The organism is Nonomuraea terrae (assembly GCF_004348995.1).
GTDB lineage: Bacteria > Actinomycetota > Actinomycetes > Streptosporangiales > Streptosporangiaceae > Nonomuraea > Nonomuraea terrae.
The window spans coordinates 1-115343 of the sequence record NZ_SMKQ01000004.1; the positions used below are offsets into that span (position 1 = coordinate 1).

Here is a 115343-nt window from a genome sequence, read left to right on the forward strand (position 1 = left end):
GTGTATAAGAGACAGCGTTTTCCCTTCTAGGACGAGCCTCGCCGGACGAGGGTCCAGGAGCGGACGATCTCGCGGGCGGGAAGCGGCTCCTCGGCCTGGAGGCGGTCGAAGAGCAGGCCGACGACGTCGGTGTAGTCATGCCGGAGCGGGCCGACGGTGCTGAGCTGGGGCTTGGTGATGAGACCTTCGTCGATGTTGCCGACGCCGACGATCGCGACGTCGCCGGGCACGCTCAGCCCGAGGTCCCTGGCCGCCCAGATCGCGCTGATCGCGGCCCGGTCGGAGGCGGCGAAGATCGCGTCGGGGCGTTCGGGTGAGCTGAGCAGGTCGGTCGCGGTCTGGTACGCCGCCACGCGGTCGTCGGCCCCCGCGGTGACGATCCGCTGGTCCGCGCCGTGCCGCTCCAGGGCGGTGGTGTAGCCGAGCAGGCGTCCCGTGGGCCGGTCGCGGTAGACCTCGTGCCGGTGTCCCATGAACGCGATGCGCCGCCGTCCCCCGGCCAGCAGGTGCTCGACCGCCTCGGCGGACGCCTCCACCTCCGGGGTGCGGACGACGTCGCAGCCTTCGAGCCCGCTGTCGTTGCTCAGCACCACCATCGGCAGCCCGGTGGCGGCCAGCCCGGCGAGCAGGTCGTGGGCGAGGTGGTCGCCGACCACGTTGATCAGCGCGCCGTCGGCGATGCCGCCGCGCAGCACGTCGATGGCGGCCTTGGCGCGGGCCTCGTTGTAGACGGCGAGCGTGACCACGGAGTAGCCCCGCGCGTCGGCCATCTCGTGCAGGTCGGTGGCCAGCCGCTGGTCGGTGGGGACGCCGCCGAGGGTGCTGAGCACGAGGCCGATCCGCTGGGTACGGCGCTTGCGCAGGCTCCTGGCCGCCTGGTTGGGGGTGTAGCCGAGCTGCCTGGCGGCGTCGAGCACCCGTTTCCTGGTCTCGGCGGCCACCGGACGGTCGCGGCCGCTGAGCACGTAGGAGACGGTCGCCACCGACACGTTCGCCAGTTCGGCCACTTGTCGCGCTGTTGGTCTCATGTTAGTCGAAATAACCTAGCATTCCCTACTGGGATATGGGGTAAATGGCCGGCGTTGATCTCGGCCGGCGATCAAGGGTATGGAGGATCTTCACGGCGTCACCCTCGGCGGGTGTTAATCGATTAACACACCATATTTCTCACTTCACGGCGGATCAATAGGTGAGCCGGGCCCCTTTTCGCCCCCTCCGGCAGGCCCGCCCAGAACGCCGGGCGTAGGCTGTTGTGACCCAATGGATTCACGGGGAGGGGTGGCGATCGGCGGCTGGTTCCTTCGCCCTCCACCCCCCGACCTGCTCCGGCTGCCGGCGACGCGACCCCGTGGCCGCGGAACGGCGCCCGAGCGGGCACATCAGACGCGGCAGCACCCCGAGATGTTCGCGGAAAGGGGACCGCGATGACGCGGTTGACTGTCAACGGCACACCCATGGAGGCCGTCTCCGACCCCGGCACGCCGCTGCTCGACGTGCTGCGCGGCGAGATGGGCCTGACCGGCACCCGCTTCGGGTGCGGGCTGGAGGCGTGCGGGGCCTGTTTCGTGCTGCTCGACGGGCAGCCGGTGGCCTCCTGCACCACCCCGCTGTCGGTCGCCGAAGGGCGTGACGTGGTGACGATCGAGGGGCTCGCTCCGGGGGACGAGCTCCATCCGGTGCAGCAGGCGATCCTGGACGAGCAGGCCGGGCAGTGCGGCTTCTGCCTGTCGGGGATCATGGTCAGCGCCGCCGCCCTGCTGGCCCGCGATCCGCACCCCGACGAGGAGGCCGTGGTGGCCGCGCTCGACCGCAACCTGTGCCGGTGCGGCGTCCACCGCCGCGTGGTCCGCGCCGTGCTGAAGGCGGCCGGAGAGGTGGCCCGATGAACGAGCAGCTGACGGAGCGCGTCTCGATCGGTCCCGACGGCGTGATCTGCGTGATCGCCGGCAAGGTGGAGCTCGGCCAGGGGGTGCTCACGGCACTGGCCCAGATCGCCGCCGACGCGCTCGGCGCGGACCTGGCGCAGGTGCGGATGGTGGCCGCCCGTACCGACGGCGGGCCCGACGAGGGGCTCACGGCGGGCAGCCTGTCGATCCAGCGCGCGGGCCCGCCGCTGCGCGAGGCGTGCGCGCGCGTGCGCGCCGCCTGCGCCGCCGAGGCCGCCCGCCGCTGGGGCGTCTCCCCCGGCGAGGTGACGGTACGGCGGGGCGAGTTCCGCTCGGGCGACCTGACGGCGACGTACGCCGACCTGGCCAAGGCCGTCGACGTCCCTGTCGAGGAGACGCCCGCCGCGACCGGGACCGCGCAGAGCGTGTACGTCGGCACCAGCGTGCCCCGACTGGACCTGCCCGACAAGGTGGCCGGGCGGCCCCGGTTCATCCACGACCTGCACCTGCCCGGCCAGCTCTACGGCCGGGTCCTGCGCCCGCCCTCCCCCGGCGCGCGGCTGGCCCGGCTGTCGCCGCCGCCGGAGGACCTGCGCGTCGTACGCGACGGCTCCTTCCTGGGCGTGCTGGGCGAGTCCGAGGCGGCGGCCGACCGGGCGCTCGGGCGGCTGCGCCGGCTGGCCGAATGGGACGAGCACGACACCCTGCCCGACGAGCGCGAGCTGCGCACGTTCCTGCGGGCGGGCCCGCACGAAACGATCCCGGTGTGTGTCGCGGACGGCGAGCCGCCCGGCGGAGAGGTGATCGAGGCGACCTACAGCAGGCCGTTCCTGGCTCACGCCTCGATCGCGCCGAGCTGCGCCGCCGCCCGCTGGAACGCCGACGGCACGCTGGAGGTCTGGACCCACTCCCAGGGCGTCTTCCTGCTGCGCCGCGCGCTGGCCGAGGTGCTCGGCCTGGACGTTGAGCACGTCGCGGTGCGCCACGTCGAGGGCGCCGGCTGCTACGGCCACAACGGCGCCGACGACGTGGCGCTCGACGCCGCCCTGCTGGCCCGCGAGTCCGGCGGCCGGCCGGTGCACGTGCGGTGGAGCCGGGAGGACGAGCTGACCTGGGCGCCGTTCGGCTCGGCCATGTCGGCGGACGTGTCGGCGGTGGTGGACGAGGCCGGGTCGGTGCGCTCCTGGCGGTACGACGTGTGGAGCCAGGGCCACATCAGCCGCCCGACCTACGGCGGCCGGCCCGGCCTGCTCGCCGGCGCCCACCTGGAGCGGCCGTGGACGTACGGGGCGGCCGGCGACCCGCCCCCGCAGGCTGGATGGGGGTCGGCGCGCAACGCGGAGCCGATCTACGACTTCCCGCGCGCCCAGGTCACCGGCCACCGCCTGACCGAGACGCCGATCCGGTCGTCGGCGCTGCGCTCGCTCGGGGCGTTCATGAACGTCTTCGCCATCGAGTCGTTCATGGACGAGCTGGCCCTGGCCGCCGGGCGCGACCCGCTGGAGTACCGGCTGGACCACCTGAGCGACCCGCGCGCCCGTGAGGTGCTGCGGCGGGCCGCCGACGCGGCCGGCTGGGGGCGGCCGGGGCTCGGCATCGGTTTCGCCCGCTACAAGGGGTACGGCGCCTACTGCGCCGCCGTCGCGGAGATCGAGGCCGACTACGACGTGCGCGTGCGCCGGCTGACCCTCGCCGTGGACGTCGGCCAGGTCGTCAACCCCGACGGGGTGCGCAACCAGATCGAGGGCGGCGCCGTGCAGGCGACGAGCTGGACGCTGAAGGAACGCGTGCGCTTCGACCGGCGCGCGATCACCAGCCGCGACTGGGAGAGCTACCCGATCCTGCGCTTCAGCGAGACGCCGGAGGTCGTGGTGGAGCTGGTCGAGCACCCGGACACGCCGTCGGTGGGCTCGGGCGAGGCGGCCCAGGGCCCGGTGGCCGCCGCGATCGCCAACGCCGTCGCCGCCTCGATCGAGGTCCGCGTCCGCGACCTGCCCATCACCAGGGACGCCATCATCGGCGCCATCGGCTGACGACCGCGTGGCGTTCTGATCCTTCGATCACTCTCCGTTACCTTGCGGGGGAGATGGGGGATCTGTTGTGAATGGTTCGGCATGGGGATCGGGCGGGCGTGTCTCCCGCAGGTCGGTCATCGGGATGTTCGCCGCGCTGGGGGCCCCGCCGGTGCTGGGAGGCACGGCGGGCGCCGCGGCGCGGCCGCGCTGGACGGTGCTGCGGGCGCGGCCCGCGCGCGTCGACCTGGGCCGGCGCACCGTCGCCACCTGGGCCTACGACGACGTCGTGCCCGGCCCGCTCATCCGTGCCACGGCCGGCGGCACCGTGCGCGCGCGGCTGGTCAACGAGCTGCCCGCGCCGACGACCGTGCACTGGCACGGCATCAGGATCGCGTTCCCGATGGACGGCGCTCCGGGCGTCAGCCAGGAGGCCACCCGGCCCGGGGAGACGTTCGACTACGAGTTCACCGTGCCGGACGCGGGGACGTACTTCTACCACTCGCACGTCGGCATGCAGAACGACCGCGGCCTGTACGGCGCGCTGATCGTGGACGACCCGCACGAGCCGCTCCGCTACGACGAGGAGTACACCGTCGTGCTGGACGACTGGCTCGACGGCGTCAACGGCACCCCCGACGACGAGCTGCGCAGGCTGAACTCCTCCTCCGAGCACGACGACAGCATCCGCAGCGCCGCGCTGGGCGGCGTGGCCGGCGAGACGCTCTATCCGTACTACCTGGTCAACGGGCGCAGGCCGAGCGCGCCGGTGACGTTCTCGGCCCGGCCGGGCGCGCGGGCCAGGTTCAGGGTGATCAACGCGGCCGCCGACACCGCGTTCCGCTTCGCGATCGGCGGCCACCGGCTGACGGTCACCCACACCGACGGGTTCCCGTGCGCGCCCGTCACCGTGGACACCGTCATGATCGGCATGGGCGAGCGCTACGACTTCCTCGTGACGCTGGAGGACGGGGCGTTCCCGCTGGTGGCGGCGGCGGAGGGCAAGCGCGCGCGGGCGTTCGCCGTGGTACGCACGTCGCCGCGGCCCGCCGCGCCCAAGCCGGGCGCCCGGGTGCCGCAGCTCAACGGACGGATGCTGACATATGGGGATCTGAACGCCCGCCGCGAGGACCAGCTCCCCACCGCGACGAAGAGCGTCCGGGTGAAGCTCGGGATGCGGCCGTCCGGGAGCGAGTGGACACTCAACGGCCGCCTCGCGAACGACCCGCTGCGGCTGCGCGTGGACGAGGGCGAGACGATCAGGATCGTCATGGAGAACGAGTCGCCCATGTGGCACCCGATGCACCTGCACGGCCACACCTTCCAGGTGCGCGGCCGGACGGGCCGGCGGGGGCCGCGCAAGGACACCGTCAACATCATGCCGCGCGAACGGCTGCGCATCGACGTGCACGCCGACAACCCCGGCGAGTGGATGTTCCACTGCCACAACCTGTACCACCAGGAGCAGGGCATGATGGGCGTCCTCGGTTACGGCCCCCAGCGCCGCGACCTCCGCATGCCCCACGGCACGAACGGCGGCACGAGCGGCGGCACGCACTCCGGCGGCCACGGACGTCCCGACCGGCGCACCCAGGACGACCGGCCCGGCGGGCGCGAGCAGGGCAACGGGCAGGGCAACGGGCAGGGCAACGGGCAGGGCAACGGGCAGGGCAGCCGGCAGGGCAAGGGGCGCAGGGACGACCGGAGGTACCGCCTCGGCGGCCACTGAGCCGCGGGACGTTCATGGGTTGACGGGCGCGGGTGCGTCGCTTACGTTTCCGGCGATCGACGAAACTTGTCGTCACACTGCCGAAATATTTCGGAGGCGCCCGTGTTACGTGGAGTTCTCGCCCTCACCCTCCTCGGCCTGCCGGTCGTGCAGCAACCCGCCGGCCCGGCCGCCATCACCGTGAACGAGCGCGTCAGGCACCAGGAGATCGACGGTTTCGGCATCTCCCAGGCCTTCCGCCGCAACGAGCTGCTCGAGGCGCTGCCGCGCGAGAAGCAGCGCGAGGTCCTCGATCTCTGGTTCGACCGCGACAAGGGGGCGGGGCTCAGCATCCTGCGCCTCGGCATCGGCTCCTCCCCCGCCGGCAGCCCGTACGACCACATGGTCTCGATCCAGCCCGAGGACCCGGGCGGGCCGGACGCGCCGCCGAAGTACGTCTGGGACGGCGACGACAACAGCCAGGTCTGGGTGGCCAAGGAGGCCCAGCGGTACGGCGTGAAGCGGTTCTTCGCCGACGCCTGGAGCGCCCCCGGTTACATGAAGGACAACGGCGACGACAAGAACGGCGGCACGCTCAAGCCCGAGTGGCGGCAGGCGTACGCCGACTACCTGGTGGCCTACACGAGGTTCTACGCCAGGGAAGGCATCAAGATCACTGACCTGGGGTTCACGAACGAGCCCGACTACACGGCCTCGTACGCCTCGATGCGCTTCACCCCCGAGCAGGCCGCCGAGTTCGTCAAGGTGCTCGGGCCGGTCGCCAAGGGCATGAAGGTGACCTGCTGCGACTCCTTCGGCTGGAACGAGGCCAAGGCGTACACGGCGGCGATCGAGGCCGACCCGGAGGCGCGCCGCTGGGTGAAGGTGCACACCGGCCACACGTACGCGAGCCCCGTGGACGGCCCGCTGCCGACGGACAGGAGGACCTGGATGTCGGAGTGGAACCCGCCCGGCACCACCTGGAACGAGGCCTGGGACGACGGCAGCGGCTACGACGGCTTCACGATCGCGCAGGCGGTGCACGACGCGCTCACGCTGGGCGACGTCAGCGCCTACGTCTACTGGCTGGGCGGCTCGGCCGGCGCGACGCGAGCGCTGCTGCAGCTCGACGACCAGGCGCGGACGTACCGCGTGTCGAAGCGGCTCTGGGCGCTGGCCGGCTACAGCCGCTTCATCCGGCCCGGCGCGGTACGGCTGGAGGCGCGGGCGGCCGACCCGGCGCTGAAGGTCTCGGCGTTCCGCAACCCGGACGGCTCCCGCGTGGTCGTGGCGCTCAACACCGGCACCGCGCCGATCACCTGGCAGGGCGTGCACGGCCGGGCCACCGCGTACGTCACCGACGAGGCCGGCTCGATGACGCCGTCCCCCGTGAAGGGACGCACGGCGACGCTGCCCCCGCGCGCGCTCACCACGATCGTCGTCAGATGAGGGCACCGGGCCGGGACCCGGACGGGCCCGGCCCGGCGCCGTCAGCCCCACACCTCGCGGGCGGTCTCGGCGATCAGCGACAGTTTGGCGAACTGCTGGTCCTCGGTGAGCTGGTTGCCCTCGACCGTGGAGGAGAAGCCGCACTGCGGTGACAGGCAGATCTGGTCGAGGTCGACGTACTTGGCCGCCTCGTCGATGCGCCGCTTCAGCGTGTCCTTCGACTCCAGCTCGCCGCGCTTGGTCGTGACCAGGCCGAGCACCACCATCTTGCCCTTCGGCACGAACCGCAGCGGCTCGAAGCCGCCCGAGCGCTCGTCGTCGTACTCCAGGAAGAAGCCGTCCACCTTGAGCTCGTTGAACAGGGCCTCGGCGACGAAGTCGTAGCCGCCGGAGGCGGCCCAGGAGGAGCGGAAGTTGCCGCGGCACATGTGCGTGGTGATCGTCATGCCGTCCGGCTTGGCGGCGAGGGCGGCGTTGATCTGCTTGATGTAGCGCAGGTGCATGTGCTCGGCGTCGTCGCCGCGCCCGGCCAGTTCCGCCCGCTGCGCCGGGTCGTTGAGGTAGGCCAGGCTGGTGTCGTCGAACTGCAGGTACGTGCAGCCCAGCGCGCCGATCCCGCGTACCTGCTCGGCGTAGGCGGCGCTCAGGTCGTGCCAGAACTCCTCGACGTCGGGGTAGACGTCCGGGTCGATGGAGGCCGGGCCGCCCCGGTAGTGGACCATGCTCGGGGACGGGATGGTCAGCTTGGGCACGGCCGTGGTGACCGTGTCGCGCAGGAACGCGAAGTCGTCGGCGAAGATCGGCTCGTCCAGGGTGATCCGGTCGTGCACCCGCAGCGCGGCCGGGGTGAACTCGATGTCGCCCTGCTCGTTGTGGAAGCGCACGGTGATGCGCTCGTCGGCGGCCTGGCCGATGCCGCCGAGCCGGTAGATGAAGTCCATGTGCCAGGACGCCCGGCGGAACTCACCGTCGGTCGCGCTCTGCAGGCCCACCTCCTCCTGCCGGCGCACCACCTCTCTGATCGCCGCGTCCTCGGCCTCGCGCAGGGCGTCGCCGGTGAGGGTCTCACGGGCGCGCAGCAGCGTGGACGGGCGGAGGAGGCTGCCGACGTGATCGGCGCGGAAGGGCGGTGACGTACGCATGGACGATCATCCTCCGTAGAGCTTTCTGAGCGGGGCCTTGAGCAGCTTGCCCGCCGCGTTCTTGGGCAGTTCCGGGACGAATTCAAGGTATTTGGGGATCTTGTAGCGGGCCAGGCGGCCGTCCAGGTGCTTGAGCATCTCGTCCGCACCGGCCGCGGCCCCCGGCCTGAGCACCACCAGGGCCTTGCCGACCTCGCCCCACCGGTCGTCGGGCACGCCGATCACCGCGCACTCGGCGACCCCGGGGTGCTCGTAGAGTGCGCTCTCGACCTCGGCGGGGTAGACGTTCTCACCGCCGGAGATGATCACGTCGGTGATCCGGTCGGAGATGCGCACGTAGCCGTCCGCGTCGGCGACGCCGACGTCGCCGGAGCGGAACCAGCCGTCCTCCGACAGCACCTTCGCGGTCTCCTCCGGGCGTCGCCAGTAGCCGGGCATGACGTTGGGGCCCTGGACGTACACCTCCCCGGGCTCTCCGGGGGCGGCGGGAGAGCCGTCGGGGGCGACCAGCCGGACGTCGGAGAAGAAGCACGGCACCCCGGCCGTGCCGGCCTTGGCGACCGAGTGCTCGGCCGCGAGGAACAGTGCGCCGGGGGACGTCTCCGTCATGCCGTACCCCTGCAGGAACGTCAGCCCGCGCTCCTGGTACGTGCGGATCAGCGGCTCCGGCACCGGCGCGCCCCCGCACAGCAGGTGGCGCAGGCTCGACAGGTCGGCCCCGGCCCAGCGCGGCGACTGCGCCAGGAACGCGAACATCGACGGCACCCCGAACATCACCGTCACGCGCTCGGCCTCGATGAGGTCGAAGGTGCGCGCCACGCCGAACGACGGCTCCAGGATCACCCGCCCGCCCTTGAGCACGGTCGGGATCAGCGTCTGGGCCAGCGCCGCGATGTGGAACATCGGCGCGCTGATCAGCGTCACCTCGTCGTGCGCCAGCGGCACGTCCACCAGCAGGTTGACGGTGTTCCAGGTCAGGTTGCCGTGGGTGAGCATGGCGCCCTTGGGGCGGCCGGTCGTGCCGGAGGTGTACATGATCAGGCAGACGTCGTCCTGAGCGACGGGCTCGTCGATCGGCTCGGTCGAGCCCGCGGCGATCAGCTCCTCGTAGCCGGCGGCCGTCACGTGCCGGCCGGGCAGGCCGTCGCCGTCGCGCTCCTCGCCCAGCACGAGCAGCGCCGCCTCGGCGTCGTGGAGGATGAAGCGCAGCTCGGGCACGGCCAGCCGGGTGTTGAGCGGCACGAACACCGCCCCCAGCAGCCCCGCCGCGAAGAACGTCTCGACCAGCGCGGGCTGGTTCGCACCCAGGAACGCGACCCGGTCGCCGCGCCCGACGCCGTGCCCGACGCTGAGCCGGGAGGCCAGCCGGTACACCCGGTCGCGGAACTCACGGTAGGTGTGGTGCCGCCCGGCGTAGGTGATGGCGATCCGGTCCGGAGTCATGCGCGCCCTGCGTGCCGGCCACGAGCCAATCCCCTGATTCCGCATCGGCGCTCCTTGACGGTCAGGTCCTCAAGCTAGATCGCGTTCACTCTTTCGTCCAGGTTTCATCGGGTACGGCGTCGAGGATCCGCGCCACCACCTCGGCGGCCTCCGGGCGGAACCGCTCGTGCAGCGTGTTGCAGACCCGCTGGACCTTCCCCGCAGCCCGCGCCGCGCCACGACCGGGCTGGAAGCCGCCTGAGGCCCGGGACGACGCTGGGCGCGAGACCGTGACGGGTCCCGCGCCCAGCGCATCACCGTGGCGTCAGCCTTGTGAACCTCCGCGCTGGAGGGACTTCGGAACGAGGTACTCCTCGACGCCGTAGACGCCGCGCTCACGCCCGTACCCGGAGTGTTTGACGCCGCCGAACGGCGCGTCCCACGCCGTCGGGGCGTCGCTCTGGATCACGCCGCCGACACGGAGCCGTCGGGCGACGCTCTCGAACCGCGCATCGTCATCGGTCCACACGCGGGCGATGAGGCCGAACCGCGTGCCTTCGGCGAGCTCGATCGCGTGCGCTTCGTCGTCGGCGGGCTGAATCGCGAGCACGGGCCCGAACACCTCCTCCTGCACGATCGGCGCGCCGGGGTCGTCGGCGACGACCACCGTAGGCGGGGCGTACCAGCCGCGTGCGAGGTGGGAGATGTCCTTCGACGCGAGCATGCGCACACCGGGGGTGTCGCCGGCCACGCGGATGTGCTCGAGCACCGTGTTCCGTTGTCCCTGGTTCGCCAGAGGTCCGACGGTGCTGGCCGGATCGAAGGGGTCGCCCACGACGACCTGCGCCATCACGTTACGGGCTTCGTCCTCGGCCTCTTCGAGGAGGTGGCGCGCAACGATCAGCCGGGACAGCGCCGCACACGTCTGACCGGCGTTGGCGAAGCAGCTTCCGATCGTATGCCGCACCGCCGCACGCACCTTGTCGTCGTCGACGACGATCGCGGCGCTCTTTCCGCCCAGTTCGAGCGAGGTGCGCGTCCCCCACCGGGCAGCCGACAAGGCGACCTGGCGCCCGGCTTCGACGGAGCCCGTGAAGGAGACGAAGTCGGCGCGTGCGTGGCCTGCGATGGCGCTGCCCACGCTTCCGCCGCTTCCGCAGACGACGTTCAGTACGCCACCGGGGAGCCCGGCCTCAGCGAACGCCTCCGCCAGCAGGAACGTCGTGAGCGGGGCGACGCTCGCCGGCTTGACGACGATGCTGCAGCCGGCGGCGATCGCCGGCGCCACCTTCAGTGCCGCCTGCATCAGCGGATAGTTCCACGGCGTGATCGCACCGACGACGCCCGCGGGCTCGCGGACGACGTCCGAGTTGCCGATCCTCTCGCGCTTCGTGATCGCTTCGACAGCCGAGGCCGCCGTGAGACGGATGGCCGCCAGGCCCAGGGCGACCTGCGTTCCGTGGACCTGGCTCGCCACGGTGCCGACTTCCGCCTGCATCGTGGTGGCGAGGTCATCCGCCATGCCTTCCAGGATGTCCGCGGCCTTCTCGACCACGGCGACGCGATCGGCAGGCGCGACGTCCGCCCACCGCTGCTGCGCGCGTGCGGCGGAGTCGAATGCGCGGTCGACGTCCTCGGCGGTGGCGGAGCGCACCTTGGCGATCTCCTCGCCGGTGGCGGAGTCGTCCACCGACGCGTACGACGTCCCCGACGGAACGACCCGGGCGTTGTCCAGCCACAGCGAATCGTCGACGACGCCCCTGGGTGATGCCATGAATCTCATCCTTCTCAGATCGTGGGTCAGCGGGGCCGCGACGCTCGCGGCCCCACTACGGCTCTTCGCGTCGCCGCTCAGCCGATGGACGGTTCCGCCAGGAGCTTCCACGGGGAGGGAACCTCGCCGAAGGGAACCTCGAGGAGCACCGGTGCGTCCGTCCCGCGGGCGTTGCGGATGGCCTTCTCCAGCGCTTCCGGAGTGGTGACCCGCTCGCCCGCGACGCCGAACTCCCTGGCCAGGGCCACGAAGTCGGGGTTCTTGAGGTCGACCCCGATGTTGCGGCCGAACGTCTCGCTCTGGATGCGCTGGACGTTGCCGAACGCGTCGTTGCTGAACACCACGGTCACGAGCCCGATGCCGTACTTGGCAGCGGTGGACAGCTCCTGCAGCGCCCACCCGAAGCCACCGTCACCGTTGATGGAGACGACCTGCCGGCCCTTGGCTCCGACGGCGGCGCCGAGGCCGGTCGGGAAGCCGTAGCCGAGCGTGCCCTGGTATCCGGGCGTCACGTAGGTTCCCGGCTCGTAGACGGGGAACGCCAGCCGCGCCGCGTAGCCGACCTGCGTGAGCTCTTCGACGAAGATGCCGTCGTCCGGCATGGCCGCGCGGATCGCCCGGAGCCACTCCAGCTGAGGCTCGATCGCGCTCAGGGCGTCACGTTCCCGCTCGCGGTAGCCGTCGAGCACCGGCGCTGCACGCTTGCCGCCGGGCAGGGAGTTCGTGATCGCTTCCATCGCGATCCTGGCGTCGGCGATGACCGCGACCTCGAACTCGCGCGGCGCGCGCACGTCGGCCGGGTCCGCGTTGATCGCGATGAGGCGGTGGCGTCCGGGCCTGACGACCGGCCGCCCGGTCATGGTGATGAAGCGGGTGCCGATGGCGAGCACGACGTCCGCGTTCTCGAGAACTTCCGCGCCGGCCAGCCGCGACAGGACGAGCGGGTGCCGATCGCTGACGGCGCCCTTACCGTTCCGGCTGGTGATGACGGGCGCGCCCAGGCGCTCGGCGAGCGCCTGGAGCGCGGCGCTGGCCGCGGCATCGCGCACGCCGCCACCTGCGACGATCACAGGCCGCTCGGCAGCGGCGAGGAGTTCGACGACACGGCTGACCGAGTCCTCGTCGATCTCACCGGCGCTGTCACCGGAGGGACTCACCGCTCCGGCGGTCGTCTTCCCCTGGAGCACGTCCGGGGGGATCTCGATGCCGACGGGCCGCGGACGTCCGCTCGTGGCCTGCTTGAACGCTTCGCGGACCAGACCGGGGATCTCCTCGGGCGACTTCGCGATCCCGTTCCACTTGGTGAGCGCACGGAGAAGGTCCGTCTGCCCCTGAATCTCGTGGAGCATGCCGAGCCCCCGGCCGATGGTCGGCGACGGGATCTGGCCGGCGATGCAGACCACCGGGCTGTTCGTCGCGAACGCGGTCGACAACGCCGCTCCGGCGTTCAGGAGGCCGGGACCGGGCACGACCATGCAGACGCCGGGCCGGCCCGCCACACGGGCATAGCCGTCCGCCATGTACGCGGCCCCCTGCTCGTGCCGCGCCGAGATGAAGTCGATCGACTCCCGGTTCTGGGCAAGACCGTCCATCGCGTAGTCCAGCTGGATCCCGGGGACGCCGAAGATCGTCTGAACGCCCTCCGCGATCAGCTGTTCGGTGAGGAGTTCTCCACCGGTCTTGGTCATGGGCTTACCTTTCCTCCGCTCCTGTTCGGGTGTGCTGCAGGGCTGCTGTTCCGTATCCGGTGGTCACCGTAGGGCCGCCGCGTGAGTGCCTCGAACGGCTAGATGGCACTGAGGTCCCGCGTCCGGCTCTCTGCTGCGATCAGGATCCCCACGAGGCAGACGGCGAGCACTCCCATCCACGCCCAGCCCAGTACGGCGATTCCGCCACCGGCGGCGACCAGGGAGGTCGCGATGAGCGGCGTGAAGCCCGAGCCGAGCGCCGAAGCGGTCTGGAAGCACAGCGAGGCACCGGTGAAACGGAGGCGCGTGGGGAACAGCTCCGCCAGGAACGCGGCGAGCGGGCCGAGGATGAAGCCCTGGATGAACTGACCGATGATGACGGCGGTGGCGAAGCCTCCCTCGGTTCCCGTCTGGATCAGGTTGAGCATCGGGAAGACGAAGATCAGCGCTGCGACGATTCCGACGATGAGAGGGAGACGCCGCCCCAAGCGGTCGCTCAACCGGGCGCTGATGATGGCCGCGATGAGGAGAGCGACCGAGCCGAGGATCTTCAGGTTCAGGATGGCCGTGCGGTCGGCACCGAGCTCGACGACGTGGTTGACCGCCCAGGAGGTGGCGATACCGTCGATCGTCAGCTGGCTGATCGCGACGATGATGCCGAGCCCGGCCTGCATCGGGTAGCGGCGCAGCACCTCCAGGATCGGCACCTTCCGCTTCTCCGCTTCCTGGTCCAGCGCCTGGAACAGCGGGCTCTCGCTGACCTTCAGACGGATGACCATTCCGACCAGGACGAGCAGGAAGCTGAGCAGGAAGGGAATGCGCCAACCCCACGAGAGGAACTGGTCCTCCGGGAGCATGGAGGTGAGGGAGATGGATCCCGTGGCGAGCATCGCGCCGGCGGGTGCGCCGAGGCTCGCGAACGAGGCCGCGAAACCGCGCTTCCCGCCGGGGGCGTTCTCGAGGGCGATGAGCATCGCGCCGCCCCACTCGCCGCCGACGGCGACACCCTGCACGACCCGGCAAGTGATGAGGAGGATCGGCGCCATGACACCGATGAGCTCGTTGGAGGGAAGGAGCCCGATCGCCATGGTCGAGATGCCCATGAGGAGCATCGTGGTGACGAGCACGCCCTTGCGGCCGAGCTTGTCGCCGAAGTGGCCGAAGATCACGCCTCCGAGCGGTCGTCCGACGTACCCGACGGCGAGCGTGACGAAGGACGAGATGGTCGCCATGGTCGGCGAAAGGTTGCTGAAGAAGACGTGCGGGAAGACGACCGCGGCCGCCATGACGTACAGGACGAAGTCGTAGAATTCGATCACGCTTCCGCTGAAGCTGGACAGCAGAATGCGTCGCATGGGGCCGTGCCACAGTGAGTCGGAGCCGCCCTGCGGCATGACTGTGCTGTTCTCGGTGGTTGTCATGGGGGGACTTTCAGATATGACCGTGACGGGGGGTCAGCAGGGTTCGTTGGAGAGGGCGGGGAGAGCGTTGAGGAGGTGATCGGTGTCCTCGGCGGAGCCGACGGTCACGCGGATGCCGCCGCCGATGGGGCGTACGAGCACGCCGTTGGCCTCGCATGCGCCGGCGACGCTCGTGGTCGATTCGCCCAGCGGAAGGAAGACGAAGTTCGCGGCGGATTCGACGACATTCCATCCGCGGGAGCGGAGGGCCGCGGTGAGGGCTGCGCGCTCCTTCACGATCGATGCGATGCGAAGCTCGGACTCGGCCACCTGTTCCGGCTGAAGCGCGGCCAGCGCACCCGCGACGGCGACGCTGTCGATGCGGAACGGGACTCCCAGCCGCGACACGTAGCTCATCACTTCGCTGTCACCGATCGCGTAGCCGATGCGCAGGCCTGCCAGACCATGCGCCTTGCTGAGCGTTCGGACGACGATCAGGTTCGGGTGCTCCTCCATGAGCTCCAGGCCGTCGACGTCCGTCGCGAACTCGACGTACGCCTCGTCGAGGATGACGGCGATGTCCCCCGGTACGCGCGCCAGGAACTTCTTGAGTTCCGCGTTGGTGTGTGCTGTGCCCGTGGGGTTGTTCGGGTTGCAGATGATGATCACTCGGGTGCGGGGCGTGATGGCGCCGTGCATGGCTTCGAGGTCGTGCGCGTGCGAGACCAGTGGAACGGCTACCGGCACCGCCGAGTTGGCGATGGCGGCGGTCCGGTAGTACGGAAAGCTCGGCTGGGCGAAGATCACTTCGGAGCCGGCTTCGACGAGCACCCCGACGATGTCACGCAGCAGCGCGGTGGATCCGTTCGCGACGGCGATGCGGTCGGACGGCTGACCGGTGTGCGCCGCGATGGCGTCGCGGAGCTCGGTGTACTGCATGTCCGGGTACCGGTGCGCGTCCTCGAGCGCGGCCTTCATCGCGTCCACGATCGCCGCCTGCGGAGGCCATGGGACCTCGTTGGACGCGAGGCGCGCCTGCCTGCGCGTTTCTCCGCCTTGGGGACGCCGGCCGGGAACGTACGGAGGCAAACCCTCGAGCCGGTGGGCGATCCTCAGTGATCCCACGATTCTCCTTCCGTGAGCGTTCGTCGAACGCGTGATGCATAGCCACGCGACCGGTTGGACTACCTTGCGCCCACCAGTGGGATTACGGCAATCACAAATATTGGGCGAAACAGTTCAAGGATTCTAAACATCTATCCCCCGTGGCGTCGCGCAGGGTGGATGACCCCTTCGCGATCAGGGCGAGAGGGGCCTGCCATCGGACCCTCAGAGCATGCCGGTCTTGCTCACGGGCGTGCCGTCACGTGAGGTGAAATGCTTGGCGACCGCTTCGCGGCAGTACGCCCGCAGCGCTTCCATCCGGGCAGTGCGCCGCGCACCGGGCGCCGTGGCGAGCACGACGTGGTTGGCGGGGAGTTCGTCCGCGATCGGGCGGTACACGATCGGCTTCCCGTCGTACGTCAGGTCACCATGGGGACGGCCCATGATGATCGTGTAGCCGAGGCCGCGCGCGACGAGCGAGCGGATCGTCTCGACGTTCGCACTCCGCCAGCGCACTCGAGGTGTGATGCCGGCGTTGCGCAGGATCTCCTCGACGTGGTCGGTGGCCGGGCGCATGGCAAGGAGAACGGCGTACTCGTCACGCAGGGCGCTGAGCGAGACCATGTCCTGGCCGGCCAGCGGATGATTCGGCGAGACGGCGAGCTGCAACCGGACAGGGGCCAGCCGCTGGACTTCGACCTCGGAGACGATGTGGTTCTCGTACAGCAGGGCCGCGTCCAGCCTTCCCTCGACCAGGAGGGTCTGCAGCGCCGCCGACGGTCCTTCCTCCAGTTCGAGATCGATCGCGGGATGATGCGTCGCGAAGTGCTCCGCCATCTGCGGGAACAACCACGGCGACAGAGTCGTGAAGATCCCGACCCGCAGCGGGCCCCTCAGCTCTCCGCGGATGGTTCCGGCCAGGTCCTGGATGTCGTCGACGTACCGGGCGATCAGCCGCGCGGTCTCGTAGACGCTTCGCCCGGCATCGGTGATCTCCACGCCTTTGCCGCGGGTGCGCAGCGTGAGCTGGACGTCGAGGAGCTCCTCGAGTTGCGTGATGGCGAGCGAGACCCCGCCGGCGGACACGTGGAGTCTCCTCGCCGCCTCGGTGACCGACCCGCTCTCGACGACGGCGCAGAAATACTGCAACTGCCTGAGGGAGAGCGCCGACGCTCCATTCAATTCAATCTCCTTAAACTATCAATCATGATAGTTGTCATTGCCTGATTTAGCCAGTGCACGCACACTCGACGTGTTCCATCAACCGAGGGTCCGTCACAGAGCGTCCAGATCCCGTTACCAGGAATGCGACGATGAGCAGCAATCCCAAGACCGCGCCTCACGCCGAGGCGGCCTCAGAAGAGACTCTACGTACACCGCAGATGCGACGGATTCTCGCGTCGAGCTTCCTCGGCAGTGCGATCGAGTTCTACGACTTCATGCTTTACGCGAGCGCGTCCGCGCTTGTCTTCGCGCCTGTCTTCTTCGCCTCGCTCGACCCCGCCATCGCCACGATCGCGTCGTTCGGAACCCTCGCCGCGGGATACCTCGCGCGCCCGCTCGGCGGCATCATCTTCGGGCACTTCGGCGACAAGCTCGGACGCAAGCGCGTCCTCGTCATCACGATGCTGATGATGGGCATCGCCACCACTCTCATCGGCATGCTTCCCACGTACGACCAGATCGGCGTCGCCGCTCCGTTGACCCTCGTCGCACTCCGGGTGATCCAGGGCTTCTCCGTCGGCGGCGAATGGGGCGGAGCCATGCTGATCGCACTGGAACACGCCCCCGGCGGCAAGCGTGGCTTCGCGGCGTCCTTCGCCAACCTCGGCGCGCCTGCCGGCTCGATCCTGTCCGCCGGGATCCTCGGTCTGTTCTCCCTCATGCCAGAGGACCAGTTCTTGGCGTGGGGCTGGCGCGTTCCCTTTCTGCTGAGCTTCGTCCTCGTGCTCATCGGCATGATCGTCCGCCTCAAGGTCGTCGAAAGCCCGCTCTTCCTCGGCTTCGACCGCGAAGCTGAAAAGCGCCGTGTCCCGCTCCTCGATGTCCTCACGAAGTCACCGAAGGTCCTCGTTCTCGGCACGCTCGTCGCGATGACCCAGCTGACGATCTCCGGCATGGCGAGCGTATGGGGACTCAGCCACGCGACCGCTCAGGGAGTCGACCAGACCTTCGCGCTCAACGCGAAGGTGGTCTCCGCGGTCGCCTTGTTCCTGACCACCATTGTCGCCGCCCGGCTGAGCGACCGGTTCGGACGTCGTCCGATCACCGCCGTCGGGATCATCGCGGCCATCATCTTCGCCTACCCGCTTCTACTCCTGGTGGACTCGGGCAGCGACATGTCTTTCGCGATCGCCGTCACCGTGGGACAGGCCATCCAGGGGATCATCCTCGGCCCGCTCGCGGGCTTCCTCGCCGAGCTCTTCCCCACGCGGGTGCGCTTCACCGGCTCGTCTCTCGCGTTCCAGGGAGCGTCGGCGATCGGCGCGGGGCTCACTCCGATCATCGCCGGATCCCTCGCCGCCTCGGCCGGAGGGCTTCCCCTGCTCGGCGGCGTGTGGATCGCCGTCCTCATCGTCTGCGCCATTGCGCTGTTCCTCACCCCAGAAAGCAACAAGCGCGATCTCGCCGCGATCCGCTGACCCATAGGAGTCTTCGTAAAGTGACCAATTCTGCCACCTTCGACGCCGATGTCATCATCGTCGGCGGAGGACCTGTCGGCCTGCTCGCCGCGATGGAACTGGACTCGCACGGAGTCTCGTCGATCGTCATCGAAGAGAATCCCTTTCTCGACCCCCCGAACGTCAAGTGCAACCATGTGTCCGCTCGCACGATGGAGGCGTTCCGCCGCTTCGGGCTGGCCGACAAGGTTCGCTCGGCCGGCCTGCCCTCCGACCACCCTCAGGACATCGCCTTCCGCACCTCGGTGACGGGCGTGGAGTTCGGGCGCATCCCCATCCCGTCCGCTTCCGCACGCCGCGACGGAACCGGAGTGGGCCCCGACACCGCCTGGGCGGCCGCCGAGCTGGCACACCGCGTGAACCAGCAGTACCTTGAGCCCATTCTCGAGGAGCACGTGGCTTCCCTCGAGAACGTGAGTCTTCGCAACGAGGTCAAGGCCGTCGCCGTCGCTCAGGACGAGGACGGCGTGACGGTGGAGATCGTCCCGGTGGGCACCGAGGAGAAGACGATCCTTCGCGGCCGTTATCTCATCGGCGCCGACGGCGGCCGTTCGCTCGTTCGGAAGACCATCGGGTCCGCGTTCCACGGTGACCCCGTGCTCCAGCATGTCCAGTCGACGTGCATCAGGATGCCAGACCTGTACGAGCACATGTCGGCGGGGAAGGCGTGGGGCTACTACATCTACAACGACCGCCGGAACGGTCATGTCTACACCATCGACGGCATCGAGACGTTCCTGATCCACACGTACCTGAGCCCCGGGGAAGCCGAGCGCGAGGAGGTCGACCGCGACCGTGCGATCCGCGACATCCTCGGACTCTCCGACGACCAGTCCTACGAGCTCATCTCCCGTGAAGACTGGATCGCCCGCCGGCTCGTGGCGGACAAGTTCCGCGAAGGCCGCATGTTCATCGCCGGTGACGCCGCCCACCTCTGGGTGCCTTACGGCGGATACGGCATGAACGCGGGCATCGCCGACGGTCTCAATCTGGCGTGGCTGCTGAGCACTGTGATCGCCGGCTGGGCGGACGAGTCGATCCTGGACGCCTACGAGGCCGAACGTCAGCCAATCACCGACCAGGTGTCCCGCTTCGCGATGTCCCACCTGCGGAAGATCTCCGCCACGGACGTGCCCGCCGACCTCGAGGCCGAGGGCCCCGATGGTGACGCGGCCCGCGAGGCCTTCGGGAAGCTCGCGTACGACCTGAACGTCCAGCAGTTCGCGGCCGCGGGCCTCAACTTCGGGTACAGCTACGCCAACAGCCCCATCATCGTCGCGGACGGCCCGGCCCCGGAGTACACGATGGGCACGTACACGCCCTCGACGGTGCCCGGTTGCCGCCTCCCCCACCTGTGGCTCGCGAACGGTTCCTCGCTCTATGACCTCCTCGGTCCCTGGTACACGCTCGTGGCGCTCGATCATTTCGACGCCGCGGAGAGCTGGGCGCAGGAGGCACGCGCCGCCGGCCTGCCCGTCACCGTGGTGAGGCTTCCCGAAGCCGCCGAGAACCCCGCGTACACGACGCCCTTCCTGATCGCTCGCCGCGATCAGCACGTGGCCTGGCGAGGAACGACACTGCCTTCGGACGTCGCCGCCTTCGCCACTCGTCTCGGTGCCGGGACCCGTACGCGCAACGAGCAGGAAACCGACGTTCTCGCCACCTCCACCGAATGAGATCCACCATGAGCACCGCACCCGGCTCCCTTCCCGTCACCCCGGGGAAGATCATCGCCGTCCACATCAGCTACGAGTCGCGCGCAGCGCAGCGCGGCCGCCGCCCTGCCGCACCTTCGTACTTCCTCAAGCCGTCGAGCTCCCTGGCCGCCTCGGGCGACGCGGTCGAGCGTCCCGAGGGCACGGAGCTGCTCGCCTTCGAGGGCGAGATCGCCCTCGTCATCGGCTCACCCGCGCGAAGCGTCTCCCCCGCCGAGGCCTGGAGTCACGTGGCCTGGGTGACGGCGGCCAACGACTGGGGCCTGTACGACCTGCGCGCCAACGACAAGGGGTCGAACGTGCGCAACAAGGGACGCGACGGCTACACCCCCGTCGGCCCGCGGCTCATCGACGCGCGTGCGGTCGAGCCCACAGCGCTGCGCGTGCGGACGTGGCTCAACGGCGAGCTCGTGCAGGAGGGCGAAACCGGCGGCCTCATCTTCCCGCTCTCCCAGATCATCGCCGACCTCTCCCAGCACCTCACCCTCGAGACCGGCGACCTCATCCTCACCGGCACACCGGCCGGCGCGTCCGTGGCCGGCCCAGGAGACATCGTCGAGGTCGAAGTCGACGCGCCGCACACGCCCGGTGCACCGAGCTCGGGCAGGCTGACGAGTCGCGTGATCGACGGTCCCGGCGACTTCGATCCCGTCATCGGTTCGCTCCCCTCGGTCGACGACCTCCAGCGCGAGGAGGCGTGGGGCTCCCGCGAGGCGGCAGGGCTCCCGGCTGCCCCCACCGCCCCGGCCATGTCCCCCGAGCTGCGTGACAAGCTGCTCAAGACACCCGTCGCCGGGCTGTCGCAGCAACTTCGCAAGCGCGGCCTCGACAACGTCTCCATCGACGGCGTGCACGCGACCCGGCCGGGCACGAAGCTCGTCGGCGTCGCGAAGACACTGCGCTTCGTCCCGAACCGCGAAGACCTCTTCCGAAGCCACGGCGGCGGCTACAACGCGCAGAAACGCGCGTTCGACGCCGTACGGGAGGGCGAGGTCATCGTCATCGAGGCGCGCGGCGAGCGCGGCTCCGGCACCCTCGGCGACGTGCTCGCCCTGCGCGCCCTCGCCCGCGGCGCGGCGGGTGTCGTCACGGACGGCGGCGTGCGCGACCACGCGACGGTCGCCGGCATCGACCTCCCCGTCTTCAGCCAGGGGCCGCACCCCGCCGTACTCGGCCGCAAGCACGTGCCGTGGGACACCGACCTCACGATCGCCTGCGGCGGCGCCACGGTCCAGCCCGGCGACATCATCGTGGGCGACGACGACGGCGTCATCGTGATCCCCCCGGCGATCGCCGAGGAGGTGGCCGACGCCGCACTCGCTCAGGAGACCGAGGACGCGTGGATAGCCGAGCAGGTCGCGGCCGGTCACCCCGTCGACGGTCTGTTCCCCATGAACGCGGAGTGGCGCGCCAAGTACGAGGCGGCCACCGAGGCGGAGACCCGATGACCGCAGGGGCCCCCTCCACCGACCGATCCCAGCTCACCTCCGAACGGGAAGACCAGATGACCGACACCGCGACCTCCGCCCGGCACGTCCCCGCCGACCTGCCCGCGCGCATCCAGCACTACATCGACGGCGAGTTCGTCGACTCGCTCGACGGTGACACGTTCGACGTGCTCGAACCCGTCTCCAACGAGGTGTACGTGCAGGCCGCGGCCGGCAGGAAGGCCGACATCGACCGCGCCGTCGTCGCGGCCCGTCGCGCGTTCAGGGAGGGCCCGTGGCCCCGCATGCTGCCGCGCGAGCGCTCGCGCGTGCTGCACCGCATCGCCGACATCGTCGAGTCCCGCGACGCCCGCCTCGCCGAGCTGGAGTCGTTCGACTCGGGCCTGCCGATCACGCAGGCGCTCGGCCAGGCACGCCGCGCGGCCGAGAACTTCCGGTTCTTCGCCGACCTGATCGTCGCCCAGGCCGACGACACCTTCAAGGTCCCCGGCCGCCAGATCAACTACGTCAACCGCAAGCCGATCGGCGTCGCGGGACTCATCACGCCGTGGAACACGCCCTTCATGCTCGAGAGCTGGAAGCTCGGCCCCGCCCTCGCGACGGGCAACACCGTCGTGCTCAAGCCGGCCGAGTTCACCCCGTTGTCGGCGTCGCTGTGGGCGGGGATCTTCGAGGAGGCGGGGCTGCCCCAGGGCGTCTTCAACCTCGTCAACGGCCTCGGAGAGGACGCCGGCGACGCGCTCGTCAAGCACCCCGACGTGCCGCTCATCTCGTTCACGGGCGAGAGCCGCACGGGTCAGATCATCTTCGCCAACGCCGCCCCGTACCTCAAGGGCCTGTCGATGGAGCTCGGCGGCAAGTCCCCCGCCATCGTCTTCGCCGACGCCGACCTCGACGCCGCGATCGACGCGACCATCTTCGGTGTCTTCTCGCTCAACGGCGAGCGCTGCACGGCCGGTAGCCGCCTCCTCGTCCAGCGCGACGTGTACGACGAGTTCGTCGAGCGGTATGCCGCGCAGGCGATGCGCGTGAAGGTCGGCTATCCGCACGATCCCGCCACCGAGGTCGGCGCGCTCGTGCACCCCGAGCACTTCGAGAAGGTCATGAGCTACGTCGAGATCGGCAAGGGCGAGGGCCGCCTCGTGGCGGGAGGCGGCCGCCCCGAGGGCTTCGACTTCGGCAACTTCGTGGCCCCGACCGTGTTCGCCGACGTCGCCCCCGACGCCCGCATCTTCCAGGAGGAGATCTTCGGCCCCGTCGTCGCGATCACGCCCTTCGACACGGACGAGGAGGCACTCGCGCTGGCGAACGATACGAAATACGGTCTCGCCGCCTACGTCTGGACGAACGACCTCAAGCGCGCCCACAACTTCGCGCAGGCCATCGAGGCGGGCATGGTGTGGCTCAACTCCAACAACGTCCGCGACCTGCGCACACCCTTCGGTGGCGTCAAGGCGTCGGGCCTCGGACACGAGGGCGGCTACCGCTCGATCGACTTCTACACCGACCAGCAGGCCGTGCACATCACGCTCGGCAAGGTCCACAACCCCACGTTCGGCAAGTAGAAGCACCACGACGCCACCGACCCCCGACACGTTCTCACCCATCACGAAAGCAAGGACGCTGACATGCCCGCCCACGACCGCACTCCGACCTCCTCCGGCTTCTACGTCACCGAGGAGGCGCCCATCCACGCGGAGAACCCCGTCCCCACGCCCTCCTCGCCCGCGCCCGACATCCTGCGTTGCGCCTACATGGAGCTCGTCGTCACCGACCTCGCCGCCTCCCGCGAGTTCTACGTCGACGTCCTTGGCCTGACCGTCACCGAGGAGGACGACGAGACGATCTACCTCCGCTCGCTCGAGGAGTTCATCCACCACAACCTCGTGCTGCGCAAGGGGCCCATCGCCGCCGTCGCGGCGTTCTCGTACCGGGTCCGCACTCCCGAGGACCTCGACAAGGCCGTCGCCTTCTACACGGAGCTGGGATGCCGCGTCGAGCGCCGGAAGGACGGCTTCGTCAAGGGCATCGGTGACTCCGTGCGCGTGGAGGACCCGCTCGGCTTCCCGTACGAGTTCTTCTACGCCGTCGAGCACGTCGAGCGCCTCGCCTGGCGTTACGACCTCTACACGCCCGGCGCCCTCGTGCGCCTCGACCACTTCAACCAGGTCACGCCGGACGTGCCCAAGGCCGTCCGCCACTACCAGGACCTCGGGTTCCGCGTCACGGAGGACATCCAGGACTCCGACGGCGTCGTCTACGCCGCGTGGATGCGCCGCAAGCCCACCGTCCACGACACCGCGGCCACGGGCGGCGACGGTCCCCGCATGCACCACGTCGCGTTCTCCACGCACGAGAAGCACAACATTCTCGCCATCTGCGACAAGCTCGGTGCGCTGCGCCGCTCCGACGCCATCGAGCGCGGCCCCGGCCGGCACGGCGTCTCGAACGCGTTCTACCTCTACCTGCGCGACCCCGACGGCCACCGCGTCGAGATCTACACCCAGGACTACTACACGGGCGACCCCGACAACCCCGTCATCACCTGGGACGTGCACGACAACCAGCGCCGCGACTGGTGGGGCAATCCCGTCGTGCCCAGCTGGTACACCGACGCCTCACTGGTGCTCGACCTCGACGGCAACCCGCAGCCCGTCGTCGCCCGCACCGACGCGAGCGAGATGGCGGTCACGATCGGCGCCGACGGCTTCTCCTACACCCGCAAGGACGACGCCGAAGGGCTGCCCGAGTACAAGCAGGGCGAGTACAAGCTGGGCCACCAGCTCTAAGAGGTTCCCGCACCGACTTCTCACGGAAGAGTCATCATGCTTGCCAAAGACACCATCACGTCCCTCGCGGAGGAACTGGCGCAGGCGGAGCGGACGCACGAGCTCATGCCCCGCATCACCGCGCGGTTCCCCGAGGCCACGGTCGAGGACTCCTACGCCATCCAGGCGGTGTGGAAAGAGAAGAGCCTCGCAGCCGGGCGTCGCCTCGTCGGCCGCAAGATCGGGCTCACCTCGCGTGCCATGCAGGCCGCGACCGGCATCACGGAGCCCGACTACGGCGTCATGTTCGACGACACCGTGTGGGAGAACGGCGCCCACATCCCGCATGACCGGTTCTCCAACGTGCGCATCGAGGTCGAGCTGGCCTTCGTCCTGAAGGAGCCGCTCGAGGGCCCGTACTGCACGCTGTTCGACGTCATGCGCGCCACGGAATACGTCACGCCCGCCCTCGAGGTGCTCAATTCCCGCATCGAGCTCGAAGGCCGCACGATCGTCGACACCATCTCCGACAACGCCGCCTACGGCGGGCTCGTGCTCGGAGGCAACCCGACGAGCCCCGACGCGATCGACCTGCGGTGGGTGTCGGCTCTCCTCTACCGCAACGAGACGATCGAGGAGACGGGCGTCGCCGCCGGGGTCCTGAACCACCCCGCGTCGGGCGTCGCGTGGCTGGCGAACAAGACGCACCGGCACGGCGATCGCCTGGAAGCCGGCGAGATCATCCTCGCCGGGTCGTTCACCCGTCCCGTGTGGATCGAGAAGGGCGACACCGTGCTGGCCGACTACGGACCGATGGGGACCATCTCATGCCGCTTCATCTGAACCCGACCCTCCGCGACCGGCTCGCCGCAGCCGAGCGTCCGCTGTTCGGCGGATGGGTCTGCTCCGGCTCCCCCGTCATGGCCGAGATCATGGCGGGCTCGGGCCTCGACTGGGTGCTCATCGACATGGAGCATGCCCCCAACGGCCTCGAGTCCACGCTCGCGCAGTTGTACGCCGTCTCGGCCTACCCGGTCACGCCGGTCGTCCGCGTCCCCGCCGCCGACCCCGTGACCATCAAGCGGGTCCTCGACCTCGGCGCCCAGACGATCCTCGTGCCGATGATCTCGACACCCGACGAGGCCCGAGCCGTCGCGGAGGCCGCGATGTACCCGCCCGCGGGCCGTCGCGGCGTCGGGAGCGCCCTCGCCCGCTCCGCCCGCTGGAACCGCGTGGACGGCTACCTCCGCAACGCCGACGACCACGTCTCCGTGTTCGTGCAGATCGAGACGGCCGAGGGGGCGGCATCCGCGGAGGCGATCGCGGCGACCCCCGGCATCGACGGCGTCTTCGTCGGTCCGAGCGACCTCGCCGCCTCCATGGGCGTCTTGGGAGAACAGACGCACCCCGACGTCGTCGCCGCCGTGCACCGCGCCTTCGACGGCGTCGCCGCCGCGGGCAAGCCCGTCGGCGTCAACGCCTTCGACCCGCGAGTGGCACGCGCCTACGCGGACGCCGGGGCCCGCTTCGTGCTCGTCGGCGCCGACGTCGCCTTGGTCGCACGCGCTTCCGAGGCCCTCGCGGCGACCTTCATCCACGAGAAGGGCGACGCGGCACGCGCCTCGTACTGACCACAAGGACAGAGGCCGCACGGGGGTGACCCCGTCGGCGACACCGTGACCCCGCGGGTGGGGACGCGTCGGGCAGGACCGGCACGCGATGGATGGGCCGTGGCGGCTCACGACTCACCCACCCGCGGTCGTCGATTCTGTGGGCCGGGCGCTCGCCGTCCCTGAGCACCTCGGTGCTGGCCGGGGTGGGGCCGAAGTACATGCGGCGGCCGGCTCGCGTGCGGCGCAGCAGCCCGCGCCGGACCATGCGGGTCAGCGCCGAGCGGGTGGCCTCCTCCGAGATCCCCACCCGGGCGAACGCGTCGATGAACGTCCGCGACGACACACAGATGTCGCGGCCGTATACGTGGTCGCCGAGGAAGGTCAGAATCACCGATTGGGGCCGCACGCGGCCCTCCTCCCCGAGGTTGGGCAGAGTATTGACAGCCGTGATGTACCTGCCTACATTCGGGGGGCCACGCGAGGGAGCCGCCGCCACCTGAGGACCGAGCGACCGGAGTGACCAGGGAAAGCGGCGGATCCTCAAGCGACCGAGCCGCATCACGCGGTGACTCCAGGAGGTCCTGATGCGCAGGCTTCTTCCGTCCCTCGCCGCTCTCCTGGTGGCGCTGACCGCGTGCGCCGGTGACGGCGGCGGTGGCGGATCCGGCGCGCAGGATCCGATCAGGGTGGGCCTCATCGTCTCGCTGACCGGCAACTACACGCCGCTCGGCAGCGAGGACAAGAAGGCCGTCGAGCTGGCCGTCGAGCAGGTCAACGCGCAGGGCGGGCTGCTCGGCCGCAGGGTGGAGCTCATCACGCGCGACGACAAGACGGCCCCCGACCAGGGCATCGTGGCCTACAACCAGATCAAGGGCGAGATCGACGCGCTGATCGGGCCGGTGTTCTCCAACGCGGCGCTGGCGGTCGAGCCGCTGGCGCAGCGGGACCGGATGCCGTACCTGTCGCTGGCCCCGGCGCAGGAGCAGGTCGAGCCGATCAAGTCGTACATCTTCGTCACGCCCGCTCTGTCCAGCATGTACGCCGAGCGCTACCTGCAGTACATCCAGGCCGAGGGCATCAGGACGATCGCGGTGGCGTGGGACTCCAAGAGCGCCTACTCGGTCTCCGGGCACGAGTCGATGGTCGAGCTCGCCGCCGAGTACGGCGTGACGATCGCCGTGGACGAGCCGTACGAGACGACCACCTCCGACTTCAGCGCGCTGTTCCAGCACGTGCGCGACTCCCAGGCCGAGGCGCTGGTGTTCTGGGGCTCGGGCGCGCCCGGGGTGACGGCGGCCAAGCAGTACGTGGCCTCCGGGCTGGAGACGCCGCTGTTCCTGACCGGCTCTCAGGCCAGCACGCTGTGGCTGGAGCCGATGGGCAAGGACGCCGAGGGCATGATCGTGCAGAGCGCGATCGGCGTGGTCGGCGAGCACCTGCCGGCGGGCCGGCAGAAGGAGGTCATCGAGCAGATGGCCGCGCCGTTCGAGCAGAAGCACGGCTACCCGCCGCCGCAGTTCGCCCAGGACGGCTACAGCGCGAGCCTGCTGCTGTTCGAGGCGATCAGGAAGGCCGGCAGCACCGACAAGACGAAGATCCAGCAGGCGTTGGAGACCATGGACCTGATCACGCCGAACGGCCGCTTCCGCTACTCCCCCACCGACCACTCCGGCCTGTCCCCCGAGTACATCTCGATCAACACCGTGCGGAACGGCGCGTTCGTGCCCACCGAGTGGGCCAAGGAGCAGCTGGCGAAGACCGTCGCCGAGGCAGGGTGAGGCGTGCTGACGGTCACCGGGGTCTCCCGTTCCTTCGGCGGCGTCTACGCCGTCCGTGACGTGTCGCTGTCGGTCGCGGACGGCGAGGTCTGCGGTGTCATCGGCCCGAACGGCGCCGGCAAGTCCACCCTGTTCAACCTCATCACCGGTCACCTGGCGGCCGACCGCGGCGAGATCTCCTTCCTCGGCCGGCGGGTCGACCGGCTCGCCCCCCACCGGCGGGCCAGGCTCGGCATGTCGATCGTCTTCCAGGCGGCCCGGGTGTTCCGCGGCATGACCGTCCGCGAGAACGTCATGGTCGGCATGCACGGGCGCACGAACGCCGGGTTCGTCTCGGCGGCGCTGCGGCTGCCGCGGCACCGGCGCGACGAGCGCGAGATCGCCGCCGAGGCCGAGCGCGCCCTCGGCCGCGTCGGCCTGAGCGAGTGGGCCGACCGGCCCGCCGACCGGCTGCCGATCGGCCAGCAGCGGGCGTTGCAGCTGGCCCGCGCCCTGTGCGCGCGCCCCCGGCTGCTGCTGCTCGACGAGCCCGCCTCGGGGCTGCGGGGCGAGGAACGCGAACGGCTCGCGGCGCTGGTCGAGGAGCTGCGCGCCGGCGGGCTGACGATCCTGCTCATCGAGCACGACGTGGCCTTCGTGACCCGCCTGGCCGACCGCGTCGTGGTGCTCGACCTCGGCCAGGTCATCGCCGACGGCCCGCCCGCCGAGGTGCGCGCCGACCCGCTGGTGCTCGCCGCCTACCTCGGGCAGGCGTCATGATCGACGTCCAGGACCTGGTGGTCTCGTACGGCACCGCGACCGCGCTGGAGCACATCACGCTCGCGGTCGCCGAGGGCGAGATGGTCGCCCTGCTCGGCCCGAACGGAGCCGGCAAGTCCACGCTCGCGAACACCCTGGCCGGGCTGCTCAAGCCCGCGTCGGGCACGGTGCGGATCGGCGGCCGGCCGGCGCTCATCCCCGAGGGCCGCCAGCTCTTCCCCGACCTGTCGGTGGCCGACAACCTGGCGCTCGGCGGCTGGCGCTCCGGCCGCCGCGACCCCTCGACCGTCTACGACCTGCTGCCCCGTCTGGCCGAGCTGGCCGGGCGCAAGGCGGGCGTGCTGTCAGGCGGCGAGCAGCAGATGGTGGCCTTCGGGCGGGCGATGATGTCCGAGCCCGACGCGCTCGTGGTCGACGAGCTCTCCCTCGGCCTGGCCCCCACCGTGACCGCCGACCTGGCCGCCCACCTGGCCGGGCTGAACCGGTCACGCGGCCTGACCGTGCTGCTCATCGAGCAGAACGCGCGGCTGGCGTTCGACCTGTGCGACCGGGCGTACGTGCTGGAGTCCGGGCGGCTGGTGACCGAGGGGCCGTGCTCTGAGCTGGCCGGCGACCCCCGGGTGGCCAGCGCGTACCTGGGAGGCGCGATCTCGTGAGCGCGTTCCTGACGTATCTGCTCAACGGGCTGGCGGTAGGGTGCGCGATCGCGCTGGTCGCCAGCGGCCTGGTCGTCATCCACCGCGTCACCGGCGTGGTCAACTTCGCCCAGGGCACCTTCGCCGTGGTCGCCGGGCTCTGCGTGTCGTCGCTGCTCGGGCTCGGGATCCCGCACGGTGTGAGCGAACTGGCCGCCGTCGCGGTGGCGGCGTTCGCGGGGCTGCTGGCCGGGGTGGCCGCCATCGGCAGACGCGACACCACGCCGCTGTCGTCGCTCATCGTGACCCTGGGCGTGGGCGTGCTCGCGTACGCCGTCGAGATCGTGCTGTGGGGCGACCAGCCGCGGTCGGCGCCCGGGCTCGCCGGCTCGGTGACGCTGGCGGGGGCGCGCATCCAGACCCAGCACCTGCTGGTGATCGGGGTGACGGCGGCCACGTTCGTGCTGCTCGCGCTCTTCTTCGGGCGCACCTACCTGGGCAAGGCGCTGACCGCCTGCGCCTCCAACCCGTACGCCGCCCGCGTCGTCGGCATCGACGTGCGGCGGATGGGGCTGCTGGCGTTCGCGCTCGGCGGGCTGCTCGGCGGCCTGGCCGGGGTGCTGGTGACACCGCTGCGGCCCATCTCGTTCGACACCGACGTCACGCTCATCGTCAACGGCTTCGCCGCGGCGGTCTTCGGGGCGCTCACCCGGCCCGTGGTCACGCTCGTCGGCGCGCTGCTGCTGGGCGTGGCCGAGACCATGGCGGCGGGCTACGGCTACGGGTCCCATCAGCTGGAGGTGGCGCTCGGCCTCATGATCGTCGTCATGATCGTCCAGGCGAGCCGCCGCTCGACGCTCTCCCAGGAGGTCACGTGATCGGGCGGGTCGCGGTGCCGGTCGTGGCCGTCGTGACGCTCGCGCTGCCCGCGGTGCTCGACGACAGCGCGCTGGCCGTCTACATCCTGCTGGGCCTGGCCGCGATGGTCACCGTCGGGGTGTCGCTGCTCATGGGGTACGCGGGGCAGGTCTCCCTGGGGCAGGGCGCCTTCTACGGCATCGGCGCGTACACGGCCGCGCTGCTCACGCTCGGCGGGGTGCCGCCGCTGGCCGGGCTGGTCGCCGCGCCCGTGGTCGCCGCCGCGTCCGCGCTGGTCGTCGGTACGCCGCTGCTGCGGCTGCGCGGTCACCATCTGGCGTTCGCGACCCTGGCCATGCAGCTCATCCTGCTGTCGGTGGCGGGGCAGTTGGAGTTCACCGGCGGCGACATCGGGCTGCAGGGCATCCCGCAGTTCGGCGTCGGCTCGTGGGAGGCGGGCGGCGCGGCGGCGTACGCGTACCTGACGTGGGCTGGGCTCGCGCTGGTGATGCTGGTGACGCGGAACGTCATCACCTCCCGGCCCGGCCGGGCCCTGCGCGCGCTGGCCACCAGCGAGACCGCCGCCGCCTCCTCCGGCATCCCCGTGGGGCGCTACAAGCTCGTGGTGTTCGCGCTGTCGGCGGCGTTCGCCGGGCTGGCCGGCGGCATCTACTGCTACTACACCGGTTACGTCGCACCCGGCTCCTTCCCCGTGCTCATCTCGATCCAGTACATCGTCATGGCGGTGGTGGGCGGGCTCGGCACGATCTGGGGCGCCGTCGTCGGGGCCACCGCCATCACGCTGCTGGTGCAGGGGCTGGACGGCCTGGCCACGCTGCCGGGCATGCCGTCGTACGCGCCGACCGTGCTGTCGTACGCCGTGTACGCGCTCGTGCTGATCGGGATGGTGCTCTTCATGCCCAGGGGCCTCGTGCCCGCCCTCAGCCGCAGACGGAAGAGCCTGAGCGAACGCGTGTGATCGCCGGTCGTCACCCCGCCGGGTCCTCCAGCGTGGGGACCACCCGTGGTACTCGAACACGGGCCCCAGGCTGACGCTGATCCGATTGTTCCCTTGAGCCGTTTGTGATTCAGTTCCGATCATTTTCGATCGGTACGATGAGATGTCGTCGAGGGAGGACCATGCCGAACACCGCCACCGGCTCTCCGCTGCTCTCCCCCTGGGGGGCGGCGGCGACCCCGGAAGGGCTGATGCGCGCCCTGCTGCCGCCCGAGAAGTCATTGCCGCCCATCGGTCAGGCCCCGCCCGGGGCGCTGGCCGAGGTGCGTGAGCAGGCGGTGACCGAGCTGGGCACGCCGTGGCCGCAGCCGCTGGCCTCGCAGTTCGCCCGGTTCTTCCGCGACGGCGACCGCACCGGCTACGAGGACCGCGTGTTCGGCAGGCAGGACCGGCTGACCCGGGCCGTCCTCATGGCCCTGGACGACGCCGATCAGGGGTGGCTGGACGAGGCCTCCGACGGCATCGTCCAGCTGTGCGAGCAGAGCTCGTGGTGCTGGCCGGCGCACGAGAGCGGCTGCCTCGAGCGCGGCACGGTGCTGCCCGATCCCGCCGCTCCGTACCTCGACCTGGGCGCCGCCGACGTGGCCGCCCAGCTCGCCTGGGCCGACCACGCGCTCGGCGGGCGGCTGGACGACCGGTTCCCCGGGCTGCGGGAGCGGGTGCGGGCCGAGGTGCGGGCGCGGGTGCTGGAGCCGTTCACCCGGCGGCGCGACTGGCACTGGCTGGGGCTCGACGGCGACGTGCACAACTGGTGCCCGTGGATCTGCGGCAACGTGCTCGTGGCGGCCCTGCGCCTGGCCGAGCCCGGCGAGGAGCGGGCGCGGCAGGTCGCGTGGGCGGTGGCCGGGATCGACCGCTACCTCGCCGCGCTGCCCGCCGACGGCTCCGTGGACGAGGGCTACGAATACTGGTGGAACGGCGCGTGCCGGGCCCTGGAGGCGCTCGACCTCCTGGAGCACGCCACCGCCGGGGCGTTGAGCGCGGCGGACGTCCCGGTCGTGCGGGAGACGGTCGCGTTCCCGCACCGCATGCATCTCGGCGGCCCGTGGTACGTCAACTTCGCCGACGCCCGGGCGCTGCCGCCGTCCGACCAGCCGTGGCACGTCCCGTACCGCTGGGCCCGCCGCACCGGCGACACCGACGCCGCCCGCCACGCCCTCGACGCCCGCCGAGCCGTGCCGGCCTCCGCCGAGCTCGGTCGAGCGCTGGCCGAGCTCGCCGATCACGCCTGGCCGGCGGCACGAACGGAGCAGGCCGCGGCGCCGTTGGTGGCCGACGTGTGGTTGCCGGGGACGCAGGTGGGGCTGGCGCGGGCGGCCGCCGGCAGCGCGCTCGGGCTGACGCTCGCCGTCAAGGGCGGCCACAACGGGGAGCATCACAACCACAACGACGCCGGCTCCGTGGTGGTGGCCGTGGACGGCGTGCCGGTGGTCGTGGACGCGGGCCGGCCCACGTACACGGCGCAGACCTTCGGGCCGGATCGGTACGCGATCTGGACGATGCAGAGCAGCTGGCACAACGTGCCCGAGGTGCGGGGGACGCCGCAGGCTCAGGGCCGGGAGTTCGGCGTGCGCGACGTCGCGGTGACGCGGTCGCGGGAGCTGTTCGAGGTGCGGATGGACCTCGCGGGCGCCTACCCGGTGCCCGGCCTGGCGGGGTGGCTGCGCACGGCCCGGCTCGACCGGCACGCCGGCCGGGTGACGGTCGCCGACCGCTGGAGCTTCACCGCCGAGGGCGGCCCCAGCGCGCTGCACTTCCTGCTCGCCGGCCACGTCGAGCTGCTCGCGCCCGGCAGGCTGGCCGCCCGGCCACCCGGAGGCGGGCGCGGCGTGCTGATCTTCTGGGAACCGGAGCGCGCCGCCGCCGCGCTGACCGTCCGTACGCTGGAGGACCCCATGCTGCGCGGCGTCTGGGGCGACCGGCTGACCAGGCTCGAACTGACCACGCCCGCCACGGCGCACGGTGAGCTCGAGGTCCACGTGGAGGTGCGCGCATGACGGTCTCGGACTCGACGGCCCCGCTGCCCGAGGAGCGGCGGGCCCACGTCGTGGAGCTGCTGCGCAGGCGCGGTGTGGTGCGGGTGTCCGACCTGGCCGCCGAGCTGGACGTCTCGGTGATCACCGTGCGCCGGGACATCGCGCTGCTGTCGTCCCAGGGCCTCGTGCGCCGGGTGCGCGGCGGGGCCGTGCTGCACGGCGAGGCGGCCCCCGCCGAACGGGGAGCGGCCGAGGCGCCGACGGAGCAGCGGCTCACGATCGGCATGGTGGTGCCGTCGCTCCACTACTACTGGCCCGACGTGATCCGCGGCGTACGGGAGGCGGCCGACGCGGCCGGCGCGCGGATCGTGCTGCGCGGCGCCAGCTACCACGCCGCCGACGAGAGCCGCCAGCTCGCCCGGCTGGTCGAGTCCGGCGGCGTGGACGGGCTCCTGGTGGCACCCACCACCACGGGCGATGACGGCGAGGCGCTGGTGCGGTGGCTGCAGGACGCGGGCGTGCCCGTCGTGCTCATCGAACGCGCGGCGACCGTGGGCCCGTACCAGGAGGCGATGGAGTCGGTGATGAGCGACCACGCGCTGGGCGCCTCCATGGCGGTACGGCACCTGGCCTCGCTCGGCCACCGGCGGATCGGCGTGATCACCACGCGGCAGAGCCCGACGTCGCCGCACGTGCGCCGTGGGTGGCGGCGGGCGTGCGAGGAGCTGGGGCTCGACGGCGCGCCCGACGCCGACACCGTCGACGTGCGCGACCCCGAGTGGGCCGGCGTGCTGGAGGACCTGCTCGACGCCTGCGTCTCCTCGGGCACCACCGCGCTGCTCGTGCACTCCGACCCGGAGGCGATCGGCCTGGTGCAGCGCTGCCAGGAGCGCGGCGTCCGCGTCCCCGAGGACATGGCCGTGGTCACCTACGACGACGAGCTGGCCGAGCTCTGCGACCCGCCGCTGACGGCGGTCCGCCCGCCCAAGGGCGCCATCGGCCGCGCGGCCTTCGAGCTGCTCGCGGCCCGCCTGGCCGACCCCGACCCGGAGCGTCCCGCGCACCGGGTCGTGGTGGAGCCGCGGCTCATCGTCCGTGCCTCCTCCCGGCCCTGATCAGGGCGCGGGCAGGGCGTCCACGGTGGTGTCGGGCCAGGTGACGACGGCGGTGACGCCGGTCCAGGAGACGGTGGGCGGCGCGGCGGGAGCCTCGCCGCCGAGGTAGAGGGCGGCGTCGTACCAGGCGCCTGGGTCGGCGGGGCCGTCCGTCCCGCAGTACGGGACGAGCGTCCAGGGCGCCAGCGGCGTGGCGTCCTCGGCCGACAGGACGCCCGGCCCGGCGAGCCCGGGGCCGGCGACCAGGCGGGAGTGCAGCGTGCGCCCGCCCGTGGCGGCCCGCACGGTGAGCTCTCCCGAGGGTTCGAGGGCGGGCAGGGGCCAGCCGTGCAGGCGCAGCGGCCCGGACGGGATCAGCGGACTGGTCGTGACGCGCACGAGCCGGACCTCCCAGCCGCCGCGGACGGCCGACACCACGTCGATCCACGGGCCGAGCCGCACCCGTCCCGGCAGGCCGTGACCGTGGTCGGGGCCCTCCTCCGGCCGCACCCAGTGGGCCTGCCAGCGGGACGCGCCCACCAGCGTGCCCGAGGGCAGCCGCTCCAGCAGGAGCGTCTCGAAGCCGGTCCGGTGCGCGGCGGCCCCGTCCTCGTCGAGGACCGTCACCGACTGGTCCGAAGGCTGCCCGGCGAAGCCGCCCGCCAGGATCGGCGAGGTCGCGGTCGAGTAGCCGAGTCGGGCGTACAGGGCGGGCTCGGAGCGGTGCGCGCCCGGCCGGGCGTGGTCCGTCCCGTGGTTCACCACCCGGACGACGCCGTCGGAACGGGTCCCCGCGACCAGCCAGCCGGGCGCGCGCACGGCGAGCTGGAAGTCGCCCGACTCGACCGGCAGCGGCTCCTCGACCGCCGTCCACACCGGGTGGTCCGCGGGCAGGGCCAGCCCGAACAGGCCCTTGGCCGCCCAGTACGGCGACCCTGGCCCCGAGTACGACTGCGCGATCGGCCGCCACGGCCCGTGCCAGCCGAGCGTGAGGATCCCGTCCTCGTCCGGCGCCCCGCGCTCGGCGAAGTGGCGGACGATGCCGGAGGCCGTCCGGCGCAGCAGCCCGGGATCGCCGACGCCGGCCCGGGCGCCCATCCAGAACGGCGCCGCCGCCGCGAACCGGTAGGTGAGGCTGCGCCCCTGCACGAGCGGCGAGCCGTCGCCCCCGACCAGGTGGACGGCGTCCCGCAGATACCGTTCGAGTCGCAGCAGGTAGCCGGGGCGCCGGGCGTCCGCCGCGGGGTCGGCGGGGCCGGCCATCTCGCACCACAGCAGCGGGTAGAAGTGCAGCGCCCAGCCCACGTAGTGGTCGTAGGCCCGTTCGGCGCCGTCGGCGTACCAGCCGTCCTCGCGGACGAACCCGTCGGTGAGCGCGAGCCCGGCCGGGATGTCCGGGCACGGCCCTCCGACCGAGGCCAGGAACTGCTCGACCACGAGCTGGAACCAGACCCAGTTGATCGGCGGGTACGCCGAGCCGACGGCCGGGGCGAGGTAGTCGACGACCTGCTCGCGCACCACGGGATCGAGCCTGTCCCACAACCACGGCCTGGTCAGGTGGAGCACCAGCGCGATCGAGGCGGCCTCGACCTTGGCCTGGTCGTGCTCGTCCACACGCACCCAGCGGTCCGGCGACTTCGGGTCGACGCCGGCGGCGAGCCCGCGGGCGTACCAGTCCATCAGGCCCAGCGGGTCGCGCCCGTCCTCGCCCGCCACCCGGAACCCGGCCGCGAGGAACGTGCGGGCGAAGCCCTCCAGCCCGTCCACGTCGGGGCCGTAGCCTCCCGGCGGCCCGGGGAAGGAGACGCGCGCGTTGGACGGCGACGCGTGGCGGCGCGCGGTGAGCAGGAGGTGGTCCGCGAGCGCCGCCCAGTGGTCCCGGGTCCACCCGGTGTACGGCGAGAGCGTCCAGTCGTCGAACTCCCGCAACCGCATGGGCGCCTCCAGTGATCGCCAGATGGTCGTCCAGGAGTTAACGCGAGCGCTTCGGGCCACGTCAAGCCCACAAAGCACCCCTAACGATCAATTTCGGTCAAACTACCTGATCGTTGTGATTAATCAGCTCTTGACGTGATCGTAACGATCGGACATGCTCGGGCGAACCGAACCCCGGTAAGCGCTTGCCCAGCGTGGAGAGGACACAGGTGGCAGACGGACGACGGCCGCAGGCCCTGCTCGTCATGGATTCCGCGAGTTTCGGCGTGCAGTTCCACGACGAGCAGTTGCGTCGGCTGCGCGGACTCGCCGAGCTGGGCGAGCCCGTCATGACCGAGGAGCTGGACACGCCGGCCGTCCGCCGCCGCCTGCGCGAGGTCGAGGTGCTGCTGACCTCGTGGGGCTGCCCGGAGCTGACCGCCGAGCGGCTGGCGGACGCGCCACGCCTGCGCGCGATCTTCCACTGCGCGGGGTCGGTGCGCTTCTTCGTCACCGACGAGGTGTGGCGTCGCGGCATCCTGGTCACCACCGCCGCCGACGAGAACGCGATCCCGGTCGCCGAGTTCACCCTCGCCGCGGTCATCTTCGCCGGCAAGAAGGCCCCGTTCCTGGCCCAGGACGCGCGCAGGCACCGCGACGACTGGTCCTACGCCACCCGCCGGGGAGAGCTGTCCAACCGCCGCCGCACCATCGGGGTCGTCGGCTTCTCCCGCGTGGGACGCCGGGTCGTGGAGCGGCTGCGCGACCTCGAGATGGACGTCCTGGTCGCCGACCCGTACGCGGGCCGGGACGAGGTGAGGGCGGCGGGCGGCGAGCTCGTCCCGCTCACCGACCTGCTGTCACGCTGCGACGTGCTCACCCTGCACGTCCCCGCGCTGCCGGCCACCCGCCACCTCATCGGGGCCGCCGAACTGGCCCTGCTGCGTGACGGGGCCACCGTCATCAACACCGCACGCGGCGCCGTGCTGGACACCGCCGCCCTGGAGCGCGAGTGCGTCGCCGGACGGCTCGACGCGATCCTCGACGTCACCGAGCCGGAGCCGCTGCCGGCCGGCTCGCCCCTCTACGACCTGCCCAACGTCATGATCACCCCCCACATCGCCGGGTCGCTCGGATCGGAGACCCGGCGGATGAGCGAGAGCGCGCTCGACGAACTCGAACGCCACCTGTCGGGCCGCCCGCCCCGCGCGGCCGTGACGGCCGACGAGTTCCCGGTGAGCGCCTGAGCCTCGAGGAGACCGAGCCCATGACCACTTCGACCAGACATCTCACCAAGGGCCTGGCGGCCACGGCCGCGCTCGCGCTCGCGCTGACCGCCTGCGGGTCGGGCGGCGGCGAACCCGCCGCGGACGGCACCACCACGCTGACCGTCACTGTCTGGAACCTGGCCAAGACACCCGAGTTCAAGGCCCTGTTCGACGCCTTCCAGAAGGCCAACCCGGGCGTCAAGATCCAGCCGGTCGACATCCTCGCGGACGACTATCCCGAGAAGGTCACCACGATGCTGGCCGGCGGCGACAAGACCGACGTGATCACGATGAAGAACGTCACGGACTACTCGCGCTACTCCAGCCGCGGGCAGCTCGCCGACCTCACCGACCTGGTCAAGTCGGCCGACACCAGCAAGCTGGCCGGGCTCGACGCGTTCGACGTGAGCGGGAAGTACTTCGCGCTGCCGTACCGGCAGGACTTCTGGCTGCTCTACTACAACAAGAAGCTCTTCGACGAGGCCGGGACGGAGTATCCCGACGGCCTCACCTGGGACGAGTACGCCGAGCTGGCCAAGAAGCTGACCAAGGGCGAGGGCTCCGAGAAGGTCTACGGCACCTACCACCACACCTGGCGCTCGGTCGTGCAGGCCGTCTCGGCGGCGCAGACCGGCGGCGACCAGCTCGGCGGCGACTACGCGTTCTTCACCGACCAGTACACGATGGCGGTCGGGCTGCAACAGGCCGGCGCGGCGATCGACTTCGGTACCGCGACCTCGCAGAAGTCGGACTACCGGACGATGTTCGAGACCGCGAAAACCGCCATGATGCCCATGGGCACCTGGTACATCTCCGGCATCCTGGAGGCCAAGGCGGGCGGCGCCACGGACGTCGAGTGGGGGCTCGCGCCGATGCCGCAGCGCCCGGGGGCGACCGAGGTGACGACGTTCGGCTCGCCGACGGCGTTCGCGGTCAACAACCGGGCCGAGCACGCCGACCTGGCCAGGAAGTTCGTGCAGTTCGCGGCGAGCCAGGCGGGCGCCGAGGCGATCACCAAGGTGGGCGTGGTGCCGGCGTTGCAGAGCCCGGAGATCACCGAGGCGTACTTCGCCCTCGACGGCATGCCGACGGACGAGCTGTCGAAGAAGGCGTTCGAGCCGGACAAGGTCGTGCTGGAGATGCCCGTCAGCGAGCACACCTCCGACGTCGACACCATCCTCAACGAGGAGCACCAGCTGATCATGGTCGGCGACAAGACGGCGGCCGAGGGCATCCAATCCATGAACGACCGCGTGAAGAGCGAAGTGCTCGACTAGGGGTCACGGAATGGCTCAGGCAACGGCGCCGGGACCCGCCCGCGTGCGGCGGTCCCGGCGGGCCATCCTCGTCGGGTGGAGCTTCATCCTCCCGAACTTCCTCGGCTTCGCGCTGTTCACGCTGGTGCCCATGGCGGCGGCGTTCGCGCTGGCGTTCCTCGACTGGGACTCCTACGGGACGCCCGAGTGGGTCGGGCTGGAGAACTTCGAGCAGCTGATCGGCGACGAGAACTTCCACGTCGCGCTGCGCAACACGCTCTACTACGCGGCCGGGCACATCCCGCTGACCCTGGTGGCGGCGCTGGCGCTGGCGATCGTGCTGAACAGGAAGCTGCGCGGGGTGAACTTCTTCCGCACCGCGGCGTTCTTCCCGTACATCACGTCGCTGGTGGCGGTCGCGGCGGTGTGGAACATGTTGTTCAACCCGACCGCCGGGCCGGTCAACCAGGTGCTGGAGGCCCTGGGCGTCGCCGAGCCGCCGCGCTGGACGGCCAGCACGGACTGGGCGATGCCGGCGGTGATCGTCACCAGCGTCTGGCGCGACATGGGCTACTACATGGTGCTCTACCTGGCCGGCCTGCAGACGATCCCGCGCGAGTACTACGAGGCCGCCCGGGTCGACGGCGCGGGCGCCTGGCAGCGGTTCTGGAACATCACGCTGCCGTGCCTGCGGCCCACCACGTTCTTCGTGCTGGTCATGCTGACGATCCAGAGCTTCAAGGTGCTCGACCTGATCGTCGTCATGACCGACGGCGGCCCCGGCCGCAGCACGCTCGTGCTGGCGCAGCTCGTCTACCGCGAGGGCATCACCGAGGGCCGGTTCGGCTACTCCTCGGCCATCGCGCTGGTGCTCTTCGTCATCGTGCTGACGGTCACCGTCGCCCAGTTCCGGCTCAACGAGCGGAGGAACACCCCATGACCACCCTGCAGGACGCTCCCCAGACCGTCGCTCCCCCTGAGCCGTCCCCCGGCGCCCGGCCTGGAGCCGGGGTGGCGCGCACGGTGCTGGCCTACGCCGCGCTCGGCGCCGCCACGCTGCTCGTGCTGCTGCCGCTGGTGTGGATGGTCTCGTCCGCGCTCAAACGGGACAACGAGGTCTTCGCCATCCCGGTCGAGTGGATCCCGCGGGAGTTCCGCTGGTCGAACTTCGTGGAGATCTGGGACCGTGTCCCGCTGCTCACGTATCTCGGCAACTCGGCGTTCCTGTCGGTCACCATCGCCTTCCTGCAGGTGCTGACGGGCAGCTTCGCCGCGTACGGGTTCGCCAAGGTGCGCTTCCCCGGCAGGGACGCGTTGTTCCTGGCCTACATCGCCACGATCGCGGTGCCGTGGCAGGCGTACATGGTGCCGCAGTACATCATGATGCAGCGGGCCGAGCTGACGAACACCTTCTGGTCGATCATCCTGCTGCAGGCGTTCGGCGCGTTCGGGGTCTTCCTGATGCGGCAGTACTACATGTCGATCCCCGACGACCTGTGCGAGGCCGCGCGCATCGACGGTCTCAGCGAGTACGGCATCTACCGGCGCATCATGCTGCCGCTGTCCAAACCGGCGCTCGCCAGCCTCGCCCTGCTCACGTTCGTCAGCACGTGGAACGACTACATGGGCCCGTTCATCTATCTGACCAGCAACGAGCTGTGGACGGTCCAGCTCGGCCTGCGCTCCTTCGTCGGCCAGTACGAGGCCGAGTACGCCATGATCATGACCGGTGCCGTGCTGTCGGTGCTGCCGATCCTGGTGATCTTCCTGTTCGGCCAGCGGTACTTCATCCGCGGCATCGCCACCAGCGGGCTGAAGGGGTGAGCCGGATGAGGGTGCTGCGCCCGGCCCGGCAGGAGACGTACGAGCGGGTGTTCTCCACCGTCTACGTCGGCCTCATGACGAACGTGCTGCTCGCCGTCGCGTGCGCGCCGCTGCTGGCGGCGCTGGCGATGGTGCGCGACCCGCTCGCTTCGTGGCCGTTCTTCGCCGTGTTGTCGCTGGTGTGCGCGCCGGCGCTGGCCGGGGCGTTCGGCTGCTTCGCGGCGCTCGGCGCGGGCTCCACGGACGTGCTGCGCGCGTTCTGGGGCGGCTACCGGCGGGCCGCGGGACGGTCGCTGCTGATCTGGGCGGCCGGCGTCGCGGCGGTGACCGTGCTGGTCCTGGACGCGGCCGTGCTGTGGCCGACGGCCTGGGGGCCGGCGCTGGTGCCGTTCTTCTGCACGGCCGCCGGGCTGGTGGTGGCGGTGGCGTTCGCGCTGCTCACGCTCGCCGCCGAGACGTCCGTACGCCTGCGCGCCCTGGTGCGGCCGTGCCTGTACCTGGTGGCCAGGCGGTGGTACCTGGCCGTGGCCGACGTCGTGGTGCTCGGTCTCGCGGTGGCCGCCGTCCTGACCCGGCCGGTGCTCGGCGTGCTCGTGCTCTGCTCGCCGCTGCTCTACGCCGCCTGGGCCACCACCCGGTACGTCGTCGCGCCGCTGCTCCGGAATCGGTGAAATCACCGGCTTCACAAGGGGCCCTTTCAGTCATGACATCGGCGGGTAACACTGGACGGCGTGTCCCCTGTCGATCGCGTACCCGTGCTGCGCGGCCGCGGCGAGGAGGAGCGCGCCCTGCGGCGCCTGCTCGACGGCGCCACGACCGGCTCCGGCGGTGCTCTGGTGCTGGCGGGCCCGCCCGGCATGGGGAAGACGGCCCTGCTCGACCTGGCCGCCGCCCACGCCTCACCCGGTTTCCGCGTCCTGCGGGTGTCGGGCGTGGAGCCGGAGTCGCGACTGCGGTACTCGGGGCTGCACGCCCTGCTGCACCCGATCGCGGCGGCCGCACGGCTGCCCGACGCGCAGGCCGGCGCCCTTGCCGCCGCGCTGGAGTCCGGCGCCGCCGGCGGTGGGCTGGCGCTGCCCGCCGCCGTGCTCGGCCTGTTGTCGGCGGTGGCCGCCGAACGGCCGGTCCTGGCCTGCGTCGACGACGCCGACCTGCTCGATCCGGCCAGCCGCGAGGTGCTGTCGTTCGCGGCCCGGCGGCTGTCGGGCGCGCCGGTGGTGCTGCTGTTCGCGGCCCGGTCGCCCGGCCGTGACCTGGCGGGGCTGCCGGTCCGCGTGCTGGAGGGGCTGGACGCGGCGGCCGTCCGTGAGGTGGCCGGCGACCTCGCGCCCGGCAAGGTCGCCGAGGACCTGCTGGCGGCGGTGGACCAGATCGCCCGCGGCAACCCCCTCGCGCTGGCCGAGCTGATCGGCGCGCTCACCCCTGACCAGCTGGCCGGCCTGGCCGCCCCGCCCGTCGCGCCGCCCAGGGACGGCCGGCTGTGGCGGGCGCACGCCGACCGCCTGGCCGCGTTACCCGCGCGGGCCCGGCGGCTCCTGCTGCTCGTCGCCGCCGACCCCGGCGTGGAGGCCGAGACCCTGATCCGCGCGGCCCGCCCGGCCTGCGCCCTCGCCGCCCTGGAGCCGGCCGAACACGCCGGCCTGCTGCGCTGCGCCGACGACCGCTACGACTTCCCCGACCCGGCCGTACGCGCCGTCGCCTACCACAGCGCCTCCCTCCTCCACCGCCGTCAGGCCCACCGCCTGCTCGCCCACCTCCTGGAGAGCCGAGGTCGCGACGGGCGAACAGGGCGGCGGTTGCGGTGGGCGTGGCATCGGGCCTGGGCGCGCGACGGAGACCCCGCGCGGCTGGCCGGCGAGCTGGCCGAGGCGGCGCTCGGGGCGCGGCAGGCGGGTGGCCATCCGGAGCCGTACCTGGCGTTGGCGAAGGCCGCCGAGTTGACGCCGCACGACGACCCGGCCAAGGCCGAGCGGCTGGCCGCCGCCGCGCGGCACGCGTGGGTGGCGGGCCGGCCGCAGGCGGCCCGTTCGCTGCTGGCCGGGCTGCGTTCGCTGACCACCGCGCCCGACGGGCTGCGCGGCCGGGTCCAGCTCCTGCACGGCAGCCTGGAACTGCTCGGCGGCGAGACCCGCAGCGCCCGCGAGGAGCTGCTGTCGGCCGCGGCCTGGCTGCTGGAAAGTCACCGCATGCTGGGCGTACGCGCGCTCGTCCGGGCCGCCGACGCCAGCTACCGCGCCGGTGACAACCGGGCGTTCCTCGCCATCGCCCGGCAGGCCGCGGCGCTGCGCCGCCCCGACGAGACGGTGGCGACGCAGCTGATGTTCGAGTACCTGGCCGGGATGGCCTTCACCTTCAGCGGCTCCCACCGGGAGGCGGCCGGCCCGCTGCGCCGGGTCGTCGAGCTGGCCGGCAGCATACGCGACCCCGCCGTGCTGGTGTGGGCGTGCGTGGCCAGCATGCTGCTCGGCGAGGACGACACCGCCCACCGGCTGTCGGCCCGCGCCGTCGAGGCCGCCCGCCTGCGCGGCGCCGCCTCCGCCGTGCCGCAGCTGCTGGAGTACACGATCTACCCGGAGATCTGGATGGGCCGCTACCCGTCCGTGGCGGCGACCGCGGCCCAGGGCCTGAGCCTGGCCAGGGAGACCGGCCAGCTCAACACGGCGGCCCAGCACCTGGCCTGGCTGGCGATCACCGCGGCCGTCGAGGGCGACCAGGAGACGTGCCGCATCCGCGCCGACGCCGCCATCGACCTGGCCGAGGCCCACGGCCTCGGCGTCGCGGGAGCGGTCGCCACCTGGGCGCTGTCCTATCTCGACCTGGCCGCCGGACGTCCCGCCGACGCCGCCAACCGGTTGCGCGCCGAGCGGCGTACCAGCAGTCACGTGGTCATCCGGGTCATGTCGACGCCGCACTTCATCGAGGCGTGCGCGCGTACGGGCGACCGGGTGCGGGCGGCGTCGGCGCTCCGGGTGCTCGAACGCTGGGTGGGCAGCACCAGCAGCCCCGGCCTGCGCGCGCTGGTGGCCCGCTGCCGGGCGCTGCTGGCCCCGCCGGGGGAGGCGGAGGAGCTGTTCCAGGAGGCGCTCGACCTGCACGGGCAGGCCGCGTACGAGTTCGAGGCGGCCCGCACCCGCCTGCTCTACGGCAGTGCCCTGCGCCGCGAGCGCCGCCCCGGCGCGGCGAGGACTCACCTGCACGCCGCCCTGGAGACCTTCGAGCGGTACGGCGCCCGCCTGTGGACCGAGCAGGCCAGGGCCGAGCTGCGCGCCTCCGGCGAGCCGGTCCGCCCTGCGCCGGAGGCGGCCGCCGGGGAGCTCACGGCGCAGCAGCTGCAGATCGCCCGCATGGTCGCCGAGGGCGCCACCAACAAGGAGGTGGCCGAGCAGCTCTTCCTGAGCCGCCGCACGGTCGAGCACCACCTGAGGAACGTCTTCAGCCGCCTCGGCATCCGCTCCCGCGTCGAACTGGTACGCCTCATGTCCTGACCGCGAGACCGGTGATTTCGCCGATGCACGGCCGGCCGCGCCTTCCAACAATGGCGGCAGACAGCAGTCACCCCCCGACGAGCAGGGAGTATGACGACGTGCAGCTCACCCCCCGAACCGGCGCGCGAACGTTCACCAGGCTCCTGACCGGGCTCCTCACCGGTCTCGCCCTCACCGCCGGCGCCCTGGCCGCCCCCGCCCAGGCCCACGCCGCGAGTCCGTACGAGCGCGGCCCCGACCCCACCGACGCCCTCCTGGAGGCGAGCCGCGGCCCGTTCTCGGTCGCGACGCAGAGCGTCTCCTCGCTGGTGCTCGGCTTCGGCGGCGGCGAGATCTACTACCCGACCGACACCAGCCAGGGCACGTTCGGCGCCATCGCCATCTCACCCGGGTACACGGCCAGGTGGTCCAGCCTCGACTGGCTCGGCCCGAGGATCGCCTCGCACGGCTTCGTCGTGATCGGCATCGAGACCAACACGCTCTACGACCAGCCCGCGAGCCGGGGCCGGCAGTTGCTCGCGGCTCTCGACTACCTGGTCGAGGACAGCTCGCTCACCATCCGCAGCCGCATCGACCCGGACCGGCTCGCGGTGGCCGGGCACTCGATGGGCGGCGGCGGCTCGCTGGAGGCGGCCGACGACCGGCCGTCGCTGCAGGCGGCCGTGCCGATCGCGCCCTGGAACTCCGACAAGTCGTGGCCGGCCGTCCAGGTGCCCACGATGATCACCGGTGGTGAGAGCGACAGCATCGCCCCGGTCTCCACCCACGCGCAGCTCTTCTACGAGAGCATCCCGTCGTCGGCCGAGAAGGCGTACCTGGAGCTGAACGGCGCCAGCCACTTCTTCCCGCAGACCACCAACACCACCATGGCCAAGTCGATGGTGGCCTGGCTCAAGCGGTTCGTGGACGACGACACCCGTTACGAGCAGTTCCTCTGCCCGCCGCCCGGCGGGCTCGCGATCGAGGAGTACCGCCACACCTGCCCCAGCTCCTGACCGTATCGATCGGCCCGGCCCCGCACGTCGCGGGCCGGGCTCCGGCCGGGGCTCGCCGTCTCAGGGGGACGGCGGGTCGCCGGCCCGCACGCATCTCATGACGAGGAACACGGGGAAGCGGGCGGCCTCGGGGCGCCTGGCCGCCCAGTCGGGGGCCGGCTCCGGCTCGGCCAGCTCGTCCACCCACAGGCCGTGGCGGCGCAGCGTGTCGACGTACGTGGCGAGCGTGCGGTGGTTGGCGCCCACGCGGCGGCGCAGCGACGACTGCTCACCGTCCGCCCGCCACCAGCCCTCGTCGCGGTAGTCGCCCTCGGACGGCCACGAACCCGACACGCCCGGCCCGCCGGGGAAGCACGGGTGCAGCAGCGAGCAGACGAACACCCCGCCGGGCCGCAGCGCCGCGGCGGCGTTCGCCACCGCCCCATCGAGGTCGTCGATGTCCGACAGCCCGAAACTGCACGCCACCGCGTCGAACAGCCCGAGGCCGGCCAGCGCGGCCGGGCCTGTGACGTCGGTGTGGAGGTAGCGGATGCCCAGGGGCGTCTCGCGTTCGGCGGCCTCCGCCTTGGCGATCAGGGCGGCCGCGAGGTCGGCGGCCACGACGTGGGCGCCCCGGCGGGCGAGCTCGCGGCTGATGCGGCCATGGCCGCAGGCGAGCTCCAGCACCCGGCGGCCCGCCACCGGCCCGAGCAGGGCGAGCAGGCGGACGGAGGCCGGGTCGTCGATGACGTCGCCCCACCCGGACGCGTAGAAGTCGGCGATCTCGTCGTAGCGCGCTTCCCCGGCCATGCCCACGACCCTACGGCGCACACCGTCCGCGGACGCGGCCTGTTCGTCCACCGCTGAACAGCGACATGCCGGAAATCTCGCCACATCAGCGGTTCGATGTCGGATTCCCGCGACAGCGGGGGCGTTGGCCGGCCGGTGGACACCGCCCTCGTCCTGCGCCGGGTCAAGGCCCTCACCTACGAACGTCCGCCCCGGTGACGGCCGCGCGGCAAAGAGTGCGCCATGGGCGCGTCTGGTTGTGGTGGTGAGGGCGCCGCGGGGGCCGGGGCGCGGAGGAGGATCTCCCCGGGTCGAGCAGGCACGCGACGTTCAGGCGGGGGTTACGAACATGGGCAGGCCCGGGATCGCGGCGGTCGTCGCGCTCGCCGTACTGAGCGGGACGGGCGCGAGCGCGGCCGCACCCTCGGAGCTGCGGATCACCGCCTCCGTATCCCCCGAGCCGATGGTGGCCGGCGCGCAGGCCGTGTACGCGCTGACCGTCACCAACGCCGGGGGCCGGGACGCCGGCGAGGTCGCCGTCACCGCGACCCTCGACCGCAATGTCGTGCCCGGCCCCCTCCCCGCCGATTGCGGGCTCGCCGCCCGCACCGTCACCTGCGCGGGCCCGGCCGTCCCCGCGGGCCGCGCCGTCACCTACGAGATCCCGTTCACGACCGACCCGGGCCTGGCGGACGGCACGGTGGTCACCCACCAGGCGCAGGTCGCGGGCGGCGACGCCGTCCCGCTGTCCGCCCGGGTCCGCAGCGCGGCCGACGTCGGGATCGTCAAGACCGCCCGGCTCGCGGCGGGCGGGGACCGCGCCACGTACACGGTGACCGTGACCAACCGCGGGCCGTCGCGGGCGGTGGACGTCACCGTGCGGGACTCCGCCGGCGCCGAGCGGGCCACCGTCGTCGACCGCCCGGCCGAGTGCCCGGGCGCCGGGCCGGACCTGGACTGCCCGCTCGGCGCGCTGGTCCCGGAGGAGAGCCGTACGTTCCGCTACACCGTGGCGGCGGACACCGCCGGCCCGGTCGGGAGCTGCGCCACCGTGCGGGCCGGCGGTCAGGACGACAACCCCGCGAACGACCGGTCCTGCGCTGAGACGATGATCGAGCCCGCCCGGTCGCCGAGCACCCTCCCCAGCCCGGCGGTAACCCCGACGCCGGACGCCCAGGCACCCGAGCCCGCCGAGCAGCCCGCACGCGCGGCCGGTGCGGGTCCCGGCGAACGAGACGACCGGAAGGTGAAGAACGACCAGGCGCCGCCCGCGGAGGAGGTCGCCGGGCGCGACCGTGAGGAGCCCGGCGTGTCCCGGCCTCGTGACGTCGCGAAGGGCGACGCGGTGCGCCCCGCCGACCACGGGCGTCAGGCACTGCCGCTGACCGGCACGTCGCTGTGGATGCTCGGCCTCGGCGTCGCGGTGCTGCTGGCGATCGGCCTGCTGGTCTCCTGTCTCTCCCGCCGCGACGAGGCCGACCGGGCGCGCTGAGCCGTCAGCGCGGCAGCGGCGGGACGGGTGTCTCGCGGGTCCACGACCCGAGCACGAGGTGCGTCTTGGTGCCGGTCACGTCGCCGGCCCGGCGCAGCCGGTCGATCACCTGCTGGAGGTGGCCGAGGTCGCGCACCCGTACGTGGATGAGCGCGTCCGGGTCTCCGGCGATCGTGAACACCGCCTGCACCTCGGGCACGTCGGTGGCGGTGCGGACGATCTCGCTGACCGGCGTCGTGCCGGGGTATCTGAGCTCGGTGAACGCCTCGATGCCCCACCCGAGCTTGGCGTAGTCGATCTGCACGCTGAACCCGGTGATCACGCCGATCTCGCGCAGCCGGTCCACACGCCGCTTGACCGCCGCCACCGACAGCCCGATCTGCTCGGCCATCTCGGAGAACGTCCTGCGTCCGTCCTCGCGCAGCAGTCTTAACACCTTGTGATCGATCTCGTCCACGTCAGGCACGGAGAACGCCCCCTTCAGGCGCAAATAACATCAGCCACGAAGCCCGCGAACCCATATAGTTTGCGTCTTCCGCCTGCTTTCTCGTCTAATACTTGCGCATATCGTGCCCGCGTTGCTGTGCTGGGAATCTCACGTACGAGACCAAGCACGTACGAAGCCAGGAGGTCGTGAGCGTGAGCGAGACTCCCGCACCTGTGTCGCTCGACGACAAGTACACCGCGGCCGACGGCCGGGTGCTCATCTCCGGGATCCAGGCCCTGGTGCGCCTGACCCTGGAGCAGCGCCGCCTGGACGAGGAGCGCGGCCTCGACACGCGTGCCTTCGTCACCGGTTACCAGGGCTCGCCGCTGGGCGGGCTGGACCTGGAGATGGGTCGGGCCGGGCGGTTCCTTGACCAGGCGGGCGTGGTGTTCCAGCCGGGGCTGAACGAGGAGCTCGCCGCCACGGCGGTGGCCGGCACCCAGCTCCTGGAGCAGGTCCCCGGCCGGCGGCACGCCGGGGTGACCGGCTACTGGTACGGCAAGAACCCCGGCCTCGACCGGGCCGCCGACGCCATCCGGCACGCCAACGCCTCCGGCACCTCGGCGCTCGGCGGCGCGGTGGCCTGGATCGGTGACGACCCCGGCTGCAAGTCCTCGACCCTGCCGAGCTCGTGCGAGCCGATGTGCCAGAGCCTGTCGATGCCGCTGTTCGCGCCCAGCACGGTCGCCGAGATCATCGAGTACGGCCTGCACGCGGTGGCCATGTCGCGGGCGACCGGCCTGTGGGCGGCCATGAAGATCGTCGCGGACCTGGCCGACGCCTCGGCCACCGTGGACCTCGGCCCGCCGCGCGAGGACATCCCCGTCCCCGGCGGCGTTTCGCGCGGCCCGGCGCCCGTCCTGCTCGGCGCCGCCGCCCTGGACGCCGAGTACGACATGCTGACCAACCGGCTGGAGGCGGCGCGCGCCTACGCCCGCGCCCACGGCCTGAACCGGATCGTCTCCGGGGCCCGCAACACCGCGCTCGGCATCCTCGCCTCTGGCGTCACGTACGCGGTGGTCGAGCGGGCGCTGTCCGATCTCGGCCTGGACGAGGTGGCCAGGGACGAGCTGGGGCTGCGGCTGATCAAGATCGGCATGCCGTTCCCGCTCGCGTACGACGACCTGGCGGAGATGACCCGCGACCTGGAGCGGGTGCTGGTGGTCGAGGACAAGGTGCCGTTCCTGGAGGGCCACCTCAAGCAGGCGCTGTACGGCCGCGACCGCGTCCCCGCGGTGGTGGGCCGGGAGCTGCTGACCGCCCGGGGCACGCTCAGCGCCGAGGACGTCGCCAAGGCCGTGGCCGCCTGCGTCGGCGAGGACCGGCTGCCCCGCCCGCTCGTCAGGGCCCGGCCCGCGCGCCGCATGCTGCCGCTGGTGGCCGCGCGCACGCCGTACTTCTGCTCGGGCTGCCCGCACAACACCTCGACCCGCGCCTCCGACGGCACGCTGGTCGGCGTGGGCATCGGCTGCCACGCGATGATCGCGCTGGACGGGCACGGGCGCGGCACCCAGGTCGGCATCACCCAGATGGGCGGCGAGGGCGCCCAGTGGATCGGGCTCACGCCGTTCACCGACGACCGGCACTTCGTGCAGAACCTCGGCGACGGCACCTTCCACCACTCCGGCTCGCTGGCGATCAGGGCGGCCGTGGCGGCCGGGGTGACGATGACGTACAAGCTGCTCTACAACGACGCCGTCGCCATGACCGGCGGGCAGCGCGCGGAGGGCCGGCTCGACGTGCCGGCGATCACCCACGAGCTGGCGGTGGAGGGCGTCAGGAAGATCGTGATCACCACGCCGGAGCCCGAGCGGTATCGGGGCGTGCGCCTGGCGCCGATCGCGTCCGTACGGCACCGCGACGACCTGCCCGAGGTCGAGAAGGAGCTGGCCGCGCTGGACGGCGTGACCGTGCTCGTGCACGACGACCGGTGCGCCGCGGAGGAACGGCGGCTGCGCAAGCGCGGCAAGCTGCCCGCGGCGGAGAAGAAGGTCCTGATCAACGAGCGGGTCTGCGAGGGTTGCGGCGACTGCGGCGAGGCGTCGACGTGCCTGTCCGTGCAGCCGGTCGAGACCGAGTACGGCCGCAAGACGCGCATCCACCAGGCCTCCTGCAACACCGACCTGAGCTGCCTGAAGGGCGACTGCCCGTCGTTCCTGCTGGTCGAGCCGGGCACCCGCGAGCCCAGGAAGGCCCCGCCGCCGCCGGCGAACCCGCCGCACCCCGACTCCAGGGTCGGCGACGAGGTGCTGATCAGGATGCCCGGCATCGGCGGCACCGGCGTGGTGACCGTCTCGCAGATCCTGCAGATGGCCGCTCACCTCGACGGCCTGCACGCCGCCGGGCTGGAGCAGACCGGGCTCGCGCAGAAGGGCGGCCCCGTGGTGAGCGACGTGCGGATCTCCAAGCAGCCGCCCGCGGGGTCGCTGCGCGCCTCGAACGGCGGCGCCGACGTGCTCATCGGGTTCGACGTGCTGGGCGCGGCGGCCGACACCACCCTGGCCGTGGCCTCGCCGGAGCGCACGGTGGCGGTGCTGAACACCTCCGTGGTGCCGACGGCCGCCATGGTGACCGGCCGCGCGCCGGTGCCGGGGCACGCGGACGCGGTCACCAGGGTCGAGTCGGTCACCCGCGAGCGGTTCTGCCTCGACGCGCACGCGCTGGCGGAGGCCCTGTTCGGCGACCACATGCCGGCCAACCTGCTGCTGCTCGGCGCCGCGTACCAGTACGGCTGCCTGCCCGTCGGCGCCGACTCGATCGAGCAGGCCATCCGGCTCAACCGGGCCGCCGTCGAGCAGAACCTGGCCGCCTTCCGCTGGGGCCGCGCCGCCGTGGCCGACCCCGAGGCCGTGCGCAGGGCCGTGCTGCCCGCCGAGCCGCCCGAACCGTCCGGGCTGGAGGAGGTCGTGGCCACCCGGGTCGCCGACCTGACCGGCTACCAGAACGCCGCCTACGCCCGTACGTACGCCGAGGACGTGCGGCGCGTGGCCGCCCGCGCGACCGAGCGGGCGGGCGCGGAGGCCGGCACGGCGATCGCCCTCGCCTACGCCCGCGGCCTGCACAAGGTCATGGCCTACAAGGACGAGTACGAGGTCGCCCGCCTGCACCTCGACCCCGTCGAGCGGGAGCGCCGGGAGCGGGAGTTCGGCCGCGACGCGCGGGTGTCGGTGCTGCTGCACCCGCCGGTGCTGCGCGCGATGGGCATGAAGCGCAAGATAGAGGTACGCCGCTCGGCCGGGGTGCTGTTCCGCGGCCTGCGCGCGGCGCGGGTGCTGCGCGGCACGGCGCTCGACGTGTTCGGCCGGGCCGAGGTGCGCCGCGTCGAGCGCGCGCTCGTCGGCGAGTACCGCGCTCTCGTGCGCGCCGCGCTCGACCGGCTCACCCCGTACACCGCGGCGACCGTCGAGGAGATCGCCGGCCTGCCCGACGTGATCCGTGGGTACGAGGACATCAAGCTCGCCCGGGTCGCCGAGTTCCGCGACCGCGCCAAGGCCGCCCTCGGCCGCCTGACCGAGTCCACCCCTCACTAGGAGTTCAACCGTGACCGTCGACCGTCTGCTGCCCGACCAGGACGCCAGGGACCTGATCGACCTGACCAGGGAGATCGCCGACAAGGAGCTGGCGCGCCGGGTGGACGAGCATGAGCGCGCGGAGACGTACCCGGAGGGGTTGTTCGCCACGCTGGGCGCCGCCGGGCTGCTCGGCCTGCCCTACCCCGAGGAGTACGGCGGCGGCGGACAGCCGTACGAGGTGTACCTGCAGGTGATCGAGGAGCTGGCGATGCGCTGGGCGGCCGTCGCGGTGGCCACCAGCGTGCACACGCTCTCGTGCTTCCCCGTGTTCGCGTACGGCACGCGGGAGCAGCGGGAGCGGTGGCTGCCCGACATGCTGGCCGGGCGCCTGATCGGCGGCTACAGCCTGTCCGAGCCGCAGGCCGGCTCCGACGCCGGCGCCCTCGCCTGCAAGGCGGAGCGGGTCGAGACCGGTTACCGGATCACCGGCACCAAGGCGTGGATCACCCACGGCGGCCTCGCCGACTTCTACGCCCTGTTCGCCCGCACGGGCTCGGGCTCGCGGGGCGTGTCGTGCTTCCTCGCGCCCGGGTCGGCCGACGGGCTGACGTTCGGGCGGCCCGAGGAGAAGATGGGCCTGCACGCGGTGCCCACCACCACCGCCCACTGGGACGGCGCGGTCCTCGCGGCCGACCGGCTGATCGGCGAGGAGGGGCAGGGGCTGCAGATCGCCTTCAACGCCCTCGACTCCGGCCGCCTCGGCATCGCCGCCTGCGCCACCGGCCTGGCCCAGGCCGCGCTCGACGAGGCCGTGGCGTACGCGCGGCAGCGCGAGACGTTCGGCAAGAAGATCATCGACCACCAGGGGCTCGCGTTCCTGCTGGCCGACATGGCGGCGGGGGTGGACAGCGCGCGGGCGACGTACTTGGACGCGGCGCGGCGCAGGGACGCGGGGCTCGACTACAGCCGCCAGGCGAGCGTGGCCAAACTGGTCGCCACGGACACGGCGATGAAGGTGACGACGGACGCGGTGCAGGTGCTCGGCGGCTACGGGTACACCCGCGAGTTCCGCGTCGAACGCTTCATGCGCGAAGCCAAGATCATGCAGATCTTCGAAGGCACCAACCAGATCCAACGCCTGGTGATCAGCAGGCATTTGGCCAAGTAGCCCCTGACATGCGAGAACCCCGCTCCCCTGTGCTGGGAGGCGGGGTTCTTTTTCTTGGGACCGGGCCCTAGATGATCATTGTTCCGTCCCTGTTCCGTAAGAAACCTCGCGCGGACGGAACAGCCGGTCGTCGATGGCCTTGCGGGCGCGGTCGTGTGAGCCGGGCATCATGTAGGCGTAGACGCGGAGGGTGAACCCCGGATCGGCGTGGCCGAGGTACTCCGCGAGTTCCCTGACCGAGACGCCGCCAGGCCGCCCAGTCGGGAAGCGGGACGACCCGTTCACGGTCGTTCTTCGGCAGGGCGTAGGCGTGATCGCTGCCCAGCTTCTTGATCTGCCGGCGCACGGGGAGCACATGACCCTCGAAGTCGATGTCCTCCAGGGCGAGGCCGAACAGTTCACCCTGCCGCAGCCCGCAGGCGGCTCCGATCATCGGGAGCAGGCGGAACAGCGGAGGATGAGCGTCGATTACGGCGCTGACTCTCTCGTCCGACCAGGCGGTGATCTCCTCGGCAGTACGCTTGGGCACCTGGACGACCGGTGACTTGGCGGGACTGCGTTTGATCACCTCGTCGGCGACGGCCAGGTGGCCATCCGATTTCCCTTCGGAACTTGGCTCAGCGATTCGAGTCACGTGTCGTCAGATGACGGGCGCAGTCAGGCGCCAGCGGGACAGGCGCGAGATGATCAGGGGTGGCGAGCGACTTTGAGATCGAGTTTCTGCAGGTCAACCTCCCCTATGGGGAAGTCGCAGTCCGCGCTCTCCTGAAGCGGGTGCCGCAGGTTCGAATCCTGCCGGGGGCACTCTGTTCGACCAGGCTTCTCGCGCGCTGACCTGCGCTTTCTCGACCGCAGGTCTTTTGCTTTCCGGGCCCTGGATAGGCCGCCGAGAGCCGCCGGATGCAGCCGTAGGAAATTGATCACGGGACATGCGCGGAATGATCTTGACGCGTTTCCCCAGCTCACTACGGCTGCTACAACGCCTGAAGCATCCAGTGGGATGCATTCGACAGTTCGCGTCGCGCCGATGCAGGCCAATACCGGCGATTCGGCTGCTGCGGCAGGGGCGTGAGATCCAATGCCCCCGAAATTTGCGCCGGCGGTCCAGCATCAGCCCCCGCAGGTACAACCCGCCGGTGGAACGCTGCTCACGCCGCGCAAAGGAGGTGAACACGTCGGCTTCCGGCGGGCAGGCTCGATCACGCGCGCCCGCCGGCGCCCTAGGCGTTCGGCCGGTTTACGCGCCGCCGGCCACAGCGGCGTACACCTCGAAGGTGGTGGCAGCGTCGGCTGGGTCGACATCCGCCAACGTGGGGTCCGGGACGTAGAAGGTGCCGTCCGCGAGCACCGGGCTGGTCACGTCCCGGGCGACCTGCACGTCGAAACCGCGGGGGGCGTAGTGCGCGCCCGGCTCGAGCACGACGTCCGGCGTCTTGCACGACGCGTAGATTTCGCCCGCCACATCTTCCGTTGTGCAGCCCGCGGGCTTCCTGGTGAAGATGGTGCCGGTCGGCAGGTGGATCGAGTAGGTGAGGGCTCCCTTGAAGGGGAGGCTGCCGTAGTTGTAGATCGCCAAGTCGAGGGGGGCGGAGTGGCCCGGCTTGATCGAGGGCAGGTCGGTCTCGCCGGCGTCGTCGCCGTCGAGCACGGGCTTGGAGTGCCCGTCCTGGGCCCAGGCGACGAGGTCGTAGCCCGCCTCCCTGACGATGACCGGCACGGCGGCGCTGTTGTCGTACTCGGGGTCGGAAGGCGCGCTCACCTTCACCGACACCGTGCCGGCCGTGCCCTCCACACCACGGCTGTACAGCGGAGCTCCGAATGACTGGGTGGTGCCGCTCGGCATGTCGGGCAGCCGGCAGGTGTAGCCGCCGGCGTTCGCCGTGCAGCCGTCAGGAACGACGTAGCCGACGCGCGTCTTGTCGAGGTCGTCGACGCCGACGGTGACGGTGATGCCCTTGGCGTCCGCGCCGTCGTTGCGAAGCAGGATCTGGAACGGCTTGGCGTGGGCCTGGGCGACGTTGTTCGCCAGGCTCACGCTGTTGAACATGACGGAGATGGACGGCTCGTCCGCGGCGTACGCCGGGGCCGAGGCGACCGCGAACCCGGCGGCGGCGGTGAGCAGGGCCGCAGTGCCAGTGCGGGCGAAGTTACGGATATGCATTTATCCCCCGATGAAGATGCCTAAGTGCTGTGTGGGAGATTAACGAGTGATCGCCCACTTATGCGGTGTAAGCGTCATTTATGCGTTTTTCTTGCAGAAAGGCGCGCCGAACGTGCAACGGCCCGGCCGTCTCAACCGGCTACCCCTGATCGGCCACGCGGGTCGCCCTCGGTAGTCTCACGACCGGCCGCGTTCGCCTCTGGCGGGGCGCGTGATCTTGATGATGAGGAGTGGCAGGGGACAAGCCGGCGAAGCCGCCGGCTGCGCCGCCGTTCGGGCGGATGTTGCATTGCCCGCCGCTGATGTCGGGGCAGGACGTCCGCTTGTGGCAGACGCAGATGGCGGAGCGCGGCTGGGGGATTGGCGTGGACGGCGTGTTCGGGCCGGAGTCGCAAGGGGTGGCGTTGTCGTTCCAGCGGGAGAAAGGACATGCAGCGTCGCACTACAGACCGAGCGCCACGGCTGTCTGCTATCACCCTCCTGAGCGATATCCGCGCTGAACACGACCAACTACCGGATGCATTACGGAGAAGCGTTTGGTTTCGGCCCGCCCCACCCCGCTGCGCACGATGCGATGAATGACTATCTTCGCCGGGCCCACATGGAGGCTTCATCGACCGTGATCCACCTGCGTGATGTTGTCCGGCCCAAATTCCTTGAGGTCGGCCTCGAATGGCGTCTGGACGATGACCTGAAACAGCTCGATCAGGCTGTCACTCTCACGGACCTCCAATGCCCCCGCCGTACTGCAGCTGTTTGATCAAGCTCCAGAGGCTACGCGGCTCCATCATCGTGTTCATCGACGCGGCACGCGCTGCCCTCTCGGAGCCCAGCCTGAGGAGCTGACGCGACACTAGAAGCGCACTGAAGATGTTGCTGGTGGAGGGGGTCTCGGAGCCGGGATGCCCCTCATCGCCATGCGATGGAAGGGCTGATCACCCAGGTGCCGTTGGTGCGGGTCAGTCCGAGACCGATCAGGGTGCGGAGGTTGAGGGCGGCGGCGCGGGTGTGGAGCCAGGCATCGTTTTGATGGTGCCGAGGTAGCGCAGGCGGCGGCTGCCGCGAGCCACGACCCAGGCCATGCCACGTTCGACCGGTGGCCGCCAGCGACGGTAGTCGGCTCGCCAGACCTCATCGGTGACGGCCTGGCGGCGGGCGGCGGCCATCAGTCAGCGGCGGTCGTGGTGGAGCACACGGCTGCGATTTCGCCCCGTCCGGATATAGGTGATTCCTGGCCGGACAAAGGCGGCGCCGCACGCCGATCGGTGGGCAGCATGAAAGTCGGACACACGGTCCACAGCCGACACACTTCCCGGAAAATCAGAGATCATGCCAGAGGTCATCGCGGGGTTGGAGGTTCCTGAGACAGCGGTGGTCGCCGAAGCGACCAGGCTCATCCAGGAGACGACCAGCCCCCTCATCTACCACCGCTCCCGGCGGGTCTTCTTCTTCAGCCTGATTCACGCGCACCAGCTCGGCGTGAAACCGGATCCGGAGCTGCTCTACGTGGCGGCCATGTTCCACGACACCGGCCTCCTGACTCCCTTTTCCGACGTCGAGCAGCGCTTCGAAGTCGATGGCGCCGACCACGCGCGCAAGTTCCTCCTGGACCGGGGTTTCTCGACGGCCGCCGCCGAGACCGTCTGGACGGCATAATGGGGGTCGCGAGGATGGGGGAGCTGGGTCTAGGCGATACGTGCGGCATACTCCGGCAGCCTTGGATCACCTCCCGGCGCAACAGTTCAGGTCTCGGGTGGGAGCATCTGTACGTCTCCACCCAACAGGAACGGCCGTACCGCGCCGAGTTCGCCCCCGCCGCCACCCACCTGCTGATCCTGCACCTCGACGGCCCTGTCACCGTGAGCCGCGGCCAGGGCAGAGCCCGGCGTTCCCGTCAGGTTCCGCCCGGAGGGTTCTTCCTCCACCCGGCCCGCCGCGGTCTGGCGGTGGAGCTCGGCGGCCGGCTCGACACGGTGCACGCGTACCTCACCGATGAGGCACTACGCGAGGCCAACGACGGCCGAACGGTGGAACTGTCCGAAGAACTGGGCGCCACCGACCCCCTGGTCGAACAGCTCATGCTGACCCTGCAAGGCGTCATTCAACGCTGGGAACCTGCCGCACGCACCTACGTGGACCACCTCACCGGGATGCTCGCCGCCCAGCTGGCGCACTGGCATCGTGCCGACCGTGAGCGCACCCCGTACAAAACCCCGAGGGGGCTTTCGCCGCGGCAGCTTTCCTGCGTGCGGGAGTTGATGGAGCAGCGGCTCGCCGAGCCGCTGCCGATCTCCGACCTCGCCGCCGCGGCTTCACTGAGCGTCAGCCAGTTCACCCGGCAGTTCAGAGCGAGCACGGGCAAGTCGCCGCACCAGTACCTGTTGCGGTTGCGCCTGGAGCAGGCATGCCGCCTCCTGCGTACCGGGACCGCCTCCATCGGGGAGGTGGCGGTCAGCTGTGGCTTCTCCCACCAGGAACACCTCACCCGGGTGATGCGCGCCCGGCTGGGCACGACCCCTGCCGCCGTCCGCCGCGCGGGTTGACCTCCCCAATCCGCCGCCATCGCGCATCCTGTGGTGCGTTTTTCGCGCAGCGAGCGCCGGTCGTTGCAACCACGGGCTCAGCGTCATTCTGGATCGACCACTGAGGGCATCAGTGATCTTCCCATTGGTGCGGTGCTGCCGTCCTTCCATGCACTTGGCGTAGACACGGTGCAGCACGTCAACACTGTGCCCGGCCCGCTTGGCAACCTCGGTGGCCGGGACACCCGCGTTCAGCCAGAGCGATACGGCGGCGTGGCGCAGGTCGTACGGTCGGGCCGCCAGCGGGGAGGTGACTTGTTCAGGGGCGAGGGACAGCCGTCGCGCCTCCTGCCAGACGGCCGAATACGCCGAGGAGGAGAACGGACGGCCCTTGCTCGTCTTGAAGAGCCGGCCGTCGTCGGCCGTGCCGTACCGGGTGATGTGCTCTCGGAGTGCGGTGACGAGGGCCGGAGGGATCGGGATGTCGCGCGTATCGTTCCGGGTGCCGATTAATCATCCGTCCAGGTCAAGCCGCATGCTGGTACTCCCTGAGGACACCGCCGAGTCGATCATTTCGGCGGATGTCGAGTCGCGCGATCAGGGCTTGGTCGCTGATCGGATCGGGGAGCAGACGGCGCGGGGCTGCCTGTCCAAGAGCCCGGTGCGGTCGGTGTTCGTTGTAGAACGTCTCGAACTCGCGCAGCGTGTGCAGAAGGTGGCGCTGGTTCCAGATCAAGGTGCGGTCCAGCAACTCGCGTCGGCAGGTCTGGATCCAGCGCTCCATGATTGAGTTCATCCGAGGTATCCGGATACCGGTCTTGACCACCTGCACTCCGGCATCGGCCAGGACGGCGTCGAAGGCCGCGATGAACTTGGCGTCCCGGTCACGTATCAAGAACCTGGCTTGCTGCCCGCGTCCTGCAGGTCCATGACGAGATTACGGCCGAGCTGAGTGACCCACTGCCCGGTGGGGCGCACGGTAACGCCGAGAATCCGAACGCGGCGGGTGGCGTGCTCGATGACTGCCAGGACGTACAGTCGCGCCCCGGTGAGCGTGCGGATCTCGAAAAAGTCACAGGCCAGCAGCGCCCCGGCCTGGCTGCGCAGGAAATCGGCCCAGCTGGTGTGCTCGCGTTCAGGCGACGGGGCAATGCCGTGGACTTTCAGGATCTCCCAGACGGTGGAGGCGGCGACCTTGATACCGAGCGCGGCCGACTCGCCGGCGGACCAGCAACGTGAGGTGCCGGAGCTTGCCCATCGACAGATGGTGGAGCAGCCATGAGAGGAGAAACCGGTCATCCGGCGTGAACACGGGCTTGGCCACCTGCCGCTGCAAGACCGTCAACTGATGCCGGAGCCCCAGGATCTCGATCTCTTTGTCGCGATCGCTTCTGGGTAGCAGCCGGATGAATGAGAAGGTGTTCGTCACCGTGAGGTAGGCCAAGCGCAGCAGCACGACAGATCATCATGCCGTTTCTGGTGCAGCCCTCGCGACTACCAGACCGAAGCACGCGATCGCCATCACCCCTGCGACCTGCTCGAATGATTTTCGGCACCCGCAGAGTACCAGCATGCGGCTTGACCTGGACGGATGATTAATCGGCGCCCACACTGTCCGGGGAAACTTCTGAGTTTGCAATCCAGCCTCTCGTGGTTCGGGTTCCTCTGCCACACGACATCGGCGCCTGGCCCCCACATCAGACCTCAGAGCGAGGACCTGGAAACACAGCGCGGGAGGACCTCACCACTTGGCGCCCGCAGATCAAGGATGCGGTCTTCATCTGCGAGCGCCCGAGTCACCGCGCGTCGGCCATGAGGGGGAGGACGTTGGCCGGCGTCTCGCCACGCGCGTAATCGCGCAGCTGACGCAGGATGAAGTCCAGCGACGTACGGGTGAAGGCGTGGGTGAACGCTCCGATGTGGGGTGTGATCATGACACCGGGCAGGTCCCACAGCGGGTGGTCGGGGGGCAGGGGTTCTGGTGCGGTCACGTCCAAGGCGGCGCGCAGCCGCCCGTGCTCCACCTCTCGTACGAGTGCCTGCGCGTCGACCAGTTCCCCTCTGCCCACGTTGACCAGAACGGCTCCATCCTTCATCAGGGCCAGCCGGGAGGCGTTCATCAGATCGCGTGTGTCATCCGTCAGCGGTACGCACAGCACCACGGCGTCCGCGCCGGGGAGAAGTTCGTGCAGTTCCGCGACGGCGTGCACGCGGCCGTCCATGCCGTCGCGAGCCGTCCGCGCCACCCGCACGACACGGCAGCCGAACGGGGCGAGCCTGGCCGCCACCGCCGTTCCCACCGCTCCCTGACCGACGACCAGGACGTTGCTGCCGGACAATGTGGGGAACCTGCGGGGTTGCCACTGTCGTGCCGACTGCCGGCGGAAGAAGTGGTCGAGGCCGCGTGTCGCCGCCAGGAGCAGGGTCGCCGCGAGTTCGGCCGTGTTCTCGCTGTGCACCCCGCGCGCCGTGGCGACACGGGCGCCGGGAGGCAGCAATCCGAGGTACGGCTCCAGGGCGTCGTGCCCGGAGCTGAGCACCTGGAGCACCTCCAGCCGCTCGATACGGGGCAACAACCGGTCCAGGATCTTCTGCTCTTCGCCAGGCACCGGCGGCAGCACCAGGAACCGCACGTCCTCCGGATCGGATGGGAAGTCAGCAACGCCGTCCCAGTAGTAATACGTCAGCTCCGCAGGGAGCCGGCCGGGGAAGTCCTCGGGGAGATAGGGAAGCCACACTGTGCGGCTGTCAGTCATCGTGTCCTTCGCTTTTCTCCGGATCGCTGCAGGGCGGGCTGCTCTCCATGCGGAGGTTCCCCGGAGCGGTCGGCGTGACAGGCAGCACCCAGGCGGATGTGATGGACCGCCCCGGCGACGGCCCGGCTCCGCCCTCGCGATTCCTAATACGCCATTACCGTATCAATTGCCACTTTTGCACCATTGTTTCTGTTTCCTGTCGCCGCCCCTGGGCGGGCGGAGAGGACCTCCTGGTGCGGGTGGGAGAACTGATCGGCTACGCCAGACGTTCGACGTCCTGATCAGGCCAGGTTGCCAGCCGGGATCCGTGTCGGAGCGAACCACTTGTGAATCCAGTTCGGGTAGGCGATAGGCGACCGGCTGACCTCGTCGAGTTCGGCGAGATCCTGTTCGGTGAGGGTTAGGTCGCTGGCGGCGATGTTGTCCGTGAGCTGTTCCAGCTTGCGAGGGCCGACGATGACGCTGGTGACGGCGCGCTGGGCGAGCAGCCGCGAAGTGGGCGAGGCGGGAGACATCGGTCTGCACGACCAGTCGGCCGTCCAGCAGCGCGCTTCACGACGATTACGTCGCCCGCCGCAGCCGAACCCGCGCCACCGACACGTCGCCGGGCCCCCGCTCCGGCGACCGTGAGGATCCACGTCAGGGCAGCTGACCAGCGGCTCTCAGCCGGTCTCCCCCAGCGTCTCGAAGGTCGCCTGAGCCTGCTGCCGCATGGCCGCCAGGACCGGCTCGGGAATCGGGGGCAGCGCGAGCGCGACCTCCTCCGGAGTGCCCACCCGGTCGAAGAACCCGACCAGCAGGTGCGCTGCCAGGGTCGGCGACGTCTCAATCACCTTCTTGGAGAAATCCGCCCAGGCCTCCGGGGACACTTGATCACGCAAGACGGGGAAGAGCAGCGGTTCCTCGTCTTCCAGGTGGTGGAGAACCAGGTCGCGCACGACGGTCGCGGCCTCCCGGAGAACAGCCCGGTCGGCGCCGTCCGCCACTGCCGCCTCGCCAAGGGCTTCAAGGGCGGCATCGAGCTGGTGGTGTTCGACGCTGAGCGCGGCGAGTCCCTCGGCAGCTTGGGGAGCGACGGCGACGATCATCGGCCACAGGTCGTCGTCTTCGCTCTCGTGATGGTGATGCAGGTGCGCGACCAGGAAGTCGCGCAGCTCGGCCAGCGCGGCGGCGGGTACCGAGGGCCGCCCGGCGGCCTCGACCAGCAAGGTGGTCGCCTGCCGGTGCACGTTGTGCACGAGACGGGTTTCCAGAACGGCTATGGGTTCAGCAGGCATGTTCATCACGATTGAGGACGCTAGTCAATAGAGATGCCTCTGGTCAATGTGGGCATCCCCACAGAAAAATGGGATAATGCTGATATGAGCAGGTATTACTCTCCCCGTCGCATGGACGCGGCCGCAGACACCCGGACGGCGATCATGCAGAGTGCGCGGGAGTTGTTCCTCGCCCGTGGCTACCCGGACGTGACGGTCGCCCAGATCGCGGCGGCGGCCCGAGTGGCGGTGCAGACGGTCTACAGCAGCACGGGAGGCAAAACGGCGATCCTGGCCGCGCTCCTGGCTTCCGCCATGAACGACACCGCCGTGACGGAGAGCCTCGAAGCGGTGGCGACGTGCACCGATCCGGGGGCGATCATCGACATCACCGCCGAGGGCACTCGCCGCGCCCATGAGCGGCACTGGGACGTTCTGTACGGCCTGCTCCACGATGGTCTCGGAGACAACGGCGCCACGGAGGTCCACAACGAAGGAATCACCGCGTACCTCAAGGCCCTGACCACGGTGGCCGATCGCCTGGTCGCCCTGGATGCGCTCCGCCCGGAGCTGGATCACGCGCTGGCCGTCGACCTGCTCTGGTTCTTCCTGGGCCAGCGCGCCTGGTTCCTGCTCATCGGGGAGCGAGGCTGGAGCTTCGACCGCGCTCAGGAGTGGATGGCGGACTCGGCCCGCCAGGCGCTGCTGCGGTCATCTGGGCACTGACAACGAACTCCCCGCGTTCAGCCATATGGAGAGCGGGCGTATCCAGAGTCAAGATGCTTGAGCCTTGGCGGCCTCGTGCTCTTGGTCGGCTTACCATCGAATGACCTGATGACCGACTCGGTGAGTGCGGGACATGTGCGGGATGACCAAGCTTCACATGGCAGCGTCACAGCCGGGATCTCAGCACGTCGATCTCACAGCCCGGCGCGAACGGGTCGAAGCCGTGCTCGACCAACCAGCGAACCCCCAGCAGGCTTCGCAACGACCACCACGCGCGGATCACGTCGAGGTCGACGTCGGTGCCATAGCCGGCGACGACGTCGCCGAGGTGCTCCTCGTGTCCGAGCGTCAAGGTGGCGAGGTCGAACAGGGCATCGCCTTGGCCCGCCTCGGACCAGTCGATGATGCCCGTGATCCCGTCGCCGTCGACGAACACGTGAGCGATCTGCAGGTCGCCGTGCGTGAACACCGGAGCCCACGGCCGGAGCGCGGCCTCGGCGACCTGGCGGTTGCGGGTGACCAGGTCGGCGGGCAGGACGCCGTTCGTCACGAGCCACTCGCACTCGCCATCGAGATCCGCCGCCAACTCGTCGGGGCCCCGGCCGGCCCGGCCGGGCCTGGGCGGCAACGGCGCGTCGTGCAACCTCCGGATGGTGGCGCCCGCCGCGGCCCACGCCGCCGGGGACGCGGTCGACGGCTCGCCGAGGCGGCCGAGCGCCCTCCCCGGGACTGCGGCGATCGCGAGCACCGGCGGCTTGTGCCACAGGACCTTCGGGGTCGGGACCGGCGCCAGGGCCATCGCCTCGACCTCGACGTCGATGCGCGCCTGATCGGCGTCCACCTTCAGGAACACGTCGCCGACGCGCAGGGTCGCGCGCTCGGAATGGGCGACGACCATTTCGACCTCATCCATGGGCGACCAGTATCCCGGGGATGATCGTCGACGTCACCGGGTTTATCGCGGGTGATTGCGCGGCTCACCGCGTCCCGCTACCAAGCGGCCTCGTACGCGACACCGACCGCTGACCAGGTCAAGTCCACCACTTTGGGCAGGAGCCCTTAGGAGGCGCTCAACCAGATCCACCGGCGGCAAGCCACGGCTGATTGGAGTTGATCGAACAAGCCGCACCCCGTAGCCCCAGTCTGTCCCCGCGAACTGGATCTCCTACCCACCATCAGAGCGACTGATGTCATACTCGGCGACAAGCTCCTCCATAAGGACCAGGCATGGGTTTGGGCCAGGCGTCCAATATTGGCCTCCTTTGACAACAACTACTTCCCACGTTATTTCCGGGCACGGAAAAGCCGATCTTCGAACATCCCGAGATCCGGATCCTCCGACTCGCCGGCGCGGCGACATCCTTGAACTTCATCAGGGCCAAACTTCGACAGAAGTGGGATCTGCTTTCTCAACTTCTGTTCGCATGCCAGGATCGCGATCGTCTCGATAAAGCTCCGACGTAATCCTTTCCGCGAACTGTCTTGCCCGGCGCGTATCCTCTTCGATCCACTACCGCACTGAAAAGCTTGAACCTGCTGCCCGAACATGCCTGCAGAAGAATGCCGCCTACCGCAGCGACGCCGGTTATGACAGCCGCAATGGAGGTCCACTCGTTGTGGGTGAACCTCACGAGTACAAACCCTCTGCGAGACGCGGCTCTTGTGGACCACCACCAGGACTGAGCGGATCACCAGGCACGCGCGACTCCGTTGCCGGACCTGAGCCTCCGGGACCTGAACCCGAACGCGCCCTGTTCGTCGCCGACTGTTGGATTTGATCTGTCTGACAAGGTGACGCCGATGGGTGTTCGATAGAGGATGAAGGGGTCGCGCCACCGATCGAAGGCTGGGAACCGGACATGCCAGAATCCGGAAGGGAAGAGTCCAGTGCATCCCGTAAGGACGGTCTACGCGAGTCCGCTGATCGACCAGGCCGGGACGACGGTGCGCCACAGAATTCCACGCGCCCCGATCCCACCGGGCCACCCCCTCACCGCCAAAAGGAGGGGAAAGTCCTCGCCGACGCAGGAGAAGCTACCGAGCCACCTCGCCCCGGTGGCGCCTCTGCCGGGAGTCGGCGGCGCACCTCCTGGCGCCTGTTGTTGGGCCGGAACGCGGGTGAACGTGCGGGGGTCATCGCCGCAATCACCGGCGTGCTGGCACTCGTGGTGGGCGTGCTGGCATGGCTTCTCCCCCAGAGTGATGGCAAGAGCAGCGATGTGCCGGAGGGATACCTCGGCACTTGGAGAGGTCAAGTGACGATGACCTTCCCCGACCCCTTAGGGGAGGGAAGAGGGACGGGGATTGACGAGATAACGATAGAGCAGGGCAGTATCGGCGACACCGTCGTAGCTCAACGTGCCGTTGACTGGGGTCAGAACAGTGGCTGCTCACGTAGCTGGCAGCTCGCCGAGGTCAAGAGCGACCACATCATATTGAAGGCTGGCACCACCGACACCCCGGATGACTTGCCCTCGGGAAAGACATGCCTGGCGGATCTGACCATGAGTGTCCGGCTGACCGACAAGGCAACAATGGTCATTCAGGCAGATTACGAAATCCTCGGGACGGCCACGGGAGCGTTCAGTGGATCTCTGGCACGACAGAGTTGAACGTAGCCGGTCAACCGTCAGGGAGGGGCGCTGAGCAGGCGCCCGTGAGAGTCGCGGACGCCTGTGGACAGGCTCGAACTGGCTTGTGAACAGCAGTTCAGCCTCCCGGCACGGTTCCGCGGGAGCCCGGGAAGCGGCGAAGAGGTGATGCGGGCGACCATGGAGCTGGTCCAGGTTCCCTCGCTCGTGTCACAGGCGTTCGTCAGGGCTTTCGTCCGACGCCGACGTACAGGTCCATGTCCGAGGTCTCGTCTTCGAACGGCGCATCGGCCGCGACGGGGTTCCATCTGGCCGCCGGCACCAGGCCGGGGTCGACCATTTCCATCCCCTCGAAGAACGCGGCAAGCCGTTCGGGCGTGGACAGGTAGATGGGCGGGTTGCCGAACGCCTCGTTGTAGGCGGCCGCTGCGCGGTTCATGTTCTCGGGTTTGAGGACGTTCGTGTTGACGGAGATCACCAGATGGCTGCCCGGGACGAGGGCGTCCATGAGCGTCCTGACGATGGCCAGCGCTTCGGCGTCCTCGGCGATGTGATTGAGGACGCCGAGCAGCATCACCGCGACAGGTTCGCCGAGCTCGAGCGTCTTCGCGGCGGCGGACAGGATCTCGTGGGGTTCCCGCAGGTCGGCGTCGATGTAGTCGGTCGCGCCCTCGAGGCTGCTGGTCAGCAGGGCCTTCGCGTGGGCGAGCACGACCGGGTCGTTGTCGACGTACACGATGCGGCTCTCGGGCGCGGCGCGCTGCGCCACCTCGTGGGTGTTGTCGGCCACCGGCAGGCCGGTGCCTATGTCGAGGAACTGACGGATGCCGCGCTCGCGCACCAGATGGTCGACGGCGCGGCGTAGGAAGGCCCGGTTGTGCCGCATCATCGCGACCATCTCGGGTTCAGCCTGGACGACCTGCTCGCCGATCACACGGTCGATGTCGAAGTGGTCCTTGCCACCGAGCCAGTAGTTGTAGATGCGGGCGGAGTGCGGCACGTCCGTGCGGATCAGTTTCTCGGGACCGTGCTCATCACCGGGGGGTCGCTCCTGTGTGGTCATGTCCCGGAGCGTACGTCGACCGCAGCGACTCGGGGAGGTGCTTGATCGAAAACCGATGTACGGACACCGCAGAGCGGCCGGGATGAGGGCTCGTCATGCGCAACTCCGCCAGGTAGTCGGATCGGGCATCGAAGATCATGCAAGTCTTCGAAGGCGCCAACCGGAGCCAGCGCCCGATCATCAGCCGTCGCCTGGCCAAGCGGCCTGTGACATGCGGAAACCCCGCCTCGCCCGTGCTGGAGGCGGGATTCGCTGTCTTGTCTTCGGGGCTTGAACGCGGCCCCGGTCATCGGGACCGGACGGATCAGCGGCGGTCGGGAGCCGGCGGCGCCCGTGGAACCGCGTCAGGTCCAGGTCGCGGCCTCGGGGTCGATGCCCCGATCGCGGGCGTTGGCGTCGATGATGTCGCGTAGCCACAAGGTGAGGCCGGGCTCCATGGCGTCGTAGTAGGCCGCGAAACCGGGGTCGGCGACGTACATCCGTCCCAGGCACACGTGCATGGAGTGGGTGCAGTGAAAATATGCGTCGATCGATGCTCGGTGCCGCTCGGCGAGTGTGTTCCCCTCGGCACTTCCGGGCCTGACGCCCGCGCGTTTCGCGGCGGCCAGGTCATCGTGCAGAGCGGAGGTGCTTTCCGCGAGCTGCCGCCAATCCTCGGCCGTCCTGCCCGCCGAACGTTCGGCGTACTGCGCCCACTGAGCCGTGTCACCCCAACGGTCGCGCGCTTCGGCGACCCATGACGGTTGCCACTGCTTGCCGAAGATCTCGACTTGTTCCTCGGCGGAGAGCAAGATACCGGCGCTCGCGGCCTCGATCATGCGGTCAACCGCATTGACCATCCCTTGCAAGCGGGAGATGCGTTCGGCGAGTTGTGCGCGCTGTCGCCGCAGCGACACGGTGGCGTCGATCGCCGGGGCGTCGAGGAGCTCACCGATGTCGTCGAGGGGCAGGCCGAGCTCTCGGTAGATGAGCACTCTGTGGATGCGGGCGACGTCGCCTGCCGAGTAGAGCCGGTAGCCACCGATGGTGCGCCCGGACGGACGGACCAGTCCGATCGCATCCCAATGGTGGAGAGTTCGGACGGTCACGCCGACAAGGGATGCCGTGGCCCCGACGGTAAGACCATCGGGTGCCACTGCGTCGTCGGCGGCACCGTTCGTCATGCCGTCCAGTCTGACAGCCGCGACGAGAGGTGACGGAGCCGGAGCCGGCGTTCTCACGCCCCCGGGATCTCGAAGCCCATGGCTTCGAGATTCCGCGCTTCGGCGCTGTGAGGGTCGAGAGGGCGAGCGGCCGTCAGGATGACCCGGACGTTCTCGGGCGTGATGACTTCCAGGTCCACCGTGTTCCACGGGGTCTGCCGCGGTCCCGTGGTGCAGCCGGGCAGCAACTCCTCACAGGCCGCCGCGACTTCGTCGATCTGGCTCAGCACGCACGAGAAGCTGACACTTACCGCGGGAACCTCGGAGGATCGGCCCGTCGGCACAAGGAGCACGTCCTGGAACGCCCACCGTCGAAGGTGTGTGATCGCGCCGGGGATCGTGAACAGATCGATGAAGCCGAGCCCGCGAATCCAGAAGTCGGCGGACGCGGCCAGGTCGGACGTCGGCACTGTGACGAACATCGGCATGCCGTAGATGCCCCGGTAGACCTCGGGCGGTTTCGCGTCGAGCGCGGGAGTGGGAACAGGGCTGATGTCGAATGCGGGATAGTGGTCGGCCATGCACCCACTCTGGAGCCTTACGTAACGTCAGGGTCAAGCTCGATACTCCCGCACCCCGCGGACGGTCGCGGCATCCGCGCGTCGGCCCTGCTTCATGCCTCTGACCAACCATCCATTTCCCGCACCCGGGCGGCGCACTATTGTGCGAACCGTGAGTGATGTGATCGATGGCCACCGCGAGCGGGTGCGGGCCGCCGACCCGCTGGTCGCCGTCACGGATCTCGGCGAAGACCTGATCGAGACCGCCAACGCCGTCGGCGTGCCGTCGATGGCCACGGCCGGCCCCGACGCCCGGTCAGTGCCCTGGGGCCCCCTGACCACCTGCACGCTCCACGCCAGGGTCGCAGGTGACGACCCCGCGGACTCCCTCGGGCGTCTCCTCGACCGCTGGATCTCGGCTCTCGACGCCGAGCCCGATTCCGGGCTCGTGGTGAGCTGGCCGAGCCGGGACACCGCTCCTGTCGCAGCACTGGTCAGGCGGGGGTTCGCGCCGCGGTCCGTGCTCGCCGTCCGCGTCTGTCCCCCGTCGGCCGGTGGGCGGCCATCCGCTGGTGTACGGCGCGCCGTGGCGGATGATCTGGATGCCATGTGCCGGCTGTACCTGGAGCTGATCGCCTACGAGGCGCAGTTCGGCTGGGTTCCGGTGTTGCCCTGGACACCCGCCGCCGCCCGGGCCGAGCTCGAGGAGAAGCTCACGCGTGACGACGGCTGGTGCTGGCTGGCCGAGCAGGACGGTGAAGTCGTCGGCATGCTGTCGGTCCACCACCCCGATCACGCGGGGTGGATCGCGCCTGCCGTGGCGGCTTCGTCGCCCGTGGCGTACGTGGGTTCCCTGTACGCGCGGCCGGGCGGCAGGGGCCGCGGCATCGGCGCCGCACTGGCCGGCCACGCCCATGCCGAGGTGGCGTCGGCAGGCGTCGACACCGTGCTGGTGCACTACGCGGCTCCGAACCCGTTGTCCGTCCCCTTCTGGTCCCGCCAGGGCTACCGGCCGCTCGTCACGACGTGGGGACGGTGGTCCCAGCAGCCGTGACGCAGGGGTGCTCGTTCGCGCGAGGAGCAGCGCGACGACGGTCACGACGTGACAGGCCAGCACGGGCCAGGGCTCGGCGTGTCCGCGGACGCGGGCGACGATGACCGCGTACCTGCCGGCGTCGCAGGAGCACGGGACCTCGCTGGGCCGAGGCTCCTGGACGTTCCCCGTCGGCCGGTGGGTGCGGCTGGAGCAGGAGATCCGGCTGAACACCCCGGGCCGCGCGACGGGTCGATCACCGTGTGGCTCGACGGCCGGAAGGTGCTGAGCCAGGCGGATCCGGTCTTCCGGAGCACGGCCGAGCTGAAGATCGACGGAGTGTTCTTCTCGACCTTCTTCGGCGGGGACGACGCGAGCTGGTCGAGCCAGGCCGGCCAGCACGTCGACTTCGCCGGTTCGAGCTGACCAGGTGATCGCCTCAGGCCCTGCTGTCGCGTAGCTCCGTCAGGGTGGCCGCCGTCAGGGGGCGGGGGGCGTCGTCGGGTTCGATGAGGATGACCGTGCAGGTCGCCGTATGGGTGAGGGCGGTGGTGAAGCTGCCGTCGGCGAACTGGAGCAGCGGCCCGCGCGGGGAGCGGCCGACGGCGACCGTGCGGGCGCCCGTTTCGGCGGCGTGGCGGGCCAGGGCGCGGCCGGCGGCGGCGTGGTCGCCGACGCTGGTGAGGACGTGGCCGGTCGCGGCGACACCGTGCGCGGCGAGCCGGTCCAGGTGGGCGGTGACGGCGGCGCGGGCCTGGTCGTGGGTCTCGGTCTCGATGGCCTGTTCCTCGACGACGGCGGTCTCGGAGACGTGGACGACGTCCAGCACGCTGCCGCTCTCCCGGGCGTACCGCGCGGCCGTGTCGACGATCGAGGCGGCGTTGTCGTACGCGCCGACGGCCACGACGAGCAGCGGCCGGTCGGCGGGCACCGCGCGGCCGACCGGGGTGAGCGCCGGTTCGACGGGCTCGCCTTCGCCGAGCTGCCGCTCGGCCTGGCGGAGCAGCCGGTGCCCGCTGGCGAGGATCGGGACGGCCAGCAGGAACGTGGCGGCGCCGAGGTAGAAGGGCACGCTGAGGTCGGAGGCGTCGGCGAGCTTGCCGGCGACGAACGGGGCCAGCCCGCCGCCGATGAAGCGCAGGAAGCCGTAGGCGGAGGAGGCCACCGGGCGCTCGACCGGCGAGACGAGCATGACCGCCTGGGTGGTGAGGGTGTTGTTGATGCCGATGAAGGCGCCGCTGACGATGACGGCGACGATCACCACGGCGGGCGTCCGCACGCCGGCCGCGATGACGGCCATCACGATCGCGAGGCCGAGCAGGTTGGCGTACAGCACGGGCGCGGTGCCGAAGCGGGACTGCAGGCGCGGCGCGAAGAACACGCTGAAGGCGGCCACGAGCAGGCCCCAGCCGGTGAAGACCAGCCCGAGGTGATGGGCGTCGAGCTCCATCGGGTACGGGGCGTAGCCCAGCATGGTGAAGAAGCCCCAGTTGTACAGCAGGGCCATGATGCCCATGGTCAGCAGACCGCGGTGACGCAGCGCCTTGAGCGGGGCCGTCACCGAGGTGGGCCGGTCGGGCTTGGGCGTGGCGGGGACGAAGACGAGGGTCGCGATCAGGGCGACGGCCATGAGGACGGCCACGCCGAAGAAGGGGCCGCGCCAGCTGATCCCGCCGAGCACGCCGCCGAGCAGGGGGCCGACGGCGATGCCGAGGCCGAGGGCGGTCTCGTACAGGATGATGGCGCCGGCGAAGCCGCCGCTGGCGGAGGCGACGATGACGGCCAGCGAGGTCGCGATGAACATCGCGTTGCCGAGGCCCCAGCCGGCGCGGAAGCCGACGATGCCGTTGATGGAGCCGGTGGCGCCCGCGAGGGCGGCGAAGACGGCGATGACGGCCAGGCCGATGACCAGGGTCCGCTTGGCGCCGATCCGGCTGGAGATCCAGCCGACGATGAGCATCGCGACGGCGGTGACGATGAGGTAGCTGCTGAAGAGCAGGGAGACCTGGCTCGGGGTGGCGTTCAGGCTCTCGGCCAGGGCGGGCAGGATCGGATCGACCAGGCCGATGCCCATGAACGAGATGACGCAGGCGAACGCGACGGCCCAGACGGCCCTGGGCTGCTTGAAAGGGCTGGCGGTCTTTCCGCGGGATGTGCTCATGTTCCGTTTCTCTTGGGATGTCGTGAGGGGCGGGGTCAGGAACGCGGCGGCCGGCGGTCCTCGATCACCCGGGCCAGTGCGGGCAGGGCGACCGCGACGGCGTGCTGCTCCTGCTCGGTCAGCTCGTCGATCAGTTGCTGGAGCGCCAGGGCGCGTTCGGCGCGCCGTCGCAGGAACACCTCCACTCCGGTGTCGGTGACCTCGACCAGGACGCCGCGTCCGTCGCTGTGATCGGCGGTGCGCCGTACGAGGTCCCCGCGTTCCAGGCGGTTGACGAGCTGCGACATGTTCGGCTGGGAGACGCCTTCCGCGCGGGCGAGTTCGGTCAGCCGCTGCGGACCTTCGCGCGCCAGGCGGCTCAGCACGAAGGAGGCGGCGCTGCTGAGCCCGCCCGTGGTCGCGCTCAGCCGGACGTGCCGCACCAGCTGTTCCACGGCGATCGTCAAAGCGTCGGCCGAACCCTGCGGGATCGCCACGTCCATAAGGGGCTTATGCATAGGTGCATTATGGACTTCCGCTTTTCCGGCAAACGACCCACCCCCGGCGAAGACGGCGAATATCACCGCCATGGCCGGAGAAAGTGCGGGTATGGATCGAACCATGATCTTCTTGAGACGGGCAGCACATGTCGCCGTCCTCGCCCTGATGGTCATCCCGATCGCCGCCGTCCTCGCCGCCAAGCCGGCGGCGGCCGAACAACGCAAGCGGTCGCAGGCCGCCGCCCTCGCCCGCAGCATGCTGACTCAGCTCAAGATCGCCAGGCCGTTGTCCATCAGCGGCTACAGCCGCGCGAAGTTCCAGCCCAGCTGGCCGAACCGCAGGGGGAAATGCAGCACGCGGGAGATCGTGCTGGCCCGCGACGCACGGAGCATCCGCCGTGACTCCCGCTGCCATCCCGTCCGGGGCACCTGGTTCAGCCCCTACGACGGCAAGCGGCTGAAGAGCGAGAAGAACGTGGACGTCGACCACCTGGTGCCGCTCTCCTACGCCTGGCGCTCGGGCGCCAAGCGGTGGAGCCCGGCCAAACGACGCGCCTTCGCCAACGACCTCACCCGCCCCGAGCTCATCACCGTCAGCCACTCCGCCAACATCGCCAAGGGCGGCAAGGGGCCGCAGAGCTGGCGTCCGCAACGCCGGGCCTACTGGTGCCGGTACGCGACCTCATGGATCACCGTCAAACACCACTACGGGCTCTTCGTGACGAGCAGGGAGCGGGTGGCTCTGCTCAACATGCTGCGCACCTGCTGAGGAACGCGCCGGGCGGACGTGCGCGGTGCGGAGGAACGGCCGCGTCCGCCCGGTTTTCACGTTCATTGTCAGGATCTTCCGATTGTTGCTGTTGTATCGTCATCCCGCTGTTCGATTCGTCGCGGTCGACACGGGGGCCGCGTCTCGCCGCCGCCCTGCTTCGGGGCCATCACGGTATGAGCGGGCCGGTCGGCCGATCCACGATTGGAGCAATGTGCGAGGAAGATCCTCTCTGCTGGGTGCCGTCGTCGTGGCGATGGCGGCGCTGTTACCCGCACTGCCGGCTGTCGCGGCGACCCCAGACCCATCGGCGACCCCAGACCCATCGGCGACCCCGAAGCCCACGGCGACCGCAGAGCCTTCGGCGGCTCCCGCGAAGGGCCGCATCGCCTGGGCTCCCTGCGAGGAGGAGCCCAGCGCCGAGTGCGGCACACTGGCCGTCCCCATCGACTGGTCGCGTCCGAGCGGGCCCACCATCGATCTGGCCGTCGCCCGCCGCAAGGCCACCGACCCCGCCTCCCGCGTCGGATCCCTGGTGATCAACCCCGGCGGTCCCGGCGGATCGGGGGTGGAGGCCGCGTACGGCGCTCCCGGTTTCTTCACCGAGGAGCTGCAGAAGCACTTCGACATCGTCGGCTTCGACCCCCGGGGCGTCGGCCGCAGTCACCCGGTGATCTGCTCGGCGTCGGTGTACAACCAGATGCCGTACGCCGTCATGAAGAGCCAGGCCGACTTCGTCAAGTGGAGCGGCTACGCCAAGAAGCTGCGCGCCGACTGCCGGGCCCGCACCGGCCCGCTCTACGACCACGTCGACTCGGTCAACGTCGCGCGCGACCTCGACGCCCTGCGCGCCGCGCTCGGCGAGGAGAAGCTCACCTTCTACGGGATCTCGTACGGCACGCTGATCGGCCAGATGTACGCCGAGCTGTTCCCGCACCGGATCCGGGCCATGGCCCTCGACAGCAACATGGACCACAGCCTCGGCGTCAAGGCGTTCCTCGACAGTGAGGCCGCCGCCGTCGAGGACGCCTTCGACCAGTTCGTCGGGTGGTGCGACCAGGAGCCGGCCTGCGCGCTGCACGGGCAGGACGTCCGCGCCGTGTGGGAGCGGGTCCTCGCCAAGGCCCGCAGCGGCAAGCTCTACTACCCGGGTGTCGAGGACCGGCCGATGACCGAGATCCAGGTCCTGTGGCAGGGCGTGCTCGGCACCGAGGGTCCCGCCTGGCAGCTGCTCAGCGAGATGCTGCGCGCCCTGGACGGCGGGGAGCCGCCCTCGTGGATGCCGCCGCTGCCCGGCCGGCAGCCGGTGTCGGGTGAGGTCGCGCACCTGCCGACCGCGATCCTCTGCCAGGACTACCACCTGCCGGTGCGCAACTACAAGGAGTACGCCGCCCTGCTGCGCAGCTCCAACCGGCTGGCCCCCGACATGCGGCTCAACCCGATGCCGATCGAGGACCTGCCCGTCTGCCTGAAGCACCCCACCACCAACCCGCAGCACCGGCTGCGCTACACGGGCGACGCCCCGATCCTGCTGGGGAACTCGCTGCACGACCCCTCCACGCCGTACTCGTGGTCCGCCAACGTGGCCCGGCAGCTCGGCCCCAAGGCGCGCCTGCTGACGTACGAGGGCTGGGGTCACCGCATCTACGGCAAGGACGAGTGCAGCACGGTGCCGATCGACGACTACCTGATCTCGCTCACCGTGCCGCCGCCCGGCTTCCGCTGCCCCGTGGGCGGCAGGGTCGAGACCACGTTCAAGAAGCGGCAGCGCGAGCTGTGGCCGACGGACGGGCTGCCCTGGAGCGCCCCGTTCCCGACGCCGCTCATCGCCGGCCGCGCGGGATGACACCGACCCGTCGCGCCCAGCCCTCGTACTCGGCCGCCAGGTCGGCGACGAGGGCAGGGTGGCGGCGGGCCAGGTCGGTCGTCTCGGAGCGGTCCGCGTCCATGTCGTACAGCTCCCACGGCCCGCCGTTCTCGCGGACCAGCTTCCACCGGCCGCGGCGTACGGCGGCGTTGCCGAGGTGCTCCCAGAACAGCGGCACGTCCGCGACCGGCTCGCCGCGCAGCGCGGGCAGCATGGTGCGGCCCTCGGGCGGCGGGACCTCCCTGCCCCGGTACCGGCGCGGAGGCTCGACGCCGGCCACGCCGAGCAGGGTGGGCAGAACGTCGGTGAGCTGGAAGGGCGTCCGCACGATCCGCCCGCCGGCCAGGCCGCCCGCCGGCCAGTGCACGATGAACGGGGTCGCGATGCCTCCTTCGTGCACCCACCGTTTGTAGTGGCGGAAGGGGGTGTTGGACAGGTTGGCCCACGCGGGACCGTAGCTGGCGTAGGTGTCCTCGGGCCCGGGGTCGATGCCCGGGTCGTTGCCCACCCGCAGCTCCGCGCCGTCGCGGGTGCGCGGCGGGACGATGTGCCGCCTGGACCGGAACTCCTCGGGGTCGCCGAGCGGGAGCACCTCGGCGCAGCCGCCGTTGTCCGACAGGAACACCACCAGGGTGTCGTCCACGACCCCGCAGGCCGTCAGCCGGTCGAGGATGCGGCCGATCCCCCGGTCCATGCGCTCGACCTGAGCCGCGTACACCTGCATGCGGCGCGCCTCCCACTCCTGGTGCGGCGCCGCCGCCCACGGGGGTTGCGCCGGGTCGCGCGCGGACAACGCGGACTCCGCGCCCAGCAGTCCTTCGGCGCGCAGCCGGTCGAGCCGGCGACGGCGCAGCTCGTCCCAGCCCGCGGTGTAGACGCCGTCGTACGCGGCGACGTCCTCCGGCGGCGCGTGCAGCGGCCAGTGCGGCGCGGTGTAGGCGACGTAGGCGAAGAACGCGCGGCCTGCGGCAGCCTCCCGCCCGATGAACTCCACCGCGTGATCGGTGATCGCGTCGGTGTAGAAGAACCGCGGGTCGCGGGTCTCGGCGCTGGCGTCCGCCTCGCCGCGGCGCAGGGTCGCCGGGTCGTAGTAGCTGCCGCATCCGCTGAGCGTGCCGAAGAAGTCGGCGAAGCCCCGCCGGGTGGGCCACGAGCCGGCCGGCTCCCACAGCGGCCCGCTCAGGTGCCACTTGCCGGACATGCCGGTGGCGTACCCGGCGTCGCCGAGCACCTCGGCGACGGTCACGCAGCGGTCGGTGAGGCTGCCCGGATAGCCGCCGGGCATGTTGCTCCCGGCCAGGACGCCGATGCCGGTCTGGTGCGGGTGCAGCCCGGTCAGCAGGGACGCGCGTGACGGGCTGCACCGGGCCGTGTTGGAGAACTGCGTCAGCCGCACCCCGGACCGGCCGAGCCGGTCGAGGTTCGGCGTACGGATCTCACCGCCGTAGCACCCGATGTCCGAATAGCCCAGGTCGTCGGCGAGGATCAGCACGATGTTGGGCGGTCTCACGTCGTACGCAGCCACACGGTCGTGTCCGGCGGGAGCGGATCGCCGCTCGCGTCGAGGGTGTCGCTGCGCAGCAGGACGACCGCGTCCGGGGGCAGCGGCTCCTCCCCGGGGCCGAGGTTGACGACGCACGCGAAGCCCGGTCCGCGGCGGAAGCACAGGACCGAGCCGGATCGGCCCGTCCACTCCAGCTCCTGCGGCACGTCCAGCTCGCGGCGGATCCGCAGCGCCCGCGCCACGAGGTGGTAGGTGGACGACGGGTCGGCCAGCTGGTTCTCGACCGAGAACCGCTCCCAGCCGGGCGGCTGCGGCAGCCACGGGTCCGCGGACCCGAACCCGGCGCCGTCCGGCTCCGCCGTCCAGGGCAGCGGCACGCGGCAGCCGTCGCGTCCCCGGCGCCGCCCGCCGGAACGGGTCCAGATCGGGTCCTGGATGCGGTCGTCGGGGATGTCCATGTGGTCGGGCAGCCCGAGCTCCTCGCCCTGGTAGAGGTAGGCGACGCCGGGCAGCGCGAGCATCAGCAGCAGCGCGGCCCTGGCGCGGCGCCGGCCGAGGTCCTCGTCCACCGGGCCGAGCTCGTGACCGGACCTGCCCTGGTGCTTGCGGGTGTCGGCACGGCCGTAGCGGGTGACCGTGCGTTCGACGTCGTGGTTGGACAGCACCCAGGTCGGCGGCGCGCCGACGAGGGACATCGTGCGGACCGTAGAGTCGATCACCGTGAACAGGTCGCCCGCGTCCCACGCGGACTGCAGGAACGGGAAGTTGAACGCGGTGTGCAACTGGGCCGGCGCCACGTACCTGGCCAGTCGTTCGGGGTCGGCCACCCACGCCTCGGCCACGAACACGCGGGGCGGGTCGTACTCGTCGGCCACCCTGCGCCAGTCACGGTAGATCTCGTGCACCTCGTCGCGGTCGCGGTGCGGGTGGTCCGGCACGTCGGTCAGGACGAGCAGGTCCTCCTCCCCGTAACCGAGATCGGGATATTCCGGGTGTTTGGTCAGCCCGGTGGCGACGTCGATCCTGAACCCGTCCACCCCGCGGTCGAACCAGAACCGCAGGATGTCCAGGAACTCCGCGCGGACCTCGGGGTTCGACCAGTTGAGATCGGCCTGGCTGGGGTCGAACAGGTGCAGGTACCACTGCCCGTCGGGCACCCGCTGCCAGGCGCTGCCACCGAACGTGCTGCGCCAGTCGTTCGGCGGGACGTCCCCGCCGGGGCCGTCCAGGAAGTGGTACCTGGCGCGTTCCGGGGAGCCGGGCGGAGCGGCGAGCGCGGCCTGGAACCACGGGTGGTCGGTGGAGGTGTGGTTCGGCACGACGTCCAGCACGACCCGCAGGCCGTGCCGGTGCGCCTCCTCGATGAGGAGCTCGGCCTGGCGTACGTCGCCGTACTCGGGGGCGATGGCGCGGTAGTCGGAGACGTCGTAGCCGCCGTCGTTGTTCGGCGACGCGTACCACGGCGTGATCCAGACGGCGTCCACGCCGAGATCGGCCAGGTAGGCCAGGCTGCTGCGGATGCCCGCGATGTCGCCGATGCCGTCGCCGTCGCCGTCCGCGAACGACCGGATGTACAGCTCGTAGATGACGGCGGTGCGCCACCACTCGGCGTCACTCATCGGCGGCTCCGATCAGGTCAGGTTCGTACGCGTCCAGGAACGCGCGCAGGGCGGCCGTCTCGTCGTCGTCGAGCGTGCGCAGCGGCGGGGCGACCGCCGCGGGGCAGAGACCCCGCAGCGCCAGCGCCGCCTTGACGACCGGGACTCCTGGCCTGATCCCGTGCACCGCGAGCAGCTCGATGACGCGTCGCTGAGCCCGCGCGGCCCGGTCACCGTCGAACAGGTCGAGCGTGAGCCGGGGCGCGAGGTTGGCGATGCCCGGGGTGATGCCGTCGGCGCCGGCGGCGAGCGCGTCGCGCATGGCGCGTTCGGCGCCCTGGCTGACCCCGAAGCCGGGCCGGCGGCGCTTGACGTCGAGCCACTGGCGCAGGACGCCGGAGTCGCCGGAGCTGTCCTTGACGCCCGCGACGTGTTCCATGCCGGCGACCGCCGCGATCGAGCCCGCCGAGAACGGCGCGGCGTAGCGCGGGATGTGGTACGCGATCACCGGCAAGGACACCGCCCGCATCGCCCGGTAGTGCTCGATGACGTCGCGTTCATCGTGGTGAAAGTAGCACGGCGGGCTGACGGCGACCGCGTCGCAGCCGGCCTCTGCGGCGAGCTCGGCCCGCGTCAGCGATTCGCGGGTGCCGGCGCTTGAGGCGTTCACGATGACGACGCCGTCCGGCGCCAGCCGCCGCCACCCGGCGACGGCGTCGCGGAGGAATCCGCCGATCTCGGCCGTCTGGTGCAGCGGCCCTTCACCATTCGTGCCCAGCAGCATGATCTTCGTGACGCCCGCGGCGGCGAGCGCGCCGAAGTAGCGCCGCCCGGCCGCGTAGTCCGGCCGGCCCTCCTCATCGATCGGCGTGACGGCGGGCACGACCACGCCCGTCAGCAGGCCGGCCATCAGTACCCCCTGATCTGCGGCCAGGCCAGCTCCACGCCGTCGGCCCGCAGCGCGTTCTGGAACGCCCGCAGGTGCGCCTCCTTGCGCCGGACGTCGTGCGGTTCCACCTTCTCCGCCAGGCTGTAGACAGCCAGGGAGGCGGCGGCCTCGCCGATGTTCCACTCCACCGGGTGGAGCCGGTAGCAGCCGTTGGTGATGTGCGTGGTGCCGATGTTCTTGCCGGCCGGCAGCAGGTTCCGCATCCGTACGGGCAGCAGGGCGCCGAGCGGGATCTGGAACGGGCAGCTGGCGACGTCGATGTAGTTGTCGCCGCCGGTCGACGGGTGCAGGTCGATGCGGTACATGCCGATCCCGACCGTGTCGTCGTACGGCGCCGCGCCCGCCTCGCCGCGGACGGCGAGCGAGACGTCCTGCTCGACGACGGTGTACTCGGCCCTGATGCGGCGGGACTCGCGGATGTACGGCGCGGCGGCGAAACCGTCGGGAGTGTCCATGACGTCCGGCCGCAGCCGCAGCCCCGGCCAGCCGTGCCCGCCGTCGGGCCGCGGCGCCTCGGTCTGCAGCCAGTAGAGCATGCTCTCGGACAGCTCGCGGGCCCCGGCGAGGTGGCGGGCCTTCTCCTCCTCGCTCACCCCGATGATCGGCCCCTCCACGTAGTCGATCATCGGCCAGTTGACCAGGGTGACGTCGCTGGTGATGAAGCCGGGCTCGTACAACTCCTGGGCGACGGCGCGGCGGAACTCCCACAGCTCACGGTCGCCGGGGTCCTGGCTCTGGTCGGCGACCACCGGACCGGACCGGATGTTCGGCGTGAACGTCCGCGTCAGCGGCTCCCGCGTGCGCGGGTCAGGCGCGGTCAGCCCGATCTGCGGCCCCGGCCAGTAGTCGGGACGGTACGCCCGCCAGTGGTCGTACCTCACCGGCCGCTCGATCACGTGGTTCTCCCCCTCCCGGTGATCGACGGCGAACACCCAGGAGAACGCCTGCATGTTGCCGGGCTGCGCCACCTCGGGCGCGTTCGGCTCGCCGGTCTCGTGCCGGGACTCGAACCCGGTGACGTGCTCCACCCCGGCGAGGGGCAGCAGGTCGCCGAGCTCCGTGGCGTCCAGGAAGTACGGGCTCGTGATGTGCACCCGGCTGCCGTCGGCGCGTTCCACGCTCACGGCGCGCACGAGGTCGCCGCTGGTCTCGGCCGCCACCGGCCGGGCGCCGAGCAGGATGCGCAGGCGGCCGCTGCTCAGGTACGGGTCGACCAGCGCGCGCAGCACCGCGCCGCTGATCCGCGGCTCGTGGCAGAGCGCGCCGACCCGGCCCAGCCCGGGGTTGAGGTACGGCTCGCTCCTGGCGGCCGGCGTGAGCGGGTACCACGTGCGGTAGTGGTCGCGGACCGCGTTCCGGTAGCGCCGGTAGGAGGCGGTGCACCCGAACTGCTCGATCCACCTGTGCTCGTCCGGTGGCACGCCCTGGCTGGTGAACTGGCCACCGATGCGGTCGCCCTCCTCGGTGAGCACCACCCGCAGCCCGTGCCGGAGTGCTGCGAGCGCGGCGGCGACACCGCCGACGCCGCCGCCGATGACGGCCAGATCCACATCAGCTGTCTGCGATTCCAAAATGCTCCGTCCTGTTGTGTGGGAGGTCAGGCGCCTTCGAGGTCGAGGGCGGCGTCGAGCAGTTTCCTGGTGTAGGGGTGGCCGGGCCGCTCGAACAGGTCGTCGGCGGTCGCGGTCTCGACCAGGCGGCCCTGGTGCATGACCGCCACGCGGTCCGCGATCTGCCTGACCACCCCGAGGTCGTGGGTGATGAAGAGGATGGCGAGCTCGCGCGAGGCGCGCAGGCCGGCCAGCAGCCGCAGGATCTGCGACTGCACCGACACGTCGAGCGCCGAGACGGCCTCGTCGCAGACCAGCAGCCGGGGCCGCAGCGCGAGCGCCCGGGCGATGCTGACCCGCTGGCACTGCCCGCCGGACAACGACGGCGCGCGCCGGTCGGCGACGCCGGGGTCCAGGCCGACGTCCCGGAGCAGCTCGGCGATCGCGTCGTCCCAGGACCGGTCCGCCGGGGCGGCCGACCGGTGGGTCCGCCAGGTCTCGGCGATGATCGACCGTACGGTCATCCGTGGGTTCAGCGAGGCGGCGGGATCCTGGAAGACCATCTGGATCGCGCGGCGCACCTCCGGCGGCCGTTTCGCCACCCGCCCGACCGGGGCGCCGTCGAAGAGGACTGTTCCTGCCTGGGGCGTCTGCAGGCCGGCGACGCAGCGGGCGACCGTGGTCTTGCCCGAGCCGGACTCGCCGACGACCGCCAGCGTCTCGTCGGGGCGTACGGCGAGGGAGACGCCGTCGACGGCGTTCGGTCTGCCGCGCCTGCGCTCCCTGCGGGAGTGGAAGTTGACCACGAGGTCGCGTACCTCGATCAAGCTCACGTCTCCTCCGGGAAGTGACAGGCGACCTGCCGGCCGGGGGCGACCTGCCGCATCTGCGGGACCTCGGTACGGCAGACGGCCCGCGCCTTGGCGCACCGTGGGTGGAACGGGCATCCGCTCGGCCGGTCGGCCGGGCTCGCCGGGCTGCCCGGCAGCGGCTCGGCGATGGCCGTCCTGCTGCGCACGGCCGGAACGCTCACCACGAGCGCCCGCGTGTACGGGTGCGCCGGGCTGCTCAGGACCTCGCGGCCGGGGCCGATCTCGCACAGCCGGCCCGCGTACATGACGACGACCTCGTCGGCCACGTGCGCCATCACCCGCAGGTCGTGGCTGACCAGCAGCATGGCCATGCCCTCCTCCTCGCGGATGCGCCGCAGCAGCGCGAGGATGCGGGCCTGCACGGTGACGTCGAGCGCCGTCGTCGGCTCGTCGGCGAGGATGAGCTGCGGTGAGCCGGCGAGCGCCGTCGCCACCATGGCGCGCTGCCGCAGGCCGCCCGAATACTGGTGCGGGTACTGCGCGTGCCGGGTCCGCGGGTCCGGCACGCCGACCCGGTCGAGCAGGTCGATCACCTTCTGGCGGACCTCCTGCTTGGGCATGCCGCCGCGCCGCAGGATCTCGCCGACCTGGCGGCCGATCGTCTGCGTCGGGTTCAGCGCCGACTGCGGGTCCTGGAAGATCATGGCGATGGCGCGCCCGCGCAGCCGGCGCCGGTCCTTCTCCGCCATGGTGACCAGATCCTCGCCCTGCCACCACATGCTGCCGGACACCTCGGCGCCGGCCGGGAGCAGGCCGATGACGGCGGTCGCCGTCATCGTCTTGCCGCTGCCCGACTCGCCGATCAGGCCGGTGGTCCGGCCCGCCGCGACGGCGAACGAGACGTCGTCCACCACGCGGACCGGGCCGGCCGGGCCGGGCAGGTCGATCGACAGGTGCTCGATCTGGAGGAGCGCGTCCGTCATCCGTCGCCGCCGATGCGGACCTTCGAGAAGTCCGGCGTGAGGTCCTGCGGGACGGTGAAGCCCTGCACCGACTTGTTGCGGACGTACAGGGTGCGCACGTACATCGGGTACATGCCGACCGCGTCATCCCAGATGATCTTGTTGGCCTGCGCGTACAGCTCCTGCCGCTTGGCGGTGTCGCTGGTCGAGCCGGCCTCGGCGAGCAGCTTGTCGAGGTCCTCGTTGCAGTAGCCCATGCGCTTGGCCGCGCAGGTGTACAACCGGCCGAGGTTGGTCGCCGCGTCGAAGCCGGCCGTGCCGAGCTGCTGGATGTTCAGCTCCCAGTTGAGCGCCAGCAGGTCCTGCAGGAAGACAGCCGACTCCTTCTGGATCGGCTCCACCTTGACGCCGATCTTGGCGAGGTCGCTCGCCACCGCGTCGGTGAACTGCTGGAACTGCGGCTGGGAGAACTGGAACCTGATCGTCTGGTCGTAGTCCCAGCCGGCCTTGTCCAGTGCCGCCTTGGCCGCGGCCTGGTCGTACTTCACCGGGGTCTGCGGCGCGTAGCCGAGCACGTTGGGGGTCACCACCGAGTCCGCCACCGAGCCGGTCTCCGGGAACAACGACGTGACGATGGTGGGGAAGTCGACGGCCTGCCACAGCGCGCGCCGGACGGCGGGATCGCCGAGCCCCTTGGCGGAGCTGTTCATCCACATGGTGATGACGCCGTTGCCCTGGTCCTTCTCCACCACGAGGTCGCTGTTGGCCTGCAGGCCGGGCAGCTGGTCGTCCGGCACGGCCCAGGTCAGGTCGACCTCGCCGGTCTTCAGCGCGGTCATCCGCGCCGCCGTCTCCCCGATGCTGCGTAGTTCGAGTCGCCGCAGGGCCGGCTTGCCGCCCCAGTAGCCGGGGTTGGGGGCGAGCACCAGGCTCTGGCCCGGCGTGAACCGCTCGACGACGAACGGGCCGGAGCCGACCGGCTTGTCCCATTTCTCCTGTGCGGCGGGCGTGACGTAGAAGGTGCTGAGCTTGCCCAGCAGCGCGGGGTCGGGGTCCTTCGAGGTGATGACGACCGTGTCGGCGCCGCTCTCCTTGGCCTCGTGGCCGGCGTAGTTGCTCGCCATGGCGCCCTTGAGCTCCAGGACCCGGTTGAAGGAGGCCACGACGTCGGCGCTGGTGACCGGCTTGCCGTCGGAGAACGTGACGTTGCCGCGCAGCCTGAATGTCCACTCCGTGGCGTCCTCGTTGGGCTGCCACGATTCGGCGAGCACGCCCTCGAACTGCCCCTTCCCGACCGTGCGGACCAGGGCGCTGTAGATGGCCTTGGCGGCGACCTGGGTGCCGTTGTCCATCGCGGAGGCGCCGTGCGGGTCGAGGTTCTCGATGGGGGTCCACGCGGCGACGACGAGCTCCTGCGGCACGTCACCGCCCGCCGTGGAGCCGCCGGTGGTGGTGCTGCAACCGACGAGCCCGGCGATGGACAATGTCGCGGTGGCGAGGACCACCGCACGACGAAGCCGTATCGGCCTCATGCGAATCACTCCTGACATTGACTGAGGGGTCAGCGACTGCTGCCGAGACGCTGGGTGAGGTGGTCGCCGAGCAGGCCCGTGCTCACCACGAGGCCGGTCAGCGCCAGGCCGGGTAGCGCCGAGATCCACCATGCGGTGTCCAGGTAGTCCTTGCCGTTGGCGATGACCTGGCCCCAGGACACCGTGGACGAGGGCAGGCCGAGGCCCAGGAAGCTGAGACCGGCCTCCGACAGCACCGCGCCGGCGAATTCGGTGGTGGCCAGCGCGGTCACCGGTCCGATCACGAACGGGATGATGTGCCGGACGATCACGACCGGGGTGGGCACCCCGATCAGCCGCGCGGCGTCGACCCAGGGCCGTACGCGCAGCGACAGGGTCAGGCCGCGGGCGAGCCTGGCGAAGGCGACCCAGCCGGCCACCGACAGCGCCAGGACGACGACGAGCATGCCCTGGTCGAAGAGCCCGGCGATGACGATCGCCAGCAGGATGCCGGGGAAGGCCATCAGGACGTCGATCAGCCGGGAGATCGCGACGTCGGTCCAGCCGGCCAGGTAGCCGGCGAGGGTGCCGAGGGCGAGCCCGACGGCCAGGCACGTGGCCACGACGGAGACGCCGATGACGATCGACGTACGGGCGCCGTGGACCAGCTGGCCCAGCATGTCGCGGCCGGCGCCGTCGGTGCCGAGCAGGGCGAGCGTGCCGTCCTGCCGGACCGCGCCGATCGGCAGCAGCCGGTCCGCGACACTGGTCGCCACCGGGTCGTACGGGATCAGCAACGGCCCGACGAGGCCGACGAGCAGGTAGCAGGCGAGGACGACCGCGGCGGCCGTGGCGACGGCGGGCGTGGAGCGCAGGCGGACCGGCCACAGCCGGGTCCTTACGGTGATCGCGCTCATGAGGCGCCTCCCAGCCGGACCCGCGGATCGAGCCGGGCCGCGATCAGGTCCGCCGCGACGTTGCAGCAGACCACGATGGCCGCGATGAGCAGCACGGCGGCCTGCACGATCGAGTAGTCCCGGTTGCTGACCGCGGTCACCAGCAGCGAGCCGAGGCCGGGCCAGGAGAAGACGCTCTCCACGATCACCGCGCCGCCCAGCAGCGTGCTGATGTGCAGCGCGCCGACGGTGACCACCGGGGTCGCCGCGTTGCGCACCACGTGCCCGGTCACCACCTCGCGGGTGCTGAGCCCCTTGGCGTACGCGCGCCGCACGTGGGGTTCGGCCATGGTCTCGGCGACGCTGCTACGGGTGATCCGGGTGAGCAGCGCGGTGAAGGGCGCGGCGAGCGTGAGCGCGGGCAGCACGATGTGGGCCGGTGTGCCGACGCCGGCGCTGGGGAGCAGCCGCAGCTGCAGCGCCATCACCAGGATCAGCATGATCCCGATCCAGAACGGCGGCATGGAGTAGAGCGTCAGGGCGAGACCGGAGATCCCGCGGTCGATCCACCGCCCGCGGTAGGCGCCGGCCAGCGCGCCGAACACGACGCCCAGCATCGCCACGACCGTCGCCGCCAGGGCGAGCTCGACCGAGGCCGGCAGCCGGGACAACACGAGGTCGAGCGCCGGCTGCCCGAACCGGTACGACTCGCCGAAGTCGAGCGTCACCAACTGGCCCAGGTAGTGCCAGTACTGGACCGGCAGCGGCTGGTCCAGGCCGAGCCTGGCCCGGGCGTCGGCCACCTCGGCGGCCGTGGCGTCCGGCCCGAGCAGGACGATCGCCTGGTCGCCCGGGGCGAGGCGCATGATGAAGAACACCAGCGTGGCGGCCCCGAAGATGATCAGGACGCCGGTCGCCGCGGTGCGCAGCGCGTACTTGGTCATCGCCGCACCACCCGGCTGATCGAGTTGCCGCGCACGTCGATGCACGGCACGAGCAGCTGGAGAGGCGGCTCCTCCGCGCCCTCGAGCAGGTTGACCAGCAGCCGGACCGCGGCCCGGCCGATCTCGACCCGCGGGATCTCGAACGACGTCCAGATCCTGGTAGCGGTCGGCGCGGGCGCGGAGCCGAGGAAGGCGACCGACAGGTCGTCGGGGATCCGCACGCCGGCCGCCTCGGCGACCTCGGCCAGGGCGACGCCGGTGGCGTTGTCCTCCGACGGCTCGACCAGGACCGCGGTGACGCCGTCGCGGACCCAGCCGGTGACCCGGTCGGCGCCGATGTCCCCGGCGCCGCCGGAGTACTCGACGAGCAGGTCGTCAGGGGCCAGGCCGGCGGCCCGCGCGCCCTGGCGGAAACCCAGCTCGCGGTCCTCGCCCGGCTCGGCGCCGTCGCTCTGCCGCAGCAGCAGGACGCGCCGGTGCCCGAGCGCGGCCAGCTCCTCCACGAGGGCGGCCGTCGGGGCGACGTAGTCGGGGGCGACGTAGGACAGCTCGGCGCCCTCTATGTCACGACGTCCGATGAAGACGAACGGGAAACCCTCCTTGGCCAGGTTCGCCAGATCGTCCCTGGAGATGTGCCGGCCCAGCAGGACGCAGCCGTCGGACTTCAGCAGCGCGTTGCGCCCCTTGGCGTAGACGCCTCGCTGTGCGGTGTTGGCCGAGGTGAACAGCAGCAGGTCGTAGCCGAGCCGGGCCGCCTCCTCCTCCACGCCGACCAGGAACGGATGGTAGAAGTCCCGCTGGTCGACGGGGAACACCGACTCGAACGTGTAGAGGCCGATGGTCTTGACGGTCATGCCGCGCAGCGCCCGCGCGGCGGGGTTGACCGCGTAGCCCAGGTCCTCGATCGCCTGCTGGACCCGCCGGCGGGTCTCCTCGGACACCGGCGCGCCGTCGCGCTCGCTGAGCACGAGCGAGACCGTGGCCTGGGACACTCCTGCCCGCTGGGCGATCTCGACTTGGGTGGGGCGTCTCGGCCCGACTCGTTTGGGCATGGCAATCCAGGTGACTAATACGTAACGACTGCGGGCCACCCTAGGCACCGCGAAGCGGTCTCCACAAGAGGGAAGTTTCTCCGACATTGCAGTCATGTGTCGTGGAGAAGCGACAAAAGCGGCGTTTATTGACTCTTGTGAGCCGGAATCTGCCTCTGTACGATCCCCGGTCTATACGTATCAACCGCCATTTGAGGAGGCAGGCGCCATGTCCGAAGGCACCGATCGTCGAGCGCTGTTACGGATCGGCGGCGCGGCCCTGGGCGCGGCCGCGGCGACCGCGTCGTGGGGCGCGGCGCCCGCGGCGGCCGTGTCGGTCTCGGCCGCCGACCCGGCGGACGTCGTCACGCCGCAGCAGTTCGGCGCGCTGGCCGACGGGAAGCACGACGACACCGACGCCGTCCAGCAGGCCATCGACGCCCAGGGCACCCGGCTGAACCGGATCGTCGTCTTCCCGCCGGGCACCTACCGGATCACCCGCACGATCGTCATCCCCGACCTGCCCGGCGAGCCCTTCAACCGCATCCAGCTGCGCGGCTACAGCACCATGACGAACCGCGCCTCGATCATCCAGGTCGAGCACGACGGGGTGGGCATCGACGTGCGGTGCTCGCTCGCCGCCGTGCACGGCCTCGCGTTCGTGGCGCCGGCCAAGACGGCGAACAACGTCGCGCTGCGCTTCGCCGGCGAGGCCAACACCGACGACACCGACGCCGCCATCCTGGAGTGCACGTTCGTGTCGTTCAAGCTCGCCGTCGACCACGTCGGCCGCGGGATCTACTTCGCGCACAACCTCGTCGCCCTCTGCACCACCGGCATCAGCCTCGCCTGGCCGGGCGGCGGCACGGAAGGCGGCGCCGACCATCTCCCGCCGTACGGGCTGCGCAAGTGGCTCATCACCGGCAACCACTTCCACAGCCCGTTCCAGGCCATCGTCACGCAGGGCGCCGAGAACGCCGACTTCCGCGGCATGATCATCCAGGGCAACCTGCTCGACATCGGCCGGCGGCTGCTGATCGGCAGCGTGAGCAACTCCACCATCACCGGCAACGTGGTGGAGAAGGCGGACAACGGCCCGATCATCGAGATCACCAGCGGGGGCCACGACCTGACGATCGGCGACAACGTCCTCGGCGGGTTCGAGCCGCCGCAGAACAACGGGCCGTGCGCCGTCCAGTTCTCCAGCGGCGTGACCGCGCACAACGTCACCATCAGCGGGAACTCGTTCAACTGGCTCAACCACTCGCCGATCCGGTTCGAGAACGACGCGAGCAGGGTCACCATCGCGAACAACTCGTTCGACAACTGGAACCTCGGCGCCAGGAACGACGCCGCGGCGATCAGGGTGAACGGCGCGGCCCGGACGTTCAGCATCATCGGCAACGTCATCTCGGCCGATCCGGCCGGCCGGCCGCCGATCCTGACCACCGGTGGGCTGCACGACTCCCACGTCATCGGCAACGGCTCCGAGCAGGTGCCGCTGGTCGCGGGCCCGGTAGGGGACGATTCGTTCGTGCAGGCCACGCCCGGCCGGTTCAACCGGATCGAGGTGGCCGGGCCGATGGGCGCGGCGGCCAGGGTGGTCAGCACCTGGACCGGCGCCGTCACGGCGGGCGAGGACCGCTACGGCTCGTTCGTCGTCGAGGGCAGCAACGCCAACCCGGGCGTCAAGGGCGGGCTGCGCGTGGTCCCGGTCAACGGGTCGGGCTCGGCCGCCACCGAGCTGCTCTGCTCGACCACGTCCACCAACGAGCTGGTCTCCATGATCTCCAACGCGAACGGACTGGTGCCGCCGGCCGACAACGTCCGGGATCTGGGCAGCGCCGACCGGCGGATGCGTGCCGTGTACGCGCATCGGGTGGTGTTGTCCGAGCACGCGCCGGACGCACTGCCGGACGCCGCCGACCACGCCGGCGGTCTCGTGCTGGTCCACGACCCGAAGACGGGCAAGCGTGGCCTCGCCCTCTCCGACGGCGGATCCTGGCGCGGCGTCGTCCTCGGCGCCCCCGTCTGACCGGCGCCCGTCTAACCGGCGCCCGTCTAACCGGCGCCCGTCTAACCGGCGTTCGGAAGAGGCGTGTAGGGCGGGAGGCCGAAGCGGGTCCTGATGGTCTGTTGGACGGAGGCCTTGTCGGCGCGGGCGTCGATGGTCAGGACGTACTCCTTGCGGCGGAAGAGCTCCAGCACCGGATCGGTCTTCGTCCGGTAGTCGGCCAGGCGGCGGGCCAGCGCGTCGGGGGTGTCGTCGGCCCGGGTGACGAGCTCGCCGCCGCAGACGTCGCAGCGGCCGTCCACCTCGGGCCGGTGGGCGATGAGGTTGTAGTCCATGCCGCAGCGCGAGCACAGGCGCCGGGACAGCACGCGGCGGCGCACCTCGTCGTCAGGCAGGTCGAGGTGGATCACGCCGTCGATGTCGTAACTCTCCAGGAAGAACTCCGTCTGCCGCCGGTTGCGCGGGAAGCCGTCGATGACGAAGCCGTAGTTCCAGTCGTGCAGCTGGAGGCGGTCTCTGACGACGTCCTCCACCAGGTCGTCTCCCACCAGCTCGCCCGCGGCGACCAGGCGGCGGACCTGGGCGCCCAGCTTGGTGTGGCGCTTGACGTGCCAGCGGAAGATGTCGCCGACGCTGATGTGCACCAGGTCCAGGTCGGAGGCGAGCAACTTGCTCTGCGTGCCCTTGCCGCTCCCCTGCACGCCCATGATCACGTATTTCCGCATGCCGCACTCCTGCCCGGAAAGCCGCGCGGTGTGATGACCGCCTCAGAACTTTATGACGCCTACTACTATGCGAGACCTACTAGTTGGCGTTACTGTCTTCCCATGGCGGATGTGACGACCAGACGGACACAGTGGTTGCGCGGCGTGCTCGACCTGTCCGTGCTGGCCCTGCTCGCCGACAGCGGCGAGAGCTACGGGTACGCGCTTCTTCAACGCCTGGAACAGGCGGGGCTGCCCGACATGAAGGCCGGCACCCTCTATCCGCTGCTCAACCGACTGGCCACCGACGGCCTGGTGCGGGCCGAGTGGCGAGCCGGGGACGGCGGGCCTGGGCGGAAGTTCTTCGCCCTGACGGACGAGGGGCGCAAGGCGCTCGCGGCCATGGGGCCGGAGTGGGTGACGTTCGCGAAGACCGCGATCGCCGTGGTGCAACGCGGAATGGACAAGAGGTGATGACAAGCATGAGCGTGCTGGACAAGAGGTACGGCGACGAACTGACGATTGCGCTGAGGCTCCACGAGATCTCCGGCGAGCGCGTCGGCGAGGTGCTGGCCGAGGTGGAGTCCCACGTGGCCGAGACGGGAGAGGACCCGAGGGTGGCGTTCGGCAGCCCGAAGGAGTACGCGGCGAAGGTCGCGGCCCAGCTCGACACCAGGTCGGGCAAACCGTCGCCGCTGCCGCACACGCTCGGCGCCGCGCTCACGGGCGCCCTGGTCTACGTCGGGGGCGGCTCGCTGCTGGCGGGGCTGGACGGGCCCATCGTTCTCACGCGGGCGGAGATCATCACGGGAACGCTCGGCCTCGGCCTCGTCATCTCCGCGATCTTCGTGCTGCTCGCGGGGGCCAGGGCCGTCACGGGCGGGAGGACGTACAAGCTGGTCGCGCTCGCTCTCGCGGCCTGCGCGATCGCGACGTTCTTCGTGGGGCGCGGCCTCGACGGCGGGCATCCCTCCGTCGAGGTGCCGCAGGCCGCCGCGATCGCCATCGGGGTGGCGGCGCTCGTGGCGTCGGTCGTCTCCCTGGCCCGCGCCGTCAAGAGAGGCCGGGTCGTCCGGCCCCGGTGACCCATACGTAGATCTCCCGATGCTTTGCCCGCGCGGCGCGCCTAGGGTCGGCCGGACCAGATGCCTTCGGAGAAGGTGGGTCCATGCGTGCGCTGACCGTCTTCCTGTCCACCCTGCTGCTGGTCACGACCGCCCCCGCGCCCGCGGGGGCGGCGAGCCGACCGGCCGCCGCCGTGCCGGACGTCGTCTACCACCGCGCCGGCTTCTCCTCCGGGACCGCCGAGGGCACGACGGCCGGTGACGGCCTGTCGTTCGGCTCGGCCGCCGGGACCGTCTCCCACACCGACGCCCTCGGCACCAAGACGTGGGAGTACGCCCGGTGGACCGCCCCTGAGCGGGACATCGGCTTCCCCGCCACCGAGCTGATCGCCTCCTGGACGGCCGACGTGCCGCCGGGGAGCTGGATGCAGGTCGAGCTCCGCGGCCGCAACGCCGAGGGCCTGACGACGTGGTACTCCCTGGGCCGCTGGGCGTACGCGGAAGGCGACATCCTGCGCACGTCGGTCCCCGGCCAGAGCGACGCCGACGCCGCCGTGAACGTCGACACGCTGGCCGCGGCGGCGGGCAAGCCGCTGAGCGCGTACCAGCTGCGCCTGACCCTCTACCGCACGCCGGGCTCGTCCGTGACGCCGCGGGTCAGGACCGCCGGGGTGATGGGCTCCCGCGTTCCCGAGCGCAAGAAGGTGCCGGTCAGCCCCGGCGGCGCCGCGTGGGGCGTCGAGCTGACCGTGCCGCGCCGCTCCCAGAACGTCCACGCCGGCCACTACCCCGAGTGGGACGGCGGGGGCCAGGCGTGGTGCAGCCCGACCTCGACCACCATGGTGCTGGGCCACTGGGACCGGTGGCCCAGCGCGGAGGAGACCGCCTGGGTCGACCCGTCCGACCCGAACCCCGAAGTCGATCACGCCGCCCGTCACACCTACGACCACGCCTACGAGGGCGCCGGCAACTGGCCGTTCAACATCGCCTACGCCGGCCGGTACGGAATGGACGGGTTCGTCACCCGGCTGCGGTCGCTGACCGAGCTGGAGCTGCTCATCAAGGCCGGCATCCCCGTCGTCACCTCGCAGTCGTTCAAGAAGGGCGAGCTGCCCGGCGCCGGATACGGCACCGACGGCCACCTGATGACGGTCGTCGGCTTCACCGCCGACGGCGATGTGATCGCCAACGACCCGGCGTCGCCCTCCAACGACGCGGTCCGCCGCGTCTACCCGCGGGCCGACTTCGAGAACGTCTGGCTGCGCAGCGGCGGCGTGGTGTACGTCATCCACCCGCCCGGCCACGCGCTGCCCGCCACGACGCCGGGACTGCCCGCCAACTGGTGACCGCCCGGAGCCCCGGATCCACGGACCCGGGGCTCCCACCTTGGGGAACCTGGCGGAAACCTCGACGCCCGGCCAAGACCTGCGTACCCTGACAACCGGAAACCGCGGGACCACCCGTCGTTTCCGCCGTGATACGCGCCGATCGGGGGGTCGTCCGGAGCAGCCGGGTCCGTCTGCGGGGCCGGAGCTGCCGCCGCGCGCGATGTCCCCGACCGCTGTGGCCGACTGACCTTCCACGCCGTGGAGCGCCCGATGACCGAGGACGAATCTGCGACGCTCGAGAAGACCCGGCTGGTGCGGCCCCAGTGGAACGGTCCGCCCCTGCTGCTGGCCTCCGAGGGCGCGCGAGCCGTGGTGGCGGGCACGGGCACCCACCTGGCGGCCTCCCGCCTGCCCACGGCCGCCGCCGTCCCGGCCACCCTCGCCGACCTCGGCCGGTGCCTGGTCGAGCGGGCGGGCCTGGCCCCGTCCGGCCTGACCGTGCTGCTCGACCCGGCGACCCCCGCCCAGCTGGGCGAGGCGCTGGAACGAGCGGCCCGTGAGGCCACCAGCGTGCTGATGTTCCACTATGTCGGGCACGGCGTGTTCGGCCCGGACCACGAGCTGTACCTGGCGACGCAGGCCACGGCCGACCTCGGGCAGGGGGCGGCCGGCCACCAGGCGCTGCCGTACACCACCGTCCGCCGGATCCTCGCCTCGTCCTCGGCCGAGTACGTCGTCCTGGTGCTCGACTGCTGCTTCACCGGCGGCGGCCGGCCGGTGCCCGCCCGCGCGGTGGACCGGGCCTTCGACGCGGCCTGGCCGGGGGCGTACGTGCTGGCGTCGTCCAGCAGGGACGGCAACTCCTGGGCGCTGCCCGGCGTCCGGCACACCGCGCTGACCGGGGCGCTGCTGCGGCTGCTGACCGAGGGCGACCCGGCGGGGCCGGAGGCGCTCACGCTCGACCACGTCCACCACCACCTGGCGGGCGTGCTGCCCGGAGCCGGGTTCCCGCGCCCGCGCCGCCTGGCGGGCGACCTCGACGGGCTGCCGCCGCTCGCCGTCAACCCCGCCCACGCCGGGCCGCGCAAGCGGCAGAACCCGCCCATCGCCTCCCCCGGCGACCTGAACAGCCCCTATAGAGGGCTGGCGGCGTACGAGCCGGAGCACACCGGGCTGTTCTTCGGCCGGGAGGAGCCGGCCAGGGCGCTGGCCGCGCGGGTGCGGCAGGCGCTGCGCGACGCCGCTCCCCCGGTGGTCAGCGGGCCTGAGCAGAGCGGCGGCCCCATCCTCGTCACCGGCCCGTCGGGCTGCGGGAAGTCGTCCCTGCTGCGTGCCGGGTTGATCCCCGCGCTGCGCGACGGCCACGGGCAGGAGCCGCCGCGCGTCCTGCTCACACCCGGCGAGCGGCCGCTGACGTCGCTGGCGCGGGCGCTCACGGCGTTCGGCGGCGGCGACCCCGAGCGGCTGCGGGCGGTCATGGAGTCCGATCCCGGCTCGGCGCGGCGCTGGCTGCCGGGGCCGCTGCTGCTGGTGGTGGACCAGTTCGAGGAGGTCTTCACCGTCTGCGCCGAGGAGGCCGAGCGGCGGCGCTTCGCCGAGACGCTCGCCCAGCTGTCGCGTTCGGCCGCCGTGGTGATGGCCGTGCGCAGCGACTTCTTCGGCCACTGCGCCGCCTACCCCGGCCTGCTGGAGGCGGCGCGCCGGCCCGAGGTCGTCGCGCCGATGACCGAGGCCGAGCTGCGCCGGGTGATCGAGGAGCCGGCCACCCGCTCGGGGCTGTCCGTGGAGCCGGGGCTCACCGACCTGATCCTGGAGGACCTGCGGGCCCTGCGCGGCGCGGACGACCTGCTCGCGCTGCTGTCCCACGTGCTGCTGGCCACCTGGCAGCGGCGTACCGGCGGCGTGCTCACCATGGCCGGCTACCGGTCTGCGGGCGGGGTCGCGCGGGCGGTCGCGATGAGCGGCGAGGAGGCGCTGCGGCGGCTGGGCGCGGAGTTCGAGCCGGTGGCGCGGGCGCTGCTGGTCCGGCTGGTGCACGTCGACGCGCGCGGCAACGGCGCCCGGCGGCGGGTCCCGCTCGCCGAGCTGAGCCCCGGCAAGGACTCCATCGAGGGGCAGGTGCTGGCGGAGTTCGTCCGGGCACGGCTGGTCACGGTGGACGGCGACGAGGCGCAGCTCGCCCACGAGGCGCTGGTGCGGGCCTGGCCGCGGCTCGGCAGCTGGGCCGAGACCGGCCGCGCGGCCCTGCTCGTCCGCCGCCGCCTCACCGAGGACGCGGAGATGTGGCGACGCGAGGGCCGCGACCCGGCGTACCTGTACACCGGCGACCGCCTGGCCACCGCCCAGGCCGTCATCGGGACGGGCGAGGGCACGGCTCCGGCACGCGCGGGACGGCGGGCCGGCGGGGGCGAGGGCACGGCGCCCGCCCGCGTGGGGCGGCGGACCGGCGGAGGCACGGCGTCGCCTCCGTCCGCGGGTGGCGGGGTCAGTGACGTCGAGCGGGAGTTCCTGGAGGCGTCGCGGCATCGGGGGCGCAGGCGTTCGCTGATCGCCAGGGGCGCGATCGCCTCGCTGACGGCGCTCGTGCTCGTCGTGGCGGCGGGCGGCATCGTGGCCCTGGTGCGGGCCGGTCAGGCGAGCGGCCGCGCGGCGGAGGCGGCCGCGCAGCGCGACCAGGCGCTCTCCCGCCAGGTCGCCGCCGCGGCCAACGCCGCGCGCGACACCTCGCTCGGGTCACAGCTGGCCCTGGCCGCCTACCGCCTGTCGGCCACCCCCGAGGCCAGGGGGGCGCTGCTCGGCTCGCTCTCCCGCCCGATCGGCGCCCGGATGATCGGCCACACCGCTCCCGTCCAGCAGGTGGCCTACCGCCGTGACGGCCGGGTCGCCGTCACCGCCTCCGTCGACTCCACCGCCCGGCTGTGGAACGTCGCCGACCCGCTGCGCCCGGCGAGCCTGGGCGTGGTGAAGGGCCACACGGGCGGCGTGGTCGCGGCGGCGTTCAGCCCCGACGGCCGGGTGCTCGCGACCGGGTCGGCCGACGGCACGGCCCGCCTCTGGGACGTCTCCGACACCGCCGCGCCACGCGCCCTGGCCACGCTGAAGGGCCACGAGGACGAGGTCGGCTCGGTGGCGTTCAGCCCGAAGGGCGACGTGCTGGCCACCGCGTCCCTCGACGGCTCGATGCGGCTGTGGGACGTCGCCGAACCGGCGCGTGCCCGCCAGGTCGCCGTCCGCGGCCAGCAGGCCGGTCTCGCCCGGGTGGCCTACAGCCCCGACGGCAGCATGGTCGCGCTCACCTCCGCCGGCACCGTCACGCTGCTCAACGTGCTGACCCCGGCCCAGCCGGCGAGCCTGGCCGTGCTGACGTCCGCGCAGGGCGGCGTGCGCAGCGTCGCGTTCGCGCCGAACGGCCTGCACCTGGCCACCTCCTCCGGCACCGGCGCGGTCGAGCTGTGGGACATCACCGCGGCCGAGCTGGTCGGCACGGCGCGCGGGCACGGCGACCCCGTGGACGACATCGCCTTCAGCCCCGACGGCACCGTGCTGGCCGGCGCCTCCGCCGACGCGACGGTCGGCCTGTGGAGCGTGGCCGACCCGGATGATCCCGAGCTGGTCGCGTCGCTGGCGGGCTTCCCCGACGCGGTGACGGGGGTGGCGTTCAGCCCGAACGGCCGGCACCTGGCGACCTCCTCCGCCGACGGGATCGCCCGGCTGTGGAACGCCACCGACGCCGCCCGCGTCGCCCCGCGCGCCCGGCTGGCCCGCCACACCGGCGCGGTGGGCGCGCTGGCGATCGACAAGGCCGGCCGCGTCCTCGCCACCGCCTCCGACGACAGGACCGTACGGCTCTGGGACGTCTCCGACCCCGCGGTGAGCAGTCCGCAGTCGATCCTGACCGGCCACACCGGCCATGTCACGGCGGCCGCGTTCAGCCCCGACGGGCGCCGCCTCCTCACGGCCTCGCTCGACCGCACCGCCCGCATCTGGGACGTCGCCGACCCGGCGGCCCCGAAACAGCTCGGCACGCTGGCGGGGCACACCGACGGCGTGCGCACGGCCGCCTACAGCGCGGACGGCCGCATGGTGGTGACCACCGGCCGCGACGGCAGGGCGCTGCTGTGGAACGTCGCCGACCCGGCCGCACCGCAGCGGGTCGCCGCGCTCGGGGCGAGCGACGCGCGGGTGAGCGCGGCGGTGTTCCGGCCGGACGGCCGGGTTCTCGCCGTCGGCTCGGGCACTTCGTCCGTACGGCTCTGGGACGTCTCCACCCCGGCGGAACCGCGTGACCTGGGCTCGTTCGCCGCCCACACCGGCGGCGTGCTCGACCTGGGCTTCACCCGCGACGGCAGGACACTGGCCACGGCGTCGTCCGACGGCACGGCGCGGCTGTGGGACGTCAGCCGTCCGCAGAGCCCGAAGCGGCTGGCGGACCTGCCGGGCCACACCGCCGGCGTGTCCGCCGTCGCCTTCGGCCCCGACGACCGCACCCTCGTCACGGCCTCGCGCGACGCGACCCTGCGGATCTGGAACGTGGTCAGCCGGGCCCGCCCGGCGCTGTGGGCCGTGCTATCCGGCCGCGACACGGTGCGCGACGTGGAGTTCGGCCCGGACGGCTCGCTGCTGGCCGGCGCGTCCGGCGCGGCTGCGCAGTTGTGGGGGCTGAACGTGGAGCAGGCGAGCGCGAACGTCTGCGAGGCGTCCGGCACGTCGATCACCCGTGCCGAGTGGTCCCGGTACGTCCCCGGCCGTCCCTTCACCCCGCCCTGCACCGCCGACTGAACGCTCAGCGGCCGGTAGGGCAGGGGTGGGCGGCGTGCCGGTTCGGGCAGCAGATCACGCCGATCGTGACGAACCGGCCGCCCCGCAGCCACTCGCCCCACTGGACGTCCACACCGCGCGGCAGAAGGTCACGGGCGTTCGCCAGCCGCTCGTCGAGGGGGACGCCCTCCGGGTGGAGCAGCGCCCCGCGCACCTTGCCGTACTCGGCGGCCAGCCACGCCACCGCCTCCTCGACGTCGTCGAAGCCGGCCGCGATCCGCGAGGCGGGCTTGGCCAGCCAGTCCCCCGTACGCATCGGCGGCAGCGCCGAGGCCCTGAACTCCGGCGAGGACGGCCTGCGCTCCTCCTCGTCGTCCCGGTCGGCACCCGCTCCCGCCCACCGGTACGCGTGCCAGTGCATGCTCTGCGCCTCCTCAGCCCAGAACGTCATGCCCTCCACTCGGCATTATCGATCCGCCCGCGGCCCGGGGCTCAGCCTGACCCGTCCGGGACGGCACTGTCAGCCCACGAGCCCGGCGACGGCGGCGTGCAAAGTGAGCAGGCCCGGGATCGACTCCGGCGGGCGGCGCCCGAAGCCGCACTCGGTGGCCACGCCGAACGCGCCGACGGCCGTCCGTGCGGCGTCGACCCGCCGTCGTGCGCCCTCCAGACCGTCGCCCGCGTGGATGAGCCCCAGGTAGAGCTCCGTATCGGCGGGCAGCCGCAGGCCGCGCAGCGGGGCGAAGTACGCCGGATCCGTACGGTCGATGGGGACGGGCAGGTGGATCCACGCGAGCGGCCGGGCGAGCCGGTCGGCCAGCGCGTCGGCGACGGCCGCGAGACGGCCGGTGTCCTTGGGCTGGACGAAGTGGCGGTGTCCGCTGTCGCCGTAACACAGGTGGTAGCCGAGCTCCGCGCCGGCGGGGACCGCGTCGCCCAGGCGGGTCAGCCGGTCGAGGATGCCCTGTTCGAGATCGGGGATCCAGCCGGGGAAGACGCCCTCCAGCATGCCGAACTCGACCGCCGTGTCCCACTGGATCGACAGCCGGTCGTGCGGGACGGCGTCGGCGATCAGCTCCAGCTCGCGGAGCATGGCGGCCTCGTACGCCGGCTCGACCGCGGCCTGCGACCCCGGGGCGCCGTACAGCCGTACGGGGGCCATCGGCGTCGGAAGGCTCACCTGGAAACGGATGTCGGGCAGCACGCCGTCGTCGCGCAGGCGCTCGAAGACCTGCCACGACGCGCGCGCCGCCGCCGCGTACCCGAGCTCGCCGAAGCTCAGCTCGGCGGGGTCGAACCCGTCACGCAGCCGGTACTTCGCGGTGCGGCTGTACTCGCCGTTCTGGTTGCCGTCCGTGACGAGGCCGGCGGTCCTGGCGAACACCGCGCCCTGCCAGAACGTCCAGTTGGCCCGCGCCCCGGTCTCCCCGTCAGTGACCCGCCGCAAGCGGTCTCCGAGCCGACCGGTCACGGAACGGAAGACCTCCTCGGCATCGCCGAGCGGGACACTGCCGACGAGATGCACGCTATGAATAGACATTCGCCACAAACTAGTCTCTATCGGACAGACCACCCCGCCCTAACCTCGCCCTCCTGGACCCTGGCTCGCCCTTACCCCGCCATACGATCCACCCGGCCAGGGGAGTACGCGCCGGCGCCGAACGCGCGGGGCCGCCCTGGGTGGGAGTGCCACGACCACCCTCGGCACGCGATTCCCGCCTAGCCTCGAACCATGGACACGGACAACCCGCTGGGCCGCTTCCCGAGGGCCCGCCGCGAGCCGGTCCGGCCCGAAGACGCGCCGGCCCCGCACGTGAACGGTGCGCCCGGCCGGCAGCGCGTCGTCCACCAGGCCGATCCGGGGAGCCCCTGACGGGCGGCCTCGCCTCCGGCCGCCCGAAGGCGTACTGACCACCCTGTCACCCACGTGGCCGGCGACCGCCGGCTCGCCATCCTTCCATGCCCGAAACGCCGTCCCGGCGTGCCCGAAACCTTCGAGGAGAACGCATGACCAGCAAAGTCATCCTGATCACCGGCGCGAGCAGCGGCATCGGCGAGGCCACCGCGCGGCGGCTGGCCGCCGAAGGCCACCGCGTGGTGATGGGCGCCCGCCGCGAGGACCGGCTCGCCGCGACCGCCAAGGAGATCGAGGCGGCCGGCGGCTCGGCGGACGTCCACCGCCTGGACGTCACCGACCGGCGCGACGTCGCCGCGTTCGTGGACGCCGCCGCCGAGCGGCACGGCCGCGTGGACGTGATGATCGCCAACGCCGGCGTGATGCCGCTGTCCAGGCTTGACGCGCTGCTCGTCGACGAGTGGGACCGGATGATCGACGTCAACGTCCGGGGCCTGCTGCACGGCATCGCCGCGGCCCTGCCGCACTTCCAGCGCCAGGGCTCGGGCCACTTCGTCACCGTCGCGTCGATCGGCGCGCACGAGGTGTCGCCGACGGCCGCCGTCTACTGCGGCACGAAGTACGCCGCCTGGGCGATCACCGAGGGCCTGCGCCAGGAGCTCGACCCCGGCATCCGCGTCACCACCGTCTCCCCCGGCGTCGTGGAGTCGGAGCTGGCCGAGTCGATCAGCGACCCGGTCGCGCGGGACACGATGCGGACGTACCGGGCGAACTCCATCCCGCCGAGCAGCATCGCCGACGCCATCGCGTACGCGATCGGCCGGCCGCCGGCCGAGGACGTCAACGAGATCATCGTCCGTCCCGCCCGGCAGCGCTGAGGTCACCGCGGCAGTACCGGCAGCGCCGTCGGCCCCTCGGTCGAGATCGACAAGGTGTAGTCGAGGTCGCCCGCGTCCACGGCCAGGCGCAGCCCCGGAAAGCGGGTGAACAGCATGGACAGGGCGATCCCGGCCTCCAGCCGGGCCAGCGGCCCGCCCAGGCAGGAGTGCTCCCCGCGGCCGAACCCGAGGTGCGCCTCGGGCGCGCGCGAGACGTCGAACCGCTCGGCGTCCTCGCCGAACCTGGCCGGGTCGGTCCCCGTCGCGCCGAACCCGATGACCAGGGCCTGCCCCGCCCGCACGGTCACCCCGCCGATCCGCACGTCACGCAGCGGATAGCGGCACAGGGCGTTGACCACCGAGCTGCGGCTGCGCAGCGCCTCCTCGACCACCTCGGCCCAGCCGTCGCCGGCGATGGCCGCGCCGAGCTGCTCCCGGTCGGAGCACAGCGCCACGACGGCGTTGGTGATCAGGTGAACCGTGGTCTCGTGACCGCTCATGATCATGACCCAGAGGACCCACACCAGCTCGTCGTCGATGAGCCCGTCGCCGTCCTCGTCCCGCGCGAGGCAGAGGGCGGTGGTGAGGTCGTCGCCGGGGTCGCGGCGGCGCCACCGGACGTGCGCGCTCAGGTACGCCCGTAGCTCCGCGCCCGTCTTCGCCAGCTCCGGCGGGGCGGCGCCGAACGAGACGAGCGTCCTGGTCCAGTCGCGGATGTGGTCGCGGTCCTGCGCCGGGACGCCGAACAGCTCGCAGATCACCGTGATCGGCAGCGGCTCGGTGTAGTGGCGGACGAGGTCGACCCCGTCGCCCTCGTCCGCCACCCGGTCGAGCAGCTCTCCGGCCAGCGTGCGGATGCCGGGTTCGAGCGCGTGCACGAGGGCCGGGGTGAAGGCCCGGCTGACCAGGCTGCGCAGCCGCCGGTGCTCGGTGCCGTCCTTCATCAGCAGATGATCGGCCTGGACCATGTACCGCAGGGGCCAGTCGGCCGGGATGGTGCCGTCGTGCAGCGCCGCGAAGTTGCGCGGGTCGTTGCTGAAGAGATCGCTGTCGTGGGCCAGGATCTCGTTGACCGCGTCGTAGCTGGTCACGAGCCAGGCCGCGACTCCACCCGGCAACTCGACCGGCGTGACGGGCCCGGCCTCGTCGCGGAGCCGGCGCACGGTCTGTGACAGCCGCTCGCCAGGCGCCGGTAAGGGGTGCATCTCCAAGAAAGTCTCCATGGTGAGGGGTTGCCATTGTCGCGTACCCGTCAAAGACGGCGCCGGGCAGCGGCGCCTGCCCCCTCCGCCACGTGTTCAGACCACCGGGCCGCCCTCCGGCTGGAGCGCGTACGCGATGCCGGCGTCGATGTCGCCGTCGAACCCGGTGCGGTACGCCACCCGGTAGGCGTCGTCGCCGAGCGCGTCGCGGGCCTGCCGCTCGCACGCCCTCCTGGCGGCCACCCATGCGGGCACGCCGGCCTGCGCCTGGCCGTGGGTGCTCCACAACCGTTGCGCCAGCCCGAGCAGCCGGGCCACCCGCAGCGCCTGTCCGGCCGCGCCCGCCGCGAGGGCGAGCAGGTCGACGGCCAGGCAGATGCCGAAGCTGTCGTGCAGCCGCCACTTCGTCCGCAGCGCCGCCTGCCCGTGGGCGGTGGCCGCGTCCGGGCGGCCCGAGCAGAGCTCGGCCTGCCCGCGCATGAGGTCGCCGTGGGAACGCATCGACTGCTCGCCCCGCGCGTCGCAGAGCACGCGCAGGTCTTCCAGTACGGCGATGGCCTCGCCGACGCGCCCGCCGACGGTGAGCGCGTGGGCGCGGCACAGCAGCGTCACCAGCTCGGCGATGGTGAGGTCGTTCGTGAGGCCGCCGGTGAGATCGCCGGTGAGATCGCCGGTGAGGCCGCCGTCGCGGCGGGCCTGGTAGGCGGCCTCGGACGCGGCCATGACCTGTGTCAGGTCACCGCGGATCGCCCCGGCCAGGGCCCGCAGGGCGGTGACGCACGTCCGCGCGTACGCGTCGCCGCCGTCGGCCGCCGCCTCGCACTGGGCCGCCCTGGTCTCGGCACTGTCGGCGTCGCCCTGCGTGGCCGCCAGCAGACCGTCGGCCCACAGCGCCTGCACGAGGGCCGGGCCGGGCGTCGCGTCGAGGGAGAGGGCCTGGCCCAGGTAGTGGCGGCCCTCCTTGACGTAGCCGCAGCCGTACCAGAAGAAGGCCAGGGTGCCGGCCAGCTCCAGCGCGGGGACGGGGTCCTTCGCGGCGAGGGCGTTCTCCAGGGCGGCACGCAGGTTGTCGTGCTCGCCGATCATGCGGTCGTACCAGGCGCTCTGGTCGGGCCCGAGCCAGCCGTCGGCGCCGCGGCGGGCCAGCGCCAGGTAGTGGTCGCGGTGGCGGCGCCGGGCGAGCTCCTCCTCGCCGAGGTCGCGCAGCCGGCCGGCGCCGTATTCGCGCAACGTGTCGAGCATGCGGTAGCGCTCGCTCCCGCCGGTCGGCAGCCACATCAGGATCGACTCCTCGGCCAGCGTGTCGAGCAGCAGCCCGACGCCGGCCTCGGGCAACCGCTCGTCGGCGCACACCGCGCGGACGGCCTCGACGTCGAAGTCGCCGGAGAACACCGACAGCCGCGCCCACAGCAGCCGCTCGGCCGGCTCGCACAGCTCGTGACTCCACCCGACAGTGGTACGCAGCGCGCGGTGCCACGGCGGTTCGGCCGCGTGGGGTGCGTCAGGGTCGTCGCCGAGCGCGGCGAACCGGTCGTCGAGCCGGTCCACCAGGTGCCGGACCGGCAGCTCACGCAGCCGGGCCGCGGCCAGCTCGATGGCCAGCGGGATGCCCTCCAGCCTGCGGCACAGGCGTACGACGGCCTCCCGGTCGTCGGCCGGCTCGAAGCCGGGGACGGTGTCGGCGGCGCGCTCGGCCAGCAGCCGTACCGCGTCGCCGTCGAGCGCCGTGGCGCCCTCGGGCGGGACCGGCAGCGGCTCGATCGCCTGCACCACCTCGCCGGGCGCCTCCAGCGGGCGGCGGCTGGTCGCCAGCACGCGCAGGCCGGGCACGGCGTCGAGCAGCGCCGTCACCGTCCGGGAGCAGGCACGGGCCAGATGTTCGCAGGTGTCGAGGACGAGCAGCACGTCACGGTCGTGCAGGTGGTCGGCCAGCACCTGGGTCATCGGCCGGGTGGTCTGGTCGCTCAGCCCGAGCGCCTCGGCGATCCGGTGGGGCAGCAGCGCGCCGTCGTCGAGCGGCGCCAGCTCCACCAGCCACGCCCCGCCATCGAACGACGGGCGCAGGTCGGCGGCGGCCCGCAGCGCCAGGCGTGACTTGCCGACGCCGCCGACGCCGGTGAGCGTCACCAGCCGCGACCGCCCGCAGGCCTGGCGCACCTCGTCTAGCTCGGCACGGCGGCCGACCAGACTCGTCGGCTCCGAAGGGAGGTTTCCCGCGGGCCACTGCCTTGACATCGTGATCGCCACCCATCGGCTACCGGCGTGACAGCAGCTTGCCGGATTCCCCGGCGCCCGGTCACGAAAAAGGAGAAAGTCACGAGTCACTACCGGAAGATCGTTCACGTATGTGTTACGGCCGGTTCGCGGCGTCGCGGGGCCGGTAGCCCTGTTGTCACCCCAAGTGACTTTACTCCTCCATGGCGCCAGTTGGCGGGGTTGAGAACCACGTGATCGCCGCTCCCCCGATTCCCGGCACTTTCCCGGCACGCCACGAACGTGCCATCACGCACAAAGATCCGGCCAAAGCCGCAGGTCACCCCGTATTTCGTCCCGTGGTCGCACGCGTGGTCTTCGTAGCATCGGCAGCATCCCCGTGGATCCCCGGAGAAGGAGCGCTGTGGGACACGATCACGAAGGTCAGCGGGTCAGCAGGCGGCGGCTGATCACCGGCATCAGCTCGCTCGGGCTGGGCGGCCTGCTGGCCGCGTGCGCCAAGGCGGAGAGCACGACGTCGGTCGCCACGATCACACCGCGGGCGGCCACGGCCGGCGACGTGACCGCCCTGTTCGCCGAGGCCCGTACGTGCCGGATGACCACCGCCGTCACCCAGGGCCCGTTCTATTTCGACGCCGACCTCGTCCGCGGCGACATCCGCGAGGGCAAACCGGGCGTACGGCTGCGGGTGGCGATCAAGGTGCAGGACGGCAGGACGTGCCGGCCGCTGCCGAACGCGGTGGTGGAGATCTGGCACTGCGACGCGAACGGGCTCTACTCCGGTGCCGAGTCGTTGTCCACCGCCGGCCCCCTGAGCGCCGGATTCCAGCCCTTGGAGAACGGCGAGTTCGCCGACATGAAGCCCGCCGACCGCAAGCGCTACCTGCGGGGCGCCCAGGTGGCGAACGCCGACGGCGTCGTGGAGTTCACCACCATCTGGCCTGGCTGGTACCACGGCCGCACGATCCACATCCACGCCATGGTCCACATCGCCGACCAGCGGGTGCTCACCACCCAGTTGATGTTCGACGAGACGCTCAACCGCAAGGTCATGGCGACCCAGCCGTACGCACAGCGCACCGGCCGCAAGGTCTTCAACGCCGCCGACGAGGACTTCGACGAGAGCATGCTCCTGACGACCGTCCCCGACGGCGACGGCTACCTCGCCGCCATCACCCTGTCCACCGAGACCTGACCCCAGACGCCCACGAACCCGCGGGTCACCGCCCCCGAGCCCGGCACAGCCGAGCCGGCGGAACGCCCGACCGCGCAGGGGAGCCGGGTGCGTGTCCGGGCTCGCCCTCGTCCACGGTCAGGCCGCCGAATCCTCCTCCTCGGCTTCGTGCTCCTCCGCGTCGCCCCGGTCCAGCGCCAGCTTGGCGATCCTGAACCGCGCGCAGCGCGCCTCCAGCTCGCGTTCGTCCTCAGAAACCCACTGTTCGATCATGGGCACCAAAGTGATCACACGCGGGCCGCCGGACGCGCGGACTTGGCGCAGACTTTTCATCCCAGCAACTCGACCGTGCCGCGCTCGCCGTCCACCCTGATCAGGTCGCCGTCGCGGACGCGCATGGTGGCGTTGCCGGTGCCGACCACGGCGGGGATGCCGAGCTCCCTGGCCACGATCGAGGCGTGCGACAGCGGCGCGCCCAGATCGGTCACGACGGCCGCGGCCCGCGGGAACAGTGGCGTCCACCCGACGTTCGTCAGCGTGGTCACCAGGATCTCGCCGGGCTTGAGTCGTTCGCCCTCCTCCGGGCCGGAGATCACCCGGGCGACGCCCTCCACCACGCCGGGCGCGCCCGGGAAGCCGGTCACGGTGTCGCTCACCGGCACGCGGGAGCCGCGCGCGTCGTAGAGGTCGGAGCGCCGGTCGGGGTCGGCCGCCCAGCGCACCGGGTCGAAGCGGCCGACGATCAGCGTCGGGTACGGCGGCAGGGCGGCGTACCGCTCGTACGCCGCCCGCCGGGCCGGCACCTTCTCCAGCACGCCCGCGTCGCCGCGCAGCAGCGCGAGCAGCTCCTCCACGTACAGGTGGAAGACGTCGTCGCCGCGGCCGGTCAGCTCGCCCGCCCGCACGGCGAACGCCCGCAACGCCCAGAACGCCCGGACGACCTCGGAGCGCGCCTGCTCCCGGTCGCGCACCACCGCGTTCCAGCGCCGGACGCGGGCGCGCATCCTCGCCTCCTTGCGGGGGTGACGCCGCGCGAAGCGGGCCCACGCCTCCTCGCGGGCCCGGCGCTGGCGTTCGAGCAGCGCCTCGGTGCCGGCCGTGATGTCGCGCAGGCCCGCGAGCTGGGCGTCGATCCATGCCAGGTCCTCGCCGGGCCGCGGGATCGACACCTCGAACTCGTGCGGGCCGCGGTGACCGTACGCGCGGGCGAACTCGTCCCTGGTGATCTCGCCGCGGGACAGCCGGGCCAGACCCATCACCGGCCCCAGGCTGGCCAGCTCGCCGTCGCCGTTGACGCCGGTCAGCATCGCCTCGGCGTCGATGTCGCCCACCAGCCGGCGAAGCCGGTCGCGGGTGAAGACCAGGGTGGAGCCGCCCTGGCGCCCCGCGGCCTCCAGCATGCGGCTCGCGGTGACGAGGTACGGCAGCAGCTCCCGTTCGCACAATTCGGCCAGCTCGGGGGCGGAGCCGGCGGCCGCGACGCGCCCGCGCACGTCCTCGAAGGTCTGCCGGGCGGTGGCCAGGAAGGCGTGCAGGCCCTTGGCGTGGCGTCGGACGCGGCGCAGCATGCGGACGGCCACGGGCGTCACGCGCCTGATGACCTGCAGACGGGTCAGGTCCACCCGCGGCACGTCGAGGCCGGGCGGCAGCTTGCCGAAGACCTGCTCGATCGCGCCGATCCTGCTGCGCATGCCGACCGCGCCGGCGATGGTGTAGACGGCGCTGAGGTTCATGTAGAAGCGGCCGCCGATGTTGCCGACCAGGTCGACGCCGGGCAGCGTCGAGGAGGACATGGCCTCGCCGATGAAGACGCGCACGAACGACCACGTGAGCGGCGTCATCACGCCGGGGATGGCCTCGCCGAGGTTGCCGGCGCTCCACAGGTGGTCGCCCTTGAGGCTGTCGTTCCACTCCTCGGCCTGCGGTTCGAGGGCGGTGACGGGCCGGGCCTGGACGAGCGCGAAGGCGCCGTCGCGGCGGGTCCACTCGATGTCCATCGGCGTGCCGTACAGCTCCTGGACGCGTGCGCCGACGCGGGCCAGCTCGACGGCCTGGGCGTCGTCGAGCACCGGCGCGCCGCGCAGCCCGGCGGGGACGGGCCGCTCCCCGGTGCCGCCGGCGGTCCGCACGGTCATGACCGTCTTGTCGCCGGTACGCGCCTCGACGACCGCGCCGCCCGACACCACGACCGTGTCGGGGGTGACGTGGCCGCCGACGACCGACTCGCCGAGCCCCCACGACGCGTTGATCACGATCCTGTCGCGGGCGCCACTGACCGGGTCGGCGGTGAACATGACGCCGGCCGCGTCGGCGTCCACCAGCTCCTGGACGACCACGGCCAGCGCCACGTCGTCGTGCGGCACGCCGTTCCTGTCGCGGTAGGCGATGGCGCGGGCGTTCCACAGTGAGGCCCAGCAGCGCCGCACCGCGTCGAGCAGGCCGTCTCCTCTGACGTTGAGGTAGGTGTCCTGCTGCCCGGCGAAGGACATGCCGGGCAGGTCCTCGGCAGTGGCGGACGAGCGCACCGCCACGGGCACGTCCGGGCCGAGCGCGGCGTACGCGGCCTGGATCTCGGCGGCGAGGTCGGCGGGCAGGTCGCGCGCGGCGAACAGCCCGGGAATGCGCTCAGGAAGGCCGGAGGCGGCGGCGCGCAGGATCTCGTCACGGAACCCGGCCACGAACGAACGGTAGGCGTCCGTCGTGACGTGGAAGCCGCGCGGAACCGGCAGCCCGGCCCTGGTCAGCCGGGCCAGTGAGGCTCCTTTGCCACCGACGGTCGCGAGGTCGGCCGCGGCGTCGTCCAGCGGGAGCACGGCCTTCATCGCACGACCTCCTTGGCGCCGAGAGAGGCGGCCAGCTTGTCGTGGGCGGTCTCCTCCATGGCGTCGAGGAAGCCGAGGGTGGCGCGGGCGACGGCGTCCCGGGCGTCGCGGGAGAGGGGCCGGCCCGTGGTCAGCGCCCGCTCGATGGTGTCGGCCACCAGCTCCGCCAGCCGGTCGCCGGACGGCCTGACTTCTTCCGGCATGCCGTCGGGCAGGAAGAGGAACCCGTGGACGATCGAGGTGACGACCACCACATGGTCGCCCGGGTCCTCGCGCACCGCGCCGTGCTCGACCAGCTCGGCCAGGTACGCGGCGAACGCCCCGCCGAGCGGCAGCCCGCCGCGCCACTTGCGCCGGGTCAGCTTGCCGAGCACCTCGGAGTCGCCCGACAACACCGCCTGGAGCAGCGGCCGGCGCAGCAGCGCCCGGGCGAACTCGCCGAACAGCTCGCCCAGCGTGGCCGGCGCCTTCTCGCGCACCTCGGCCAGCATGAGCAGCCGCTCACGGCGCAGCAGCGCGGCGAAGATGTCGTCGCGGGTCCTCCAGTGCAGGTAGATGGTGCCCTTGGCGACGCCGGCGCGCTTGGCCACGTCGTCGATCGTGGTCTTGTCGTAGCCCCAGCGCAGCACCAGCTCGCCCACGGCGTCGAGGATGCGGTGCGCGCGTTCGCGCTGGCGCGCCGGATCCTGCGGCGGACGCCCGGCCCTGACCATACGTCTCACCTCTCATTTGTTTGACTAGATGAGACTATTTGGTCATTTAATTATCGGCAACCCTCCGTTCACCGGATTCTGGCCAGCAGGGCTCTGGCCTCGTGGGCGTACACCGGGTGGCCGGTCGCGACCGCCCGTTCCAGCAGCCGCCTGGCCGGCTCCAGATCGCCGCGTTCGTACCGGATCTCGCCCAGGCGGCAGGCGGCCTCGGCCACCAGGTCCTCCTGCTCGGTGAGCCCGAGCGCCAGCGCGTAGAAGCGCAGTGCGCCGTCCCGGTCCCCCAGCCGGTGGCACAACGCGCCGAGGTGCGCCGCCGCCGGCCCCGCGTGCTCGCCGCCCGCGTCGATGACCCGCTGGTACCAGGTGAGGGCCTCGGGGAAGTCACCGTTGCCCGCGGCCAGCTCGCCCAGGTGCATCGCGAGCAGCGTGGCGGGTGCCTCGCCGGCGGACCGCCGCCCGCCCTCCGGGCGCCGCGTCTCCGGCACGGCGACGCCGTCGAGGCAGGCCACCCAGTGCGCCAGCACCGGATGCCCGCCCGTCCTGGCCCGCCGCAGCAGCCTGGCCCCCTCGCCGGGCACGCGCCTGCAGACCACCGCCGTGTACGACAGCGCCAGCGGGTCCCCGCCGGCCGCCGCCGACCGGAGCATCGCGACCGCCACCGGGAGGTCGGACCCGGCCGCGGCCAGCGCGTGCCCGTACACGGCGGCCCCGATCGCGGAGACCGCCGCGTCGTGGTGCTCCGCGACCGCCCGCAGCCGGGCCAGCCCCTCCTCCCGGCCCAGCCGCCGGCGGTCGAGCAGCGCCTCCAGCACGGGGTGCGGCTCGCGCAGCAGGTGCAGCAGGAAGGCCGCGTGGAAGCCCCGCACCGGGTCGTCGCCCTCGGCCACGTACGTCAGCAGCTCGTCGGCCTGCTCCCGGTCCCCCGCGCCGAGCTCCAGCTCGGCCAGCGCCACCATGGCCCGCGGCGACTGGACGGCCGCGCCGGCGTCTGCGGCCCGGCGCAGCAACCGCCTGGCCTCCGCCACGTCACCGGCCCCGAGTCGGTGGAGGCCGGCGTCGATGTCACGCAGCGCCCGCTCCTCGACCGGCCCGTCGGGCGGCGGATGGAGGGCGTCGTGCTCCAGCAGCAGCGCGCCCTGGAACGCGGCGTCGCGGTCGGGGTGCCGGGAGGCGAGCACGGCCAGCTCCGCGATCTCGTCGCGGGCGTCCGGGTCCCGGTCCAGCAGCTGTCCGAGCAGGCCGACGCAGGCCGGCGCCCACGTGTGCTCGCCCTCCTCCAGCACCGCCCAGACCGAGGCCAGCGTGGCGTCCGTCTCACCGGCCTCGGCGTGCGTCCTGGCCAGGCAGGCCCAGGCGTGCACGGCGTGCGCCGGGTGGCCGCTGGCGACCACCCGGCGCAGCAGAGCCTTGGCCTCGGCGTCCTCGCCGAGCCGCGCGGACACCTCGGCCAGCCCGATGAGCGCGGGCAGCCGGATCTCCGGCCTCGGGTCCTCGGCGGCCACCCGGTAGGCGGCGGCCGACTCGGCGTGCTCGCCGAGCTCGTCCAGCGCCGCGCCGAGCAGCCGGTAGGCCATGGCCCGGTGATCGGGGTGGCCGACGGCGACGGCGTGCTCGCACACCTCGCGGGCCGCGGCGAAGCGGGCCTGCTCGGCGTACATGCCGTGGAGCCGGAGGGCGGCCAGCGACACCACCTCGGGGTCGCCGCACGTCAGCAGGGCCCGCAGGTCGTCCTCGTCCTCGGCGGTGTCGTAAAGGTCGCGGGCCGGGACCGGGTCGTCGGGGAAGCGGGGCACCTCCAGCCGTGCGGCCAGCTCCGCCACGGACGGGCTGTGGCACCTGCGGGCCCGTTCCAGCGCCGCCTGCGCGCCCGGCGTGTCGCCCAGCTGGGTGCACACCAGCACCAGCGCCGTGTCGGCCAGCGCGGCCACCTCGAAGTCGGCGCCGTCAGAGGCGATCGAGAGCACCCGGTGCGCGGCGGGCCACTCCTTGGCCTGGATGAACAGCATCCCCATGGCCATGGCGGAACGCTGCCCGAACACCGGGTCGCCCGACTGGATCACCGAGCGGTGCGCCGCCTCGGCGCCGTCCAGGTCCCCGCTCTCCTGCAGCAGCCCGGCCAGCAGGTGGGACGCTTCCGGGTCGCCGGTGGCCGCGATCTGCCGGAACAGCGCGGCGGCCGCGTCGAGCTCTCCCGCCTTCCAGTGGTCCATGGCCGCGTCGAGCTGTTCTGACGCCATTCCTCACCCCAAAGTCATAGATCAATGTGAAGAAGCTACATATATGAGACGCCTGTCACAGGGCATTCTGAGATCTCCGGACCTGCCCCGGCCAGGGGCGAGAGCGCCGTAGCGTAGGGGGCATGGGCAAGGCGTTCTGGATCGACCAGGAGTTCGACAGGGATCGTGACGGGCGCTACGCCGTACACGTACGCAAGAAGCTCGACGAGTTCGAGTGGGGCGACATCGCGCCGGTGCGGTTCGCCTGCGCGGCCTGGCGGCTGGCCACGCCACCGTCGCTGGACCCGGGCCTGATCCGGTGGGACCGCCGCGTCCTGGAGGCGACCTGCCACCGCAACACCTGGGACGGCACGCTCTACGCCCGCGTCCGCATCGTCTCGCCGCTGCCCGACGAGCTGCGCCGCTCGCGCACCTGGTGGCGCGACCGCGGCTGGCTGGGCTGGCAGGAGACCTTCGGCCAGTACGTCGAGCCCACCCAGCAGGACCTCGCGCGCAGCCCGTTCCTGCGCGCGTCGCTGCTGGTCGAGGCGCCGCTGCCGCTCGACGACCTGCCGCCGGAGCCGGAGGGCCCGCACGAGGAGGTCGAGCAGAGCGCCCACCGCGCGGTCACGGTGCTGGTCCGCGAGCTGAACGCGCTGGTGTCTCCCGTGCTCGACCAACTCGGCTGAGGGTCCCGCCGCCCGTACCGCGGTGCGGCATGCATGGGGGGCAAGTGGGTAGCACGCCCCCATGAGGTTGCCGCTCATCGTGCTGGCGTCGGCACTCGCCGTCACCGGCTGCGCCCCCGACACCGGATCCCCCGCGCGGGCCGCCGAACGTTTCCACGCGGCACTCTCCGCGGGCCAGACCCAGGCCGCGTGCGCGATGCTCGCGCCCGAGTCCGCAGAGGAACTTCCCGACCCCGGCCAGAGCTGCGCCGACGCGCTGCGCGAGTTGCGCTTCGGCCCCGGCGGCCGGGTCACCGAGGTGAGCGTGTGGGGCGAGGACGCGCAGGTGCGGCTGGCCGGCGACACGCTCTTCCTGCACCGCTTCGGCGACGGCTGGCGGATCAGGGCTGCAGGCTGCACGCCGGTGCGCGACCTCCCTTACGACTGCGAGGTGGAGGACTGATGCGGGTGATGTTCACGCTGACCCTGCTGGTGATCGTGGCGGGGCTGGCGTGCTTCTTCGCGATGGGATGGTCGAGGCTGTGAGATGGCTCAGGGAGAACTCCCTGTCGGTGGCGTTCCTGGTGCTGTTCCTGCTGACCGTGGGCGGCCAGGCGGTGGCGGGCCTGCACGAGTACAACGACCAGCAGCTGGCGCAGGGGCTGACGCCGATCTCGTTCTTCGCGTACGTGGCCTCGTCGTCGTACGCGGTCGACGTGGCGGAGAACTGGCAGTCGGAGTACCTGCAGTTCTTCCTGTTCATCATGCTCACCGTCTGGCTGGTGCAGAAGGGCTCGCCGGAGTCGAAGGAGCCGCACGCCGCGGGGGCCGAGTCCGACGAACGCCAGCAGATCGGGCGTTACGCCGACGACGACTCCCCGAAGTGGGCGCGGGTCAAGGGGCCGCGGCTGTGGTTGTTCAGCAACTCGCTGGGGCTCGTGATGGGGACGATCTTCCTGCTGTCGTGGCTGGCGCAGTCGGTCGCGGGGCAGGCGGCGTACAACTCGGAGCGGCTGATCGACCTGCGCGACCCGGTCTCGTGGGGGACGTACGTGACCTCCGCGGAGTTCTGGAACCGCAGCCTGCAGAACTGGCAGTCGGAGATGCTGGCCGTGCTGTCGATGGTGGTGCTGTCGATCTACCTGCGTCAGCGGGGCTCGCCGGAGTCGAAGCCGGTGGGCGCGGCGCACACGTCGACCGGGGTCGAGGGCTGACCGGTGACCACGGCGACGACGCGCGTGCCGGGAGCGAAGGCGCCGCGGCGGGCGAGGTCGACGATGCCGTAGAGCATCTTCGCCACATACACCCCTTCCACACGATATTTCGCGATAAATGCGTCCAAGGCCGGTGTCGACTTGGCGTAGCCGCCGAAGTGGTAGTCCAGGTTGACCGCCCAGTTCGACCACGTACGCCCGTACGCCTCCCGCTGCAGCCTGGCCACCTCGCCCTCCAGGAACCCGGCTCCCTTCAGCACCGCGAAGCCGAGGGCCCGTCTGCCCTCCGGCAGCCCGGCCGCGATGCCGGCCAGCGTCCCGCCGGTGCCGACCGGGCAGCAGACGACGTCGTACCCGATCGGGATCTCCCCCGGCAGCTCGGCGCAGCCGCGCACGGCGGCGGCGTTGCTCCCGCCCTCGGGCAGGATCGCGATGTCGGCGCCCCAGCGGGCGCGCAGCGCGGCCCGCACCTCCTCGGTGTGCTTGCGGCGGTAGGCGGCCCGGTCGAGGTAGGTCAGCGTCATGCCGCAGGCCGCCGCGCGGGCGAGCACCGGGTTGAGCGGCAGGTGCTCCTCGCCGCGGATGACGCCGACGGTCTCGATGCCGTGGCGCGCCCCTGCCTCGGCGACGGCCCTGATGTGGTTGGAGTACGCGCCACCGAACGTCAGCAGCCTGCGATGCCCCAGGTTGTACTTGAGCTTGCGCGGCTTGTTGTCGTCGTGCATCAGGAACACCCGGACCCGCCCGAGCCCTGGATCCAGGAGCTCCTCCATGGCGCTAGTCTACGGACGGGTCCCTGTTGAGGAGTGTTGGGTTATGCGCGTTGTTGAAGCTTTTCGTGAAGCCTACGCCGGGTCGCCCCAGACCGTCTGGCACGCACCCGGCAGGGTCAACCTCATCGGCGAGCACACCGACTACAACGACGGCTTCGTGCTGCCGTTCGCGGTGCCGTGGGGCGTCACGGCGGCCGTCACCCCGCGCAGCGACGGCGTCATCCGGGTCCTGTCCCTGCAGTCCCCCGGCGAGCCGGCCACCTTCACCAGCCACGACCAGTCGACCGGCTGGACGCGTTACGTCGTCGGCGTGCTCGACATGATGGGTGACGACGTCGCGGGCGCCGACATCGCCGTCGACGGCGACGTGCCGCAGGGCGCCGGCCTCAGCTCCAGCGCCGCCCTCGAAGTGGCCGTCGCCTCGGCGCTCAACGACGCGCTCGACCTCGGCAGGACGCCCATGGAGCTCGCCCTGCTCAGCCAGAAGGCCGAGAACGACTTCGTCGGCATGCCCTGCGGCATCATGGACCAGGCCGCCTCGGCGCTGTGCGAGGAGGGCCACGCGCTCTTCCTCGACTGCCGCTCGCTCGCCTCCCGTACGATCTCGCTCGACCTGGCCGCCCACGGCCTGAGCATGCTGATCATCGACACGCAGGTGCACCACGAGCACGCGGGCGGCGAGTACGCCAAGCGCCGCGCCGAGTGCGAGTCGGCCGCCCGCAAGCTCGGCGTCGCCGCCCTGCGCGACGTCACCGACCTGGCGGCGGCACTGGACCGGCTCCAGGGCGACGAGCGCAAGCGCGTCATGCACGTCGTCACCGAGAACCACCGCGTCGAGGCCCTCATCGGCCTGCTGCGGGCGGGCGCCGTCACCGAGATCGGCGCCCTGCTCAACGCCTCCCACCTGTCGCTGCGCGACCAGTACGAGGTCTCCGCCCCCGAGCTCGACGTGGCGGTGGAGGCGGCGATCAGGGGCGGGGCGCGGGGCGCGCGGATGACCGGCGGCGGCTTCGGCGGCTCGGCCATCGCGCTGGTGCCGGTCGACCGCCTCGACGGCGTCAAGGAATCGGTGTCGAAGGCGTACGAGGAACGGGGCTTCCGCGCCCCGCGCTTCCTGCCCGCCACCCCGGCGGCGGGCGCCCGCCGCGTCGAGGTGGTCTGACCCGGCTACCGGGGCGGGAAGTTCGGCGGGCGGCGCTCCAGGAAGCTGGCGACGCCCTCCTGGAAGTCCGGCCGCTTGAACGACGCGGCCATCTCCTGGGTGGCCGCCTTGGCCGACTCTTCGAGGGTGACGTCCCAGTCGTGCCAGACCTGCCGCTTGATCACCGCCATCGACGCCGGGGAGCTGTGCACGGCCAGCTCCCCGGCGTACTCCTGCGCCCGCGCGAGCAGTGACTCCCCCGGCACGGCCCGGTTGGCCAGACCCATCTCGTACGCCTCCCGCCCGGTGAACGTCCGGCCCGACAGCAGCACGTCCATGGCCCGCTGCGGGCCCACGAGGCGGGGCAGCACCCAGGACAGCCCGTACTCGGCGATCAGGCCCCGGCGCGCGAAGGCCGTCGTCCACTTGGCCTCCTCGGCCGTGAAGACGAGGTCGCACATGAGGGCGTGCACCAGGCCCAGGCCGGCGCAGGCGCCGTTGACGGCGGCGATGATCGGCTTGCCGATGGTCGTGGGGAACGTGTTCGGCCGCGGGTCGGGGACCTCCTCGTACGAGCCGGACTGGATGGCGGTGAGGGTCTTGAAGTCGGCGCCGGAGCAGAACCCCTTGCCCGCGCCGGTCACCACCACCGCCCGCACCGCGGGGTCGCCCTCGGCCTCGGCCAGGAGGTCGAAGTAGCGCCGCCCCATCGCGCCGGTCCAGGCGTTGAGGGTCTCGGGACGGTTGAAGGTCAGCGTGAGCACGCCCTGGTCGAGCGTCGAAAGCACGAGTTCCGCCATACCGTCAACCGAATCATGTTCTAGCCCGGGAAGGCAAGGACACGGTGACCCCTTGGCCCGGGAGCCGCGTGGGACGGCTGCCACGACGTCCGCGACCTGGGCGGGCCGCCCCCGCGCGAGCGGCTAATGGCGGTGGACGAAGTTGGGGCTCAGTACGCGGGTGTCGTAGTAGCGGTGGAAGACGGGCGTGGCGCCGCCCGACAGGGGTGGCACGATCCACGACCAGTCCGCCGGGCACACCCGCCCGGCCTTCTCCTCCTTCGACAGGTGGGCGAGGAAGCGGCGCGACTCGGTGTGGTGGTCGGTGATCGTGACCCCCGCCTGCTCGAACGAGTGCAGCACGGCCACGTTCAGCTCGACCAGGGCGTGGTCGCGCCAGAGCGTGCGCTCGGTGGAGGCGTCCAGGCCGAGCCGCTGCGCCACCGTTCTGAGCTGGTCGTAACGGTCCATGTCGGCGAGGTTGCGGGCGCCGATCTCGGTGCCCATGTACCAGCCGTTGAAGGGCGCGCAGGGGTAGCAGATGCCACCGATCTCCAGGCACATATCCGAAATAGCCGGAACGGCGTGCCAGCGCAGCCCTAGCTCCTCGAACCACGCGTACTCCGGGTGCGTCAGCGGCACCTCCAGGACGGCGTCGCCCGGCAGGTGGCACAGCAACGGCTCACCGAGGGCCGGCTGGATGATGACGGGCAGCACGTCGAACCGGCCGCCCCTGCCGCGCCACCCCATCGCCCGGGCGGTCTCGGTGAGCTCGACGTTGCGCGGGTCGCCCACGACGCCCTCCTCGGTGCGGTATCCGGCGTAGCGGATGAGCTGGTCGTTCAGGATGCGCGGGGCGGGCAGGGACGGGGCGTCCGGCGCCATGACGGTGATCGTGGGCCGGATCTTGCCCGTTCCGGTGGCCTCGCGCAGGTGGGCCACGCATTCCAGGGCCACGCCCTCGGCCGCGCTCACCTGCCGCCGGTCGCGGACCCTCAGCGAACGCCAGTACAGCCGGCCGATGCACCGGCTGCTGTTGCGCCAGGCCACGCGGGCGCCGAACTCGAGCTCCTCGTAGGTATGGGTGTATGTCCCGTAGCGGGCAATGTCCCTGGCGATGTCGCGCAGGCGGGCGTGCAGTCCTCCAACGGAGGGGTTCTCGGCGTGGAAGAGCCTGATGAAGCGCTCCGCCTCGCGGAGTTCGGTGGTGCGCTCGGCCACCGCGTGGGCGGTGGGCATCTCGAAGGGACGCAGGGACCTGATCCAGGTAGGCACGCGGCAACCAGCACTTCTCCGTCATCGGATCGCCCCGCCGATTCCGGGTCGGCGACACGTCCTGGCTGGCGGCGCCCTCTCCTCGCCACCATCACGACATTCCCGCGGCTCCGGCCCACGAAGAACCGGCGCCCTCATCTTTCCCTGCCACACCCCGCGTTGTCCCGGAAATCCCGAAATCATGTGATGAGCACGCTACATAGCGTGAAACCCGGACAGACCCGCCGCCCTTGACCTCAACGTTGCTTGACGTTCCACGACCCCGACCATGACGGAGAACAGGCCGGTCATCGCTCGTGGAGCTGAGGCCATGGACGATGTCTTCGGCGACGGAGACGAGACCGGGTAGTGGCTCCCGGAACGACTCAGGCCCCTCGTCCTTGATCTAGGACAGGGGCCTGAGCTGTGATCTTGAGCTCCCGCGATAGGACTCGAACCTATAACCTGCCGGTTAACAGCCGGCTGCTCTGCCGTTGAGCTACGCGGGATCGATCGTTTGCGCACTTCGCCGGGGCCTTGTGGCCCCTGCGTGGCGCGCAGGAATAGATTAGCGCACTCCTGGAGTGCGTGTCGCATCGTGAGCGGGGTAGGCCCGGAGACAGCGGAGGTGCAATATGCGTTATCGAATGACATTCGCTGTTGGTATGGCGGTCGGCTATGTGCTCGGCAGCCGCGCCGGACGCGAACGGTACGAGCAGATCAGGCGGTCGGCCCAGCGCGTCGCCGACAACCCGCGGGTGCAGGAGATGGCCGGGGTGATGGGCGCGCAGGCGTCGAAGCTGGCGGGGATGGCCCGCACGAAGATGGGTGACACGCTGCAGCAGCGCATCCCGTTCCTCGGATCTCATGAGCACGACACCGGCACCGGCTGGCCCGACGAGGACCTCGCGGACAAGAAGGCCCGCGAGAGCGGCATCCCGTACTGACGGCGAACGAGGCATGGGGCCGCACGCCCCATGCCTCGCCGCGCCTGCTGTCTCGACGCACCACCGCTGAGCGCGACTCAGACGCCCATGCTGCGGCGTACGCCCTCCAGGACCTGTTCGGCCTGGGCGCGCAGGCCGGGGTCGTCGGGGTCGAGGCCGTCGTCGAAGACGAACGTCCAGCCGAGCACCTCGCCGCCGGGCGGCCGCCGCGCCACCAGCCGCACGCCGCCCCTGCCGGGCAGGCTCACGTGCTTGTTCACCACGATCGTCGCGTTGACCCGCTCGCGTACGGTCTCCGGCAGCATGCGCGGCTCGGCGATCCGTTCGACGTGCCAGAGGCCGTCGGTGGTGAGGACGCGCACGCCGTCCTCGTCCCACGACGCCTTGTCGATCTCCTCGTACGGCACCCGCGTGCCGTCGGACAGGTGGAGGGCCAGGTTCGTGGCCACCACGTGGCCGTTCTCGGCGCCGGCGAACGTCAGCACCCGCTCCCCGCGTTCGGTCTTCAGCGATTTGCGCACCTCAGCGGGCAGGCGGCGGAAAAGACTCATTCCACCACGGTATCGGCGAGCAGATCGAGGGTGAGAGCCGCGCTCCAGGAGAAATCGCGGCAGCCGCGCCCGCTGCCGTCGAAGGGGTCGAAACACTCCCGGAAACCGGCCTGCCGGACCAGCCGCAGGGTGCC

The 115343-nt window shown here is 71.5% G+C and carries 100 protein-coding genes, 1 tRNA gene and 2 pseudogenes (1 of these 103 running past the window's edge); 50 read left to right on the forward strand and 53 right to left on the reverse strand.

Annotation, left to right across the window (positions count from 1 at the left end; all coding sequences use genetic code 11):
• Nucleotides 1-26: 26 nt before the first annotated feature.
• The gene (locus E1286_RS02475) at nt 27-1007 is read right to left on the reverse strand and encodes a LacI family DNA-binding transcriptional regulator (RefSeq protein WP_246074344.1); all 981 of its coding nucleotides are present in this window, start codon (nt 1005-1007) and stop codon (nt 27-29) included.
• 417 nt (nt 1008-1424) lie between these two features.
• On the opposite strand from E1286_RS02475, the gene E1286_RS02480 reads away from it, so the two are divergent.
• The 4 genes from E1286_RS02480 (at nt 1425) to E1286_RS02495 (ending at nt 7055) form a co-directional block, all read left to right on the forward strand.
• A complete protein-coding gene (locus tag E1286_RS02480) occupies nt 1425-1886 on the forward strand; it encodes a (2Fe-2S)-binding protein (RefSeq protein WP_132608633.1) in 462 nt (153 codons plus the stop codon).
• Nucleotides 1883-3919: a xanthine dehydrogenase family protein molybdopterin-binding subunit gene (locus tag E1286_RS02485; protein WP_132608634.1), complete on the forward strand. Its 2037-nt coding sequence runs from the start codon at nt 1883-1885 to the stop codon at nt 3917-3919. The genes E1286_RS02480 and E1286_RS02485 overlap by 4 nt, the downstream gene beginning before the upstream one ends.
• A 67-nt stretch (nt 3920-3986) precedes the next feature.
• A complete protein-coding gene (locus E1286_RS02490) occupies nt 3987-5627 on the forward strand; it encodes a multicopper oxidase family protein (RefSeq protein WP_246074346.1) in 1641 nt (546 codons plus the stop codon).
• A 102-nt stretch (nt 5628-5729) separates the two neighbouring features.
• Entirely contained in the window at nt 5730-7055 is a 1326-nt protein-coding gene (locus E1286_RS02495) for a glycoside hydrolase family 30 protein (RefSeq protein WP_132608635.1), read from the forward strand.
• 41 nt (nt 7056-7096) lie between these two features.
• Here the strand turns inward: E1286_RS02495 and E1286_RS02500 are convergent, their stop codons facing one another.
• The 7 genes from E1286_RS02500 to E1286_RS02535 all read right to left on the reverse strand — a co-directional run bounded on the left by E1286_RS02500 (nt 7097) and on the right by E1286_RS02535 (nt 16767).
• Nucleotides 7097-8197 (reverse strand): 5-methyltetrahydropteroyltriglutamate--homocysteine S-methyltransferase, encoded by a 1101-nt coding sequence (locus E1286_RS02500; RefSeq protein ID WP_132608636.1) that lies wholly within the window; start codon nt 8195-8197, stop codon nt 7097-7099.
• A 6-nt stretch (nt 8198-8203) separates the two neighbouring features.
• Nucleotides 8204-9640, reverse strand: coding sequence for an acyl-CoA synthetase (locus E1286_RS02505; RefSeq protein ID WP_246074348.1), 1437 nt, complete (start codon nt 9638-9640; stop codon nt 8204-8206).
• 304 nt (nt 9641-9944) lie between these two features.
• Complete coding sequence (locus E1286_RS02515) at nt 9945-11393, reverse strand: aldehyde dehydrogenase family protein (RefSeq protein ID WP_165969532.1); 1449 nt, start codon at nt 11391-11393, stop codon at nt 9945-9947.
• A gap of 77 nt (nt 11394-11470) precedes the next feature.
• Nucleotides 11471-13081, reverse strand: coding sequence for a thiamine pyrophosphate-binding protein (locus E1286_RS02520; RefSeq protein ID WP_132608639.1), 1611 nt, complete (start codon nt 13079-13081; stop codon nt 11471-11473).
• A 98-nt stretch (nt 13082-13179) separates the two neighbouring features.
• Nucleotides 13180-14502, reverse strand: coding sequence for an MFS transporter (locus E1286_RS02525; protein ID WP_132608640.1), 1323 nt, complete (start codon nt 14500-14502; stop codon nt 13180-13182).
• 33 nt (nt 14503-14535) lie between these two features.
• Nucleotides 14536-15606 carry a histidinol-phosphate transaminase gene (hisC, locus tag E1286_RS02530; protein ID WP_165969533.1) on the reverse strand — a complete coding sequence of 357 codons (1071 nt, stop codon included), beginning with the start codon at nt 15604-15606 and terminating at the stop codon, nt 14536-14538.
• Between the two features lie 204 nt (nt 15607-15810).
• Nucleotides 15811-16767: a LysR family transcriptional regulator gene (locus E1286_RS02535; protein ID WP_132608642.1), complete on the reverse strand. Its 957-nt coding sequence runs from the start codon at nt 16765-16767 to the stop codon at nt 15811-15813.
• A 131-nt stretch (nt 16768-16898) separates the two neighbouring features.
• Between E1286_RS02535 and E1286_RS02540 the strand changes: the two genes are divergently transcribed.
• The 7 genes from E1286_RS02540 to E1286_RS02570 all read left to right on the forward strand — a co-directional run bounded on the left by E1286_RS02540 (nt 16899) and on the right by E1286_RS02570 (nt 25828).
• The gene (locus E1286_RS02540; RefSeq protein WP_132608643.1) at nt 16899-18227 is read left to right on the forward strand and encodes an MFS transporter; all 1329 of its coding nucleotides are present in this window, start codon (nt 16899-16901) and stop codon (nt 18225-18227) included.
• On the forward strand, nt 18143-19942 hold the full coding sequence (locus E1286_RS02545; RefSeq protein ID WP_223189474.1) for an FAD-dependent monooxygenase: 1800 nt from the start codon (nt 18143-18145) through the stop codon (nt 19940-19942). The genes E1286_RS02540 and E1286_RS02545 overlap by 85 nt, the downstream gene beginning before the upstream one ends.
• A gap of 8 nt (nt 19943-19950) precedes the next feature.
• Entirely contained in the window at nt 19951-21429 is a 1479-nt protein-coding gene (locus tag E1286_RS02550) for a fumarylacetoacetate hydrolase family protein (RefSeq protein ID WP_246074350.1), read from the forward strand.
• Nucleotides 21426-22994 (forward strand): 5-carboxymethyl-2-hydroxymuconate semialdehyde dehydrogenase, encoded by a 1569-nt coding sequence (hpaE, locus tag E1286_RS02555; protein WP_246074352.1) that lies wholly within the window; start codon nt 21426-21428, stop codon nt 22992-22994. The genes E1286_RS02550 and hpaE overlap by 4 nt, the downstream gene beginning before the upstream one ends.
• Before the next feature lie 63 nt (nt 22995-23057).
• Entirely contained in the window at nt 23058-24218 is a 1161-nt protein-coding gene (hpaD, locus tag E1286_RS02560) for a 3,4-dihydroxyphenylacetate 2,3-dioxygenase (RefSeq protein ID WP_132608645.1), read from the forward strand.
• A 36-nt stretch (nt 24219-24254) separates the two neighbouring features.
• On the forward strand, nt 24255-25040 hold the full coding sequence (gene hpaH / locus E1286_RS02565) for a 2-oxo-hept-4-ene-1,7-dioate hydratase (protein WP_132608646.1): 786 nt from the start codon (nt 24255-24257) through the stop codon (nt 25038-25040).
• Entirely contained in the window at nt 25025-25828 is an 804-nt protein-coding gene (locus tag E1286_RS02570) for an HpcH/HpaI aldolase family protein (RefSeq protein ID WP_132608647.1), read from the forward strand. The genes hpaH and E1286_RS02570 overlap by 16 nt, the downstream gene beginning before the upstream one ends.
• Here E1286_RS02570 and E1286_RS49810 read toward each other — a convergent pair.
• Nucleotides 25788-26507, reverse strand: coding sequence for a hypothetical protein (locus E1286_RS49810; RefSeq protein ID WP_342776152.1), 720 nt, complete (start codon nt 26505-26507; stop codon nt 25788-25790). The genes E1286_RS02570 and E1286_RS49810 overlap by 41 nt on opposite strands.
• On the opposite strand from E1286_RS49810, the gene E1286_RS02580 reads away from it, so the two are divergent.
• The 7 genes from E1286_RS02580 (at nt 26395) to E1286_RS02610 (ending at nt 33949) form a co-directional block, all read left to right on the forward strand.
• Nucleotides 26395-27588 carry an ABC transporter substrate-binding protein gene (locus E1286_RS02580; RefSeq protein WP_132608648.1) on the forward strand — a complete coding sequence of 398 codons (1194 nt, stop codon included), beginning with the start codon at nt 26395-26397 and terminating at the stop codon, nt 27586-27588. The genes E1286_RS49810 and E1286_RS02580 overlap by 113 nt on opposite strands.
• 3 nt (nt 27589-27591) lie before the next feature.
• The gene (locus tag E1286_RS02585; protein WP_132608649.1) at nt 27592-28347 is read left to right on the forward strand and encodes an ABC transporter ATP-binding protein; all 756 of its coding nucleotides are present in this window, start codon (nt 27592-27594) and stop codon (nt 28345-28347) included.
• Nucleotides 28344-29003, forward strand: a complete 660-nt coding sequence (locus E1286_RS02590) for an ABC transporter ATP-binding protein (protein WP_132608650.1) — start codon at nt 28344-28346, stop codon at nt 29001-29003. Before E1286_RS02585 ends, E1286_RS02590 begins: the two co-directional genes overlap by 4 nt.
• Nucleotides 29000-29860: a branched-chain amino acid ABC transporter permease gene (locus tag E1286_RS02595; protein ID WP_132608651.1), complete on the forward strand. Its 861-nt coding sequence runs from the start codon at nt 29000-29002 to the stop codon at nt 29858-29860. Before E1286_RS02590 ends, E1286_RS02595 begins: the two co-directional genes overlap by 4 nt.
• A complete protein-coding gene (locus E1286_RS02600) occupies nt 29857-30819 on the forward strand; it encodes a branched-chain amino acid ABC transporter permease (RefSeq protein ID WP_223189476.1) in 963 nt (320 codons plus the stop codon). The genes E1286_RS02595 and E1286_RS02600 overlap by 4 nt, the downstream gene beginning before the upstream one ends.
• 161 nt (nt 30820-30980) lie before the next feature.
• Nucleotides 30981-32855, forward strand: a complete 1875-nt coding sequence (locus E1286_RS51125) for a heparinase II/III domain-containing protein (protein ID WP_132608652.1) — start codon at nt 30981-30983, stop codon at nt 32853-32855.
• Nucleotides 32852-33949, forward strand: a complete 1098-nt coding sequence (locus E1286_RS02610; protein ID WP_132608653.1) for a substrate-binding domain-containing protein — start codon at nt 32852-32854, stop codon at nt 33947-33949. The genes E1286_RS51125 and E1286_RS02610 overlap by 4 nt, the downstream gene beginning before the upstream one ends.
• Here E1286_RS02610 and E1286_RS02615 read toward each other — a convergent pair whose 3' ends face one another.
• On the reverse strand, nt 33950-35863 hold the full coding sequence (locus E1286_RS02615; RefSeq protein WP_132608654.1) for a DUF2264 domain-containing protein: 1914 nt from the start codon (nt 35861-35863) through the stop codon (nt 33950-33952).
• A 209-nt stretch (nt 35864-36072) separates the two neighbouring features.
• On the opposite strand from E1286_RS02615, the gene E1286_RS02620 reads away from it, so the two are divergent.
• Genes E1286_RS02620 through E1286_RS02650 form a run of 7 tightly spaced genes read left to right on the forward strand, consistent with a single transcriptional unit; the run spans nt 36073 to nt 44670 of the window.
• Nucleotides 36073-37089 carry a hydroxyacid dehydrogenase gene (locus E1286_RS02620; protein ID WP_246074356.1) on the forward strand — a complete coding sequence of 339 codons (1017 nt, stop codon included), beginning with the start codon at nt 36073-36075 and terminating at the stop codon, nt 37087-37089.
• A gap of 20 nt (nt 37090-37109) precedes the next feature.
• Entirely contained in the window at nt 37110-38387 is a 1278-nt protein-coding gene (locus E1286_RS02625) for an ABC transporter substrate-binding protein (RefSeq protein ID WP_132608655.1), read from the forward strand.
• A gap of 10 nt (nt 38388-38397) precedes the next feature.
• Nucleotides 38398-39306, forward strand: coding sequence for a carbohydrate ABC transporter permease (locus tag E1286_RS02630; protein ID WP_132608656.1), 909 nt, complete (start codon nt 38398-38400; stop codon nt 39304-39306).
• Entirely contained in the window at nt 39303-40190 is an 888-nt protein-coding gene (locus tag E1286_RS02635; RefSeq protein ID WP_132608657.1) for a carbohydrate ABC transporter permease, read from the forward strand. The genes E1286_RS02630 and E1286_RS02635 overlap by 4 nt, the downstream gene beginning before the upstream one ends.
• A 5-nt stretch (nt 40191-40195) precedes the next feature.
• Nucleotides 40196-40861: a YesL family protein gene (locus E1286_RS02640; protein ID WP_132608658.1), complete on the forward strand. Its 666-nt coding sequence runs from the start codon at nt 40196-40198 to the stop codon at nt 40859-40861.
• A gap of 60 nt (nt 40862-40921) precedes the next feature.
• Entirely contained in the window at nt 40922-43675 is a 2754-nt protein-coding gene (locus E1286_RS02645; RefSeq protein ID WP_132608659.1) for an AAA family ATPase, read from the forward strand.
• A gap of 50 nt (nt 43676-43725) precedes the next feature.
• Nucleotides 43726-44670, forward strand: a complete 945-nt coding sequence (locus E1286_RS02650; protein ID WP_425464734.1) for an alpha/beta hydrolase family protein — start codon at nt 43726-43728, stop codon at nt 44668-44670.
• 60 nt (nt 44671-44730) lie between these two features.
• On the opposite strand, the gene E1286_RS02655 is transcribed toward E1286_RS02650, so the two are convergent.
• On the reverse strand, nt 44731-45459 hold the full coding sequence (locus tag E1286_RS02655; protein ID WP_132608660.1) for a class I SAM-dependent methyltransferase: 729 nt from the start codon (nt 45457-45459) through the stop codon (nt 44731-44733).
• Between the two features lie 328 nt (nt 45460-45787).
• On the opposite strand from E1286_RS02655, the gene E1286_RS02660 reads away from it, so the two are divergent.
• Nucleotides 45788-46930 (forward strand): DUF11 domain-containing protein, encoded by a 1143-nt coding sequence (locus E1286_RS02660; RefSeq protein WP_165969534.1) that lies wholly within the window; start codon nt 45788-45790, stop codon nt 46928-46930.
• 4 nt (nt 46931-46934) lie between these two features.
• On the opposite strand, the gene E1286_RS02665 is transcribed toward E1286_RS02660, so the two are convergent.
• A complete protein-coding gene (locus E1286_RS02665) occupies nt 46935-47396 on the reverse strand; it encodes an Lrp/AsnC family transcriptional regulator (RefSeq protein ID WP_132608662.1) in 462 nt (153 codons plus the stop codon).
• 173 nt (nt 47397-47569) lie between these two features.
• Here E1286_RS02665 and E1286_RS02670 point away from each other — a divergent pair, with 173 nt between their 5' ends.
• The gene (locus E1286_RS02670) at nt 47570-50947 is read left to right on the forward strand and encodes an indolepyruvate ferredoxin oxidoreductase family protein (RefSeq protein ID WP_165969535.1); all 3378 of its coding nucleotides are present in this window, start codon (nt 47570-47572) and stop codon (nt 50945-50947) included.
• Between the two features lie 10 nt (nt 50948-50957).
• Nucleotides 50958-52097: an acyl-CoA dehydrogenase family protein gene (locus E1286_RS02675; RefSeq protein ID WP_132608664.1), complete on the forward strand. Its 1140-nt coding sequence runs from the start codon at nt 50958-50960 to the stop codon at nt 52095-52097.
• A 75-nt stretch (nt 52098-52172) separates the two neighbouring features.
• Here E1286_RS02675 and E1286_RS02680 read toward each other — a convergent pair whose 3' ends face one another.
• Nucleotides 52173-52382, reverse strand: coding sequence for a hypothetical protein (locus tag E1286_RS02680; protein WP_132608665.1), 210 nt, complete (start codon nt 52380-52382; stop codon nt 52173-52175).
• A gap of 25 nt (nt 52383-52407) precedes the next feature.
• Between E1286_RS02680 and E1286_RS02685 the strand changes: the two genes are divergently transcribed.
• Entirely contained in the window at nt 52408-52641 is a 234-nt protein-coding gene (locus E1286_RS02685; protein ID WP_132608666.1) for a hypothetical protein, read from the forward strand.
• Between the two features lie 693 nt (nt 52642-53334).
• Here the strand turns inward: E1286_RS02685 and E1286_RS02695 are convergent.
• From E1286_RS02695 to E1286_RS52330, 3 genes are all read right to left on the reverse strand, one after another.
• Complete coding sequence (locus tag E1286_RS02695; RefSeq protein ID WP_132608668.1) at nt 53335-54258, reverse strand: cell wall anchor protein; 924 nt, start codon at nt 54256-54258, stop codon at nt 53335-53337.
• 610 nt (nt 54259-54868) lie between these two features.
• Complete coding sequence (locus tag E1286_RS51130) at nt 54869-54991, reverse strand: hypothetical protein (protein WP_281282613.1); 123 nt, start codon at nt 54989-54991, stop codon at nt 54869-54871.
• Nucleotides 54992-55232: 241 nt separating this feature from the next.
• The gene (locus E1286_RS52330) at nt 55233-55424 is read right to left on the reverse strand and encodes a transposase (RefSeq protein ID WP_484213903.1); all 192 of its coding nucleotides are present in this window, start codon (nt 55422-55424) and stop codon (nt 55233-55235) included.
• A 163-nt stretch (nt 55425-55587) separates the two neighbouring features.
• Between E1286_RS52330 and E1286_RS02700 the strand changes: the two genes are divergently transcribed.
• On the forward strand, nt 55588-55914 hold the full coding sequence (locus tag E1286_RS02700; RefSeq protein WP_223189480.1) for an HD domain-containing protein: 327 nt from the start codon (nt 55588-55590) through the stop codon (nt 55912-55914).
• Nucleotides 55914-56801 (forward strand): helix-turn-helix domain-containing protein, encoded by an 888-nt coding sequence (locus E1286_RS02705; RefSeq protein ID WP_223189482.1) that lies wholly within the window; start codon nt 55914-55916, stop codon nt 56799-56801. The genes E1286_RS02700 and E1286_RS02705 overlap by 1 nt, the downstream gene beginning before the upstream one ends.
• Before the next feature lie 168 nt (nt 56802-56969).
• On the opposite strand, the pseudogene E1286_RS02710 reads toward E1286_RS02705, so the two are convergent.
• The 6 genes and pseudogenes from E1286_RS02710 to E1286_RS02730 form a co-directional block, all read right to left on the reverse strand.
• Nucleotides 56970-57290: pseudogene (locus tag E1286_RS02710) on the reverse strand (tyrosine-type recombinase/integrase); the annotation flags it as partial.
• Between the two features lie 16 nt (nt 57291-57306).
• Nucleotides 57307-57675, reverse strand: a complete 369-nt coding sequence (locus tag E1286_RS48990; RefSeq protein WP_223189484.1) for an integrase core domain-containing protein — start codon at nt 57673-57675, stop codon at nt 57307-57309.
• Entirely contained in the window at nt 57672-58079 is a 408-nt protein-coding gene (locus E1286_RS48995) for a hypothetical protein (RefSeq protein ID WP_223189486.1), read from the reverse strand. The genes E1286_RS48990 and E1286_RS48995 overlap by 4 nt, the downstream gene beginning before the upstream one ends.
• 497 nt (nt 58080-58576) lie before the next feature.
• Nucleotides 58577-59536, reverse strand: coding sequence for an NAD(P)-dependent oxidoreductase (locus tag E1286_RS02720; RefSeq protein ID WP_132608669.1), 960 nt, complete (start codon nt 59534-59536; stop codon nt 58577-58579).
• A gap of 281 nt (nt 59537-59817) precedes the next feature.
• Nucleotides 59818-60051, reverse strand: a complete 234-nt coding sequence (locus E1286_RS02725) for an aldo/keto reductase (RefSeq protein ID WP_132608670.1) — start codon at nt 60049-60051, stop codon at nt 59818-59820.
• Between the two features lie 147 nt (nt 60052-60198).
• A complete protein-coding gene (locus tag E1286_RS02730; RefSeq protein ID WP_132608732.1) occupies nt 60199-60819 on the reverse strand; it encodes a hemerythrin domain-containing protein in 621 nt (206 codons plus the stop codon).
• Nucleotides 60820-60897: 78 nt separating this feature from the next.
• Here E1286_RS02730 and E1286_RS02735 point away from each other — a divergent pair, with 78 nt between their 5' ends.
• Entirely contained in the window at nt 60898-61518 is a 621-nt protein-coding gene (locus tag E1286_RS02735) for a TetR family transcriptional regulator (RefSeq protein WP_132608671.1), read from the forward strand.
• A gap of 166 nt (nt 61519-61684) precedes the next feature.
• Here E1286_RS02735 and E1286_RS02740 read toward each other — a convergent pair whose 3' ends face one another.
• Nucleotides 61685-62431 carry a phosphotransferase family protein gene (locus tag E1286_RS02740; RefSeq protein ID WP_132608672.1) on the reverse strand — a complete coding sequence of 249 codons (747 nt, stop codon included), beginning with the start codon at nt 62429-62431 and terminating at the stop codon, nt 61685-61687.
• Between the two features lie 1240 nt (nt 62432-63671).
• Here E1286_RS02740 and E1286_RS02745 point away from each other — a divergent pair.
• On the forward strand, nt 63672-64130 hold the full coding sequence (locus tag E1286_RS02745) for a hypothetical protein (protein WP_132608673.1): 459 nt from the start codon (nt 63672-63674) through the stop codon (nt 64128-64130).
• Between the two features lie 202 nt (nt 64131-64332).
• Here the strand turns inward: E1286_RS02745 and E1286_RS02750 are convergent, their stop codons facing one another.
• From E1286_RS02750 to E1286_RS02760, 3 genes are all read right to left on the reverse strand, one after another.
• The gene (locus E1286_RS02750) at nt 64333-65172 is read right to left on the reverse strand and encodes an SAM-dependent methyltransferase (protein WP_132608674.1); all 840 of its coding nucleotides are present in this window, start codon (nt 65170-65172) and stop codon (nt 64333-64335) included.
• A 344-nt stretch (nt 65173-65516) separates the two neighbouring features.
• Nucleotides 65517-66335, reverse strand: a complete 819-nt coding sequence (locus E1286_RS02755; protein WP_132608675.1) for a MerR family transcriptional regulator — start codon at nt 66333-66335, stop codon at nt 65517-65519.
• 53 nt (nt 66336-66388) lie between these two features.
• Nucleotides 66389-66895: a VOC family protein gene (locus E1286_RS02760; RefSeq protein WP_132608676.1), complete on the reverse strand. Its 507-nt coding sequence runs from the start codon at nt 66893-66895 to the stop codon at nt 66389-66391.
• Between the two features lie 151 nt (nt 66896-67046).
• Between E1286_RS02760 and E1286_RS02765 the strand changes: the two genes are divergently transcribed.
• Both E1286_RS02765 and E1286_RS02770 read left to right on the forward strand, forming a co-directional pair.
• A complete protein-coding gene (locus E1286_RS02765; protein WP_165969536.1) occupies nt 67047-67928 on the forward strand; it encodes a GNAT family N-acetyltransferase in 882 nt (293 codons plus the stop codon).
• Between the two features lie 100 nt (nt 67929-68028).
• Nucleotides 68029-68333 (forward strand): annotated as a pseudogene (locus E1286_RS02770) (polysaccharide lyase).
• 13 nt (nt 68334-68346) lie between these two features.
• On the opposite strand, the gene E1286_RS02775 reads toward E1286_RS02770, so the two are convergent.
• On the reverse strand, nt 68347-70068 hold the full coding sequence (locus E1286_RS02775) for an MFS transporter (protein ID WP_132608679.1): 1722 nt from the start codon (nt 70066-70068) through the stop codon (nt 68347-68349).
• A 35-nt stretch (nt 70069-70103) separates the two neighbouring features.
• On the reverse strand, nt 70104-70565 hold the full coding sequence (locus tag E1286_RS02780) for a MarR family winged helix-turn-helix transcriptional regulator (RefSeq protein WP_132608680.1): 462 nt from the start codon (nt 70563-70565) through the stop codon (nt 70104-70106).
• Between the two features lie 103 nt (nt 70566-70668).
• Here E1286_RS02780 and E1286_RS02785 point away from each other — a divergent pair, with 103 nt between their 5' ends.
• Both E1286_RS02785 and E1286_RS02790 read left to right on the forward strand, forming a co-directional pair.
• Nucleotides 70669-71316 (forward strand): HNH endonuclease family protein, encoded by a 648-nt coding sequence (locus E1286_RS02785; protein ID WP_132608681.1) that lies wholly within the window; start codon nt 70669-70671, stop codon nt 71314-71316.
• Between the two features lie 214 nt (nt 71317-71530).
• Nucleotides 71531-73162: an alpha/beta fold hydrolase gene (locus E1286_RS02790; RefSeq protein ID WP_223189490.1), complete on the forward strand. Its 1632-nt coding sequence runs from the start codon at nt 71531-71533 to the stop codon at nt 73160-73162.
• Here E1286_RS02790 and E1286_RS02795 read toward each other — a convergent pair.
• The 10 genes from E1286_RS02795 to E1286_RS02840 are packed head-to-tail and all read right to left on the reverse strand — an operon-like array spanning nt 73140 to nt 84961.
• Nucleotides 73140-74693, reverse strand: coding sequence for an arylsulfatase (locus tag E1286_RS02795; protein ID WP_246074359.1), 1554 nt, complete (start codon nt 74691-74693; stop codon nt 73140-73142). The two genes, E1286_RS02790 and E1286_RS02795, sit on opposite strands and share 23 nt — an antisense overlap.
• Complete coding sequence (locus E1286_RS02800) at nt 74690-76306, reverse strand: alpha-amylase family glycosyl hydrolase (RefSeq protein ID WP_132608683.1); 1617 nt, start codon at nt 76304-76306, stop codon at nt 74690-74692. Before E1286_RS02800 ends, E1286_RS02795 begins: the two co-directional genes overlap by 4 nt.
• Nucleotides 76299-77195, reverse strand: a complete 897-nt coding sequence (locus E1286_RS02805; RefSeq protein WP_132608684.1) for a dihydrodipicolinate synthase family protein — start codon at nt 77193-77195, stop codon at nt 76299-76301. Before E1286_RS02805 ends, E1286_RS02800 begins: the two co-directional genes overlap by 8 nt.
• On the reverse strand, nt 77195-78784 hold the full coding sequence (locus E1286_RS02810; RefSeq protein ID WP_223189492.1) for an FAD-dependent oxidoreductase: 1590 nt from the start codon (nt 78782-78784) through the stop codon (nt 77195-77197). The genes E1286_RS02805 and E1286_RS02810 overlap by 1 nt, the downstream gene beginning before the upstream one ends.
• 47 nt (nt 78785-78831) lie before the next feature.
• Nucleotides 78832-79617, reverse strand: coding sequence for an ABC transporter ATP-binding protein (locus E1286_RS02815; protein WP_246074361.1), 786 nt, complete (start codon nt 79615-79617; stop codon nt 78832-78834).
• Nucleotides 79614-80579 (reverse strand): ABC transporter ATP-binding protein, encoded by a 966-nt coding sequence (locus E1286_RS02820; protein ID WP_132608687.1) that lies wholly within the window; start codon nt 80577-80579, stop codon nt 79614-79616. Before E1286_RS02820 ends, E1286_RS02815 begins: the two co-directional genes overlap by 4 nt.
• The gene (locus E1286_RS02825; protein WP_165969537.1) at nt 80576-82090 is read right to left on the reverse strand and encodes an ABC transporter substrate-binding protein; all 1515 of its coding nucleotides are present in this window, start codon (nt 82088-82090) and stop codon (nt 80576-80578) included. The genes E1286_RS02820 and E1286_RS02825 overlap by 4 nt, the downstream gene beginning before the upstream one ends.
• 29 nt (nt 82091-82119) lie before the next feature.
• A complete protein-coding gene (locus E1286_RS02830) occupies nt 82120-82986 on the reverse strand; it encodes an ABC transporter permease (RefSeq protein WP_132608689.1) in 867 nt (288 codons plus the stop codon).
• Nucleotides 82983-83909 (reverse strand): ABC transporter permease, encoded by a 927-nt coding sequence (locus E1286_RS02835; protein WP_132608690.1) that lies wholly within the window; start codon nt 83907-83909, stop codon nt 82983-82985. Before E1286_RS02835 ends, E1286_RS02830 begins: the two co-directional genes overlap by 4 nt.
• Complete coding sequence (locus E1286_RS02840; RefSeq protein ID WP_132608691.1) at nt 83906-84961, reverse strand: LacI family DNA-binding transcriptional regulator; 1056 nt, start codon at nt 84959-84961, stop codon at nt 83906-83908. Before E1286_RS02840 ends, E1286_RS02835 begins: the two co-directional genes overlap by 4 nt.
• 208 nt (nt 84962-85169) lie before the next feature.
• Between E1286_RS02840 and E1286_RS02845 the strand changes: the two genes are divergently transcribed.
• Complete coding sequence (locus E1286_RS02845; RefSeq protein WP_165969538.1) at nt 85170-86975, forward strand: right-handed parallel beta-helix repeat-containing protein; 1806 nt, start codon at nt 85170-85172, stop codon at nt 86973-86975.
• A 41-nt stretch (nt 86976-87016) separates the two neighbouring features.
• Here E1286_RS02845 and E1286_RS02850 read toward each other — a convergent pair whose 3' ends face one another.
• On the reverse strand, nt 87017-87679 hold the full coding sequence (locus tag E1286_RS02850) for an adenylate kinase family protein (RefSeq protein ID WP_132608693.1): 663 nt from the start codon (nt 87677-87679) through the stop codon (nt 87017-87019).
• 102 nt (nt 87680-87781) lie between these two features.
• On the opposite strand from E1286_RS02850, the gene E1286_RS02855 reads away from it, so the two are divergent.
• From E1286_RS02855 to E1286_RS02870, 4 genes are all read left to right on the forward strand, one after another.
• Entirely contained in the window at nt 87782-88132 is a 351-nt protein-coding gene (locus E1286_RS02855; protein ID WP_132608694.1) for a PadR family transcriptional regulator, read from the forward strand.
• Nucleotides 88133-88140: 8 nt separating this feature from the next.
• Nucleotides 88141-88743, forward strand: a complete 603-nt coding sequence (locus E1286_RS02860; protein WP_132608695.1) for an HAAS signaling domain-containing protein — start codon at nt 88141-88143, stop codon at nt 88741-88743.
• 83 nt (nt 88744-88826) lie between these two features.
• Nucleotides 88827-90068, forward strand: a complete 1242-nt coding sequence (locus E1286_RS02865) for a peptidase C39 family protein (protein ID WP_132608696.1) — start codon at nt 88827-88829, stop codon at nt 90066-90068.
• Nucleotides 90069-90320: 252 nt separating this feature from the next.
• Nucleotides 90321-94829 carry a caspase, EACC1-associated type gene (locus E1286_RS02870; RefSeq protein ID WP_132608697.1) on the forward strand — a complete coding sequence of 1503 codons (4509 nt, stop codon included), beginning with the start codon at nt 90321-90323 and terminating at the stop codon, nt 94827-94829.
• Nucleotides 94830-94833: 4 nt separating this feature from the next.
• Here the strand turns inward: E1286_RS02870 and E1286_RS02875 are convergent, their stop codons facing one another.
• On the reverse strand, nt 94834-95259 hold the full coding sequence (locus E1286_RS02875; protein WP_132608698.1) for a hypothetical protein: 426 nt from the start codon (nt 95257-95259) through the stop codon (nt 94834-94836).
• A gap of 69 nt (nt 95260-95328) precedes the next feature.
• Nucleotides 95329-96255, reverse strand: coding sequence for a hypothetical protein (locus tag E1286_RS02880; RefSeq protein ID WP_223189494.1), 927 nt, complete (start codon nt 96253-96255; stop codon nt 95329-95331).
• 285 nt (nt 96256-96540) lie between these two features.
• On the opposite strand from E1286_RS02880, the gene E1286_RS47495 reads away from it, so the two are divergent.
• On the forward strand, nt 96541-96681 hold the full coding sequence (locus tag E1286_RS47495; protein WP_165969539.1) for a hypothetical protein: 141 nt from the start codon (nt 96541-96543) through the stop codon (nt 96679-96681).
• Nucleotides 96682-96815: 134 nt separating this feature from the next.
• Complete coding sequence (locus E1286_RS02885) at nt 96816-97541, forward strand: SDR family oxidoreductase (protein ID WP_132608700.1); 726 nt, start codon at nt 96816-96818, stop codon at nt 97539-97541.
• A 2-nt stretch (nt 97542-97543) separates the two neighbouring features.
• Here the strand turns inward: E1286_RS02885 and E1286_RS02890 are convergent, their stop codons facing one another.
• Nucleotides 97544-98764 carry a cytochrome P450 family protein gene (locus tag E1286_RS02890; protein WP_132608701.1) on the reverse strand — a complete coding sequence of 407 codons (1221 nt, stop codon included), beginning with the start codon at nt 98762-98764 and terminating at the stop codon, nt 97544-97546.
• A 75-nt stretch (nt 98765-98839) separates the two neighbouring features.
• Nucleotides 98840-100978 (reverse strand): ATP-binding protein, encoded by a 2139-nt coding sequence (locus tag E1286_RS02895; RefSeq protein WP_132608702.1) that lies wholly within the window; start codon nt 100976-100978, stop codon nt 98840-98842.
• 382 nt (nt 100979-101360) lie between these two features.
• Between E1286_RS02895 and E1286_RS02900 the strand changes: the two genes are divergently transcribed.
• Entirely contained in the window at nt 101361-102152 is a 792-nt protein-coding gene (locus tag E1286_RS02900; RefSeq protein ID WP_132608703.1) for an intradiol ring-cleavage dioxygenase, read from the forward strand.
• A gap of 117 nt (nt 102153-102269) precedes the next feature.
• Here the strand turns inward: E1286_RS02900 and E1286_RS51135 are convergent, their stop codons facing one another.
• From E1286_RS51135 to E1286_RS02915, 4 genes are all read right to left on the reverse strand, one after another.
• The gene (locus E1286_RS51135) at nt 102270-102404 is read right to left on the reverse strand and encodes a hypothetical protein (protein ID WP_281282614.1); all 135 of its coding nucleotides are present in this window, start codon (nt 102402-102404) and stop codon (nt 102270-102272) included.
• A 56-nt stretch (nt 102405-102460) separates the two neighbouring features.
• Nucleotides 102461-104953 (reverse strand): PEP/pyruvate-binding domain-containing protein, encoded by a 2493-nt coding sequence (locus tag E1286_RS02905; RefSeq protein ID WP_132608704.1) that lies wholly within the window; start codon nt 104951-104953, stop codon nt 102461-102463.
• Nucleotides 104950-105666 carry a TetR/AcrR family transcriptional regulator gene (locus tag E1286_RS02910; protein WP_165969540.1) on the reverse strand — a complete coding sequence of 239 codons (717 nt, stop codon included), beginning with the start codon at nt 105664-105666 and terminating at the stop codon, nt 104950-104952. Before E1286_RS02910 ends, E1286_RS02905 begins: the two co-directional genes overlap by 4 nt.
• A 68-nt stretch (nt 105667-105734) precedes the next feature.
• The gene (locus E1286_RS02915) at nt 105735-107903 is read right to left on the reverse strand and encodes a tetratricopeptide repeat protein (RefSeq protein WP_132608706.1); all 2169 of its coding nucleotides are present in this window, start codon (nt 107901-107903) and stop codon (nt 105735-105737) included.
• A gap of 122 nt (nt 107904-108025) precedes the next feature.
• On the opposite strand from E1286_RS02915, the gene E1286_RS02920 reads away from it, so the two are divergent.
• The 3 genes from E1286_RS02920 to E1286_RS02930 all read left to right on the forward strand — a co-directional run bounded on the left by E1286_RS02920 (nt 108026) and on the right by E1286_RS02930 (nt 109764).
• Nucleotides 108026-108571, forward strand: coding sequence for a hypothetical protein (locus E1286_RS02920; protein WP_132608707.1), 546 nt, complete (start codon nt 108026-108028; stop codon nt 108569-108571).
• A 61-nt stretch (nt 108572-108632) separates the two neighbouring features.
• Complete coding sequence (locus E1286_RS02925; RefSeq protein ID WP_132608708.1) at nt 108633-109013, forward strand: hypothetical protein; 381 nt, start codon at nt 108633-108635, stop codon at nt 109011-109013.
• Nucleotides 109014-109092: 79 nt separating this feature from the next.
• Nucleotides 109093-109764, forward strand: coding sequence for a DUF6766 family protein (locus tag E1286_RS02930; protein ID WP_223189496.1), 672 nt, complete (start codon nt 109093-109095; stop codon nt 109762-109764).
• Here the strand turns inward: E1286_RS02930 and E1286_RS02935 are convergent.
• Entirely contained in the window at nt 109698-110537 is an 840-nt protein-coding gene (locus E1286_RS02935; protein WP_132608709.1) for a 1-aminocyclopropane-1-carboxylate deaminase/D-cysteine desulfhydrase, read from the reverse strand. The genes E1286_RS02930 and E1286_RS02935 overlap by 67 nt on opposite strands.
• A 43-nt stretch (nt 110538-110580) precedes the next feature.
• On the opposite strand from E1286_RS02935, the gene galK reads away from it, so the two are divergent.
• Nucleotides 110581-111699 carry a galactokinase gene (gene galK, locus E1286_RS02940; protein WP_132608710.1) on the forward strand — a complete coding sequence of 373 codons (1119 nt, stop codon included), beginning with the start codon at nt 110581-110583 and terminating at the stop codon, nt 111697-111699.
• Nucleotides 111700-111704: 5 nt separating this feature from the next.
• Here galK and E1286_RS02945 read toward each other — a convergent pair whose 3' ends face one another.
• The 3 genes from E1286_RS02945 to E1286_RS02955 all read right to left on the reverse strand — a co-directional run bounded on the left by E1286_RS02945 (nt 111705) and on the right by E1286_RS02955 (nt 114220).
• Complete coding sequence (locus tag E1286_RS02945) at nt 111705-112478, reverse strand: enoyl-CoA hydratase-related protein (RefSeq protein WP_132608711.1); 774 nt, start codon at nt 112476-112478, stop codon at nt 111705-111707.
• Between the two features lie 123 nt (nt 112479-112601).
• The gene (locus tag E1286_RS02950) at nt 112602-113732 is read right to left on the reverse strand and encodes a nitric oxide synthase oxygenase (RefSeq protein ID WP_246074364.1); all 1131 of its coding nucleotides are present in this window, start codon (nt 113730-113732) and stop codon (nt 112602-112604) included.
• Nucleotides 113733-114148: 416 nt separating this feature from the next.
• Nucleotides 114149-114220 (reverse strand) — tRNA-Asn (locus tag E1286_RS02955).
• A 126-nt stretch (nt 114221-114346) separates the two neighbouring features.
• Between E1286_RS02955 and E1286_RS02960 the strand changes: the two genes are divergently transcribed.
• Nucleotides 114347-114658, forward strand: coding sequence for a YtxH domain-containing protein (locus E1286_RS02960; RefSeq protein ID WP_132608712.1), 312 nt, complete (start codon nt 114347-114349; stop codon nt 114656-114658).
• Nucleotides 114659-114735: 77 nt separating this feature from the next.
• Here E1286_RS02960 and E1286_RS02965 read toward each other — a convergent pair whose 3' ends face one another.
• Together E1286_RS02965 and E1286_RS02970 are read right to left on the reverse strand one after the other, a co-directional pair.
• Entirely contained in the window at nt 114736-115209 is a 474-nt protein-coding gene (locus E1286_RS02965; RefSeq protein WP_132608713.1) for a hypothetical protein, read from the reverse strand.
• Nucleotides 115206-115343, reverse strand: the 3' end of a protein-coding gene (locus E1286_RS02970) for an amylo-alpha-1,6-glucosidase (protein WP_165969541.1). The gene runs 1137 nt beyond the window's last position; the window shows 138 of its 1275 coding nt (coding positions 1138-1275); its start codon lies off the right edge, out of view; it ends in the stop codon at nt 115206-115208. The genes E1286_RS02965 and E1286_RS02970 overlap by 4 nt, the downstream gene beginning before the upstream one ends.

Coding starts and splice junctions, on each gene's coding strand:
- E1286_RS02480 (WP_132608633.1), top strand. CDS start 1,425: ATGACGCGGTTGACTGTCAACGGCACACCCATGGAGGCCGTCTCCGAC.
- E1286_RS02485 (WP_132608634.1), top strand. CDS start 1,883: ATGAACGAGCAGCTGACGGAGCGCGTCTCGATCGGTCCCGACGGCGTG.
- E1286_RS02500 (WP_132608636.1), bottom strand. CDS start 8,197: ATGCGTACGTCACCGCCCTTCCGCGCCGATCACGTCGGCAGCCTCCTC.
- E1286_RS02505 (WP_246074348.1), bottom strand. CDS start 9,640: ATGACTCCGGACCGGATCGCCATCACCTACGCCGGGCGGCACCACACC.
- E1286_RS02515 (WP_165969532.1), bottom strand. CDS start 11,393: ATGGCATCACCCAGGGGCGTCGTCGACGATTCGCTGTGGCTGGACAAC.
- E1286_RS02520 (WP_132608639.1), bottom strand. CDS start 13,081: ATGACCAAGACCGGTGGAGAACTCCTCACCGAACAGCTGATCGCGGAG.
- E1286_RS02525 (WP_132608640.1), bottom strand. CDS start 14,502: ATGACAACCACCGAGAACAGCACAGTCATGCCGCAGGGCGGCTCCGAC.
- E1286_RS02540 (WP_132608643.1), top strand. CDS start 16,899: ATGAGCAGCAATCCCAAGACCGCGCCTCACGCCGAGGCGGCCTCAGAA.
- E1286_RS02550 (WP_246074350.1), top strand. CDS start 19,951: ATGAGCACCGCACCCGGCTCCCTTCCCGTCACCCCGGGGAAGATCATC.
- hpaE (WP_246074352.1), top strand. CDS start 21,426: ATGACCGCAGGGGCCCCCTCCACCGACCGATCCCAGCTCACCTCCGAA.
- hpaD (WP_132608645.1), top strand. CDS start 23,058: ATGCCCGCCCACGACCGCACTCCGACCTCCTCCGGCTTCTACGTCACC.
- hpaH (WP_132608646.1), top strand. CDS start 24,255: ATGCTTGCCAAAGACACCATCACGTCCCTCGCGGAGGAACTGGCGCAG.
- E1286_RS02570 (WP_132608647.1), top strand. CDS start 25,025: ATGCCGCTTCATCTGAACCCGACCCTCCGCGACCGGCTCGCCGCAGCC.
- E1286_RS02580 (WP_132608648.1), top strand. CDS start 26,395: ATGCGCAGGCTTCTTCCGTCCCTCGCCGCTCTCCTGGTGGCGCTGACC.
- E1286_RS49810 (WP_342776152.1), bottom strand. CDS start 26,507: ATGAGGCCCACCCTGATCGGATCCTGCGCGCCGGATCCGCCACCGCCG.
- E1286_RS02590 (WP_132608650.1), top strand. CDS start 28,344: ATGATCGACGTCCAGGACCTGGTGGTCTCGTACGGCACCGCGACCGCG.
- E1286_RS51125 (WP_132608652.1), top strand. CDS start 30,981: ATGCCGAACACCGCCACCGGCTCTCCGCTGCTCTCCCCCTGGGGGGCG.
- E1286_RS02610 (WP_132608653.1), top strand. CDS start 32,852: ATGACGGTCTCGGACTCGACGGCCCCGCTGCCCGAGGAGCGGCGGGCC.
- E1286_RS02615 (WP_132608654.1), bottom strand. CDS start 35,863: ATGCGGTTGCGGGAGTTCGACGACTGGACGCTCTCGCCGTACACCGGG.
- E1286_RS02625 (WP_132608655.1), top strand. CDS start 37,110: ATGACCACTTCGACCAGACATCTCACCAAGGGCCTGGCGGCCACGGCC.
- E1286_RS02630 (WP_132608656.1), top strand. CDS start 38,398: ATGGCTCAGGCAACGGCGCCGGGACCCGCCCGCGTGCGGCGGTCCCGG.
- E1286_RS02635 (WP_132608657.1), top strand. CDS start 39,303: ATGACCACCCTGCAGGACGCTCCCCAGACCGTCGCTCCCCCTGAGCCG.
- E1286_RS02640 (WP_132608658.1), top strand. CDS start 40,196: ATGAGGGTGCTGCGCCCGGCCCGGCAGGAGACGTACGAGCGGGTGTTC.
- E1286_RS02650 (WP_425464734.1), top strand. CDS start 43,726: ATGGCGGCAGACAGCAGTCACCCCCCGACGAGCAGGGAGTATGACGAC.
- E1286_RS02655 (WP_132608660.1), bottom strand. CDS start 45,459: ATGGCCGGGGAAGCGCGCTACGACGAGATCGCCGACTTCTACGCGTCC.
- E1286_RS02660 (WP_165969534.1), top strand. CDS start 45,788: ATGGGCAGGCCCGGGATCGCGGCGGTCGTCGCGCTCGCCGTACTGAGC.
- E1286_RS02695 (WP_132608668.1), bottom strand. CDS start 54,258: ATGCATATCCGTAACTTCGCCCGCACTGGCACTGCGGCCCTGCTCACC.
- E1286_RS52330 (WP_484213903.1), bottom strand. CDS start 55,424: ATGGCCGCCGCCCGCCGCCAGGCCGTCACCGATGAGGTCTGGCGAGCC.
- E1286_RS02700 (WP_223189480.1), top strand. CDS start 55,588: ATGCCAGAGGTCATCGCGGGGTTGGAGGTTCCTGAGACAGCGGTGGTC.
- E1286_RS02705 (WP_223189482.1), top strand. CDS start 55,914: ATGGGGGTCGCGAGGATGGGGGAGCTGGGTCTAGGCGATACGTGCGGC.
- E1286_RS48995 (WP_223189486.1), bottom strand. CDS start 58,079: ATGACCGGTTTCTCCTCTCATGGCTGCTCCACCATCTGTCGATGGGCA.
- E1286_RS02720 (WP_132608669.1), bottom strand. CDS start 59,536: ATGACTGACAGCCGCACAGTGTGGCTTCCCTATCTCCCCGAGGACTTC.
- E1286_RS02725 (WP_132608670.1), bottom strand. CDS start 60,051: ATGTCTCCCGCCTCGCCCACTTCGCGGCTGCTCGCCCAGCGCGCCGTC.
- E1286_RS02730 (WP_132608732.1), bottom strand. CDS start 60,819: ATGAACATGCCTGCTGAACCCATAGCCGTTCTGGAAACCCGTCTCGTG.
- E1286_RS02735 (WP_132608671.1), top strand. CDS start 60,898: ATGAGCAGGTATTACTCTCCCCGTCGCATGGACGCGGCCGCAGACACC.
- E1286_RS02740 (WP_132608672.1), bottom strand. CDS start 62,431: ATGGATGAGGTCGAAATGGTCGTCGCCCATTCCGAGCGCGCGACCCTG.
- E1286_RS02750 (WP_132608674.1), bottom strand. CDS start 65,172: ATGACCACACAGGAGCGACCCCCCGGTGATGAGCACGGTCCCGAGAAA.
- E1286_RS02755 (WP_132608675.1), bottom strand. CDS start 66,335: ATGACGAACGGTGCCGCCGACGACGCAGTGGCACCCGATGGTCTTACC.
- E1286_RS02760 (WP_132608676.1), bottom strand. CDS start 66,895: ATGGCCGACCACTATCCCGCATTCGACATCAGCCCTGTTCCCACTCCC.
- E1286_RS02775 (WP_132608679.1), bottom strand. CDS start 70,068: ATGAGCACATCCCGCGGAAAGACCGCCAGCCCTTTCAAGCAGCCCAGG.
- E1286_RS02780 (WP_132608680.1), bottom strand. CDS start 70,565: ATGCATAAGCCCCTTATGGACGTGGCGATCCCGCAGGGTTCGGCCGAC.
- E1286_RS02785 (WP_132608681.1), top strand. CDS start 70,669: ATGATCTTCTTGAGACGGGCAGCACATGTCGCCGTCCTCGCCCTGATG.
- E1286_RS02800 (WP_132608683.1), bottom strand. CDS start 76,306: ATGAGTGACGCCGAGTGGTGGCGCACCGCCGTCATCTACGAGCTGTAC.
- E1286_RS02805 (WP_132608684.1), bottom strand. CDS start 77,195: ATGGCCGGCCTGCTGACGGGCGTGGTCGTGCCCGCCGTCACGCCGATC.
- E1286_RS02820 (WP_132608687.1), bottom strand. CDS start 80,579: ATGACGGACGCGCTCCTCCAGATCGAGCACCTGTCGATCGACCTGCCC.
- E1286_RS02825 (WP_165969537.1), bottom strand. CDS start 82,090: ATGAGGCCGATACGGCTTCGTCGTGCGGTGGTCCTCGCCACCGCGACA.
- E1286_RS02830 (WP_132608689.1), bottom strand. CDS start 82,986: ATGAGCGCGATCACCGTAAGGACCCGGCTGTGGCCGGTCCGCCTGCGC.
- E1286_RS02835 (WP_132608690.1), bottom strand. CDS start 83,909: ATGACCAAGTACGCGCTGCGCACCGCGGCGACCGGCGTCCTGATCATC.
- E1286_RS02840 (WP_132608691.1), bottom strand. CDS start 84,961: ATGCCCAAACGAGTCGGGCCGAGACGCCCCACCCAAGTCGAGATCGCC.
- E1286_RS02845 (WP_165969538.1), top strand. CDS start 85,170: ATGTCCGAAGGCACCGATCGTCGAGCGCTGTTACGGATCGGCGGCGCG.
- E1286_RS02850 (WP_132608693.1), bottom strand. CDS start 87,679: ATGCGGAAATACGTGATCATGGGCGTGCAGGGGAGCGGCAAGGGCACG.
- E1286_RS02855 (WP_132608694.1), top strand. CDS start 87,782: ATGGCGGATGTGACGACCAGACGGACACAGTGGTTGCGCGGCGTGCTC.
- E1286_RS02860 (WP_132608695.1), top strand. CDS start 88,141: ATGAGCGTGCTGGACAAGAGGTACGGCGACGAACTGACGATTGCGCTG.
- E1286_RS02865 (WP_132608696.1), top strand. CDS start 88,827: ATGCGTGCGCTGACCGTCTTCCTGTCCACCCTGCTGCTGGTCACGACC.
- E1286_RS02870 (WP_132608697.1), top strand. CDS start 90,321: ATGACCGAGGACGAATCTGCGACGCTCGAGAAGACCCGGCTGGTGCGG.
- E1286_RS02875 (WP_132608698.1), bottom strand. CDS start 95,259: ATGACGTTCTGGGCTGAGGAGGCGCAGAGCATGCACTGGCACGCGTAC.
- E1286_RS47495 (WP_165969539.1), top strand. CDS start 96,541: ATGGACACGGACAACCCGCTGGGCCGCTTCCCGAGGGCCCGCCGCGAG.
- E1286_RS02885 (WP_132608700.1), top strand. CDS start 96,816: ATGACCAGCAAAGTCATCCTGATCACCGGCGCGAGCAGCGGCATCGGC.
- E1286_RS02890 (WP_132608701.1), bottom strand. CDS start 98,764: ATGGAGACTTTCTTGGAGATGCACCCCTTACCGGCGCCTGGCGAGCGG.
- E1286_RS02895 (WP_132608702.1), bottom strand. CDS start 100,978: ATGTCAAGGCAGTGGCCCGCGGGAAACCTCCCTTCGGAGCCGACGAGT.
- E1286_RS51135 (WP_281282614.1), bottom strand. CDS start 102,404: ATGATCGAACAGTGGGTTTCTGAGGACGAACGCGAGCTGGAGGCGCGC.
- E1286_RS02905 (WP_132608704.1), bottom strand. CDS start 104,953: ATGAAGGCCGTGCTCCCGCTGGACGACGCCGCGGCCGACCTCGCGACC.
- E1286_RS02910 (WP_165969540.1), bottom strand. CDS start 105,666: ATGGTCAGGGCCGGGCGTCCGCCGCAGGATCCGGCGCGCCAGCGCGAA.
- E1286_RS02915 (WP_132608706.1), bottom strand. CDS start 107,903: ATGGCGTCAGAACAGCTCGACGCGGCCATGGACCACTGGAAGGCGGGA.
- E1286_RS02920 (WP_132608707.1), top strand. CDS start 108,026: ATGGGCAAGGCGTTCTGGATCGACCAGGAGTTCGACAGGGATCGTGAC.
- E1286_RS02925 (WP_132608708.1), top strand. CDS start 108,633: ATGAGGTTGCCGCTCATCGTGCTGGCGTCGGCACTCGCCGTCACCGGC.
- E1286_RS02935 (WP_132608709.1), bottom strand. CDS start 110,537: ATGGAGGAGCTCCTGGATCCAGGGCTCGGGCGGGTCCGGGTGTTCCTG.
- galK (WP_132608710.1), top strand. CDS start 110,581: ATGCGCGTTGTTGAAGCTTTTCGTGAAGCCTACGCCGGGTCGCCCCAG.
- E1286_RS02945 (WP_132608711.1), bottom strand. CDS start 112,478: ATGGCGGAACTCGTGCTTTCGACGCTCGACCAGGGCGTGCTCACGCTG.
- E1286_RS02960 (WP_132608712.1), top strand. CDS start 114,347: ATGCGTTATCGAATGACATTCGCTGTTGGTATGGCGGTCGGCTATGTG.
- E1286_RS02965 (WP_132608713.1), bottom strand. CDS start 115,209: ATGAGTCTTTTCCGCCGCCTGCCCGCTGAGGTGCGCAAATCGCTGAAG.